This window comes from Mesorhizobium sp. L103C131B0 (genome assembly GCF_000502275.1).
In the GTDB taxonomy this organism is placed as follows: Bacteria; Pseudomonadota; Alphaproteobacteria; order Rhizobiales; family Rhizobiaceae; genus Mesorhizobium.
In genome coordinates this window covers 1-114,131 of the sequence record NZ_AYXC01000004.1, presented here as the reverse complement: position 1 = coordinate 114,131, position 114,131 = coordinate 1, and the positions used below count along the sequence as shown (strand labels likewise).

Annotated in this window: 111 protein-coding genes, 1 tRNA gene and 1 pseudogene (1 of these 113 running past the window's edge); 59 read left to right on the top strand and 54 right to left on the bottom strand. The window is 61.9% G+C overall.

The features are described from left to right. Together X730_RS154445 and X730_RS154450 are read right to left on the bottom strand one after the other, a co-directional pair. Positions 1-760, bottom strand: partial view of a glycosyltransferase family 2 protein gene (locus X730_RS154445; RefSeq protein ID WP_023826071.1) — the 5' portion only. 239 nt of this gene lie to the left of the window's left edge; the window shows 760 of its 999 coding nt (coding positions 1-760); its start codon is at positions 758-760; the stop codon falls past the left edge of the window. A gap of 1 nt (position 761) precedes the next feature. After that, the gene (locus tag X730_RS154450) at positions 762-1,307 is read right to left on the bottom strand and encodes a dTDP-4-dehydrorhamnose 3,5-epimerase family protein (protein WP_245259899.1); all 546 of its coding nucleotides are present in this window, start codon (positions 1,305-1,307) and stop codon (positions 762-764) included. 301 nt (positions 1,308-1,608) lie between these two features. Between X730_RS154450 and X730_RS154455 the strand changes: the two genes are divergently transcribed. Continuing rightward, on the top strand, positions 1,609-2,070 hold the full coding sequence (locus X730_RS154455; RefSeq protein ID WP_023826070.1) for a DUF1772 domain-containing protein: 462 nt from the start codon (positions 1,609-1,611) through the stop codon (positions 2,068-2,070). Positions 2,071-2,145: 75 nt separating this feature from the next. Beyond that, positions 2,146-2,703, top strand: coding sequence for a hypothetical protein (locus X730_RS154460; protein ID WP_023715398.1), 558 nt, complete (start codon positions 2,146-2,148; stop codon positions 2,701-2,703). A 58-nt stretch (positions 2,704-2,761) separates the two neighbouring features. Here the strand turns inward: X730_RS154460 and X730_RS154465 are convergent, their stop codons facing one another. Further along, a complete protein-coding gene (locus X730_RS154465) occupies positions 2,762-3,676 on the bottom strand; it encodes a LysR substrate-binding domain-containing protein (protein WP_023730859.1) in 915 nt (304 codons plus the stop codon). A 209-nt stretch (positions 3,677-3,885) separates the two neighbouring features. Between X730_RS154465 and X730_RS1000000165270 the strand changes: the two genes are divergently transcribed. Next, positions 3,886-4,926, top strand: coding sequence for a helix-turn-helix domain-containing protein (locus tag X730_RS1000000165270; protein WP_196814814.1), 1,041 nt, complete (start codon positions 3,886-3,888; stop codon positions 4,924-4,926). 100 nt (positions 4,927-5,026) lie between these two features. Here X730_RS1000000165270 and X730_RS154470 read toward each other — a convergent pair whose 3' ends face one another. Continuing rightward, the gene (locus X730_RS154470) at positions 5,027-5,539 is read right to left on the bottom strand and encodes an outer membrane protein assembly factor BamE (protein ID WP_023669368.1); all 513 of its coding nucleotides are present in this window, start codon (positions 5,537-5,539) and stop codon (positions 5,027-5,029) included. Between the two features lie 115 nt (positions 5,540-5,654). Here X730_RS154470 and X730_RS154475 point away from each other — a divergent pair, with 115 nt between their 5' ends. The 7 genes from X730_RS154475 to X730_RS154505 all read left to right on the top strand — a co-directional run bounded on the left by X730_RS154475 (position 5,655) and on the right by X730_RS154505 (position 10,453). Further along, positions 5,655-6,197, top strand: a complete 543-nt coding sequence (locus X730_RS154475) for a ubiquinol-cytochrome C chaperone family protein (RefSeq protein WP_023669369.1) — start codon at positions 5,655-5,657, stop codon at positions 6,195-6,197. A 15-nt stretch (positions 6,198-6,212) separates the two neighbouring features. Further along, the gene (locus tag X730_RS154480) at positions 6,213-6,761 is read left to right on the top strand and encodes a DUF177 domain-containing protein (protein ID WP_023826068.1); all 549 of its coding nucleotides are present in this window, start codon (positions 6,213-6,215) and stop codon (positions 6,759-6,761) included. Positions 6,762-6,908: 147 nt separating this feature from the next. Further along, positions 6,909-7,979, top strand: a complete 1,071-nt coding sequence (gene plsX, locus X730_RS154485) for a phosphate acyltransferase PlsX (RefSeq protein WP_023700539.1) — start codon at positions 6,909-6,911, stop codon at positions 7,977-7,979. 9 nt (positions 7,980-7,988) lie between these two features. Beyond that, complete coding sequence (locus X730_RS154490; RefSeq protein WP_023689495.1) at positions 7,989-8,960, top strand: beta-ketoacyl-ACP synthase III; 972 nt, start codon at positions 7,989-7,991, stop codon at positions 8,958-8,960. A gap of 104 nt (positions 8,961-9,064) precedes the next feature. Next, positions 9,065-9,388, top strand: coding sequence for an integration host factor subunit alpha (locus X730_RS154495; RefSeq protein ID WP_006201891.1), 324 nt, complete (start codon positions 9,065-9,067; stop codon positions 9,386-9,388). A 134-nt stretch (positions 9,389-9,522) separates the two neighbouring features. Continuing rightward, positions 9,523-10,065: a MerR family transcriptional regulator gene (locus tag X730_RS154500; protein ID WP_023669374.1), complete on the top strand. Its 543-nt coding sequence runs from the start codon at positions 9,523-9,525 to the stop codon at positions 10,063-10,065. Positions 10,066-10,150: 85 nt separating this feature from the next. Beyond that, positions 10,151-10,453, top strand: a complete 303-nt coding sequence (locus X730_RS154505) for a hypothetical protein (RefSeq protein ID WP_023669375.1) — start codon at positions 10,151-10,153, stop codon at positions 10,451-10,453. 73 nt (positions 10,454-10,526) lie between these two features. Here X730_RS154505 and X730_RS154510 read toward each other — a convergent pair whose 3' ends face one another. Then, on the bottom strand, positions 10,527-10,796 hold the full coding sequence (locus X730_RS154510; protein WP_023823264.1) for a hypothetical protein: 270 nt from the start codon (positions 10,794-10,796) through the stop codon (positions 10,527-10,529). Between X730_RS154510 and X730_RS1000000167475 the strand changes: the two genes are divergently transcribed. Both X730_RS1000000167475 and X730_RS154515 read left to right on the top strand, forming a co-directional pair. After that, complete coding sequence (locus tag X730_RS1000000167475) at positions 10,797-11,021, top strand: hypothetical protein (protein ID WP_155922431.1); 225 nt, start codon at positions 10,797-10,799, stop codon at positions 11,019-11,021. 188 nt (positions 11,022-11,209) lie between these two features. Next, positions 11,210-11,413 carry a hypothetical protein gene (locus tag X730_RS154515; protein WP_023669377.1) on the top strand — a complete coding sequence of 68 codons (204 nt, stop codon included), beginning with the start codon at positions 11,210-11,212 and terminating at the stop codon, positions 11,411-11,413. A gap of 234 nt (positions 11,414-11,647) precedes the next feature. On the opposite strand, the gene X730_RS1000000166055 is transcribed toward X730_RS154515, so the two are convergent. After that, positions 11,648-11,854 carry a hypothetical protein gene (locus X730_RS1000000166055; protein WP_081731547.1) on the bottom strand — a complete coding sequence of 69 codons (207 nt, stop codon included), beginning with the start codon at positions 11,852-11,854 and terminating at the stop codon, positions 11,648-11,650. Between the two features lie 161 nt (positions 11,855-12,015). Then, entirely contained in the window at positions 12,016-12,630 is a 615-nt protein-coding gene (locus X730_RS154525) for a hypothetical protein (protein ID WP_023826067.1), read from the bottom strand. Between the two features lie 295 nt (positions 12,631-12,925). On the opposite strand from X730_RS154525, the gene X730_RS154530 reads away from it, so the two are divergent. Then, positions 12,926-13,219, top strand: a complete 294-nt coding sequence (locus X730_RS154530; protein WP_023682373.1) for a helix-turn-helix transcriptional regulator — start codon at positions 12,926-12,928, stop codon at positions 13,217-13,219. A 76-nt stretch (positions 13,220-13,295) separates the two neighbouring features. On the opposite strand, the gene X730_RS154535 is transcribed toward X730_RS154530, so the two are convergent. Continuing rightward, the gene (locus tag X730_RS154535; protein ID WP_023826066.1) at positions 13,296-13,748 is read right to left on the bottom strand and encodes a cupin domain-containing protein; all 453 of its coding nucleotides are present in this window, start codon (positions 13,746-13,748) and stop codon (positions 13,296-13,298) included. Positions 13,749-13,992: 244 nt separating this feature from the next. On the opposite strand from X730_RS154535, the gene X730_RS154540 reads away from it, so the two are divergent. Next, complete coding sequence (locus tag X730_RS154540; RefSeq protein ID WP_023826065.1) at positions 13,993-14,454, top strand: YbaK/EbsC family protein; 462 nt, start codon at positions 13,993-13,995, stop codon at positions 14,452-14,454. A 51-nt stretch (positions 14,455-14,505) separates the two neighbouring features. On the opposite strand, the gene X730_RS154545 is transcribed toward X730_RS154540, so the two are convergent. Next, a tRNA-Pro gene (locus X730_RS154545) sits at positions 14,506-14,582 on the bottom strand. A 145-nt stretch (positions 14,583-14,727) separates the two neighbouring features. Between X730_RS154545 and X730_RS1000000166050 the strand changes: the two genes are divergently transcribed. Further along, positions 14,728-15,696, top strand: a complete 969-nt coding sequence (locus X730_RS1000000166050) for a glycosyltransferase (RefSeq protein ID WP_196814813.1) — start codon at positions 14,728-14,730, stop codon at positions 15,694-15,696. 15 nt (positions 15,697-15,711) lie between these two features. After that, positions 15,712-16,731 carry a glycosyltransferase gene (locus tag X730_RS154560; protein WP_196814812.1) on the top strand — a complete coding sequence of 340 codons (1,020 nt, stop codon included), beginning with the start codon at positions 15,712-15,714 and terminating at the stop codon, positions 16,729-16,731. Positions 16,732-16,794: 63 nt separating this feature from the next. On the opposite strand, the gene X730_RS154565 is transcribed toward X730_RS154560, so the two are convergent. The 4 genes from X730_RS154565 to X730_RS154580 form a co-directional block, all read right to left on the bottom strand. Beyond that, a complete protein-coding gene (locus X730_RS154565) occupies positions 16,795-18,036 on the bottom strand; it encodes an O-antigen ligase family protein (protein WP_023826061.1) in 1,242 nt (413 codons plus the stop codon). Next, positions 18,033-19,568, bottom strand: coding sequence for an undecaprenyl-phosphate glucose phosphotransferase (locus X730_RS154570; protein ID WP_023826060.1), 1,536 nt, complete (start codon positions 19,566-19,568; stop codon positions 18,033-18,035). The genes X730_RS154565 and X730_RS154570 overlap by 4 nt, the downstream gene beginning before the upstream one ends. A gap of 86 nt (positions 19,569-19,654) precedes the next feature. Next, positions 19,655-20,785: a glycosyltransferase gene (locus tag X730_RS154575; protein WP_023823256.1), complete on the bottom strand. Its 1,131-nt coding sequence runs from the start codon at positions 20,783-20,785 to the stop codon at positions 19,655-19,657. 7 nt (positions 20,786-20,792) lie between these two features. Further along, positions 20,793-21,356: a polysaccharide biosynthesis/export family protein gene (locus X730_RS154580; RefSeq protein ID WP_023669390.1), complete on the bottom strand. Its 564-nt coding sequence runs from the start codon at positions 21,354-21,356 to the stop codon at positions 20,793-20,795. Positions 21,357-21,620: 264 nt separating this feature from the next. On the opposite strand from X730_RS154580, the gene X730_RS154585 reads away from it, so the two are divergent. Then, positions 21,621-23,840, top strand: a complete 2,220-nt coding sequence (locus X730_RS154585) for an exopolysaccharide transport family protein (protein WP_023826059.1) — start codon at positions 21,621-21,623, stop codon at positions 23,838-23,840. A 98-nt stretch (positions 23,841-23,938) separates the two neighbouring features. Here the strand turns inward: X730_RS154585 and X730_RS154590 are convergent, their stop codons facing one another. The 6 genes from X730_RS154590 to X730_RS154615 all read right to left on the bottom strand — a co-directional run bounded on the left by X730_RS154590 (position 23,939) and on the right by X730_RS154615 (position 29,924). Further along, positions 23,939-24,775, bottom strand: a complete 837-nt coding sequence (locus X730_RS154590; protein ID WP_050588092.1) for a GNAT family N-acetyltransferase — start codon at positions 24,773-24,775, stop codon at positions 23,939-23,941. Between the two features lie 5 nt (positions 24,776-24,780). After that, complete coding sequence (locus X730_RS154595) at positions 24,781-25,527, bottom strand: aspartate/glutamate racemase family protein (protein WP_023700526.1); 747 nt, start codon at positions 25,525-25,527, stop codon at positions 24,781-24,783. 2 nt (positions 25,528-25,529) lie between these two features. Then, entirely contained in the window at positions 25,530-26,348 is an 819-nt protein-coding gene (locus tag X730_RS154600) for an ABC transporter permease (RefSeq protein ID WP_023669394.1), read from the bottom strand. Position 26,349: 1 nt separating this feature from the next. Beyond that, positions 26,350-27,261: an ABC transporter permease gene (locus X730_RS154605; protein ID WP_023826058.1), complete on the bottom strand. Its 912-nt coding sequence runs from the start codon at positions 27,259-27,261 to the stop codon at positions 26,350-26,352. Between the two features lie 237 nt (positions 27,262-27,498). Beyond that, a complete protein-coding gene (locus X730_RS154610; protein ID WP_023689479.1) occupies positions 27,499-28,788 on the bottom strand; it encodes a PotD/PotF family extracellular solute-binding protein in 1,290 nt (429 codons plus the stop codon). Positions 28,789-28,823: 35 nt separating this feature from the next. Beyond that, positions 28,824-29,924, bottom strand: a complete 1,101-nt coding sequence (locus X730_RS154615) for an ABC transporter ATP-binding protein (RefSeq protein ID WP_023689478.1) — start codon at positions 29,922-29,924, stop codon at positions 28,824-28,826. Positions 29,925-30,188: 264 nt separating this feature from the next. Here X730_RS154615 and X730_RS154620 point away from each other — a divergent pair, with 264 nt between their 5' ends. Further along, the gene (locus X730_RS154620; protein WP_023669398.1) at positions 30,189-30,899 is read left to right on the top strand and encodes a GntR family transcriptional regulator; all 711 of its coding nucleotides are present in this window, start codon (positions 30,189-30,191) and stop codon (positions 30,897-30,899) included. Between the two features lie 3 nt (positions 30,900-30,902). Here the strand turns inward: X730_RS154620 and X730_RS154625 are convergent, their stop codons facing one another. Further along, on the bottom strand, positions 30,903-32,132 hold the full coding sequence (locus X730_RS154625; RefSeq protein ID WP_023669399.1) for a GNAT family N-acetyltransferase: 1,230 nt from the start codon (positions 32,130-32,132) through the stop codon (positions 30,903-30,905). Positions 32,133-32,223: 91 nt separating this feature from the next. On the opposite strand from X730_RS154625, the gene X730_RS154630 reads away from it, so the two are divergent. Beyond that, the gene (locus X730_RS154630; RefSeq protein ID WP_023742829.1) at positions 32,224-33,282 is read left to right on the top strand and encodes a polysaccharide deacetylase family protein; all 1,059 of its coding nucleotides are present in this window, start codon (positions 32,224-32,226) and stop codon (positions 33,280-33,282) included. Between the two features lie 15 nt (positions 33,283-33,297). Here the strand turns inward: X730_RS154630 and X730_RS154635 are convergent, their stop codons facing one another. Continuing rightward, positions 33,298-33,513 carry a DUF2842 domain-containing protein gene (locus tag X730_RS154635; protein WP_023669401.1) on the bottom strand — a complete coding sequence of 72 codons (216 nt, stop codon included), beginning with the start codon at positions 33,511-33,513 and terminating at the stop codon, positions 33,298-33,300. Positions 33,514-33,665: 152 nt separating this feature from the next. Here X730_RS154635 and X730_RS154640 point away from each other — a divergent pair, with 152 nt between their 5' ends. Continuing rightward, on the top strand, positions 33,666-34,790 hold the full coding sequence (locus X730_RS154640; RefSeq protein WP_023708657.1) for a COX15/CtaA family protein: 1,125 nt from the start codon (positions 33,666-33,668) through the stop codon (positions 34,788-34,790). Between the two features lie 53 nt (positions 34,791-34,843). Here X730_RS154640 and X730_RS154645 read toward each other — a convergent pair whose 3' ends face one another. From X730_RS154645 to speB, 3 genes are all read right to left on the bottom strand, one after another. After that, on the bottom strand, positions 34,844-35,683 hold the full coding sequence (locus X730_RS154645; protein WP_023669403.1) for an aminoglycoside phosphotransferase family protein: 840 nt from the start codon (positions 35,681-35,683) through the stop codon (positions 34,844-34,846). 61 nt (positions 35,684-35,744) lie between these two features. Further along, entirely contained in the window at positions 35,745-36,671 is a 927-nt protein-coding gene (gene argC / locus X730_RS154650; RefSeq protein WP_023700521.1) for an N-acetyl-gamma-glutamyl-phosphate reductase, read from the bottom strand. Between the two features lie 29 nt (positions 36,672-36,700). Next, positions 36,701-37,702, bottom strand: a complete 1,002-nt coding sequence (speB, locus tag X730_RS154655; protein ID WP_023669405.1) for an agmatinase — start codon at positions 37,700-37,702, stop codon at positions 36,701-36,703. A gap of 98 nt (positions 37,703-37,800) precedes the next feature. On the opposite strand from speB, the pseudogene X730_RS1000000168575 reads away from it, so the two are divergent. Next, positions 37,801-38,020: pseudogene (locus X730_RS1000000168575) on the top strand (glycerophosphodiester phosphodiesterase); the annotation flags it as partial. Positions 38,021-38,220: 200 nt separating this feature from the next. Here the strand turns inward: X730_RS1000000168575 and X730_RS154660 are convergent. After that, positions 38,221-39,093, bottom strand: a complete 873-nt coding sequence (locus X730_RS154660) for an aldo/keto reductase family oxidoreductase (protein WP_023689475.1) — start codon at positions 39,091-39,093, stop codon at positions 38,221-38,223. A 91-nt stretch (positions 39,094-39,184) separates the two neighbouring features. Here X730_RS154660 and X730_RS154665 point away from each other — a divergent pair, with 91 nt between their 5' ends. Continuing rightward, a complete protein-coding gene (locus tag X730_RS154665; protein ID WP_023693291.1) occupies positions 39,185-40,084 on the top strand; it encodes a LysR family transcriptional regulator in 900 nt (299 codons plus the stop codon). A gap of 267 nt (positions 40,085-40,351) precedes the next feature. Here X730_RS154665 and rpsI read toward each other — a convergent pair whose 3' ends face one another. The 3 genes from rpsI to X730_RS154680 form a co-directional block, all read right to left on the bottom strand. Then, positions 40,352-40,834, bottom strand: coding sequence for a 30S ribosomal protein S9 (gene rpsI, locus X730_RS154670; RefSeq protein ID WP_023669408.1), 483 nt, complete (start codon positions 40,832-40,834; stop codon positions 40,352-40,354). Position 40,835: 1 nt separating this feature from the next. Continuing rightward, the gene (gene rplM / locus X730_RS154675) at positions 40,836-41,300 is read right to left on the bottom strand and encodes a 50S ribosomal protein L13 (protein WP_023669409.1); all 465 of its coding nucleotides are present in this window, start codon (positions 41,298-41,300) and stop codon (positions 40,836-40,838) included. A gap of 216 nt (positions 41,301-41,516) precedes the next feature. Further along, positions 41,517-41,981: a PaaI family thioesterase gene (locus X730_RS154680; protein ID WP_023693292.1), complete on the bottom strand. Its 465-nt coding sequence runs from the start codon at positions 41,979-41,981 to the stop codon at positions 41,517-41,519. Between the two features lie 146 nt (positions 41,982-42,127). Between X730_RS154680 and X730_RS154685 the strand changes: the two genes are divergently transcribed. The 6 genes from X730_RS154685 (at position 42,128) to X730_RS154710 (ending at position 46,733) form a co-directional block, all read left to right on the top strand. Then, positions 42,128-42,949 (top strand): enoyl-CoA hydratase, encoded by an 822-nt coding sequence (locus X730_RS154685; RefSeq protein ID WP_023689473.1) that lies wholly within the window; start codon positions 42,128-42,130, stop codon positions 42,947-42,949. Positions 42,950-42,960: 11 nt separating this feature from the next. Continuing rightward, positions 42,961-43,383 carry a VOC family protein gene (locus tag X730_RS154690; protein WP_023689472.1) on the top strand — a complete coding sequence of 141 codons (423 nt, stop codon included), beginning with the start codon at positions 42,961-42,963 and terminating at the stop codon, positions 43,381-43,383. Positions 43,384-43,391: 8 nt separating this feature from the next. Next, entirely contained in the window at positions 43,392-44,168 is a 777-nt protein-coding gene (locus tag X730_RS154695; protein WP_023693294.1) for an AAA family ATPase, read from the top strand. Next, on the top strand, positions 44,165-44,686 hold the full coding sequence (locus X730_RS154700; RefSeq protein ID WP_023669414.1) for a CoA-binding protein: 522 nt from the start codon (positions 44,165-44,167) through the stop codon (positions 44,684-44,686). Before X730_RS154695 ends, X730_RS154700 begins: the two co-directional genes overlap by 4 nt. Before the next feature lie 167 nt (positions 44,687-44,853). Continuing rightward, complete coding sequence (locus X730_RS154705) at positions 44,854-46,134, top strand: O-acetylhomoserine aminocarboxypropyltransferase (protein WP_023826057.1); 1,281 nt, start codon at positions 44,854-44,856, stop codon at positions 46,132-46,134. Between the two features lie 251 nt (positions 46,135-46,385). Then, positions 46,386-46,733 carry a cupin domain-containing protein gene (locus X730_RS154710; RefSeq protein ID WP_023693296.1) on the top strand — a complete coding sequence of 116 codons (348 nt, stop codon included), beginning with the start codon at positions 46,386-46,388 and terminating at the stop codon, positions 46,731-46,733. Between the two features lie 20 nt (positions 46,734-46,753). Here the strand turns inward: X730_RS154710 and X730_RS01000000164315 are convergent, their stop codons facing one another. The 4 genes from X730_RS01000000164315 to X730_RS154720 form a co-directional block, all read right to left on the bottom strand. Further along, positions 46,754-47,281: a transporter substrate-binding domain-containing protein gene (locus X730_RS01000000164315; RefSeq protein ID WP_280790547.1), complete on the bottom strand. Its 528-nt coding sequence runs from the start codon at positions 47,279-47,281 to the stop codon at positions 46,754-46,756. Then, positions 47,166-47,417 (bottom strand): hypothetical protein, encoded by a 252-nt coding sequence (locus tag X730_RS1000000169225; protein WP_306413633.1) that lies wholly within the window; start codon positions 47,415-47,417, stop codon positions 47,166-47,168. Before X730_RS1000000169225 ends, X730_RS01000000164315 begins: the two co-directional genes overlap by 116 nt. 70 nt (positions 47,418-47,487) lie before the next feature. Continuing rightward, positions 47,488-48,735 carry a cytochrome P450 gene (locus X730_RS154715; protein WP_023826056.1) on the bottom strand — a complete coding sequence of 416 codons (1,248 nt, stop codon included), beginning with the start codon at positions 48,733-48,735 and terminating at the stop codon, positions 47,488-47,490. Positions 48,736-48,842: 107 nt separating this feature from the next. Beyond that, on the bottom strand, positions 48,843-49,433 hold the full coding sequence (locus X730_RS154720) for a hypothetical protein (protein WP_023682307.1): 591 nt from the start codon (positions 49,431-49,433) through the stop codon (positions 48,843-48,845). Positions 49,434-49,744: 311 nt separating this feature from the next. Between X730_RS154720 and clpP the strand changes: the two genes are divergently transcribed. From clpP to X730_RS154740, 4 genes are all read left to right on the top strand, one after another. Then, entirely contained in the window at positions 49,745-50,374 is a 630-nt protein-coding gene (gene clpP, locus X730_RS154725; protein ID WP_023682306.1) for an ATP-dependent Clp endopeptidase proteolytic subunit ClpP, read from the top strand. A gap of 295 nt (positions 50,375-50,669) precedes the next feature. Continuing rightward, entirely contained in the window at positions 50,670-51,944 is a 1,275-nt protein-coding gene (clpX, locus tag X730_RS154730) for an ATP-dependent Clp protease ATP-binding subunit ClpX (RefSeq protein WP_023682305.1), read from the top strand. A 273-nt stretch (positions 51,945-52,217) separates the two neighbouring features. Beyond that, positions 52,218-54,629, top strand: coding sequence for an endopeptidase La (gene lon, locus X730_RS154735; RefSeq protein WP_023682304.1), 2,412 nt, complete (start codon positions 52,218-52,220; stop codon positions 54,627-54,629). Positions 54,630-54,825: 196 nt separating this feature from the next. Continuing rightward, on the top strand, positions 54,826-55,098 hold the full coding sequence (locus tag X730_RS154740) for an HU family DNA-binding protein (protein WP_023669423.1): 273 nt from the start codon (positions 54,826-54,828) through the stop codon (positions 55,096-55,098). A 91-nt stretch (positions 55,099-55,189) separates the two neighbouring features. Here the strand turns inward: X730_RS154740 and X730_RS154745 are convergent, their stop codons facing one another. Further along, on the bottom strand, positions 55,190-56,212 hold the full coding sequence (locus X730_RS154745) for an aldo/keto reductase (RefSeq protein ID WP_023826055.1): 1,023 nt from the start codon (positions 56,210-56,212) through the stop codon (positions 55,190-55,192). A gap of 184 nt (positions 56,213-56,396) precedes the next feature. On the opposite strand from X730_RS154745, the gene X730_RS154750 reads away from it, so the two are divergent. Next, positions 56,397-56,963 (top strand): SIS domain-containing protein, encoded by a 567-nt coding sequence (locus X730_RS154750; RefSeq protein ID WP_023682302.1) that lies wholly within the window; start codon positions 56,397-56,399, stop codon positions 56,961-56,963. A gap of 3 nt (positions 56,964-56,966) precedes the next feature. After that, on the top strand, positions 56,967-57,710 hold the full coding sequence (locus X730_RS154755) for a creatininase family protein (protein ID WP_023711519.1): 744 nt from the start codon (positions 56,967-56,969) through the stop codon (positions 57,708-57,710). Between the two features lie 232 nt (positions 57,711-57,942). Here the strand turns inward: X730_RS154755 and X730_RS154760 are convergent, their stop codons facing one another. The 3 genes from X730_RS154760 to X730_RS154770 all read right to left on the bottom strand — a co-directional run bounded on the left by X730_RS154760 (position 57,943) and on the right by X730_RS154770 (position 61,748). Beyond that, positions 57,943-58,860, bottom strand: coding sequence for a carbohydrate ABC transporter permease (locus tag X730_RS154760; protein ID WP_023669427.1), 918 nt, complete (start codon positions 58,858-58,860; stop codon positions 57,943-57,945). Between the two features lie 9 nt (positions 58,861-58,869). Beyond that, positions 58,870-59,985, bottom strand: coding sequence for a sugar ABC transporter permease (locus X730_RS154765; protein WP_023689462.1), 1,116 nt, complete (start codon positions 59,983-59,985; stop codon positions 58,870-58,872). A 98-nt stretch (positions 59,986-60,083) separates the two neighbouring features. Further along, complete coding sequence (locus X730_RS154770) at positions 60,084-61,748, bottom strand: sugar ABC transporter substrate-binding protein (protein WP_023705031.1); 1,665 nt, start codon at positions 61,746-61,748, stop codon at positions 60,084-60,086. 273 nt (positions 61,749-62,021) lie between these two features. Between X730_RS154770 and ugpC the strand changes: the two genes are divergently transcribed. The 6 genes from ugpC to X730_RS154790 all read left to right on the top strand — a co-directional run bounded on the left by ugpC (position 62,022) and on the right by X730_RS154790 (position 66,252). Further along, complete coding sequence (ugpC, locus tag X730_RS154775; RefSeq protein ID WP_023826054.1) at positions 62,022-63,074, top strand: sn-glycerol-3-phosphate ABC transporter ATP-binding protein UgpC; 1,053 nt, start codon at positions 62,022-62,024, stop codon at positions 63,072-63,074. 42 nt (positions 63,075-63,116) lie between these two features. Then, the gene (locus X730_RS154780) at positions 63,117-63,569 is read left to right on the top strand and encodes an RbsD/FucU family protein (RefSeq protein ID WP_023711516.1); all 453 of its coding nucleotides are present in this window, start codon (positions 63,117-63,119) and stop codon (positions 63,567-63,569) included. A gap of 4 nt (positions 63,570-63,573) precedes the next feature. After that, positions 63,574-64,503: a ribokinase gene (gene rbsK / locus X730_RS154785; protein WP_023742815.1), complete on the top strand. Its 930-nt coding sequence runs from the start codon at positions 63,574-63,576 to the stop codon at positions 64,501-64,503. 231 nt (positions 64,504-64,734) lie between these two features. Continuing rightward, positions 64,735-65,244 (top strand): alpha/beta hydrolase, encoded by a 510-nt coding sequence (locus X730_RS1000000168570; RefSeq protein WP_050588090.1) that lies wholly within the window; start codon positions 64,735-64,737, stop codon positions 65,242-65,244. A gap of 5 nt (positions 65,245-65,249) precedes the next feature. Continuing rightward, the gene (locus X730_RS1000000168565; RefSeq protein ID WP_050588089.1) at positions 65,250-65,486 is read left to right on the top strand and encodes an alpha/beta hydrolase; all 237 of its coding nucleotides are present in this window, start codon (positions 65,250-65,252) and stop codon (positions 65,484-65,486) included. 130 nt (positions 65,487-65,616) lie between these two features. Then, complete coding sequence (locus X730_RS154790) at positions 65,617-66,252, top strand: SGNH/GDSL hydrolase family protein (RefSeq protein WP_023826053.1); 636 nt, start codon at positions 65,617-65,619, stop codon at positions 66,250-66,252. Between the two features lie 61 nt (positions 66,253-66,313). Here X730_RS154790 and X730_RS154795 read toward each other — a convergent pair whose 3' ends face one another. Further along, entirely contained in the window at positions 66,314-67,327 is a 1,014-nt protein-coding gene (locus X730_RS154795; protein WP_023713490.1) for an NADP-dependent oxidoreductase, read from the bottom strand. 92 nt (positions 67,328-67,419) lie between these two features. On the opposite strand from X730_RS154795, the gene X730_RS154800 reads away from it, so the two are divergent. Next, positions 67,420-68,352 carry a LysR family transcriptional regulator gene (locus X730_RS154800; RefSeq protein ID WP_023826052.1) on the top strand — a complete coding sequence of 311 codons (933 nt, stop codon included), beginning with the start codon at positions 67,420-67,422 and terminating at the stop codon, positions 68,350-68,352. Between the two features lie 573 nt (positions 68,353-68,925). Here the strand turns inward: X730_RS154800 and X730_RS154805 are convergent. The 12 genes from X730_RS154805 to X730_RS1000000166025 form a co-directional block, all read right to left on the bottom strand. Further along, positions 68,926-69,138 carry a DUF3606 domain-containing protein gene (locus X730_RS154805; protein ID WP_023826051.1) on the bottom strand — a complete coding sequence of 71 codons (213 nt, stop codon included), beginning with the start codon at positions 69,136-69,138 and terminating at the stop codon, positions 68,926-68,928. A gap of 248 nt (positions 69,139-69,386) precedes the next feature. After that, on the bottom strand, positions 69,387-71,177 hold the full coding sequence (locus X730_RS154810) for an ABC transporter ATP-binding protein (RefSeq protein ID WP_023826050.1): 1,791 nt from the start codon (positions 71,175-71,177) through the stop codon (positions 69,387-69,389). Next, complete coding sequence (locus X730_RS154815; RefSeq protein WP_023826049.1) at positions 71,149-72,333, bottom strand: hypothetical protein; 1,185 nt, start codon at positions 72,331-72,333, stop codon at positions 71,149-71,151. The genes X730_RS154810 and X730_RS154815 overlap by 29 nt, the downstream gene beginning before the upstream one ends. Before the next feature lie 29 nt (positions 72,334-72,362). Next, entirely contained in the window at positions 72,363-74,570 is a 2,208-nt protein-coding gene (locus X730_RS154820) for a sugar nucleotide-binding protein (protein ID WP_023826048.1), read from the bottom strand. Next, the gene (glf, locus tag X730_RS154825; protein WP_023826047.1) at positions 74,567-75,730 is read right to left on the bottom strand and encodes a UDP-galactopyranose mutase; all 1,164 of its coding nucleotides are present in this window, start codon (positions 75,728-75,730) and stop codon (positions 74,567-74,569) included. The genes X730_RS154820 and glf overlap by 4 nt, the downstream gene beginning before the upstream one ends. After that, positions 75,723-76,913 (bottom strand): glycosyltransferase family 1 protein, encoded by a 1,191-nt coding sequence (locus tag X730_RS154830; RefSeq protein WP_031196775.1) that lies wholly within the window; start codon positions 76,911-76,913, stop codon positions 75,723-75,725. The genes glf and X730_RS154830 overlap by 8 nt, the downstream gene beginning before the upstream one ends. 370 nt (positions 76,914-77,283) lie before the next feature. Continuing rightward, positions 77,284-77,889, bottom strand: a complete 606-nt coding sequence (locus tag X730_RS0133515) for a DUF4142 domain-containing protein (RefSeq protein WP_023826045.1) — start codon at positions 77,887-77,889, stop codon at positions 77,284-77,286. Between the two features lie 600 nt (positions 77,890-78,489). After that, complete coding sequence (locus X730_RS154835) at positions 78,490-78,729, bottom strand: hypothetical protein (RefSeq protein ID WP_023826043.1); 240 nt, start codon at positions 78,727-78,729, stop codon at positions 78,490-78,492. A gap of 199 nt (positions 78,730-78,928) precedes the next feature. Beyond that, positions 78,929-79,495, bottom strand: coding sequence for a patatin-like phospholipase family protein (locus tag X730_RS1000000165255; protein ID WP_050588088.1), 567 nt, complete (start codon positions 79,493-79,495; stop codon positions 78,929-78,931). After that, a complete protein-coding gene (locus X730_RS1000000165250) occupies positions 79,485-79,994 on the bottom strand; it encodes a patatin-like phospholipase family protein (RefSeq protein ID WP_050588087.1) in 510 nt (169 codons plus the stop codon). Before X730_RS1000000165250 ends, X730_RS1000000165255 begins: the two co-directional genes overlap by 11 nt. 492 nt (positions 79,995-80,486) lie before the next feature. Further along, complete coding sequence (locus tag X730_RS1000000166030) at positions 80,487-80,687, bottom strand: hypothetical protein (protein ID WP_081731545.1); 201 nt, start codon at positions 80,685-80,687, stop codon at positions 80,487-80,489. 2 nt (positions 80,688-80,689) lie between these two features. Beyond that, complete coding sequence (locus X730_RS1000000166025) at positions 80,690-80,875, bottom strand: hypothetical protein (RefSeq protein WP_081731544.1); 186 nt, start codon at positions 80,873-80,875, stop codon at positions 80,690-80,692. A gap of 343 nt (positions 80,876-81,218) precedes the next feature. Between X730_RS1000000166025 and X730_RS1000000169085 the strand changes: the two genes are divergently transcribed. The 9 genes from X730_RS1000000169085 to X730_RS154865 all read left to right on the top strand — a co-directional run bounded on the left by X730_RS1000000169085 (position 81,219) and on the right by X730_RS154865 (position 88,786). Next, positions 81,219-81,554, top strand: coding sequence for a DUF2934 domain-containing protein (locus X730_RS1000000169085; RefSeq protein WP_081731552.1), 336 nt, complete (start codon positions 81,219-81,221; stop codon positions 81,552-81,554). Positions 81,555-81,660: 106 nt separating this feature from the next. Continuing rightward, on the top strand, positions 81,661-82,479 hold the full coding sequence (locus tag X730_RS154845; RefSeq protein WP_196814811.1) for an SDR family oxidoreductase: 819 nt from the start codon (positions 81,661-81,663) through the stop codon (positions 82,477-82,479). Positions 82,480-82,596: 117 nt separating this feature from the next. Next, a complete protein-coding gene (locus X730_RS1000000165245; protein ID WP_023826040.1) occupies positions 82,597-83,130 on the top strand; it encodes a dimethylsulfonioproprionate lyase family protein in 534 nt (177 codons plus the stop codon). Between the two features lie 355 nt (positions 83,131-83,485). Beyond that, the gene (locus tag X730_RS154850; protein ID WP_155922430.1) at positions 83,486-85,213 is read left to right on the top strand and encodes a hypothetical protein; all 1,728 of its coding nucleotides are present in this window, start codon (positions 83,486-83,488) and stop codon (positions 85,211-85,213) included. 399 nt (positions 85,214-85,612) lie between these two features. After that, positions 85,613-86,800 carry an NADH-quinone oxidoreductase subunit D gene (locus X730_RS154855; protein ID WP_023826038.1) on the top strand — a complete coding sequence of 396 codons (1,188 nt, stop codon included), beginning with the start codon at positions 85,613-85,615 and terminating at the stop codon, positions 86,798-86,800. 208 nt (positions 86,801-87,008) lie between these two features. Then, positions 87,009-87,215: a hypothetical protein gene (locus X730_RS154860; protein ID WP_023826037.1), complete on the top strand. Its 207-nt coding sequence runs from the start codon at positions 87,009-87,011 to the stop codon at positions 87,213-87,215. Between the two features lie 90 nt (positions 87,216-87,305). Next, on the top strand, positions 87,306-87,521 hold the full coding sequence (locus X730_RS1000000167470; RefSeq protein ID WP_155922429.1) for a hypothetical protein: 216 nt from the start codon (positions 87,306-87,308) through the stop codon (positions 87,519-87,521). 18 nt (positions 87,522-87,539) lie between these two features. Then, positions 87,540-87,704, top strand: coding sequence for a hypothetical protein (locus tag X730_RS1000000167465; RefSeq protein ID WP_155922428.1), 165 nt, complete (start codon positions 87,540-87,542; stop codon positions 87,702-87,704). A gap of 212 nt (positions 87,705-87,916) precedes the next feature. After that, on the top strand, positions 87,917-88,786 hold the full coding sequence (locus X730_RS154865) for an SDR family oxidoreductase (protein WP_023826036.1): 870 nt from the start codon (positions 87,917-87,919) through the stop codon (positions 88,784-88,786). Between the two features lie 291 nt (positions 88,787-89,077). On the opposite strand, the gene X730_RS1000000167460 is transcribed toward X730_RS154865, so the two are convergent. Continuing rightward, complete coding sequence (locus tag X730_RS1000000167460) at positions 89,078-89,503, bottom strand: hypothetical protein (protein WP_155922427.1); 426 nt, start codon at positions 89,501-89,503, stop codon at positions 89,078-89,080. A gap of 79 nt (positions 89,504-89,582) precedes the next feature. Here X730_RS1000000167460 and X730_RS154870 point away from each other — a divergent pair, with 79 nt between their 5' ends. The 8 genes from X730_RS154870 (at position 89,583) to X730_RS154905 (ending at position 107,207) form a co-directional block, all read left to right on the top strand. Continuing rightward, positions 89,583-91,598, top strand: a complete 2,016-nt coding sequence (locus X730_RS154870) for an alpha-1,4-glucan--maltose-1-phosphate maltosyltransferase (protein ID WP_081731542.1) — start codon at positions 89,583-89,585, stop codon at positions 91,596-91,598. After that, on the top strand, positions 91,595-94,888 hold the full coding sequence (gene treS / locus X730_RS154875) for a maltose alpha-D-glucosyltransferase (RefSeq protein ID WP_031196767.1): 3,294 nt from the start codon (positions 91,595-91,597) through the stop codon (positions 94,886-94,888). Before X730_RS154870 ends, treS begins: the two co-directional genes overlap by 4 nt. Positions 94,889-94,908: 20 nt before the next feature. Next, a complete protein-coding gene (gene glgB / locus X730_RS154880) occupies positions 94,909-97,089 on the top strand; it encodes a 1,4-alpha-glucan branching protein GlgB (protein ID WP_155922426.1) in 2,181 nt (726 codons plus the stop codon). Then, on the top strand, positions 97,079-99,163 hold the full coding sequence (gene glgX, locus X730_RS154885; RefSeq protein WP_023826032.1) for a glycogen debranching protein GlgX: 2,085 nt from the start codon (positions 97,079-97,081) through the stop codon (positions 99,161-99,163). The genes glgB and glgX overlap by 11 nt, the downstream gene beginning before the upstream one ends. Then, entirely contained in the window at positions 99,160-101,013 is a 1,854-nt protein-coding gene (treZ, locus tag X730_RS154890) for a malto-oligosyltrehalose trehalohydrolase (protein ID WP_023826031.1), read from the top strand. Before glgX ends, treZ begins: the two co-directional genes overlap by 4 nt. Next, on the top strand, positions 101,010-102,887 hold the full coding sequence (gene malQ / locus X730_RS154895) for a 4-alpha-glucanotransferase (protein WP_023826030.1): 1,878 nt from the start codon (positions 101,010-101,012) through the stop codon (positions 102,885-102,887). The genes treZ and malQ overlap by 4 nt, the downstream gene beginning before the upstream one ends. Then, positions 102,884-105,529 carry a malto-oligosyltrehalose synthase gene (gene treY, locus X730_RS154900; RefSeq protein WP_023826029.1) on the top strand — a complete coding sequence of 882 codons (2,646 nt, stop codon included), beginning with the start codon at positions 102,884-102,886 and terminating at the stop codon, positions 105,527-105,529. Before malQ ends, treY begins: the two co-directional genes overlap by 4 nt. A 1,237-nt stretch (positions 105,530-106,766) precedes the next feature. Next, positions 106,767-107,207, top strand: a complete 441-nt coding sequence (locus X730_RS154905) for a response regulator (protein ID WP_081731541.1) — start codon at positions 106,767-106,769, stop codon at positions 107,205-107,207. 698 nt (positions 107,208-107,905) lie between these two features. On the opposite strand, the gene X730_RS1000000168125 is transcribed toward X730_RS154905, so the two are convergent. Then, positions 107,906-108,247: an HPF/RaiA family ribosome-associated protein gene (locus X730_RS1000000168125; protein ID WP_023826025.1), complete on the bottom strand. Its 342-nt coding sequence runs from the start codon at positions 108,245-108,247 to the stop codon at positions 107,906-107,908. Positions 108,248-109,524: 1,277 nt separating this feature from the next. Between X730_RS1000000168125 and X730_RS154920 the strand changes: the two genes are divergently transcribed. Further along, complete coding sequence (locus tag X730_RS154920; protein ID WP_245261332.1) at positions 109,525-109,875, top strand: hypothetical protein; 351 nt, start codon at positions 109,525-109,527, stop codon at positions 109,873-109,875. A gap of 205 nt (positions 109,876-110,080) precedes the next feature. Here X730_RS154920 and htpG read toward each other — a convergent pair whose 3' ends face one another. The 3 genes from htpG to X730_RS154935 form a co-directional block, all read right to left on the bottom strand. Further along, positions 110,081-111,967 carry a molecular chaperone HtpG gene (gene htpG / locus X730_RS154925; RefSeq protein ID WP_023826021.1) on the bottom strand — a complete coding sequence of 629 codons (1,887 nt, stop codon included), beginning with the start codon at positions 111,965-111,967 and terminating at the stop codon, positions 110,081-110,083. 62 nt (positions 111,968-112,029) lie between these two features. Beyond that, positions 112,030-112,209, bottom strand: a complete 180-nt coding sequence (locus X730_RS1000000167450; protein ID WP_155922424.1) for a hypothetical protein — start codon at positions 112,207-112,209, stop codon at positions 112,030-112,032. A 1,335-nt stretch (positions 112,210-113,544) separates the two neighbouring features. After that, positions 113,545-113,901 carry a hypothetical protein gene (locus tag X730_RS154935; protein ID WP_023826018.1) on the bottom strand — a complete coding sequence of 119 codons (357 nt, stop codon included), beginning with the start codon at positions 113,899-113,901 and terminating at the stop codon, positions 113,545-113,547. Between the last annotated feature and the right edge of the window lie 230 nt (positions 113,902-114,131).

Sequence of the window (114,131 nt, the reverse complement as noted above, 5' to 3'; positions counted from 1 at the left end):
CGCAGCCAAGGATTTTCACGCGCAAGGCGTCCGGCGTCTGCATGGCGTCCAGAAGATCCTTCTGTTCCTGCGCATTGTCGCCGAGATAGGAACCCTTGCGTATGCCGGAATGCAGCTTGATCACCGTGAGGTGCGGCATCGTCGCGATCACCGCGCCCTTTCGCCATGCCCGAAACAGCCAGTCCTGCGAGCTTTCGCAAAAGCACTGGCTGGCGGGTCGCCAAGGTCCGAGCAGGCTGAACGAAGCGCGGCGAAACATGTGTGCTGAGCCAAATCCTTCCGTCGTGACGGGGTCGTAAAAACCATCCTTGCCGATCCCGAAGATCGAATTGACAGGATTGCCGGCCGCCGACGGCGGCTGGATGACGGCACCGCGCGCCAGCACCACGTCGGCGCCCGAGGCGTCGATCCAGCCGGTCATCGCCGCCAAATGGTCGGGAAACCACAGATCGTCGTGGTTGAGCAAGGCGACGAAGCGGCCACGCGCCCTGGCAAAGCCGATATTGTTGGGACCGGACTGTTCGCCGAAATTGACAGGAAGATCGATGTAGACGATGCGGGCATCGTCAAATTCAGCGACAACGGCCGCCGTATCCGGCCTGCAATCGTCGCCGATGACCAAGGCTTCCCAGCCTTGCAACGTCTGGCGCATGACGCTGGTCAATGCCTGCCGCAGTGCTGCCGGCCGGTTGTGCGTCGCGACCACGATCGAAACCAGCGGTTCGCCGCCGGCCTGATCGCGCTGCGCCGATGCTTCCACGCTACACCAGTCTGTAGGGAATGTGGTCGGTGTCTGGCGGCAGGCGCCAATGGTCGGGCTGATCGTAGGCATAGGCCTTGTCGACGAGGTTGAGCAGCACCGCCGTCTCCGCTCCGAGCGAAACAACACCGTGCCATATTCCGGGTGGAATGATGACGACCGCCGGGCGCAACGGGCCGATAATCTTGTGCCAGACGGCGCCGAAGGTCGGCGAGGCCTTGCGTCCGTCAAACAGCGAAATGCGAACGCTGCCGACGCAGCAGAACAGCCGGTCGGTGGTCACCGCGTGTGCATGCCAGCCAGTCACCGCGCCGGCATACAAGGTGCGTTGGAAGACCTGGCCGACCGGCTCCGAATCGAGCTCCCACTCCTCGCGAAAGATCTCGGTCAGATAGCCGGTGGAGGTTGCGACCGGCCTGATCTCCTTGACCCTCACGCCATCGATCGCCACCGGCTCGATGGGTATCCAGTCAGGCGTGACCACCTGGCCGTCAGCCGTTCCGGTCGCCATCCAGCCTGTCGGTTTTGTCCGGGTTTTTTCCGGCACGGATGCTCCTCCCAATTCAGCGTGATGCGCCATTGGCCAGCACGGTCTGATACGAATTTGACCGGTCGCTGGCAAGCACGCGTCAAGGTTTGCTGATAGGTTTCGATCTCACGGCACTTGATGTTTCCGACGCAATCGGAGGGCCGCATTGCCCAAAACATCGTTCCATCCTACCCAAGCCCGGACCGTTCGCCTGCTTTAATACCCCGGTCATTGGCCAGGACATTGCGATCGACGCGGTGTCGGGCTCGCCTCTGCGGCGATTTTGGCCAGGGAAACGACATTCGGGCAGGGAAAAGACATGGACATTTTCTTGATGGCGGCTTCGCTTGCGCTGGCTGGAATTATTGCCGGCATCTACGTCTCGGGCGTAATCCACGATTTTCGCATCGATGATCTTACCGCCGGCCAGTACATGGCCATGCATCAGATGCGCGACCGGACGTTTACCCGGGTGATGCCGTTCGTCAGGCTGACGACGCTGGTGCTGATCGCGGCGATGGCGATGTTTGCGGTCGATGCCGGCCTGCCGCGCATCCTGACCATCGTTGCCGCGGCGCTGGTGGTGATCGACATTGGCTTCACCGTCAGCCGTCAGGTGCCGCTCAACAAACAGGTGCAGAGCTGGACGCCGGTGACCATCCCCGATGATTGGGCGCAGACCCGCGACAACTGGGCGGCCAACCACAATTTGCGCCTTGTGCGTGGACTGGCCGAATACGCCTGCCTGTTTGCCGCGGTCATCCTGACGCTCAGCCGATGATTCAGTTTTTGCGGAACGCCACCCCATGGGTCGGCACTTCTGCCGGCCGCCGCCGTTGAAAACAGGAGTATTGCCATGCTGCACCACGCTTCATTCAACGCCCGCGATCCGCAGGCCGTCGCCAGCGTCCTTGCCGAAATGCTTGTCGCCACTGCGGTTCGTGCGCCGTCGCCGCCATTTCCTGAGGGAGCATGGTTCGTCTGCCTCGGCGACGATTTCGGCTCGCTGATCGAAATCCTGCCGTGCGGCACGGTTCTGGATCAGCAAGCGCCGCTCGGCATCGGCTTCGATCCGAATATGCGCCTGCGCTCCGGCTCGCATGTGCTGCTCAGCACGCCCAATTCGACCGAAACCATCCAGGGCATTGCCGCCCGCATGGGCTGGCATAACGAGCTGATCGATGCGCGCCTGTTCAAGGTGCTCAAGGTCTGGGTCGAGGACGAAACCCTCGTCGAATTCCTGACGCCCGAGATCGCACCGCTGTACCGCGCGACATTCGGCTGGGGTGGCATGGCGACACTCGACGCCAAGCTGCGCGAGTTGGAGAGCCAGATGGCGGCAGCGCTTGCCGCCAAGGCCGCGAACCAGTCGGGCCGCAAGGATGAGCAACCGGCCGGTGCAATGAGTCCTTGAGCACCGGGGGGCGCCTTCTGCTGACCTCCCGAGGAGAGCTCCTAGACGGCCGCCGAGGTCAACCGTCGCCGGTGTTGTCGCCGGCTTCCGCCTTCAGCCAGTTGATGAACGATCTGGCAGGCTCCCAGGCGGAGATGGACGGGTGGACGACGACGTAGTGGTTCCAGTTCGTCGGTATGTCCGTCGTCAGGAGGCGGACGAGCCTGCCGGTGCGCAAATCGCTCTCGACCAGCGACTTCCTCGCGATGGCGACGCCCAGACCGCTCGCCGCCGCTTCGACCGCCAACAAGGTGCCATTCAGATTCATGCCGTCGCCAACCGTATCCAGCGGCAGATTGTTTCTCTCGAACCAGTGGCGCCAATTGGCGCCACTCTCGTCATTTTCGGCCGTCGTGTCGAGGATGCGGAACAGTCGCAGCACATCGTGCTGGTCTCTGACCGGGCCGTTGGCGGCGAGATAGTCGGGACTGACGACAGGAAAGATCGCATCTGCCATCAGCCATTCGGTCTCGACGGCCGGATAGTGTCCGCCGCCGAAACGCAATGCGATGTCGACTGTTCGCTGCGAAAGGTCGACGACTGCAAGATCCGCATTGATGTCGATCTCTGTTTCGGGATGCTTTTTGCGAAACCTGTGCAGACGCGGGGCCAGCCAGCGCACGGCATGCGAAGGAATGGCGGTGACCCTCAGCCTCGTGCGCTCGTTGCGCGCGACACTCGCGATCGTGCTCTGGATTTCCAGCAGTGCGCGTCGCACGCCCGCGGACAATCTTTCGCCTTCAAGCGTTAGTTCGACGCGGCGGACATGGCGGGTGAACAGAAGCACGCCGAGATCGGCTTCGAGATCGGCGATGCGGTGGCTGAGCGCGCTTGGGGTAACATTCAGCTCATCGCCGGCGCGCTTGAAGCTGCCCAGCCGGGCAATGACCTCGAAAGCACGAATGGATTCCAGTTGTGGAAGCCGTCTTGTCATTTGCCGTTACCCGATCCCGCCCATGGGTTCCTTAGCATGAATGAACAAAGCTCATCCATAGCTTCGTAAATAGTCTTTTGTCCAAGTGCGCAAATCATTGTAGCCATCCACTGCCCCCCGATTGCCGCCGTCGGATGAGAGGCCGTTCATGGAACGAGCCTCGACTTACGAACGACAGTGAAATGAAGACAATCGCTTGGGAGTACCCCATGACTATTCGACCCCCCGAGTTTGCGCATGCGCGCTTTTCGACCGCCATGTGGCCGCGAGCGGAATGGCGAAACGTCTATTGCGACCTGTTGCGCCGGATGGTGACCGACATGGATTTTAACGTCACGGAGGAAAAGCTCTCCGTCGACGCGACCATCCTGCGGCTGCCGGGCGTCGGCATTGCCGATTCGAGGACCACCGCCTTCCGCACCATCCGTTCCCGCGCCGTGGCCAAGGGGACCGATGATTACATTTTCTTCATGTGTCTGGAGGGCGCTGCCACCTTCTCGCATCTCGGCCGCGAGGCCAGCATCGAGGCCGGCCAGGCAATCCTTCTGTCCTCCTCTGATCCGCATGTGATCGAGCGGGCGATGTCGCATCATCTCTTCATCACCATCCCCAAGGCAGCGTTCGGGCCCATGGCTGCGAATGCGGATGCCGCCCTGATGACGCCGATGTCATGCGTGGGCGAAAAGTTCTTGCTGCTGACCAGCTATGTCCGTCTGCTGATGCAGGAGCCGAACCTGGCCGCGTCCGAATTGCGCTGGCTTGCCGCCAAGCACATACAGGACCTTGTCGCGGTCGTGGTCGGGGCAACGCAGGACGCCACCGAGATCGCCGCAGGCCGCGGCATACGCGCCGCGCGGCTGCGCGCCATCAAAGCCGATATCGAAAGCAATCTGGCTTCCGGCGATGTCGGGTCCGACGCGCTGGCCGGGCGCCACCGCGTCAGCGCGCGCTATATCAGAAAGCTGTTCGAGGGTGAGGGTACCTCGCTGTCGCAGTTCGTGCTTGGCCGGCGGCTGGCGCTGGTTTGCAGCAAGCTATCCGACCTGCGCCTGGCACACCGCACCATCGGCGCCATCGCCTTCGACGCCGGCTTCGGCGATCTCTCGACCTTCAACCACGCCTTCCGCCGGCATTTCGGCATGACGCCTTCGGAAGCGCGGCAGAGTGCGGCTGTGCACCGCGCCTCGCTGGAGCCCGGCGGCCGAACAGGCCACGCGCGGCAAAGCGCGACGGGTGTTGCGGCCGCATGACCTCAAAACAAAAGCCCGCAGGATCGCTCCCGCGGGCTTTTGGTCGCCTGAGAAGGTGTCGCTTCGGGGGAAGCAAAAATCTGAGGAAGGCGGTCGCTTCTTAGGCGCCGCCGCCCGGAATGGGGGGCGCCAGTTTGCTGGCGCCTTTGATGATCTGGCTGAGGAAGTTCTGGTCCTTGCCGCCGGTCGGCGTGGTGCGCGAGATGAAGTCGAAAATCTTGCCGTCCTTCAGACCGTAATTGGCAATCTGGGTGACGCGCCCGTCCTCGCCAAAATAGACCGCGAGCACTTTCTGGTCGACCAGGCGCGGCTTGTCGAAAGCGACATAGCGCTTGCGCGTCTGCGAAATGTAATAGAACGCCTCATTGTCGAAGGTGGCTTTCGTCGATGGCGTGCCGAGCGCCAGAAGCACCTGTTCGCGGCTGGAGCCCACCGGCACCGAATCGACCGCCTGCTGGTCGATAACATAGCCCTGCGTCAGCGTCTCGCTAGGGTTAAGGTCGCCGAACATCTTGGACGAATTGCAGCCCGACAGCGCGGAAGCCACCAGCACCAGCGAAACCGCGGCGGTGGCCCCAGGCAGAAAAGTCGACTTGAATTTCAGCGCGCGCAACAACAACTCCATTAGCTGGCCGCAACTTGCGCTGGGCGGCAAAACCGGTAAACCAGCTTGCTTGCCGATGCAACAAGGCCCATTCAAACAATCGGTCCCCAGGAGACCACCCTCAATGTTCCAGCGCCTTTTTGGCCGCGAACGCAACGCCAACCGCGCTATCACCGAGGCGCTTTACGCACAAATCGTGGCGGCGGCGCGGCAGACCGTGTTTTATTCCCACTGGAATGTGCCGGATACGCCGCTCGGCCGTTTCGAGATGCTGTCGCTGCATATGTTCCTGTTTCAGCACCGGCTCCGCGGCGAAGAGGGCGTCGCGCATGAGGTCGCGCAGGTGCTGATCGACGAGTTCTTTCTCGATGTCGAGCATTCGCTGCGGGAACTGGGCGTTGGCGATGTCGGCGTGCCCAAGCGCATGAAGAGGCTGGCCAAAATGTTCTACGGCCGTACCGCCGCCTATGACGACGCGCTGGAACGCAGCGACCGCGACGCGCTTGCTGCCGCCCTGGCGCGCAATGTCAGACCCGATGCCGGCGCCTGGCCGCAAGCCTTGCCGCTGGCGTCCTATGTAATCGATGCCGCAAGGCAGCTTGAAGCACAGCCGTCCGAATCGATCGTTTCCGGTGCCGTGGCGTTTCCCGTCGCGAAAGCGGAGTGAGGAGGGGAGACCAAGATGAAACATGTGGACACGCCTAGCCCGGTCTCATTTGCGGCCAATGTCGGCCGCCTGCCGCACAAAGGTTTGCAGGTGGTGATCGACGCCGACGCCGCGCAGCGCGCAATGCTTGCGCGCGAGCACGAGCTGCTTTCGGTCGAAAACTACCGTGCTGAGCTTTTGGTGGCGCCGTGGAAGCGCAATGGCGTCAAGGTCAGCGGCCGCGTCGAGGCTGATATCACCCAGGCCTGCATCGTCACCCTTGAGCCGGTCGCGGCCCATATCGACGAGGAGGTCGAGGCGCTGTTCTTGCCCGAACAATCCAAACTCGGACGGCAAGATTTCGAAGGCGGCGGCGAGATCCTGCTCGACGCCGACGGGCCAGACGGCCCGGAAACATTCTCCGGCGACACGATCGACGTCGGCGCGCTCGCCGAACAGTTCTTCGGGCTGGCGATCGATCCTTATCCGCGCAAGGCAGGCGCCTCGCTCGATGCCGCCGGCCCGAACGAGTCCGTCGAGAATGAATTCCAGCAAAAGCTGCGATCCTTGCTTGGAAAATCCTAAAACACAAAGCGATCGGAGAAAAGCCGGTTGTGCGGCAGCCCAAAACCGCTATTTTCGCCGAACCTTCGCGAGCCCCTGAATTTCGCGAGTTTCGTATTTCTTTCGCGGGCCATGTGCCCTGGCCCAAGCTAGTGAGATAAAGACCGCGTGATCAGGATTTCCATCGATGCCATGGGTGGCGATCACGGGCCAAACGTGGTCATCCCGGCACTCATGACGGTCGCCGTCAGGCGTCCCGACATCCGCTTCGTCATATATGGGCGCGAGGAATTGGTGCGCCCCGAACTCGCCAAATTCCCCAAACTGGCCGAGGTCAGCGAGTTCCACCATTGTGAAGTCGCGGTCAGGATGGACGACAAGCCGAGCCAGGCGCTGCGCCACGGCCGCTGGAAGTCGTCGATGTGGAAGGCTGTCGAAGCAGTCAAGAGTGGCAGCGCGCAGGCCTGCATTTCGGCCGGCAATACCGGCGCGCTGATGGCGATGTCGAAATTCTGCCTGCGCACGATGGCGACCATCGACCGTCCGGCGATCGCGGCGATCTGGCCCACGATGCGCGGCGAGAGCGTGGTGCTGGATGTCGGCGCCACCATCGGCGCCGATGCGCACCAGCTGATCGACTTTGCCATTCTCGGCACCGGCATGGCGCGCTCGGTGTTCGGCATCGACCGGCCGAAAGTCGGCCTGCTCAATGTCGGCGTCGAGGAGATCAAGGGACAGGAAGAGGTCAAGGAAGCCGGGCGCATGCTGCGCGAGGCCAACATGGCCTCGATGAATTATCATGGCTTCGTCGAGGGTGACGACATCGGCAAGGGCACGGTCGACGTGGTCGTCACCGAGGGCTTCGCCGGCAACATCGCGCTCAAGACGGCAGAAGGCACTGTGCGCCAGATCTCAGGCTATCTGCGCGCCGCGATGAACCGCACGCTGATGGCCAGGATCGGCTATGTCTTCGCCAAGGGCGCTTTTGACCGCCTGCGCGAAAAGCTCGATCCGGGCCGCTCCAATGGCGGCGTTTTCCTGGGTCTGAACGGCATCGTGGTAAAGAGCCATGGCGGCGCCGATTCGGACGGTTTCGCGGCAGCGATCGAGCTTGGCTACGATATGGTGCGCAACAATCTGATCGACCGCATCGAGGCCGATCTCGACCTGTTCCATGCGCGAAACCCGCATGCCCAGGCAAGCAGGAAATCCGACGCCACCGTCGACGAAAAGGAATAGGAAAGAGCTTTGATCAGATCAGTCGTGCGCGGCACCGGTGCTGCGCTGCCCCGCCGCATCATGAAGAATGCCGATTTCGAAGGCATGGTCGAGACCTCGGACGAGTGGATCGCCCAGCGCACCGGCATCCGCCAGCGCCATATCGCCGCCGATGACGAGACGACGGCATCCCTGGGCGAGGCGGCGGCGCGCGCAGCGCTCGACAATGCTGGTCTTACGCCTGCCGACATCGACCTGATCGTGCTGGCGACCTCGACGCCCAACAACACCTTTCCGGCGACCGCCGTCGAGATCCAGAACCGGCTCGGCATGCATCACGGCTTTGCCTTCGACCTGCAGGCGGTGTGCTCGGGCTTCGTCTATGCGGTGACCACCGCCGACCTCTACATCAGAGGCGGCCTCGCCAAGCGCGTGCTGGTGATCGGCGCGGAGACCTTTTCGCGCATCCTCGACTGGAGCGACCGCTCGACCTGCGTCTTGTTCGGCGACGGCGCCGGCGCGCTGGTGCTGGAAGCGGATGAGGGCACCGGCGGCATTGCCGACCGTGGCGTGCTGGCGATGAGCCTGCGCTCCGACGGCGCCCACAAGGACAAGCTTTTCGTCGATGGCGGTCCCTCGACCACCGGCACGGTCGGCCATCTCAGGATGGAAGGCCGCGAGGTGTTCAAGCACGCCGTCGGCATGATCACCGACGTTATCGAGGCGACGTTTTCGCAGGCCGGCATAACCGCCGACGACCTCGACTGGTTCGTGCCGCATCAGGCCAATAAACGCATTATTGACGCTTCGGCCAAGAAGCTCGGGATTGCTGAGCAAAAGGTGGTGGTCACCGTCGATTTGCACGGTAACACCTCGGCTGCTTCCGTGCCGCTGGCGCTTTCGGTGGCTGTCGCCGACGGTCGCATCAAGAAGGGTGATCTCGTGCTCCTGGAAGCGATGGGCGGCGGCTTCACCTGGGGCGCGGTTCTCGTTCGCTGGTAAGTGCCGAACGGTCCGGTTTCGGTCCTTGACCTTGCCGGATCAATTACTTAGGCTCTGCCTTTACCTGTATCGATTTATGTTTTTTGAACTGATGGGACGGTCGCATGGGGGGAAAGACACTTACGCGCGCCGACCTTGCCGAAGCTGTTTACCGTAAGGTCGGCTTGTCACGCACTGAATCGGCAGAACTCGTCGAAGCCGTGCTGGACGAAATCTGTGAAGCCATCGTACGCGGCGAGACGGTGAAGCTGTCGTCCTTCGCCACCTTCCACGTCCGTTCCAAGAACGAACGCATCGGCCGCAATCCCAAGACCGGCGAGGAAGTGCCGATCCTGCCGCGCCGGGTGATGACCTTCAAGTCGTCGAACGTGCTGAAAAGCCGTATCCTGCGCTCGCACCAGAACAGCAAGGCCAAGGGCGGCAAATAGGTTCTGCCGCAGGCTTCGGTTGAAAACGCCGGGCCGTTTTGACGCCGGGCTTGAATATTGTTTCATAAACCGCTGAAATGATACCCGATTCGGCAGACTGGGCCGGATCGCCGTCCAGCGTGAGGATTTCGCCCATGGACAAGAGCCCCGACGCTTTCCGCACCATCAGCGAGGTCGCGGAGGATCTCGATCTGCCGCAGCACGTGCTGCGCTTCTGGGAAACCCGTTTCAACCAGATCAAGCCGATGAAGCGCGGCGGCGGCCGCCGCTACTACCGGCCGCAGGATGTCGAACTGATCAAGGGCATCCGCCACATGCTCTACGACCAGGGTTACACGATCAAGGGCGTGCAGAAACTGCTGCGCGAGAACGGCAACCATTTCCTGGTCGCCATCGGCAATGGCGACATGGCTGCCGTCGAAGCGATCTCGCAGCGCAGGCAGGCCGATCAGGTGCCGCTGACGCCAGCCGCCCAGCCGCGCGGCATGGATGACGAGATGCTGGTCGGCCAGCCCAAGGTAAAACCCAGCCGCCGCTTTTTCGGCCTGGGCAAGACCGAGGAGGAAGGTCCGGTCCAGCCTGGCGCATCGAAACTGTCGCGCGACAACCGGGCCTTGCTGCAGGAGGCGCTGTTTGACCTCCTGGAGTGCAAGCGCCTGCTCGACCAGGTGCGCTAACCTTTCCGCTGCCCTCGGGCAAGCAGACCGGAACCGGTTCTGCGGCCATGCGTTTGGCCTTCTCTCAAAAGAAGGAAAAACAATCATGGTATCGCTTTCGACCCTCTCCGATCTCGATCTCGAAAAGCAGGTCGCGACCCTTTCCAAAGAGCTCGCCGCGTTGCGCAAAGTCGTGGCCAAACGCGGCGGTGCTTACTACGAGGACGGGCGCGATGCCGCTTCGGACTATTATGGGCAGCTTGCCGACCTTGTCAGCGATGCGCTGCCGGCGATCAGGAAGCAGGGCAGGGCGATCGAAAAGACGGCGCGCGATCGTCCGGCAACAGCCGCTGCTGTTGGGTTGGTCGTGGTCGGCCTTCTCGCCAGCCTGTTGCTCAGCCGGCGCTAAAACAATTCACGAAAACAAAAAGAAAATGGCGGCCGTCCCGCGGACGACCGCCATTTCCCTGATCTGCGGCCGATTACTTGGCGAGCTTGATCTTGGCCTGCGGCGAAACCTGCGCGGTCTGGCTGCACTTGCCATAGACAGTGCCATTCTTGTCCGTGGCGTCGGTATAGGTGCCTTTGCACTCGATCGAGAGCACCAGGCAATGACCGGAGCCCTTGCAAACCGCGCCGCCGTCGCCCGTGGGATGCGTGCCGTTGGCGAAAGCCGAGGTCGGAACGGAAGCCGAACCGAAGGCCGAGACCATGAGGGCCGCGGCGAGCGTGAAGCGCTTGAAGTTGGTCATTTGAGCATTTCCTTCTCTGGATCGAGGATCGCCACCATGGCGTCCTTCTGTGTTGGGATCGCCTTCTCGGCGTCCATGCCGGTTAGTGCGGCCTCCAAAGCAAAGGTTCATGCGTGGTTCGAATTTTCTTCGCGTTTTTTCGCGACGTCGATTTTTAGCCTTCGCCAACGGACGGCGCTTGGCGGGGCCGGCATCGATTATGCATTTTCGCGTGAAGGCCGCTGACGTAGCGGCGCGGCATCCCATGCGAAGGTCACACCGTGGCGTGCCCAAATGGCCGGCCAAGACCGAGTCCGCGCCCGGCTCTTGTCAGGTGGCGGCAGCAGTCATTGCCGCCACTTGGCACCGCGCTTTCTGCCACTCCCGGCTGCGACTATAACGCCAGTCCAAAGGTACCGGCGGAGGAGACGGGCGTGGTCGCAAATTACATCGACGAGTTCATCATGTTCTGCGCTGGGCTGTGGATGACAGGCGTTGGTTTTGGGCTGCTCCAAAGTCCTTTTCAGGCCCAGAAAGGTCAGCAGCCATGGTGGCTGCAGGTCGCGAAGCATTTCAAATGGATGGGACCGCTTTTGATTTTGATCGCAATAGTGCTCGCGTTCGCGGCGCCGTCCTAGCGGGTTCCGGCAGCATTGAGGGACCCGTGGTGTCCTGCAGCTGGCAACCGCTGTGTTGTCGGCCTTGCGCCTGATACGTTCGTTGGGGTGCGCTGTGGTTGCTCGCGTTCTGGCGCATCGGCGCCATCGAATCCTGCCTTCAGCTTTTCCACGTGTCGCCTGGCAAAAACCAACGGGAAGGCGGCCTTGGCGAGGACTCCAGGGCCAGCCTTCCCGTTGGGCAAGTCGGCCGTGTCAGGCCTTCTTGGCCTCCACCTTCTTGTGGTGGTAGTGGTGGTGGTGGTGGTGATGGTGATGGCGGTGATGCTTGTTGTGATGATGATGATGGTGGTGATGCTTCTTGTGCAGCGGTGCTGCGTCGGCGCTGCTGGCGCCGATGAGCGGCAGAGAGACAGCCAGGGCAAAAGCCAGCCCGAGAGCCGACAGGAGGGACTTCTTCATGACTTCGTTTCCTTTTCTGCGCGGGCTGAATTTGGCCGTCACCGAGCAAGATCGGTGCCGGTGAACCCCGCAGTCATGACTATCGCCTCCGAACTTTTCGACAGTTTTTCCGGACTGTAGAATTTTGTTTCTGGATTGTGTCTGGCGGCTTCGTCGGCAACTTACATCGGCGGAATGACGCCGTTGGTGCCGACAACGACCCGGCTCGCGGTCAGCTTGCCGTCGCTGCCGCGCTCGGCGTTGACGAACACCACAGCGCCAGGCTTGAGGTCGGCGGGCGTCGCCGGCGCGAAGGTCACCACCGGCGTCGTCTGCGGGATCGCGATCTGCTTTTTCTGGCCATTGTCGTAGGTCAGCATCACCGTGCGACCTGCAATCTCGGTGACATCGGCGACCGTGCCGTTGGTCATCCGGCTGTTGGGCTCGAGATCCCACGGGCGGTCGCCTTCGCCGGCGCCCTTCAGCGCGGCCGGGAAGATCACCACCTCAAGCGCGCCGCTGCCGCCATCGGCCTTCGAAACAGAGGCAATGCCGAGGAAATCGCCTTGCTTGATATCCCCGGCATCCGCCTTGGCGACGCCGGAAATCTTCCACCCTTCAGCCAGCGCGATGGCGTCGGTAGCGCCTTCGCGGGTCTTCACCGTCAGCGTCGCTCCGGCAAAGGCGGTCACCGTGCCGCGAATGCGCACGGCCTCGGCGGCTTGCGCCGCGACCATGCTCGCGCCGGCGAGGCCTGAAATCGTGGCGAGCACGATGGCTGATGTCTTGAATGTCATGGATCTGATCCTCTTGGGAAAAGCTGGCCCGATGCGACTGCCAGCAACATCAGGCTAACGCGCGAGCGGCGCAAAACCGCTGAACACTTCGGCGTGCGGCCCTTCAAAAGAACTTGATTGGGAGATCGGGGGGAGATCCTATATGTGCCCTGGCGCCTGCGGTTTTGACGCCGGTTCACGATGCTGTGACGGTCGGTTTGGGCCTTGGCAAATCGCCGTCAAGCGGGCATTGTCCCGGCTCTCAGGCAACACCCTATCATTTGATCCAAAACTCTTTAGCCCCATGGAGTTGCCAATGCCCCAAACTGCAAAACACGAACCCTTCTCCAGGCTGGCGGCCGATGTTGCGGCCGATGTAGCGCTTGAGCACCCCGGCCTCAAAGCCATCCGGGAGACAAAGGGATACAGTATTGAAGAGCTTTCCCTGACCTGCGGTCTGTCGACCAGCGAGATTGCCGACATAGAGAGCGGCAAGGACACCGATCCGACGAAACTTCGCCGGATCGCCGCAGCATTGCAATTGCCGGAAACGGCCCTGATCGATGCCCCGGCGCCCACGGCGCCTGTGGAAAACCGGTCCGTTTCATAACAACGGCCAAGCGTCGTTCAACAAGCCCGCCATGGTTTGCCCTGGCGGGCTTGTTGCATTCGCCCAACGGCGAATGTCACTTCTTGCTCGGATCGTCCGCCGGGTTGACGTAGGTGATCGCGAACGGCCCCTCGCCATGAACCTGGACGATCGTAGCGCTTGTCGTCCAGGCGTAATGGTTCATTCCCTGTGGGGCTACGCCGAAGCCGCCGGCGGTCAGTTCGATGCCCTTGGTCTCGTCGAGCTTGTCGCCCATGCCGATATGAAAATTGCCGGAAATCACCGTCACATATTCCGAGGTGGGATGGTTGTGCGCGGCAATCCCGTAGCCGGCCGGCAGCTTCAACCGCAGCACGTAGATGCCATCCTTCGAGGGGTCCCCGGCGATGACAGCCATGTCCGCGCCGGCGGGCAAGACAGCAGGAGCAGGGCCCCATTTGATGGCGTCCGCGTTTATCGGCATGTCGTCGGCAAGCAGCGGCGCCGTCCCGATAAGCAGCAGCGCCAGAGCCGAGGCGAGCTTGAGCATGATGATCTCTCCGGTTGATCGTGGGAGCACAGCATCAGCGCCGGCCCTGATCCATTGCGACCTACCAAGGCAGCAGCCCGAACACATCTCCCGCACGGGGGATGCGCCTTGCGTTGCTGACATGCGGCGCGACCCGCCTGGCCTGGTACCGCTGCAGTCGTCGAGGGGCGGGGAGGTTGCCGCCGACCGAGCGTGAAGCTATCCAGTGTGAACGCTAACCGTTTTCGAATGGGACAATGCCGAGATGAGCCTTGAGACCGTGCGCGCCTTCCTGGCTGCCCATGCGCCCGATGTCGAAGTGCTCGTCACCGAAGCGAGTTCCGCGACGGTGGCGCTGGCGGCTGAGGCGCATGGCGTGGAGCCGGCGCAGATCGCCAAGACCATCTGCCTGCGCGTCGGCGGTGAGACCATGCTGATCGTGGCCGGCGGCATGTCGAGGCTCGACAACCGCAAATTCAAGGACCGTTTCGGCGGCAAGCCGCGCATGCTTGACGCCGACGAGGTTGTCGCGATTACCAGCCATCCCGTCGGCGGCGTCTGCCCATTCGGCCTGCCGGCGCCGCTGCCGGTCTATTGCGACGTCTCGCTCCGCGCCTTCGATGAAGTCGTGCCCGCGGCCGGCGCCACCAACGCCGCTGTAAGGCTCAGCCCGCAGCGCATGGCACATATTGTCGGCGCCGAATGGGTCGACGTCTGCCAAGGATGAATGTTGGTGATTTGAGAAGCAGGACCTTTGGGGGCAAGTCCTGTCTAAAAATGGTCGGAGTGGCCGGATTCGAACCGACGACCCCTTGACCCCCAGTCAAGTGCGCTACCGGGCTGCGCTACACTCCGGACCGCGCAAAGCCATATATTTTCAAGGGTTATGGTGCAAGCGCTAAAACGGCGCGTTGGACCGGAAAAGTCGCGAGGCATCCGGCCTTGTCGCCGCAACGCCAAGGCGATATGGCTCGCCTAGTCTCGATAAGAAAGATTGCGCGTGGCCAATTCCTGTTTTTTTCTGGCGGCCGACGCCAACTATTTTCCGTATGCATGCTTGGCGGCGCGCAGAATTCTGGATGTTTCGGGAGACGCAACGCCAGGCTTCATCCTGCATGTCGGCGCACGTGATGCCGATATGCGTGTTGCTGAACGCCTGCTCAAGAACCGTCTTCGCATAATGGACGTATCGGCGTTGTTTGCGCAGGCCGGTCATACTTTTCGGCCAAGCAATGTCGGCACTTTTGTTCGGCTTTTCGCCGACCAGCTGCCTCAGTTCGCGGACTATGACCGCATCGCCCATGTCGATTGTGATGTCCTCTTCAATCGGGATATAGGTGACCTGGTGGGCCAGACACTTCATGCCCCATTGTTGGCCGCCCATGACGATTATATGTACTTCCGCCCAGGCTACCGGCACAAATTGTCGATGCAGCCGGGAGCGCCTTATTTCAACGCCGGCATCATCGTCTTCAACATGCCGCCGGTGCGTCAACAGGGACTTTTGCACCGCGCCAGAGATGTTGCCGTTGCCGGGCAGATGAACGATCAGAACGCGCTGAACATCGCCTTCGAGGGCAAGTGGCAGACGATGCACCCGGCCTGGAATTTGATGTCCAACGATACGAAGGAATTCCGCTTCGCCCAAGCCTATGCGCGGCATTTCGCCGGCGGCAAGCCCTGGGGAAGCCAGGTCGACGTGGAACTCGAGGCGCTTGCCGTCTGGCGCGATCTGGCAAGGGATACGCCTTGGCTTGAGCCCTTCCGGCAGCGTATCCCCTTCGAGCGGGGCGTCATGAGGCGGTTCGCCCGCAGGTTCGACGGCATGATGGGGATGTTGCCGAACAAGGATCGGTATCGGCGGCGAGCACGGTATGACGGCAGCAAGGTCCACAAGATATATGCCGAGCATGCTGATGCCGGTGCGATGGCTGTGCAGTTTCCAGAAAGGCTCGGCCGATTCGACTGAGTCTTACGACGTTTTTTGACAGATAGGGACGCAGGCAGCGAGTGGTGTAATATGTCGCAAAAATCGTGTTTCTTTTTCGCTGCTGACCAGAAATTCTTTCCTTTTGCCTGTCTGGCGGCGCGGCGTGTTCTAGATGTCTCGACGCCCGTAGACGGCTTTATTCTGCACACCGGCATCATCCCCAGTGAAGACCGGGATGCGGGCGAGCGTTTGCTCGGTGGGAAGATCGGCGTCATCGACGTAACGGAATTCATGGACGCGACGAACTACAACCGGGCGACGCATCCTTCGCTTGCGGCCTACATCAGGCTGTTTGCGGACAGATTGCCTGAATTCGAGTCGTACGACCGCATCGTCTATTCCGACGCCGATGTGCTTTTCAACCGATCGATAGCAGACCTCTGCAACACCCCGCTCAAAGCTCCATTGCTGGCCGCACACGACGAGCAAACCTACTTCGACGCGAAGTTCAGGAAACATCTGCCGGTGCAGCCTGGGGCGCCGAAATTCAATTCGGGTGTGCTGGTGTTCAACATGCCGCTGGTCAGGCGTGAGGGACTGCTGGAGCGTACGCGGGAGTTGGCGTCCGAGCATGTCTACGGAATGGACCAAGGCCCATTAAACGTGGCCTTCGAGGGCCGGTGGCAGACAATGCACCCGTTCTGGAACGTGATGACCAATTACACCAGCCAGATCCCTTTCAGCCGCTGCTACGCCCGCCACTTCGCCTGGGGCAAGCCCTGGGACCGTCCGCCCATCGGGGTCGAGGTCGAGGCCATGGCGATCTATCGCGATCTGGCGAAAGGCACGCCCTGGGCCGGCCGTTTCAGCAGCAGCTGGCCGGTCAAGAGAGGCATATTGAAAAACCTCGGCCGCAAGTTCGACGCCATCAGCGGGATTTTGCTGAACGACGAGAAGCGCAAGCGACGGGCGCGGTTCGACGCCGAAAAGGTCAGCGCCATCTTCGCCGATCACGCCGACAAGTCGATGCTGGCAGTGCAATACCCCGAGCGGGTTGCCGGCATCGCGAGATAGAGGAAATCCCGACAATCCGTCAGCAGGGCGGGGTCTTCCGAACTCGGCGGCGTTTCCGTCGGTTTAGCTTGCCGCCACCGCCCGGAACCCGCGCTGATGCCTGTATTCCAGCGCGATCGCGCCCCAGATCAGGCCAAGCAGCAGGTAGACATGGCGCCAGTGGTCGATGTCGATGAAAGTGCCGAGCCCGATATTGCCGATGAAAGCGACGTAGGCGCAGAGCAGATAGGGCTGCCACGGCCGGTCGCGCAAAAGGATGCGGAAGCCGGCGGCGATCGTCCACAGCGTCAGCGACAGGAACGAGACGAAGCCGAGCCAGCCATAATCCATCAACGTCTTCAGCCAGATGTCGTGCGTGTCTTCGCCGAAAATGGTGCCGAATACCAGCGGGCCGATGCCGAGCGGGTGTTCGAGCGCCATCTCGAAGCCGATCGTGTAGCGGGCGAAGCGGCCAAGGCGCGCCGTGTCGTAGCTCTGTTCGAGCTGGGCGCGGCTGGAGAACATCTCGCCGACGCCGGGCAGCTGCAGGATGACGATCATGGCGACCACCAGCAGGGTGACGACGGCAATGGTCATGATGATGACGCGCAGCCGGAACTTGCCGCTGTTGCTTTGCAGGAACAGGGCGCCGGTGAGCAGGATGGCCGAGACGGCGAACATGCCCCAGGCGCCGCGCGAGAAGGAGAAGAAAATGCCGGCGGTGATGATCAGCAGCGGCACCGCCAGAAGCGGCATGCGCGCGATCGAGCCGGTCAACAGGAGATAGAGCAGATAGATGCCGGGCAGCACCAGGAACGGCCCGAACACGTTCGGATCCTGGAAGGCGCCCTGGGCGCGGTCGTATCTGGTGAAGATTTCAGCGCCCGGGAAAGCGTGGAAATAGCCGGCAATGCCGAGCAGCGAGGTCACCACCGCGGAGACGACATAGGCGATGAAGATCAGCCGGTAGAGGCCGGGCTGCACCGCAGTCACCGACGAGAAGAACACCGCGGTGAAAGCGAGAAAAAGCGACACGGCGAGATAGAGCGGTGTGTTGGCGAGATCGGCCATCTGCGTCATGGCAATCATGCCGCCGATGTTCATCGTGATCAGCAGCACCAGCAGCGGCACGGCCGCGCGCGATATGCGCAGGCCAAACAGCCCCCACACCCCGATCAGCCCGACCATGAAAAGATCGTAAGGCGCCGGCTCGTCGATGACGAAGCCTGACAGGAAGACGCCGAAAAACACCGCGCCCGACGATATCAGCGCGATCAGCTTGGCATTGACCGCAGCCTGCGGCACATCATGGGAAATCGCGCTCAATAGGCGTTTTCCGTGTTGAGCAGCCGCAGCGGCGTCATGAGCAGGATGCGCAGATCGAACAGCATCGACCAGTTCTCGATGTAATAGAGGTCGTATTCCGTGCGCATGCGGATCTTCTCATTGGTGTCCATCTCGCCGCGCCAGCCATTGATCTGCGCCCAGCCGGTAACGCCGGGCTTGACCTTGTGGCGGGCGAAATAGCCGTCGACCACCTCATTGTAGAGAAGGTTGTGCGACTGCGCGGCAATCGCATGCGGGCGCGGGCCAACCAGTGACAGCGTGCCGAACAGCGAGTTGAAGAACTGCGGCAGCTCGTCGATCGAGCTCTTGCGGATGAAGCGGCCGACGCGGGTGACGCGCGGATCGTTCTTGGTCACCGTCTGCTTGGCGGTCGGGTCCGACCGGTCGGTATACATGGAGCGGAATTTGTAGACTTCGACGATCTCGTTGTTGAAGCCGTGCCGCTTCTGCTTGAACAGCACCGGACCCTTGCTGTCGAGCTTGATGGCGATGGCCGTCGCCAGCATCACCGGTGAGAACAGGACAATGCCGATCAGCGAGAAGACGATGTCGAAGGCGCGCTTGGCGACCGAATCCCAGTCGTTGATCGGCCTGTCGAAGATATCGAGCATCGGCACCGAGCCGATGTAGGAATAGGCGCGCGGGCGAAACTGCAAAGCGTTCGAATGCGCCGAGAGCCGGATGTCGACCGGCAGCACCCAGAGCTTCTTCAGCAGCTGCAGCACGCGCGTTTCGGCAGTCAGCGGCAGCGACACGATCAGCATGTCGATGCGCGCGATGCGAGCGAATTCCATCAGCTCCGAAATGGTGCCGAGCTTGGGATAGCCGGCCACGATCGGCGGCGAGCGCTTGTCGCCGCGGTCATCGAAGATGCCGCAGATGCGGATGTCGTTGTCTGGCTGCTTCTCGACCGAGCGGATCAGCATCTCGGCCGCCTTGCCGCCGCCGACGATGACGGCGCGGCGTTCCATGCGGCCGTTGCGCGCCCAGCGCCGGATCAGCTTCGACATCACCAGCCTGAGGCCGAACAGCAGAAGCAGGCCGACGACAAACCAGGTGCCGAACAGCAGACGCGAATAATCCTCCGACATTTTCATGATGAAGGCCGTCAGCGCCATCAGCGCGAAGGTGCCGGCCCAGACCATCAGCACGCGGCCGAGATTGGCGATCGGTCGCATCAAGGCGGAGATCTGGTAGCAATCGCTGACGTCGAGCAGCACCACGGCCACGAATGACGCCGCGGCAATGGTCAGCGGATATTGCCAGGCGAGATAGTTGAAGAAGCCGACAAAGTGGAAGTAGAGCGCGAGCCCCGACAGGAACAGCAAGCCGAATTCGACGATGCGCAATACGCCGCTGACCATGACCGGCGACATCGTATCGCGCCGGTATTGCGAGGCGACCTGGCGGGCAACACTGTTCATGCCGCCGGGCGTGGGGCTCTCGGCAGGACTGTCGAATTTGCGCACCGCATCGGCCGAAAAGCGGCGCGTGGGGTCGGTCTCGTTCATCGGGTTTCCCACAAGCTTCCGCGATGACGATAGCAGAAAGAGAGCTAAAAAAACCTTGAGAACAACTTGTGGTTTTGGACGGTCGTCTATCTGTTGAGCGCGGCGAAATAGGCCTTTTCGATTTCGGCGGCCATCACATCGGCGCCGAATCGCGCCCTGAGCCTGGCGGTGTCGGGCATGACGCGCCGGTATGCGTCGAGATCGCGCAGCGCTTCACCCACCTTGTCGCCGAGTTGGCGCGGATCGGGACGGATCAGGGCAGGGGATCCCTCACCGAAGATTTCGGGAATGCCGCCGACGGCCGTGGCGATCATCGGCCTGCCGGCGGCCAGCGTCTCCAGCACGATATAGGGCATGGCTTCCGCGCGCGACGGCACAACCACGAGGTCGGCCAGTGCAAAGGCCTCCCTGGCTGGCATAGGCGGCAAGAAGCGGACCTGTTTTCCGAGGCCCAGCCGTTTCACCTGCGCATGGTAGCGCGGCAGGTCGTCGCCATCGCCGACCATGACCGCGGTCAAGCGGCGCTCAAGCTGGGACCCGGCCAGCACCAGCGCGTCGATGAAAATGTCAGGCCCTTTGAGGTCGCGCATCATGCCGATGTAGAGCAGGTCGGCCGCGTCGGGCTGTGCGACCACCGGTTCGAACTCGGCGGCGCGCAGGCCGTTATAGACCAGCGTGTTCGGGATAGGCGGTTCGCCGACCTTCCTGCGATAGGTGCGCCGCTCATAGTCGGAGACGAACAGCAGGCAGTCGGTGAAGCGCGCCATGAAGCGCTCGAGCGCGAAGAACAGCTTCCCGGTCGTCGTCGTTTCATCATAGTGGAGGGAGCCGCCATGCGGCGAATAGAGGCGGGCTACGCGAGACCTAGATACCCGCAACAATGAGCCGAACAGACGGGCATAGGCGCCACCTTTGGCGCCATGTCCGTGCAACACGTCCGGCTGCAATTCCTTGATGATCCTGTAAGTGCGCCAGGCCGAGGCGAAGTCGCCCGGCCCGACATGGCGCTGCATCGGCGTGCGATGGATGCCGAGCGCCAGGCTGTCCTTCATCTGGTCGAACAGGCGTTCCTCGTATTCGCCGCCGGTGGTCGAATCGCAGACGATGCCGACAACATGTCCGGCGGCGAGCTGGGCCTCCGTCAGGTCGCGCACATGCCGGAAGATCCCGCCGACGGGTGAGCGAAAGCAGTGGACGATCCTGAGCTGGTCCGCCACGTTGATGTCAGAACAGGCGTTCGCGAACGTAGACCGTGTCGCCCGGCAGCAGCGGATCGGAGGTAACCACCCGGCCTGTCATCACCTTGCCGTTGATGTCGCGGGTGATGTCGACGCTTTCCTGGTTGGCGCGCGGCGAGAAACCGCCCGCAATCGCGATGGCCTTCTGCACGGTGAGGCCCGGCACGTAGGAATACTGGCCGGCGGCGCCCACTTCGCCCATGACGAAGATCGGCCGGTAGCGATCGATCTCGACCGACACGTCGGGGTCGCGCAGATAGCCTTGGCGCAGTTTGTCGGCGAGCGCTTTTTCCAGCTGCTGGGCCGTGTGGCCGCGCGCCGGCACCGCGCCGACCAGCGGGAAGGACATGTAGCCGGACTGATCGACACTGTAGGTGTTGGTCAGACCGTCCTGTTCGAACACGGTGACGCGGACACGGTCGCCGGCGCCGAGCCGATAGGGCTGGTCGAGTACCTCGTGGAAGGCCGCCGGCGTCGGCCGGTAGCTGGAGCAGCCGGCGAGCATCGACACGGCCAGCAGAGCGCGAAACAGACCAGCAGCGCTTTTCATGATCGGACACACACCTTCGTCGCTATGGCCGCCAGGACACGGCGGCAAACCTTAAGGATCTGGGTTCGTTATCATCCTGTTAGGGTTAATGGCCGGTAAAGGGACGCGGCCGATTTGGCGGCAATCGACAAAAAGCCGTATAGTTTTGCTGGCTTTGTTTACCGGATGTCAGCAAACCCTAACAGCTGCTTACCGCGATCTTAACGGCTGAGTTACCATAGTTGTTTACGCTACCATCTAGCCTCATGTCCGGAGCAGGAATGCATGTCCGACCAGTCCGCGGCCGCAGATGTCGATGTCGACCTGAGACAGCTCTTCGCCAGCCTGGCGCGGAACTGGCTGCGCATTCTTGTGATCACGCTTCTCGTCACTGGTCTCGCCTTCGCGTTCGCGTGGCTTGCCACGCCGCATTATAAGGCCACGACGCAGCTGAAAATCCAGTTGAGCGAATCGGCCTATACGCGGCCTGCCGGTACCAATGAAGACGACAAACCTGTGCTCGATGCGGAAGGTGTAGCAACCGAGGTTCAGGTCATTTCCTCGTCCGACATTCTCAAGCAGGTGGCTGCCGACCTTAAGCTGGGCGACAAGCCCGAGTTCAACGATGCGCTCGGCATGTCGCCGGTCACCCGGCTCCTGGTCATTGCCGGGCTGAAGAGCGATCCGGAAGAAATTCCGCTCGAAGAGCGCGTGCTGACGAAGATGCGCGACAAGCTCAATGTTTATGGCGTGGAAAAGACCCGCGTCATCGCCGTCGAATTTTCCTCTGAAGATCCCCAGCTTGCCGCCGACATTCCGAACGCCATTGCTAAGGCCTACCTGGCCTACCAGGCGGATGCCAAGACCAAGTCGAACGCCGCCGCGACCGCCTTCCTCGGGCCGGAAATCGACGATCTGCAGAAGCAGGTCAGGGATGCAGAGGCCAAGGTCGCGGCCTTCCGCTCCGCCCAGTCGGACCTGTTGATGGCTGGCAACAATTCGGTGCTGGCGACGCAGCAATTGTCCGAGCTATCGACCGAACTGTCGCGTGTGCGCGCCAGCCGCGCTTCGGCCGAGGCAACGGCCGAAAGGGTGCGCCAGGCTTTGCAGAATGGCGGTTCGCTGGACGCTGTACCCGAAGTGCTGTCTTCCGATCTGATCCAGCGGCTGCGTGAGCGTCAGATCGAGCTCAGAACCAACATCGCCGATCTTTCCACCACCTTGCTCGACAACCATCCCCGCCTGCGGGCGATGAGGTCGCAGCTTGCCGATCTCGACGGCCAGATCCGCAACGAAGCGCAAAAAATCATGCGCGGGTTGCTGACGCAGGCGCAGACCGCCCAGGCGCGCGAAAACCAGCTGATATCGGACGTCAACAAGCTGAAAGCGGCGTCGTCGCGGGCCGGCGAGGAGCAGGTCCAGCTGGATGCGCTGCAGCGCGAGGCGAACGTCCGGCGCCAGCAGCTTGAATCCTATATGGCGAGCTTCCGCGAAGTGTCCTCGCGCAAGAATTACCTGCCGGTCGATGCCAGCGTGTTTTCCGAGGCGCGCGTGCCGTCGGAACCCTATTTCCCCAAGCTCGTGCCGATCGTCGGCGCCGCCTTCGTCGGCTCGCTGCTGCTGATGTCGGTCATCACGCTGCTGCAGGAGCTGTTTTCCGGCCGCGCCATGCGTCCGGCCCCAGGGGCCCGCTTGGACCGCATCGAACAGGTTGCGATGCCGGCAATGTCGGCGCCGGTCGTCGACCCGGAACCGGCCGCAGTCGTGGCCGAGGAGGTGGTCGATCAGCGGACGGCCATGGAGTCTGAACTGGCGCCCGAGCCGGAGCAGGAGCCGGCTCCTTCAGTGCTGGAAGGAGCAGCGGCTGCCGATCCAGAACCGCAATCCGAGCGGGTACGCTCCAGCCTTGGCGAGATCGATGTCGAGAAGGCGGCGGAAAAGCTGATCGCCAGCGGTGCTGCGCGCGCCATCTTCGTGTCGCCCGAAGGCGATGAGGCGGCTGCATCGGCAGTGCTGGTAGCGCGCGAAGTCTCCGACGCTGGCCTGCGTGTGCTGCTGCTCGATCTCACGGCGTCAGGTGCCGCCTCGCGGCCGATGCTGGACAGCGGACTTTTCCCCGGCATCACCAATCTGCTGGCTTCGGAAGCGCAGTTCAGCGACGTCATTCACGCTGACCTCTATTCCGACTGCCATGTCGTTCCCGTCGGCACCGCCGATCCGGTTCGCGCCATGCGCGCCGCCGACCGGCTGCCGATCATCATGCAGTCGCTGACCACTGCCTATGATCTGGTCATTGTCGAATGCGGACCGGCCGATGCGCAAGGCATCAGCCGACTGGTCGGCGACAGCACTGAGGTCTTCATGTCCATGCTGCAGGCGGACGATGAGGTGGCGCAGGCCGCCGTCGAGCTGATCGAAAGCGGCTATCCCGACCTCACTCTGGTGACGCCGATCGGCCACGAGACGCCGGGTAACCCCGTGCCGGGACGACGTAGCGCCGCCTGAGACATCAGACAATTCGACTTAGGCGGCGCTACTACGGATCGGCTCGTCCATCGCCCGCCGGCTCCCGAAAAACCAAGCCTGTCAGTCGGCGCCGGGATCTACCCCAACTCCAGGGTCGTCACGCCAAATATTCGTCGCGAGTCGACCTTCGGAGGCGGGCCCTTGTACATGCGCGTGGTGGTGAAGGTCGGCCTGAAACCAATTGCTGAAAGCGCCGTGGTGAAATCGAAATTTTCGGCAGGAACGTCGATATGCAGGTCGCCACCTTCGCATGCGGCAGCCAGACTGCCCATGAGCTGCATCGCCGTCTCGGTGTCGTCGGCAAACAGCGGGCCGATCTTGTAACCCGAACGGCAGGGACGAGCCACGGCGTAGCCTATGGTGCCGAGTGAACTGATCGCGGCGAACCCGCAATGCGGCGGCTGCGCCCAGCGGTGCAGGAAGGCTCGTCGAGGCGCGGGGAAACAGCGGGCGTCATAGGCGATGATGTCGGGCACGAGTTGCGTGGTTATCATGCGCACCCCTTCGCTTCGGACGGGCGGGGTCGCGATACGGCCGCTGAAGCGGATGGTTTCGTACGCCGAGCTGAATCCCGTGCGGCGATAATTCGCCAGCTGCGCGGCGACCCCGTCGAGGCCGACCGTTCGGCCGGCCAGCCTGGCCATGCCCGCATTCCAGACTGCTTTGCCATGGCCTTTGCCGCGCATGTCTGGTCGGCAGATGTAGAGACCGATGAAACCGAAGTTGCCGCCATAGGCGACAGCCGAGATGGCGGCGGTCATCTCGTTGCCGACAAAAGCGCCGATGAACCCTTCAGGATCGGTTGGCCGGAACGCGGCGGCATCATCAAGGCCAGGGTTCCAGCCTTCAGCCGCCGCCCAGTCGATGAGAACGGTCAGTTCCGGCGGAGACAATGCGCGGACGGTAGGCTTCATAGCGTTCACTCCGCGGCGACCACCCCCGGCGAGAAGGATTTCAGCACGCCGCGATAGGGCTTGGCCAGCGGACTGGCATAGGAGCCGCGCTTCGAGGTCGACAGGCCCAATGCGATCAGCGCCTCGGCCTGTTTGAGGGCGGCGCCGACGCCGTCGATGACGGGCAGGTCGAACTCTTGCTGCAACCGGTGTGCCAGGTCGGCCATGCCGGCGCAGCCGAGCACGATGGCCTCGGCGCGGTCTTCCGCTATGGCGCGGGCGATCTCGGCGCGCAGTTTCTCGACAGCGCCGGAAGCAGCGTCTTCAAGCGAGAGTACGGGAATGTCGGCGGCGCGCACGCGGGCACGCCCGGCCATGCCATAGCGCTGCACCAGCCCCTCGACAGGGACACGCGAGCGTTCGGTGGTCGTCACCACTGTGAATCGCTGGGCAATGTAGGAGGCGACACCGAGTGCGGCCTCGCAGATGCCGATGACCGGAATGGAGGCCATGGCGCGTGCCGCATCCAGGCCGGTATCGTCGAAGCAGGCGATGATGGCGGCCTGAGCCCCGGCACGTTCGCCGGCGGCGATCTCCATCAAAAGGCCGGGCACGGCCAATGCCTCGTCATAATAGCCCTCGATCGAGGCCGGGCCCATCGAGGAGGTGACCGCGATCACCTCGGTCCCGGCGCCGGCAACGCCGCGCGCCGCCGCCGCGATCGTCTCGGTCATGCTCGCCGTCGTGTTGGGGTTCACCACCAGTATCTGCACAATCAAACCCTGGCCCGCCTGCGGCCAACATAGAGGATGGCGCCCAGTGTGGCCAGGATCACCAGGAAGGAGAACACGGTGGTCACCGTGCCCAGCGCGTAGAGCACCGGCGTCGTGACATTGGTGGTCATGCCGTAGATCTCGAGCGGCAGCGTGTTGAAGGTGCCCGACGTCATCAGCGTGCGGGCGAACTCGTCATAGGACAGCGTGAAGCCGAACAGGCCGACGCCGATCAGGCTCGGCGCGATCATCGGCAGCACGACATGGGCGAAGGTCTGCCAGGAGTTGGCGCCCAGGTCACGCGCGGCTTCCTCATAGGCGGGCGAGAAGCGGTTGAAGACGGCGAACATGATGAGCACGCCGAAGGGCAAGGTCCAGGTCAGGTGCGCGCCGAAGGCCGATGTGTACCAGGCTGGGCGGAAGCCGACCTGCTGGAAGACGACGCCGATGCCGAGCGAAATGATGATCGAGGGTACTACGAGGCTGGCGACCGCCAGGTAGAACAAAGCGGTGGCGCCACGAAATTTTTGCCGGAAAGCGAGCCCTGCCAGCAGCGACACGACGACGGTGACGATCATCACCATAAGGCCGAGCACGAGCGAGCGCTTGAAGCTGCCGCCGAAATCGCCGACCGCCTGGCGCTCGAACAGATTGGCGAACCAGTGCAGCGACACGCCATTGAGCGGGAAGGTGAGGCCGCCGGTCTCGCCTTGGAAAGAAAGGATCAGGATCGCCGACAGCGGGCCGTAGAGGAACAGCACGAACAGAGTGAAGAAGACCGCAAGCACATAGAATTCGAGGGTGCGTTTTTCGTGGCTCACCTCAAAGCTCCTTGCGGATGTCGACGATGCGCAGGATGCCCGCGACCATCAACAGTACCAACACCAGCAACACTACGGCATTGGCGGCGGCTGCGGGATACTGCAGCAGCGACATCTGGTTCTTCATCATCAGTGCGACCGACGCGCTCTGGCCGCCCGACATCACCTGCACAGTGGAGAAATCGGCCATCACCAGCGTGACGACGAAGATGGTGCCGATCGCCATGCCGGGCCTGGCCAGCGGGATGACGACGTTCCACAAGACCTGCCAGCCGGACGCGCCGGCATCGCGCGCGGCCTCGACCAGCGAGCGGTCGATGCGCATCAACGTGTTGAAGATCGGCGTTACCATGAACAGCGTGTAGAGATGCACCATGGCCAGCACCACGGCGAATTCCGAATAGAGCAGCCATTCGATGGGTTTTGGCACCAGCCCCAATTGCACCAGCGTCGAGTTGATCAACCCATTGCGGCCAAGCACCGGGATCCACGAGATCATGCGGATGATGTTGGAGGTCAGGAACGGCACCGTGCAGACAAGGAACAGCACCATCTGCATGGCGGTGGTGCGGATATGGAAGGCGAGGAAATAGGCGACCCAGAAGCCGATGAACAAGGTCAGAGCCCAGACGATGGCAGCGAATTTGATGGTGTTGAGATAGGTCTTCCAGGTGACCCATGATCCCAGCACGTCGGAATAGTTCGTCGTCAGGAAATCCGGATACATGGCGGCGAAGTCGTAGTCCCAGAAGGAGACGACGACGATCATGATGATTGGCAAGAGCAGGAACGCACCGAGGATGACCGCCAGCGGCGCCGATTGCAAATAGGGCGTGACGGCGCCAAGGGAGACGCGGCGGCGTCTGGCGGGCTTGGCTGCTGCGATGGCGGGGCGTTCGAGCGCGACTGTCATTGGGAAAATCCTCCGCGTGATCGCGATGACTTGCGATCCTTCGCGCCCCCCTCTGTCCTGCCGGACATCTCCCCCACGAGCGGGGAGATCGAACTCTCATAACGGCCTTCGCCAAACTCCAACGTTGCTAACGAAGAGCCGGCCATGACGCTGCCAATCTCCCCCCAAGTGGGGGAGATGTCCGGCAGGACAGAGGGGGGCGCGAAGGATCGCAACATCACAGTGAACGCGTCCGCTCTACGCCGCGATGAATTCGTTCCAGCGCTTCACCATGTAGCGGTCCTCGTCCATGACCGAGTTCCAGCAGGCGACTTTGCCCATACGCTCTTCGAACGAGCCGCCGTCGCGCACGGCGCCGGCCTTTTCCATGACGGTGCCGTCCGGCGCCTTGATCTCGCCCTTGGCCGGCTTGCCTTCGATCCAGTAGCCCCATTCGTCCTCGGACATGAACTTCTTGGCCGAGACCATATTGGCGGAATAGTAGCCCTGGCGGTTGAGATAGCCGCCGACCCAGCCCGACGTATACCAGTTGATGTATTCGTAGGCGGCGTCGAGCTCGGCGCCCTTGAGATGGGCGGCAAGGCCAAGGCCGCCGCCCCATGAGCGATAGCCCTCCTTGAGCGGCTGGAAGCGGCATGCGATGCCTTTGGAGCGCACGGCAGCGACGGCCGGCGACCACATAGACTGGATGACCACTTCGCCCGATGCCATCAGGTTGACGCTCTCGTCGAACGACTTCCAGAAGGCGCGGAACTGGCCGGCCTGCTTGGCCTTGATGAGGAAGTCGATCGTCTTGTCGATCTCTTCCTTGGTCATGTTGCCCTTGTCGGCATATTTGATGTTGCCTGTGGCCTCCATGATCATGGCCGCATCCATGATGCCGATGGACGGGATGTTGAGGATCGCGGTCTTGCCCTTGAAGGCCGGGTCCATGATGTCGGCCCAGGTGGTGATGTCGCGGCCGACGAGGTCGGGCCGGATGCCTAGCGTATCGGCGTTGTAGATCGTCGGCACCATGGTGAACCACTTGGTCGGCGCCTTGGCGAAGGTCTTTGAGTCCTGCGCTTCGACATAGCCGACCGTGTGCGGCGCGGTACCCTGGGCAATGATGCTGTCGGGCGTCAGCTTGCCGGTTTTGAACAACGGCACCAGTTCGTCGTAGTATTTAAGCTTACTGACATCCATCGGCTGCAGCACGCCGCTCGGGAACACCTTCTTGCAGATCCAGTATTCGATGTCGGCGATGTCATAGCTGTCGGGCTGGGTCACGGCGCGCTGGGCGGCCGCGTCCGAATCGGTCGCCGTCATTTCCAGCGTGATGCCGAGGTCGGCCTTGCACTTGTCGGCGATCGCGTTCAGGTTCGACACGCCGGTGCCGAACTGGCGCAGCGTGATGTTGGACTGCGCCCAGATGGTCGGGAAGCCTGTAATGGCGCCCGAGCCTGCGGCGAGGCCGACGGCGGCCGCACCTGTCTTGAGCAACGAACGGCGCGAAATTCCGGTCTTTGTTTCTACTGTTTTTGTCATTCCTATTTCCCTGTTTTTGTTTTGCTTCGTTGAATTCATGAATGAAGGCGGCCGAGGACGATGGCGTCCTCGGAATCCCAGGCGAGCGGTACGGCGTCGCCAAGGGCGACGGGTTTGGCGAAGAAGTCGGAATCGTCGATGATAACGGTGAAATCGTCGATGCCGCCGCCGGTGACCGACAGCTTCACCGTGGCGCCGCGATATTCGATGTTGGAGACGATGCCGGTGAAGCCGAGGCCGGGAGAGGGTGCTTCGCCGATGCGCACATGGTCGGTGCGGATGGCGATGTCGATCGGCGTGCCCACCTCCTGGCCCGCCTCCCGGCCTTGCCCGCGGGCGGCGAGCGAGGCGCCACCATTGACGTCGAAGACGACCATGCCGTCGCGCGCGCCGGTGACCCGGCCGGAGATGACATTGTGGTCGCCCATGAAGCGCGCGACGAAGGCGGTGGCCGGCCTTTCGAACACATCTCGTGGCGGCGCAGCCTGTTCGATGCGGCCGTCATTCATCACCACGATCAGGTCCGCCAATGCCATGGCCTCCTCCTGACTGTGGGTGACGTGGACAAAGGTGATGCCGAGCGAGGTCTGCAATTTCTTCAGCTCGGCGCGCATGCGTATCTTCAGGAACGGGTCGAGTGCCGACAGCGGCTCGTCGAGCAGCAGCGCCTCGGGATCGGTGATCAGAGCGCGGGCGAGTGCAACACGCTGCTGCTGGCCGCCGGAAAGCTGCGCCGGCCGGCGCGTCGCATAGGCCTCCATCTGCATCAGCTTGAGCATGTCGAGCGCCTTGGCACGGCGCTGCTCCTTGTCGACGCCCTTCATCTTCAGGCTGAAGGCGACATTGTCGACAAGGTCGAGATGCGGAAACAGCGCATAGGACTGGAACATCATCGCCGTGCCACGCTTTGCCGGCGGCAGGTCGGTGACGACAATGTTGCCGAGGCGGACATCGCCCGACGAAATGCTTTCGTGGCCGGCGATCATGCGCAGCGTCGAGGTCTTGCCGCAGCCGGAGGGGCCAAGCAGGCAGCAATAGGTGCCTGCCGGTATTTTCAGGCTGATGGCCTCGACGGCAGTCGTCGTTCCGTACACTTTCGAAACGGAGACGATGTCGATCTCGGCGGCTTTGGACATTCAGGCTTCCCCGTTTGGTCGCATTAACCAATGCATTATGCGTGCCAATCGGCGGCAATCGGCCCAAGCGTTTGAATCGACAGCGAAATCGGGGTTCTTGCCCACTGCCTAGCCGGTAGGCTATCTTGTGCATTGCACAAATTATGGGCGATTGTGCGCGATCTGCACAAGAATCGTATGCAATCTTTTTTGGCTTCGTGTCCACTTTGCCTCTCGTGCGCAGGCGACGAGTCGCGCTAGAAGAGGCTGGGAACCATCATCGCCATGAACATTGCCGATCAGATCCATTCCGCCGACAGCGCCAACCAGGATCGCGCCCAGGCGATTCGCGACAATCTGCGGGACGCCATCGTCGACCGTCGGCTGACGCCCGGCACCAAGCTGTCGGAAGGCGAGGTCGGCACGCTGTTCGACGTCTCGCGCACCGTCGCGCGCGCGGCGCTGCAGATGCTGTCCTTCGAGGGGCTGGTGCGTACCGAGCGCAACCGTGGCGCCTTCGTCGCCAACCCTTCGCCCGAGGAAGCGCGCCAGGTGTTCGCATCGCGCCGGCTGATCGAGCCGGGCATAGCCATTGCCGCCTGTGGGCGGGTCACAGCCACCGATATCGCTGCGTTCCGCGCGCAGCTCGACGAGGAAGGCCGCTTCATCGCCGAGCGCGGCCCAACCGCCCGGCGCTCCGAAATCAAGGCGTCGGGCGATTTCCATCTGCTGCTCGCCTCCGTCGCCGGCAATGCCATCCTGCAGCGCTTCATGGAGGAGCTAGTGGCGCGTTCGTCGCTGGTCATCGCCCTTTACGGACGATCCGGCGTGTCGGCCTGCGGACACAGTGAGCACACGGAAATGGTCGGCGCGCTGGAAAGCGGCGATTGCGGGTTGGTGAGCCGGCTGATGCTGCACCATATCGACCACATCGAGGCAGATCTCGACCTGCGGGTCAGGGCCGGCCCGGCGCTCCGCGAAGCGCTGAATTTCTGAACGCTAGTTTTCGTCGTCCGTGGGAGCGGGCGCTGCCTGTCCGGCGGCCTTGCGGCGCAGCATCTTGGTCAGCTTCCAGACCGTCGGGTTGTTCTTGATGAAGGCTTTCGCCCGTGCGCCCTGCCGCAGCGCCGACGCCAGGGCGCGTCCCTTCAGCGTCAGGGGCGCCAGCACCTCGAAATGCTGGGTCTCGATATCGCACCAGAGCCGCTTGTAGGGCTCGTCGCCGACCGAGAAATCATAGACATCGAAGCCTGTTTGGCAGGCTTCCTCGATGATGTCGAAGAAAAGGAAATCGCCGGGGCTGGTGTGGCCGAGATCGTCCTCGGCGATGGCGCCGAATTCGCAGATCAGGCGTTTGCCCGAGCGGCTCGAGCCGGTGATTGCACGCAGCTTGCCGGCCACTTCGAGCCCATGCAGCACAAAGGCCGGTTTCTCCTCGGCCAGCGCGCCGGCGAAGAGGGCACGGAAGAAAGCCCGCACCTCCGGCTCGCCGAAGACATTGGCGATGCCCATCTTGGCGAAGCGGAACTCCTTCATCTCGAAGAAAGCGTCGAGCAGCCGGTTCACGTCTTCGGGTGTCTGCGCCTCGATGCGGCGATGAACGCCGACCGCCTCGAATTTTCGTGTCTGCGAACGGTGCTTCTTGCGCTTGCGCTTGCCGCCCACACGCGACAGCAGCGCATCGAAACCACCGTCGAGATTGACGGCGAGCGACAGGTTTGGGCTCGGAAAGTTGGAGAACGCCACCAGCGGATTGGCAACGCCATCGAGGTCGGGCAGAAGCCTTTCCAAGGCAACGAGATCGATGTCGGGACGCGCCTTGCCGATCGCCGTCACCAGCCTGCGGATCCCCCCAGCATCTGCCTTTGCCAGCCATGCCGGATCGGCGGCGGCGAAATTGCCGTTGGCATGGCGCCCGCCCATGAAGCGGGCGACGCGGAATGGACCAGTTCGCGTGATTTCCAGTGCCAGTGCAAAGACCGGCCTGTCCTCGATTGTCAGCGTGGCAATGACGGCATCGGGATTAGCCTGCGCCGTCCAGGCACGAACCCAGTCCGCGCTTTGCGCCGGCGCAAACAGCGCCGAACGGCAGAATTCGCCGTAAGAGGCGAGCGCGGCAGCATCTGCGATCGACACCGACAGACTGGTCTGGTCGGCAGCCGGCGTGCGCGCAGACGCCTTGCTTGCGGCGAGCCGATTGCCGTCAAATGACGCGGTGGCGTCAACCATACCTCAATCCTTAAGGCGTATTCGTCGCGATCAGGAGTTCGCGTCGGCGCGTTCCGTGCTTGGATCGAGCCTAGGCGCAAAAGGTGAATGAATGATCGACGGTGGTGAGGCAGTTCGGAAACTGGCGCTTAATATCGCCCGCTTTACCGGCCTTGCACCGCTGGCCAAGCCGTTTGTCGGCGGCATTGGCGCCATCCTCATGTTGCATCGGGTCACCGCCACGCCGGAGAAGCCGGACGGCGTTAACCGCCACCTCAACATCGCCCCGCGATTCCTCGACGCTCTCGTCGCCGACATGAAGTCGAGGGGCTATGCCTTCGTCACCCTCGACGAGGCGATCGAGCGCATCAAGGCCGGCGGCAAGGACGGCCAGTTCGCCACCATCACCGCCGACGACGCCTATCGCGACAACATGACCGAAGCGCTGCCAGTGCTCGAAAAGCACGACGCGCCGATCACCATCTATGTCGCGCCGGGTCTGATCGACGGCAGCGCCGATTTATGGTGGGACGTGGTCGAGGATATCGTCAACGCGCGGGAGCGTTTGACGCTGGCGACGCCGAAGGGGCCGGTGACCATAGACTGCTCGACCCACAGCAAGAAACTCCACGCCAATGCGCGTCTGCATGCCTATCTGACGCTCGAGGTGCGCGAGGAGGATCAGCGCGCCGTGCTGCGCGATCTGGCGCGCTCGAACGGCATCGACCTCGATGGCTTGCGCCCAAGCACGCTGATGACTTGGGACGATATCCGCGCCGTGGCCGGGCACAGGCTGGTGACGATCGGCGCGCATACGGTCAACCACCGCAATCTGAAGCGGCTCGACGAAGCCGATGCGCGCCATGAGATCGTCGACGTCAGGCGCCAACTGCAGGCGCAGCTCGGCGAAGACCCCCGTCATCTCGCTTACCCCTATGGTTACGCCAGCGCTGTCGGCTGCCGCGAAGTGGGCTTTGCCCGCGACGCCGGCTACGCCTCGGCGGTGACCACTCGCCACGGCGTGCTGCACGCCGAGCACGCCGGCTTCCTGCACGCGCTGCCGCGCATTTCGATCAACGGCCGCTACCAGAGCGTCGCCCATATCCGCACCATGTTGTCGGGCGTGACGACGCCGCTGGCCAATGCCGGCAAAATGGTCGTCACCATCTAACCTGGGTCGGGCGCTTCAGCCTTTCGGCGGCGGCTCCAGGATCAGCCATTTGATGATGCCCATCGCCGGCAGCACCCAGAACAGGCCGCTGAACAGGAAGAACAGGAAATGCACCAGCGGGCTGGATTGCGACAGCTGCGCGACCGCTATGATCGACGCGACCAGCGCATAGATGATGACCAGCGCCACCAGCAGGAAGGTTCCGATCAGCTTTTTCAGGCGGATGGGCATGAGGCGTTCTCGTTGATCGCCTTCGCTTAGGCCCAACCGCGCGCCTGTGCAACCCGGGAGATGCGGCGCGACGGCGTGCCGCGCCGTCCGGTCTTGTCAGCCGGGTTGCGATGGTTCACCAATCCGCCACGTCAACCTGCCGGGACCAACCCATGGCCGCAATATCAGCCGCCGCGCCTTACATTGACCGCGATCGCGACTTGAAGAATCGGGCGCTGGTGCGCGGCTGGCTCTATGTCGTGCTTCTGGTGCTGTTTGCGCTGGTGCTGGTCGGCGGCGCCACCAGGCTCACCAATTCCGGCCTGTCGATCACGCAGTGGAAGCCGATCCACGGTGTGATACCGCCGCTCAATGACGCGGAGTGGCAGGAGGAATTCCAGCTTTATCAAAAGATTCCGCAATATGCCGAGCTCAACAAGGGCATGAGCCTGGACGCCTTCAAATCGATCTTCTGGTGGGAATGGGCGCACCGCATCCTGGCGCGCAGTGTCGGCCTGGTCTTCGGCCTGCCGTTGCTGGTCTTGTGGGCGACGCGCCGCATCGAGCGCGGCCTTGGGCCAAAGCTGGTCGGTATTCTGCTGCTTGGTGGCCTGCAAGGCGCCATCGGCTGGTGGATGGTGGCCTCCGGCCTGGTCGACCGCGTCTCCGTCAGCCAGTACCGGCTGGCGACGCATTTGACGCTTGCCGCCCTGATCTTCACCGCCACCATGGTGGTCGCGCGCGGGCTGGCGCCGCATTCGGAGCCTGCCGCCGGCCGGTCGACGCAAAGACTGGCCGGTTTCATCGTGCTGCTGGCGCTGGTCCAGATCTATCTCGGCGGGCTGGTCGCAGGGCTCGACGCCGGCCTGAGCTACAACACCTGGCCGCTGATGGACGGCAAGATCATCCCCGGCGAGCTGCTGCTGCTCGAACCGGCCTGGCGCAATTTCTTCGAGAACCCGAAGACGGTGCAGTTCGTCCACCGGCTCGGCGCCTATACGGTCTTTGCCATCGCGCTCTGGCATATGATAGCGACGCGCCGGCGGCTGCCGGGCACGACACACGCACGCCGCGCAACGCTGCTGTTTCTGCTGGTGCTGGTGCAGGCCTCGATCGGCATCGGCACGCTGCTGATGCAGGTGCCGCTGCACATGGCGCTGACCCATCAGGCCTTCGCGCTGGTCCTGCTGGGATTTGCCGCCGCCCACTGGCGCGGCAACAAGGGCGCCTATCCACTGCCAACGCGGCCGCCCATGAACGCAGGTACATCGTCTACGGTGTCTTGGCCGTCGCAATAATCTATTTCGCGAACGAACTGCCTCGCTACGTCTAAAGCGCGAGGCTGCGCCGGTCAGAAGCTGAGCCGCACCTTTCGGATCACTCCCGCAACCGACAGCTCGCGGTTCTCGTCGACCGCATTCTCGTCCTCATGATGCCATGCGGCCGACAGGCAGCCATAGGCGATGGCATGGTCGAGAATGGCAGCCGGCGTCTGGCCGAGTGTCCTGGCGAAGATCTCAGCCATATGCGCGATGCGCTCGGGATCGAGGCAGAGGTCGTCGCGCCCCAGTGGGTTGTAGAACAGATTGGCGGCGTCGAAGCCGGGATCGCCGAGCACGCCCTTCGGGTCGATCGCCAGCCAGCCGCGCGCACCGTGCAAAATGTTGTCGTGATGCAGGTCGCCATGCAGCGGCTTGACCGCATGCGGGGCATCGAGCAGCCGGTCCGCGATTTCGGCGGCCTCGATATAGAGGCTGTGCTCTCCGGCGTCGCGATCGGCTCCGGCCTTTTTGAACAGGCTGGCAAACCGTGTCCGCAGCGGCTGCAGGTCCGGCGGGGCAGGGTGTCTTGAGGGCGAGAACAGTCTCCCCATCAACTCGGCCGCGATTGCGGTCGCGGCGTTGTCGCCTTCTTTGGCCAGAACGTCGGAAAGCAGGGTGTCGCCGGCATATTCGAGCAGCATGCGGTGGCCGTCCCGGCCAAGCAGCCGCACCGCGCCTTCGCCGCGCCGCCATGCGAGATAGTGCTCGCCGCGCAACTCGTCCTCGACATCGTCGAATGGTTTGAGCGCCTTGACGATGGCCGGCGAGCCGTCCTCACGCCGCACCTTCCAGATGCGGCTCGAAAACGTCTCCGCAATGAGCTCGGGCGCGCTGATCTTCCAGCGCTTTGGAAATGCAGGCGCGTCCATTCAGAGCGTGATGCCGAAAAGTGTTAAGCGGTTTTCGGGCAACATGCTCTCTCCAACTGAATTAAAGGCCGAGCATCAGATCCATGTTCTGAACGGCAGCACCCGAGGCGCCCTTTCCGAGATTGTCATAGACCGCAATCAGCAGCGCCTGCGCCCTGTCGTCATTGGCAAAGACATAGACCTTCATGCGGTTGGTGCCGTTATAGACCTCGGGATTGATCTCGGGCAGGCGCTCCACGTGCTCGTAAGGAGCTACCTCGACCACGCCGCCCTTGATGGCGGCAAAATGGTCGGCGATTGCCGCGTGCAGTTCGGCGCCGACCGGCACATGGTCGAGCCCGCCGAGCTGCAGCGGCACCACTGTGATCATGCCTTGGGCGAAATTGCCGACCGCCGGCTGCATGATCGGATCGTGCGACAGCTTCGCATAGGTGCGCAGCTCCGGCACATGCTTGTGCTGCAGGGTCAGCCCATAGACCTGGAATTCAGAGGCATCCTCGCCCTTGGCGACATAGTCCTCGATCATCGGCCGGCCGCCGCCCGAATAGCCCGAAATGCCATTGACGGTGATCGGGAAATCCGCCGGCAGCAGGCCGGCGGCGACCAGCGGCCGCAGTGTCGCGATCGGTCCTTGCGGCCAGCAGCCGGGATTGGCGACGCGTTTTGCATTGGCGATGATCTTGGCCTGGCCCTTTTCCATCTCGGCAAAGCCATATTCCCAGCCCTCGGCTACGCGATGCGCCGTGGAGGCGTCGATCACCTTGGTGGTGTCGTTGGCAATCAGCGATACGCTTTCCTTGGCAGCCGCATCCGGCAGGCACAGGATGGCGACATCGGCTGCATTGAGGAACTCGGCGCGCGCCGCCGTTTCCTTGCGGCGCTCGGCCGGGATCGAGATGATCTCGAGGTCGCCGCGCTCGGCCAGCAGCGCCCGGATCTGCAGGCCGGTGGTGCCGTGTTCGCCATCGATGAAGATTTTCGGTTTCATGTGCCCGTCAATTCCCTGCTAATTCAGGCCTATATGCCCTGGCCATGGTTTGCCGCGCCATGGTTGCCGCTGTTCAGCTCTTCCGCCCGCGCTTTTCGCTCGGCCACCAGGCCGAGATAGTGCATGGCCACCATCGAGCCGGCGATCGCCGTTATATCGGCGTGATCATAGGCCGGCGCAACCTCGACGACGTCGGCGCCGACAATATCGACTTGGCCGAGCTGGCGCAGCGTCGACAGGATTTTCGCCGAGGACGGTCCGCCGGCAACCGGCGTGCCGGTGCCGGGCGCAAAGGCCGGGTCGAGGCAGTCGATGTCGAAGGTGAGATAGGTCTTCCTGCCGCCGGTGCGGTCGACGATCGCATAGGCGATGTCGGAAGCCCGCATCTCCTCGATCTCGTGACCGTAAAGGATCTTGATGCCGAACGTATCGGGGGCATGCGTGCGGATGCCGATCTGGATCGAACGATCAGGATCGATGATGCCCTCATTGACGGCGCGCCCGACGAACGAACCGTGGTCGATGCGCTTGCCATCGTCAGGCCAGGTGTCCTGATGCGCGTCGAACTGCACCAGCGCCAGCGGCCCATGGATGGCGGCATGCGCCTTGAGCAGCGGCCAGGTGACGAAATGGTCGCCGCCGAGCGACAACAGGAAGGCACCCGATTTCAGGATCTTCGCCGCCTCGCGCTCGATCGTGCCTGGTGTCTTCTGGTGATTGCCCGAATCGAGCAGGCAATCGCCATAGTCGATGACGGCGAGATGCTCGAACAGGTCGCGCGAGAACGGATATTGCGGGTCGTTGTCGAGGATCGCCGAGGCGCGGCGGATCGCCTGCGGCCCGAAGCGCGCGCCCGGCCGGTTGGTGACGGCGGCATCGAACGGAATGCCCCACACGACGGCGTCCGCGCCCTTTGCATCCTTGGTGTATTTGCGCCGCATGAACGAGAGCGCGCCGGCATAGGTCGGCTCGAAGGAAGGCCCCGTCTTGGAGCGGGCGGTGAACGCGTTGTCGATGGTCTGGTTCGCCATTACGGGTCCTTCTTTGTTCATCGGGCTGCCACAACTACAGAACCGGCACGCAAGATGCCAGTCACAGCTTGGCGAAGGACTTGTATCGCCAAGGTGCAAGGCCCGGCGGCTTCCTCTCCGGCGGCTGCGGCGATGAACTGGCGGTGCAGGCCGGCATGCCGGCCGAGACCACGGTTTCTGGGCCGAACGCGGCGCCACCATCATCCAGACCGACGAACCGAAGGCTGCCATTGGCTGGCTGGGGGCCAACGGGTTTAGGGTGCCTTATGTGGATGAGGCGAAGCCGGCCGAGCCGCGAATACGGCGAGTATCAATTAGTAATCGTACGTCGGCGCCATCACCCCACCCGGCGCTGCGCGCCGACCTCCCCATCGAGGGGAGGTAGGGCGTTGGCGCTTTAGATTCCGACAGTCGTAGCGATTGCGAGGCATGCAAGGCTGCCGCGACCTCCTACCTCCCCTCGATGGGGAGGTCGCGCCGAAGGCGCGGGTGGGGTGACAGCGCCGCCCGCAAAATCTTCACGCCGCTTTCGCCACCCCATCCAATTCCCTTAGCACATCGGCCGACAGCTCCAGTTCCGCCGCCGCCAGGTTCTCTCTCAAATGCCCGATCGACGACGTCCCCGGGATCAGCAGGATGTTCGGCGAGCGGCGCAGCAGCCAGGCGAGCGCAACCTGCAAGGGTGTGGCGCCGAGCCGCGCGGCCACATCCGACAAGGTCGACGACTGCAGCGGGCTGAAACCGCCGAGCGGGAAGAACGGCGTGTAGGCGATACCGGCGCGCGCCAGTTCATCGATCAACCCGTCGTCGTCGCGATGCGCCAGATTGTACTGGTTCTGCACGCAGACGATCTCGGCGATCCCACGGCCTTCCTCGACCTGCGCTGGGGTGACGTTGCTCAGGCCGATATGGCGCACCAGACCCTTGCGCTGCAGTTCGGCAAGCGCGGTCAACTGCGGCTCGATCGAGCCCTCGGCGGGACCCATCACCCCGAACATGATGCGCAGATTGACGACATCCAGCACCTCAAGACCGAGATTCCTGAGATTATCGTGCACGGCCTGCTCAAGTTCCTTGGCGGAATAGGCAGGCAGCCATGAGCCGTCGCTGCCGCGCCGCGCCCCGATCTTTGTGACGATGACGAGGTCTTGCGGATAGGGCGCCAGCGCTTCGCGGATCAGCTGGTTGGTGACATGCGGGCCATAATAGTCGCTGGTGTCGATGTGGTTGACCCCGGAGGCCACCGCTTCGCGCAGCACTGCAATGGCCGCGTCATGATTCTTCGGCGGACCGAAAACGTGCGGGCCGGCAAGTTGCATGGCGCCGTAGCCGAGCCGTTTCACGGTGTGGCTGCCGAGGGTGAATGTGCCGGATTTTTGGATGGTGGACATGGTCGGTCTCCTTTGAGGAGGCGAAGATAGACGCTGCTCAACCTCGGGATAATAAGGTACAATCCGTACAGCTTGTGCGGAATGGCGAACAATGATGGACCTTGGCGATCTGAACGCTTTCGTGACGGTGGCGCGTGCCGGCGGCTTTCGCGAAGGGGCTCGCGCCGGCGGCGGCAGCGCGTCGGGCCTGAGCGAAGCGGTGCGCCGCCTGGAGACGCAGCTCGGCGTCAGGCTGTTCAACCGCACGACACGCAGCGTCGTTCCGACCGACGCAGGTCTCAGCCTGCTCGGACGGCTTGGCCCGGCGCTGTCGGAGGTGGAGGCGGCCCTCGACGTGGTCAATGGCTTTCGCGACAGGCCGGCTGGTTCGCTGCGCCTCAACGTCCCGGTCAGCGCCGCGCGGCTGATATTGCCCGACATCGTTCCGGGCTTCCTCGCCGCCTATCCCGGCATTCGGCTGGAGGTCATCGCCGATGAGAACTTCGTCGACGTGCTGGCGGCGGGCTGCGACGCCGGCATCCGCTATGACGAGCGACTGGAGCAGGACATGATCGCGGTGCCGATCGGACCGCGCGTCCAGCGCTTCGCCACTGGCGCCAGCCCCGCCTATCTCGAGCGCCATGGGCGGCCGCAGCACCCGAGCGACCTGCTTGGCCATGCTTGTCTGCGCGGTCGTTTTGCCAGCGGTGCGATGCTGCCGTGGGAATTCGAGCGCGACGGCGAGGTGGTGCGTGTCGACACGACGGGGCCGTTGATCGTGCGGATCGGCGGGGCGAGCGATCTTGCCGTCCATGCGGCCATTGCCGGCAGCGGCATCGTCGCTCTCTTCGAGGGCTGGCTTCGCCCTCACTTCGAAAGCGGCGCCCTGGAGCCCGTGCTCGAACCGTGGTGGCAGAGTTTTCCCGGACCATTTCTGTACTATCCCGGACGGCGTCTGGTTCCAGCGCCGCTACGGGCGTTTATCGATTACATCAAGGCCGGCAAGTTCTGAGACTTGAACCGAGGCCGGCGCCATCACCCCACCCGGCGCTTCGCGCCGACCTCCCCATCGAGGGGAGGTAGGGTGCCGCGTTTTTATGGTCGAACTGGTTTGCTAGCCGCTGGACCATCGTGGATTGTCCGGGCGGCAAAACTGCCGCGACCTCCTACCTCCCCTCGATGGGGAGGTCGGCGCGAAGCGCCGGGTGGGGTGACTGCCGAGACCCAAAAGAAAAGGCCGCCCGGAGGCGGCCTTTCGATGTCTGGAACGTCGCAGCGCTTAGCGCTTCGAGAACTGGAAGGAACGACGGGCCTTCGCCTTGCCGTACTTCTTGCGCTCGACGACGCGGCTGTCGCGGGTCAGGAAGCCGCCCTTCTTGAGCACGGCGCGCAGTGCCGGCTCATAGTAGGTCAGCGCCTTGGAGATGCCGTGACGAACGGCACCGGCCTGGCCGGACAGGCCGCCGCCGATGACGGTGGCGACGATGTCGTACTGGCCGGCGCGGTTGGAAGCGATGATCGGCTGGTTGAGGATCATCTGCAGGACCGGACGCGCGAAATAGGTCGCGAATTCCTTGTCGTTGACGACGATCTTGCCCGAACCCGGCTTCACCCAGACGCGGGCGATGGCGTTCTTGCGCTTGCCGGTGGCATAGGCGCGGCCCGACTTGTCGAGCTTCTGGACATGGACGGGTGCTGCCGGCTGGGTGTTGGTGTTGCCGGTGGCGGCGCCCAATTCTGCGAGCGAGGAAAGCTCAGCCATCTTATGCAACCTTCTTGTTCTTGGCGTTCAGCGCGCCGACGTCGAGGGTGACGGGCTGCTGGGCGACATGCGGATGTTCCGTGCCTGCATAGACGCGGAGGTTCTTCATCTGACGACGGCCGAGCGGCCCGCGCGGGATCATGCGTTCGACGGCCTTCTCGACGACACGCTCGGGGAAACGGCCCTCGAGCAGCTGGCGCGCGGTGCGCTCCTTGATGCCGCCGGGGTGACCGGTGTGCCAGTAATAGACCTTGTCGGTGAACTTCTTGCCGGTGAACACCACCTTGTCGGCATTGATGACGATGACGTTATCGCCGTCGTCGACATGCGGGGTGAAGGTGGGCTTGTGCTTGCCGCGAAGATGATTGGCGATGACAGTGGCGAGACGGCCGACGACGAGACCCTCGGCGTCGATCAGCACCCACTTCTTCACCACATCCGCAGGCTTCTGCGAAAAGGTTGCCATGGATTTTCTGCTTTCGATTTTGACCTTCCGAAGAAGGCGTTTCTTGTTGCTTGGATTGGCGACAAGGCACTTGCCCGCCGCCAATAACAAAACGGCGGCCTTTGCGGGCCGCTGCTTCGTGACGGCTTATAGGCGAGGGGGTGGTGCACGTCAAGGCGCGGGAAAAGCACGTCTGCTCGTAAAGTGTAATAAAAACAAAGGTTTGATCAAAAGGTATTATTTTACCACATCGGCGGCGCGCTTCGGCGGGATCGAATAGGTGCCGGTCGCATGCGCTACCGTGTGTCCCTTCGGTCCGGCGACGATGTCGATATCGAACACCATCAGGCTCTTGCCCAGCTTCAGGATGCGGCAATGGCCGTCGATCGGCCCGGCTTCGGCCTTGCGGACAAAATTGATGTTGAGGTTGACGGTAACCGAAAGCGCATCCGGCCCGGCATGGCTGAGCACGCAGACATAGCCGCCAATGTCGGCCAGCGTGAACAGCGAGGGCCCGGACACCGTGCCGCCGGGACGCAAATGCCGTTCGCTGGCGTTGAGCCGCACCGTGCAGCCGCCGGGAAACACATCGAGCGCCTCATACGACGTGAACTCGTCGTTGAGCTGGGGGTAGACGCTGGCCATCAGCGCATTGACTTCAGCCGCCGTCAGCACCGGCTTGAGATTGTCCTGGGCGGGCATGTCGGTCTCTCGTTCTATGCCGGGCCTGTATGAACGCAATGATGCGCTTCTGGCAACACCTCTGGCGCAAGCGATGGGTGTTGATGAAACTCGATCCGATATTAGATAGTCTGGCGGCGCCCGGCGGAATCGCGGAGACCCTTGTCATGGCCGAAATCCTTTCGATCAAACCTGTTGCCATAGACGGGCCGGTCATCGCCGGGCTGGACAAGGGCGTGCTGCGCCTGACGCTCGCCAATCCGCCCGCCAATGCCTTGTCGCTTTCCGTCATGGCGGCATTGAGCGCCGAGCTCGACCGTGCCAAGGCCAACAAATCGGTCCGCGTCATCGTCTTGGCGGCCGCCGGGAAAGTCTTCTGCGCCGGTCACGATCTCAAGGAAATGACCGCGCGCCGCGCCGACGCCGACAAGGGCAAGGGGTTTTTCGAGCAGACATTTTCGGCTTGCGCGGCGTTGATGCAGCAGATCGTGCGCCATCCGCTCCCGATCATCGCCGAAGTCGATGGCCTAGCCACCGCTGCGGGGCTGCAACTGGTTTGCAGTTGCGACCTCGCCATTGCCTCGCATGAAGCGACCTTCTGCACGCCGGGCGTCAATATCGGCCTGTTTTGTTCGACGCCGATGGTGGCGCTGTCACGCAACGTGTCTCACAAGCACGCCATGGAAATGCTGCTCACCGGCGAGACCATCGATGCCGCAACCGCCAAGGAATTCGGCCTGGTCAACCGCGTCGTGCCGCGCGAATACCTGAATCAGATCGTCACCAAATACGCGCAAACCATTGCCTCCAAATCATCTCTGGTGGTCAAGACCGGCAAGGAAGCCTTTTACGCGCAGGCCGAGATGGGATTGGCGGACGCGTATGCCTATACCGGCCGCGTCATGGTCGAGAACATGCTGGCCCGCGACGCCGAGGAAGGCATCGGCGCCTTCATCGGCAAGCGCAAACCGGAATGGACGGACGAATAGGTTTTCGATCCATGGAACCGCGCATCTCCATCATCACCATCGCCACCGACGATCTCGAGCGCGCCGTGCGCTTTTACGAAGGCATGGGCTTGAAGCGCCACGCCGGCATCACCGATGGCGTCGCCTTCTTCCAGATGGGCGGCGCCATTCTCGGCCTGTTCCCGAGGCCAAGCGCCGAGGAGGATTCAGGCATTGCCTTCGCCGCAGCACCGTCGGCGGTCTACCTCGCCTACAACACCCGCTCCGATGCCGAAGTCGACGACGTGCTGGCGGCCGCCGAGAAGGCCGGCGGCAGGATCGTCAAGCCGGCAGGCCGCGCCTTCTGGGGCGGCTGGTATGGATATTTCGCCGATGCCGACGGCCATGTCTGGGAAGTCGCACACAATCCGGCCTTCCCGATCGCGGATGACGGCACCATCTCGCTGCCGGACTGAGCGTCCGCATGGGCTATCGCAAGCAACTGACCCGGCTTAAGGCGCCTTATCTCAAACGCATCCTGATTGACCCCGAGCGCGTGGAAGATTGGGACAAGTATCCCTGGAACCTGCCTCTGTTCCGCGGCCGCGAATTCGAGCTCGAATTCACCACGCCGATCACCATCATTGTCGGCGAAAACGGCACCGGCAAATCGACGCTGCTGGAAGCGATCGGCGCGCTGGCCGGTTACGACGAAGCCGGCGGCGGCAAGGGCTACATGCCCGTCGACCACTCCGGCGCCATCGACGAGAGTGGTGCAGCGCTTGCCGACACGTTGCGCGGCCACTGGCTGCCGAAGGTCACAGCGGGTTGGTTCTTCCGCGCCGAATCTTTTTACTCGGTTGCCCGCTATCTCGATCAGGCGGCGCTGGAATCTGGCGGGGCGCCGCCGGATTTCCTGTCCTGGTCGCATGGTGAAGGGTTCATCCGCTTCTTCGAGGAGCGCTGCCGCCGGCAAGGTATCTACATCCTCGACGAGCCCGAAAGCGCGCTGTCGCCATCGCGGCAGATCGAGCTGCTGAAGATGCTGCGGCGCATGGACCGGTCCGGCACGGCTCAAGTGATCATGGCGACGCACTCGCCGCTGCTGATGGCCTGTCCGGGCGCGCGGCTGTTCCGCATCAGCCGCTTCGGCCTCGACCCCACAGATTTCACCGATACCGATCATTTTCGCATGATGCGCGACTTCTGCACGGACCCGCAGTCCTTTATGGAGGAAGCACTGAGGGAGACCGACGAGTGAATCACGATAGCTACGACAATGCCTATATCGGCGGCATCCTCAATTCTGTGAAGACCATCGCCATGGTCGGCGCGTCGGCCAACGATGTCAGGCCGAGCTTTTTCGTGCTGAAATACCTGCTGGCCAAGGGCTTTTCGGTGTTTCCGATCAATCCGGGGCAGGCCGGCAAGGAAATCCTCGGCCGCATGACCTATGCCAGCCTTGCCGATCTGCCTGAACCGGTCGACATGGTCGACATCTTTCGCGCCTCCGCAGCGGTGCCCGGCATTGTCGATGAGGTGCTGAAGCTCGACCCCTTGCCGAAAGTCGTCTGGATGCAGCTTGGCGTGCGCGATGACGAGGCGGCCGCGCGTGCCGAGGCGGCCGGTATCAAGGTGGTGATGAACCGCTGCCCGAAGATCGAATATGGCAAGCTGTCGGGCGAGATCGGCTGGACCGGCGTCAACTCCGGTGTGCTTTCGTCGAAGAAGCCGCTGATGCGGTCGGGATTCCAGAGTTTCGGTGTGCGCCAGAAGTAAGGCAGTGAATGGTGAATGGTGAATAGAAGGATTTTCCTGGAAGCCGGGTAAAGCCGCATATGAGCGGCTTGCAATCAAGGTGGGACTGGCCGACTTTGCGACCACCATTCATCGCTCACCATTGACCATTTCATCATTCACACGTTTACCGCTCAGGGAGGTTTTCGATGACCCGCACGCCCGGTTTCAACACGCTCGCCGTCCATGCCGGCGCCAAGCCCGACCCGGCGACGGGCGCACGCGCCACGCCGATCTACCAGACGACCTCCTTTGTGTTCGACGATGCCGACCATGCCGCCTCGCTGTTCGGGCTGAAGGCCTTCGGCAACATCTACACCCGCATCATGAACCCGACCCAGGCGGTGCTGGAAGAGCGGATCGCGGCGCTCGAAGGCGGCACGGCTGCACTTGCCGTTGCTTCCGGCCATGCCGCACAGGTGATCGTGTTCCACAATCTCATGCGGCCTGGCGATAATTTCGTCGCCGCCACAAGGCTTTACGGTGGTTCGATCAATCAGTTCGGCCATGCCTTCAAGAATTTCGGCTGGGAGGTGCGTTGGGCCGACACCAACGACGTCTCCACCTTCGAAAGCCAGATAGACGACAAGACCAAGGCGATCTTCATCGAGAGCCTGGCCAATCCCGGCGGCACCTTCGTCGACATAGAGAAAATCGGCGACATCGCCCGCAAGCACGGCTTGCCGCTCATCGTCGACAACACGCTGGCCTCGCCCTATCTGGTGCGGCCGATCGAGCATGGCGCCGACATCGTCGTCCATTCGCTGACCAAGTTCATCGGCGGCCACGGCAATTCGATCGGCGGCGCCATCGTCGATGGCGGCACGTTCGACTGGTCGAAATCCGGCAAATATCCGATGCTGTCGGAGCCGCGCCCCGAATATGGCGGCCTTGTCCTGCACGAAACCTTCGGCAATTTCGCTTTCGCCATCGCCGCGCGCGTGCTTGGCCTGCGTGACATCGGCCCGGCGATTTCGCCGTTCAATGCCTTCCTGATCCTGACCGGGCTGGAGACCTTGCCACTCAGGATGCAGCGCCATTGCGACAATGCGATCACCGTAGCCGGCTGGCTGTCCAACCACCCCAAGGTCGCCTGGGTCAACTATCCCGGCCTGCCCAGCGACAAGAACAACGCGCTGCAGAAGAAATACTCGCCGCAAGGCGCCGGTGCTGTCTTCACCTTCGGCCTGAAGGGCGGCTACGACGCAGGCATCAAGTTCGTCGAGGCGCTCGAACTGTTCTCGCACCTCGCCAATGTCGGCGATACCAAGTCGCTGGTCATCCATCCGGCCTCGACCACGCATCGCCAGCTTTCCGACGAGCAGAAGGTCAAGGCGGGTGCCGGACCGGACACGGTCCGGCTTTCCGTCGGCATCGAGGATGTCGACGACATCGTCGCCGATCTGGAACAGGCTTTGACCAAGGTTTGAATTTTTTTAGTGAGTAGTGAGTAGTGAGTAGTGAGTAGTAGTCGGTATTCACTAGTTAGCAGTGATTAGTGATCAGCCACCCGCTCGAGGGAGCGCTTTCCNGTGAGTAGTAGTCGGTATTCACTAGTTAGCAGTGATTAGTGATCAGCCACCCGCTCGAGGGAGCGCTTTCCGCTCACTACTCACTACTCACTACTCACTAGTCACTACTCTGCACTACTCACTAGTCACTAATCTGTTGGAGGCAAACCCTGTCCGCGCATTACTTGGCAATATCGACCGACAGCGTCGACGCCGAACATGGCGCCCCGGCGCCGGATCGTCTGATTGCGGGCGATCCGAAGTTCCGCACCTGGAATGTCGAGGAGCGCGATGGCCGCCTCTATGCCGGCATCTGGGAAGCGACGCCGGGCAAATGGCGCATCGAATATGACGAATGGGAGTTCTGCCACATCCTGTCCGGCGTCTCGGTGGTTGCCGAGGATGGCGGCGAGGCGCGCACGGTCCGGGCCGGCGACAGCTTCGTGCTCAGGCCAGGCTTCAGGGGCAGCTGGGAAGTGCTTGAAACGACCCGCAAGGAGTATGTGGTCAAGCTCTGATCTCGCGGCGCGCTTGGACTTCACAAAAGCCGATCGATGTCAGTGTCGGAAAAGCCGTATCCGCTCATCATCTCCCTGTGCCAGGGACTGCCAAGCAAATCACTGAGGCATAAGTCGACGCGCTGGAGCAGGGTGGCACTGCCTTTGGCGAGAGCGAAAGCGCCGGGCGCTGGCTGTTTTTCGACTGCCGGGACGTCGACGACGTCGAGAGGCGCGTCGGGTCGCCGGCTCAGATAGCCGCGATGCGCGAGCGCTACACTCGCATAGGCATGCACCACGCCGGCCGCGACGGCGTTAGCTGCTTCGGCCTGGGTGGCAAATATCCTTAGCCGTTCGGGCTGAATAGCGTTTTGCAGGGCCGTCCGGTGCTGGATCTGGCCCGATATGACGCCGATCAGCGCCGTCCGATCATTGGCGACGGACCGATAGCCATCAAAGGCGCGGGGATTGTCTTTCGCGACCAGCAATCCATCCGCCAGCATCCAGATCGGCCTTGTGAAGTCGACCAGCTTCCGGCGGTCTTCGGAAATGAACAGGCCGGTGGTCATGTCCCACCCCTTCGGCAAGCCCAGGCAGCAGCTCGGCAAACTCGGTCTCGATGGGCAAAAGTTCCAGCCCGAGCGTCAGGCAGACCCTCTTGGCCAGTTGGGCATCGCTGCCGCCCAGACGTCCCGATCCGTCGATAAAGCAGAAGGGGTGGTTCCTGTAGAAAGGCGAATCTCATTTTCTCGGGCATGCGTCGGCTCCGCCGTCCTCACAAGCTCACAGTGAGCTTTTCCAGCCCATGGAAATGATAGGTGTCGCGGAAGCGCGGCTGCTCCGCAAGATGGAGTTGCGGCTGCCGCTCGAACAGGGTTTTCAGCGACACCTGCAACTCCAGCCGCGCCAGCGGCGCACCGATGCAGAAACGGATACCGGCGCCGAACGAGACATTCTTCTGGTCTAGTCGGCCGGGCCGGAAGGCGCCAGGTTCGGCAAAGGCAAGCGGATCATGATTGGCCATGCCGAGCAGCAGGCCGATCGTCTCGCCCGGTTGTACGACAACCCCCGATGTCACCTCGACCTCCTGATAGGCGTAGCGGGTGAACATGTGCAGCGGCGCGTCGAAGCGCAGGCACTCCTCGACCGTTGCAGCGGTTGCTTCCGGCGAGGTGAAGAAACGGCCGGGGTCGCCGCCTTGCGCCAGCAACGTGCGCACGGCGTTGCCGGTTTGATGGACGGTCGCCTCGTGGCCGGCATTGAGCAACAGGATGGCGGACGAGACCAACTCGTTTTCCGACAGCTTCTGGCCATCCTCTTGCGCCACGATCAGCAGCGATAGCAGGTCGTCGCCAGGCTTCTTGCGCCGCTCGGCGACATAGCCGCGCAAAAAGTCGGAAAAATCGCGCGCGGCGCGATTGGCCGCTTGCTCGGTCTCGCGCGTCCGGCCATGCATGTACATGGCCACCATCCGGTGCGACCAGTCGAGCAGTTGCGGCCCCATTTCGACCGGCACACCGAGCATTTCGGCAATGATGGTGATCGGCAAAGGTGCGGCGAAGCTGGGCAATAGATCGACGTGGCGCGGTTCGAAACGGTCGATCAGCTCATTGGCCAGCGCCTCCACGCGCGGCCGCAGCCGCTCGACCTGGCGCGAGACGAAGGCGCGGTTGACCAGGGTTCTGAGCCTGGTGTGCACCGGCGGCTCCAGCTCCAGCATCGAATTGCTCTCGATGCCGTCGAAAGCGGCCAAATGCGAGCGATCCTCGCCGATGCCGCGGCTGTCGGGAATGCCGGCCGGGTTCTGGCGGCCGAAGCGGCGGTCGCGCAACAGCCGGTTGACGTCGTCGAAGCCGCCAAAGCACCAGGAGCCGAATTCCTCCCAGAAGAAGGCATTCGATGCGCCATGCAGGACGGCATAGGCGTCGTAAGGGTTCTGGAAAAACGCCGGTTCGTGCGGGTCGAGCCGCAGGCGGCGCGTGGCTGGATCAAAGGCGAGGTAGGGCGGCATGGATGTGGTCATGCCAGACCATTACCGCGGCTTGCCGGCTTGGTGCCAGACCGGATGTTGGCACCCGACGGCCCTATGGATTGAGCCAACCGAGGCGGACCTCGGCGAAGTACCGAAGTCTAATCCTCGCAATGCCTGGCAATATGCACGCGGCGCCAGCTGGTCGAGCCTTCCTGCACCACCACCCGGCGCGCCATCCTCTGGTATGACGGCGCTATCTGGGTGACGTGCCGCCGCTCGGGCCGCACCAGCACTTCATGGGCGACGCTCTCATATTCGGCCGGCAGCACAACCCGGCGGGTGCGCTCCGGTTCAACCACCACCGTTTCGGCCACACGCGCGTAGCGGGCCTTGCGCCACACCTTGCACAGCACCTTGCGGCCGTGGATGACGCGCCATTCCCAGGCATAGCCGCCATCGTCGACCTGGACCGTGCGGTAAACGGTGCGGGTTCTCGCCGGTACGATGTCATAGGTGACTCGGGGCGGCGCGATCTGCTCGACGCGCTCCATGGTGCCATAGATCGGCGGATCATAGTCGACCAACTGCCCGCCGGGTCTGACCATGACGTCTTCATAGACGGTGTCATAGAGCGCCGGCCTGTGCACCGGCTCATAGCATTCGGCGGCCCGGCCGTCGGCAACCGCATCGGACACCATGCCGAGACCGGCAAGGCCGGAAATGGCGAGGCAAACAGTTTTCCTGATCATGGCACTCCCCCTGTTTGAACGCGAGAAGGTGAGGTTCAACGTTGAACTGTAGGGGATGGTTCTCCGGGGGAAAGCGGTTTCGCCGCGTTTCGTTAAGCGACGCGGTTAAGGAATTGCTACACCGCAAAAACGCCGCTGGCCGCGTTCGGACTTTCCCTTGCGCGGAAACCTTGATTCGACTTAACCAGATGGCTAGGAGGAGGCGGCCTTGCGCTAGGGTGAGCCGGCATCCTATTTACATTCTAACCGTCAAGAACCGATTCTGCCCGATGTTCCGGCGCCGGAATCCCCATCTCCAAAAAGGGTAGTCCATGAAGAACCCCGTCGAAACCTACATGAACCTCGTTCCGATGGTGGTCGAGCAGACCAATCGCGGCGAGCGGGCCTACGACATTTTCTCGCGCCTGCTGAAAGAGCGCATCATTTTCATCACCGGCCCGGTCGAAGACGGTATGGCGACGCTGGTTTGTGCACAGCTTTTGTTCCTCGAGGCCGAGAACCCGAAGAAAGAGATCAATCTCTACATCAACTCGCCGGGCGGCGTGGTGACCTCGGGCATGGCGATCTACGACACCATGCAGTTCATCAAGCCGGCAGTGTCGACGCTGTGCATCGGCCAGGCGGCGTCGATGGGCTCGCTGCTTCTGACCGCCGGCCACAAGGACATGCGTTTTGCCACGCCGAACGCCCGTATCATGGTTCACCAGCCTTCCGGCGGTTTCCAGGGCCAGGCCTCCGACATCGAGCGGCACGCGCAGGACATCATCAAGCTGAAGCGCCGCCTCAACGAGGTCTACGTCAAACACACCGGTAAGAGCTACGAAGACATTGAAAAGACGCTTGACCGCGACCATTTCATGACAGCCGACGAAGCCAAGGATTTCGGCCTCATCGACAAGGTCATTTCGTCGCGCGAGCCGGTCGAAGGCGCTGCGGCATAAGCGCTGCATGGCAGTTGCGTGGGTGGATAACGCGCTTTTGCTGGGATTTGCGGCATTTCGGCCACAATTGGCTGTTCCCTCGGTGGATGGGATTGCCTACGTTAAGGCTATGTTGATTTTCGACGGCTTAGCTTTGTGCAGGGTTGGCGCGAATCATTGCGACGTTTTCTGATTTGTGTTTCGTACGGAATGCGTTGCGGGAGCCGGGACACTGGCGGCGGCGAATTCCCGCGATAGATAGAATATGCGCCCTTTCAGCCAGACCATCGGCGGGCGGCCATGAAAGGACAGGAAAATGAGCAAAGTCGGCAACAACAGCGGTGATTCGAAGAACACGCTTTATTGCTCGTTTTGCGGCAAAAGCCAGCACGAGGTGCGCAAGCTGATCGCCGGCCCAACGGTGTTCATCTGCGACGAGTGCGTAGAGCTGTGCATGGACATCATCCGCGAGGAGAACAAGACCTCGATGGTGAAGTCGCGCGAGGGCGTGCCGACCCCGCAGGAGATCCTGAAGGTTCTCGACGACTATGTCATCGGCCAGCCCTACGCCAAGCGCGTGCTGTCGGTGGCTGTCCACAACCACTACAAGCGCCTGGCGCATGCCGGCAAGAACAACGACGTCGAATTGGCGAAGTCCAACATCCTGCTGATCGGCCCGACCGGCTGCGGCAAGACGCTGCTTGCCCAGACGCTGGCCCGCATCATCGACGTGCCCTTCACCATGGCCGACGCGACGACGCTGACCGAAGCCGGTTACGTCGGCGAGGACGTCGAAAACATCATCCTGAAGCTGCTGCAGTCGGCCGACTACAATGTCGAGCGCGCCCAGCGCGGCATCGTCTACATCGATGAAATCGACAAGATTTCGCGCAAGTCCGACAACCCATCGATCACCCGCGACGTGTCGGGCGAGGGTGTGCAGCAGGCGCTTCTGAAGATCATGGAAGGCACCGTTGCCTCCGTGCCGCCGCAGGGCGGCCGCAAGCATCCGCAGCAGGAGTTCCTGCAGGTCGACACCGCCAACATCCTGTTCATCTGCGGCGGCGCCTTCGCCGGGCTGGACAAGATCATCTCGGATCGCGGCAGGAAGACTTCCATCGGCTTCGGCGCCATCGTCGCTTCGCCCGAGGATCGCCGCACCGGTGACGTGTTCCGCCTGGTCGAGCCCGAGGATCTCTTGAAGTTCGGCCTCATCCCCGAGTTTGTCGGCCGTCTGCCGGTCCTGGCGACGCTGGAAGACCTCGACGAGCCGGCGCTGATCCAGATCCTGACCGAGCCGAAAAACGCGCTGGTCAAGCAGTATCAGCGGCTGTTCGAGATGGAGAGTGTCGACCTGACCTTCCATGAGAATGCGCTGTCGGCGATCGCCAAGCGCGCCATCGAGCGCAAGACCGGCGCCCGTGGCCTCCGCTCGATCATGGAAGCGATCCTGCTCGACACCATGTTCGAACTGCCCGCCCTGGAAGGCGTGCGCGAAGTGGTGATTTCGGAAGAAGTGGTGACCGGCAGCGCCCGGCCGCTCTACATCTATTCCGAGCAGAAGGAAAAGAAGGGCAACGTCAGCGCCTGATCTGGCATCTGGCCTAACCTTTTTATGGAACGGCGCCCGCGGGGCGCCGTTTTGCTGTGGTGAGGTACCGATCCTTGTGACGGAGTGGATGAACGAACGTGTCGACCCTTGATCTTTGCCCCTCGTGCATCCAACTAACATCGGAAGGCCGTGGTGCCGAATTCTGTGCTGTAAAACTCCCGTCACAAACGGTGGTAGGCGGAACGATCCTCGGTCGTTAATATGAGATTCGCGGTTGGCTCGATTAGCGGCCGCGACATGAAAGGTTGGACAATGGCCAAAATATCCAAGGCTCCCAGCGACGGCGTCTTCGCAGTCCTCCCACTGCGCGACATCGTGGTGTTCCCGCACATGATCGTTCCGCTCTTTGTCGGGCGTGAAAAGTCGATCAAGGCGCTGGAAGAGGTTATGGGTCAGGAAAAGCAGATCCTGCTTGCCACCCAGATGAATGCCGCCGATGACGATCCCGAGCCCGATGCGATCTTCGACATCGGCACGCTCGCCAATGTGCTGCAATTGCTGAAGCTGCCCGACGGCACCGTCAAGGTGCTGGTCGAAGGCGCGTCGCGTGCCAAGATCGTCTCGTTCACCGACCGTCCGGACTTCCACGAAGCTACCGCCACGGCGCTGGTCGAGCCGGAGGAGGAAGAGGTCGAGGTCGAGGCGCTCGCCCGTTCGGTCGTCACCGACTTCGAAAACTACGTCAAGCTGAACAAGAAGATCTCGCCTGAAGTGGTGGGCGCCGCCAGCCAGATCGACGACTATTCCAAGCTCGCCGATACGGTTGCTTCGCACCTCGCCATCAAGATCCCCGAGAAGCAGGAGATGCTGGCCACGCTGTCCGTCAAGGAACGGCTGGAAAAGGCGATGGGCTTCATGGAAGCCGAAATCTCCGTCCTGCAGGTGGAGAAGCGCATCCGCTCGCGCGTCAAGCGCCAGATGGAGAAGACGCAGCGCGAATATTACCTCAACGAGCAGATGAAGGCGATCCAGAAGGAGCTCGGCGAAGGCGAGGACGGCCGCGACGAGGCCGCCGAGATCGAGGCGCGCATCAAGAAGACCAAGCTCTCCAAGGAGGCCCGCGAAAAGGCGGAAGCCGAGTTGAAGAAGCTGCGGACGATGTCGCCGATGTCGGCGGAATCGACCGTCGTGCGCAACTACCTCGACTGGATCCTGTCGATCCCGTGGGGCAAGAACTCCAAGGTCAAGCAGGACCTGGCGTTTGCGCAGAACGTGCTCGACACCGATCATTTCGGCCTCGACAAGGTCAAGGACCGCATCGTCGAGTATCTCGCCGTGCAAAGCCGCCAGAAGAAGCTGAAGGGGCCGATCCTGTGCCTCGTCGGCCCTCCCGGCGTCGGCAAGACCTCGCTCGGCAAGTCGATCGCCAAGGCGACCGGCCGCGAGTTCATCCGCATGGCGCTTGGCGGCGTGCGTGACGAGGCCGAGATCCGTGGCCACCGCCGCACCTATATCGGCTCGATGCCCGGCAAGGTCATCCAGTCGATGAAGAAGGCCAAGAAGTCCAACCCGCTCTTCCTGCTCGACGAGATCGACAAGATGGGCCAGGACTTCCGTGGCGATCCGTCATCGGCTTTGCTCGAGGTGCTCGATCCCGAGCAGAACTCGACGTTCATGGACCATTACCTCGAGGTCGAATACGACCTATCGAGCGTGATGTTCGTGACGACGGCGAACACACTGAACATCCCTGCGCCCCTGATGGACCGCATGGAGATCATCCGTATCGCCGGCTACACCGAGGACGAGAAGATCGAGATCGCCAAGCGTCACCTGATGCCCAAGGTGATCCGCGATCATGCCCTGCAGCCGAAGGAATTCTCCGTCGGCGAGGACGCGATCCGCGGCATCATCCAGACCTACACCCGTGAAGCGGGCGTCAGAAGCCTGGAGCGCGAGCTGATGAAGCTCGGGCGCAAGGCGGTGACCGAGATCCTGAAGACGAAGAAGAAGACGGTGAGCATCACGGCGGCGAACCTCGCCGATTACCTCGGTGTTCCGCGCTTCCGCTTCGGCCAGGTCGAGGCTGACGATCAGGTCGGTGTCGTCACCGGTCTTGCCTGGACAGAAGTCGGCGGCGAGCTGCTGACGGTCGAAGGCGTCATGATGCCCGGCAAGGGCCGCATGACGGTGACCGGCAATCTGCGCGACGTGATGAAGGAATCGATCTCGGCGGCGGCCTCTTATGTCCGCTCGCGGGCCATCGATTTCGGCATCGAGCCGCCGCTGTTCGACAAGCGTGACATCCACGTCCACTTGCCCGAAGGCGCCACGCCGAAGGACGGTCCGTCTGCAGGTGCTGCCATGGCGACAGCCATCGTGTCTGTCATGACGGGGATTCCGGTCCGGGCCGATGTGGCGATGACTGGCGAGATAACGCTTCGCGGCCGCATCTTGCCGATCGGCGGCCTCAAGGAGAAGCTGCTCGCCGCATTGCGCGGCGGCATCAAGAAGGTGCTGATCCCGGAAGACAACGCCAAGGATCTGGCGGAGATTCCGGACAATGTGAAGAACGGTATGGAGATCATTCCGGTCTCACGTGTCGGCGAGGTTCTGAGGCACGCGCTGGTGCGCATGCCGGAGCCGATCGAGTGGGTCGAGCCGGTCAATCCGCCGGCTTCCACCGATACCGTTGACGATGCTGGAAAGTCGCTTGCACATTAGAAACTACTAAAGTTGCAGTGCACAAAGAGAGAGCCGGGCCTTGAGCCCGGCTTTTTCATGTGAAAAACCCACCTTTTCCGGGCTTTTTTCAACTTATTTCCGGCTTTTTGACTTGGGTTTGCGAGCGCTTCTTTCTAAAGTCCCTCTCCTGCCGGATGAGTCGAAAGTTCCGGTTTTCTCATGGAAGGGAATTTTTATGAACAAGAACGAACTGGTTTCCGCTGTCGCTGAATCCGCGAGCATTTCGAAGGGTGACGCACAGTCGGCGGTTGAGGCGGTGTTCTCCGTCATCACTGGCGAACTGAAGAAGGGCGGCGATGTACGGCTCGTCGGCTTCGGAAATTTCACCGTCTCCAAGCGTGCGGCATCGACTGGCCGCAACCCGCAGACTGGCGCGGAAGTGAAGATTCCGGCGCGTACCGTGCCGAAGTTCTCGGCCGGCAAAGGCCTCAAGGACGCGGTCAACTAAAAATTTTTTCAGAGAATGTTGGAAAGCCGGGTTCGCCCGGCTTTTCTTTTGCCTCGATCGCGGCAAGCCGTCAGCCCGCTGAGGCGAGCCTTCAGCCCACCGGCGCATCCGCGCGCATCAGGCCTTCCTGCTTGAGGTCCGCCCACAGCGCCGCGGGCAGCTTGGCATCGAGCAGGGCGCGGTTGCTTTCGACTTCGCTCGGCCGCTGGCCGCCGGGGATGACCGACACCACGGAAGGGTGCAGCAGCGGAAACTGCAGCGCCGCCTCGATCAGCCTGACGCCACGGCGCTGGCAGACGGCCTCGATGCGCCCGACGCGATCCATGATGTCCCTTGGCGCCTCGGAGTAATTGTAATAGGCGCCTGGCTTCGGCCCGGTCGCCAGGATGCCGGAATTGTAAGGACCGCCGAGAACGATGCCGATGCCGCGTTGCTCGCAGAGCGGCAGGAAGGTGGCAAGCGCTTCCTGTTCCAGCAGCGTGTAGCGCCCGGCCAGCAGGAACAGGTCGAAGTCGCCACGCTCCGCCAGCGTCTGGCAAACCTCCCATTCGTTGATGCCGCCGCCGAAGGCCTTGATCACGCCCTGGTCGCGCAGCGCAACCAGTCCGTTGTAGCCCGAGGCCATGAATTCCTCGATGCGCTGGTCTGACGCCTCCTTGCTGCCATGGGTGAAGATGTCGAGGTCATGGACGAAAAGGATGTCGATGCGGTCGACGCCAAGCCGTTCCAGCGACGCCTCGAACGAGCGCATGACGCCGTCATAGCTGTAGTCGTAGACCTCCTTGCGCGTCGGTGTGTCGAAGAACTTGCCGATGCCGGTTCGTTCCTCCGGCGGGCAGGCGCGCAACAGGCGACCGACCTTGCTCGACAGCACATAGTCGTCGCGCTTCCTGCCGCGCAGGAAGGCATTGAGCCGTGTTTCGGCAAGGCCCAGGCCATAGAGCGGCGCGGTGTCGTAGTAACGGCAGCCGGTCGCCCACGCCGCCTCCAGCGTCGCGTTGGCATCCTCGTCGGGGACGGCGCGGTAAAGGTTGCCGAGCGGCGCGCTGCCGAAGCCAAGCTCGGTAAAGTCGAGGCCGCCATTGCCGATGCGGTCGAAATGCCGTGTCTTCATGTCGTGCTGATTTCCTGGATTGATTGTCTGACATGACACTATCACGCCGCTGGCTCAGCAAAAGCCGCCATGGCCGTTGGACAGGCATTTTCGCGGTGATAGCATGAACAAAAACAAGCCTTTTTCCGAAAGAGCGCAACCCGAAATCACCGGCCACAAACCCAGCCGGACAGATGGGACTCTCATGACGAATGCCGGCTCGGATATGTTTTCGACCGCCCTGCAAGAGCTGGGCGCCGTACTGGCGCGCGTCGACGAAGCCGGCATCTACACCGCCTGCGAAACCCTGGCCCGCGCGCAAAAGATCGTCGTCTATGGCTGCGGCCGCGAGGCCTTGCAGCTCAAGGGTTTCGCCATGCGCCTCTATCACCTTGGCCTTGAGGTGTCGGTGGTCGGCGACATGAACACGCCACCGCTTGGCCCAGCCGATGTCTTCCTGGTCAGTTCCGGCCCGGGCGAGACGACGACGGTGCTTACCTTGATGCAAGTCGCCCGCCAGGCCGGCGCCACCGTGCTTTTGCTCACCGCCGAGGCAGGCAGTAGTGCGGTCGCGCTTGCCGACTTCACCTTGCTGATCCCGGCGCAGACCATGGCGCGTGACCAGGGGCCACAAAAGACATCGCTGCTGCCGATGGGCTCGGTCTTCGAAGGGGCGCTGTTCCTGCTGTTCGAGGTGATGGTGCTGAAGCTCAAGGCGCTGACCGGCCAGTCGTCCGAGGCCATGCGCACCCGCCACACCAACATGGAATAGATCATGCGCTACGAACTGATGTTGCCGCACCAGATCCGCAAGGCGATCGCCGAGAACTGGCCGGTCGCTCTCCCGCTCGGCGTGCTCGAATATCACGGCGAGCACATGGCTGTCGGCATGGACACGCTGGCCGTCGTCAAGACGCTGGAGCTCTACGAGAAGGAGGCCGACATCGTCATCCTGCCGGCTTTCTACTACGGTGCGGCGAGCTATGTGGTGGCAGCACCTGAAGGCAACGGCTCGGTGCAGGTCGGCGGCAACCAGCTGGCGCCGTTCGCCGAAGAATTGTTCTACAGCCTGCTGCGCATCGGCTTTCGCAACATCAACGCCATCATCCACCACCAGACCGAGAACTTTGCCGCCGGCATGCCGACCGATCTCGCCTTCAAGGCCGCCGGCCGCCAGGCGATCTTCCGCTTCCTCGAGAAGCAGCGCGGCGAGGGCTGGTGGGGCTCAGACGAAATGGCCGATTATTATGCCGGGCACGCCGCCGGCGAGAATTTCTTCAACTGGGTGCAGGTGCACCCGCTAATGTCGGCTGCCATGAACGGGAAGTATCCGTTCGATCACGCCGGTGTTGGCGAGACATCATTGATGCTGGCACTGTGTCCGGAAGCGGTCGATGCCGGGCGTTTTGGCGAGAATACCGCGTGGTATACGGCCAGTGCGCCGGAGGCCTCGGCGGAGCTGGGGCGAAAGGGTGTGGCGATGATCATGGATCACCTGAGGGCGATATTGGGGCGCTAGCAGACAAAGTCGCTCTGTAGCGATCCTTCACACCCCCCTCTGTCCTGCCGGACATCTCCCCCGCAAGGGGGGAGATCAGATGTCATTTCCGCTTTCGCCAATCACCTACGTCGCAAGAAAAGCGATGCAGCCAAAGCTGCCGATCTCCCTCCTTGCGGGGGAGATGGCCGGCAGGCCAGAGGGGGGTGCTGTCCCGCCGAGGTCAACAGTAGAGGGGCACGCCGCCTCTCGCCTACTTCACCGCCCCCGCCGTCATGCCCATGATCAGATAGCGTTCAAGCGCAATCCCGATGACCGCCAGCGGTGCGATCGCGGCGGTGGCAAGCGCCGCCATCGACCACCAGTTGATGCCTTGCGAGCCGGTCTGGCTCGCCACCATCACCGGAATGGTCTTGGCGTCGGTCGACGTCAGGAGTGCCGCAAAAAAGTACTCGTTCCAGCACAGCACCATCGCCAGGATGAAGGCGGCGACCATGCCCGGCAGCGCAATCGGCATGACGATGCGGAAAAAGGCGCCCCAGATCGACAGGCCGTCGACCAGCGCTGCCTCCTCCAGTTCGACAGGGATCGAATTGAACTGGTCGCGCATGATCCAGATGACGATCGGCAGCACCATGAGCGTGTAGAGCAGGATCAGGCCGATGCGTGTGTCGAGCAGGCCGACCTCGCGGTAGAGCACCAGGAAGGGCAGGGCGAGCACCACCGGCGGCAGGATCAGCTGCGACAGGAAGAAGAAGGAGATGTCCTCGTTCTTGAACCAGGCGAACTGATAGCGGTACCGGGTCAGCCCATAGGCGGCGAGGCTGCCGATGACGATGGCGAGGCTCGATGCGCCGACCGAGGTGATGACCGAATTCATGAAGCGCTTGAAAAACTCCTCGCGCACCGTCGAGGTCTGGAAGATCGAATCCGGCGACAGGCCGAGCGAGCGCCAGCCCTTCCAGTCCGGCTGGAAATCGACGAACGGGATGAGGTGGCCCTGCGTGACGTCGACCGCGGTCTTGAACGAGGTGGTGATCGTCCAGTAGATCGGAAACAGGCAGATGAAGGCCCAGAACGCCAGCGCGCCATAGATGAAGATGCGATTGGCCAGAAAACCCAGCGGTGAGCGGATTTCCGAGGCAGCATAGTCGGTGGTCTGAACGCTCATTGTGCCTCGTCAGTTCACGTTGCGCACGAAGCGATTGGCGAATTTCAACAGCCAGGTCACGAACACGACGATGATGACGAGATAGGCCATCGCCAGCATGGTGCCGTAGCCGACATTCGAGCGGTCGCGGTATTCGCGGTAGATGAAGCTCGACACAGAATCCGTGGCGCCGCCGGGGCCGCCGGAGGTGACGGTAATGATGATGTCGGCGAGCTTCAGCTTGAAGATGATGCGCAGGATCACCGCCGTGACCGACACCGGCAGCATCAGCGGGAAGGTGACCTGCCAGAAAGTCTGCCAGGGCGTGGCGCCATCGACGCGCGCCGCTTCCAGCACGTCGCGCGACATCGCCTGCAGGCCGGCAAGCAGCATGATCATCATGAACGGGATGAAGGTCCAGGCGTCGAGCACCATGATCGAGATGCGGGCGGTGATCGGGTTGGAGAAGAAGGCGGGGTTCTCCCAGCCGAGATGGCGCGCCAGCGTCGCCGCCGGCCCGAAACGGTACTCCATCAGCGATTTGCCGATCATCCAGGATACCGCGACCGGCGACAGCATCAGCGGCATCAGGAAGACGACTCGGAAGAATTTGCGCGCCCGGATCTGCGCGTTGAGCAGCAGCGCCAGGCCGAAGGCAATCACATACTCAACCAGCACGGCGAGCACATAAAGCACCATGTTGAACAGCGCGTTGCGGTAGTAGGGATCGGCCAGCATCTGCCAGAAATTGTCGAGCCCGTTGAACTTGCGGCCGGAAAAGGACGACAGGTTCCAGTCGGTCAGCGCGATATAGAAGCCGAACAGCGTCGGGAAGATCACCATGGCGATGGTGAACAGCAGCGCCGGCAGCAGGAACAGCGCGCGCTGGCCGTCCTCGCCGCGCGTCAGCACCTGGCCGATGCCGAGCGCCACGCCCCACAGAACATAGGCGTAGACGATCGGACGCCAGGTCTCGAAGCCGAGCGTGGTGATCTCGTTCTTGTAGAGGATCTCAAACGCGATCACCGCCAGCAGGCCAAGCGTGGCGGCCGCCATCAGGGCAAAACCCGCCCGCTTGCGGGCCGGCGAGATCAGATCGGCTGGGCCGGCGTTGGCCGGCCATGCATTGGTGGTCTGGTCTGCCACGCGTCCCCGTCCGTTTAAAAAATCAAGCCTGCGACCGGCCCGAGCCGGTCAGGTCCGGCGGCTTGCACCGCCGGACCTGTTGTCACGATAGGATCAGCCTACACGCCGAGCGAGGCCTTGTAGAGCTTGATCTGGTTTTCGCGGCCGATCTGGTCGGTCAGCTTCTCCCAGGCCGCGGCAATGGCGTCGGCGCCTTCCTGCGCCTTCATCTTGCCGGCGAATGTGTTGGCCAGAATGTCCTCGGCAGCCGAATAATACTGGAAGATGCCGGGGATGCGCGGCTCGATCGCCGCGTTCGGATGGTTGTAGCTGTCGGCTTCCGACTTCAGATACGAGGTGATGAACGCCTCGTCGTAGCCTGCCGCCACCCATTCGGGAATGTCGAAATGCGAGTTGCGGTAGGGCTGGAAGCCGGACGGATACATCGCCGTCCAGATCGACAGGTCCTTGCCGCCGAGATGAGCGGCGGCCGACCATGCCGCTTTTTTCTTCTTTTCGTCCGTATCGACGCGGGCCATGACGTAGACGCCCCAGCCGAGATAGGCGCAGTTCGGCGCATAGTTCGGGCCGCTGGCGAGTTTGTCCCAAGCGCCGGTCTTGGCATTGTAGACGTCGTCGGACCCCGGCAGGATCGAGAAGCCGGTGACGTCGCCGATGACCGAGCTATCGTTGGTCTTGACGTTGGAGCCGACGTCGCCCCACCAGGTGACCATCGAACCGGTGCCGGCCAGGAACTGCTGGAAGGCTGTCGTGTTCGGGTCGGCGTTGATCTGGTCGGCGGGCTCCGACGGCAGCGCGTCGATGACGTCCTGGATGGCGCGCACCCAGGCCGGATTGTTGATGCGCGGCTTCATCGTGTCGGCATCGAACAGCCAGGCCTTGTCGTCGGGATGCTTGGCATAGGCGGTGGCGCGGCTGCCGAGGAAGTAGAAGCCGAAACCGCCCCAGGCCTTGGGCGCATCGAGATAGCCGAAGACGTCCTGGTCCTTGAACTTCTTGCCCTTGAGGAATTTTGTGACGGCCTGGACTTCCTGCCAGGTCTTCGGCACACCCCATTCGGTGGTCGCGCCGCCGTCCTTCCACGCCTTGGCGAGGTCGGCATCGGCAAAAACGTCGGTGCGGTAATTGAAGTTGTGCGCATCGCCATCGACGGTGATCCGGTACTGCTTGCCGTCCCAGGTGCCGACCGGCGGCTGCAGATAGGCCACGACATCCTTCATGTCGATCTGCTCTTTGACCCAGTCGGGCATCTCGGACGTCAGGCCCTTGCCGCAGACATCGCCTTCGAAGGGCGCGCCCATCTCGATGATGTCGAAGTCGACGGTGCCGGTTGCGATCGACTGCTGCAGGCGGGCATTGTAGTCGGCCTGCGCCAGGTCGATCCAGCTGATCTTGGCGCCGGTATAGGCCTCCCACGGCTTCAGGAAGCCGCGGAACAGCACATTGTGCAGGTTCTGGTTGTTGAGGCCCATGAAGGTGAGCTCGACGCCGGCGAATTCGCCTTCCTTGACGTTGGCCTTGGTGGCTTCCAGGCAGAGTTCGCCGACCTTCTGGAAATCGGCATCCGTCGGCTGACCCTTGCCGACGCCGGGGATCTGAAGAATTTTGGAGCGTAGCTCGCTGGCGGCTTCAGCCGGGCGGGTGAAAGCGCCGAGCCCAGCGCCCGATGCGGCGGCGATCGCGGCCATCGAGGCCGCGCCCTTGAGTATGTCACGCCGGGTGGCACCCGCGCGGACGAGTTTTTCGTACAGACCGACTCTCATCTATTCCTCCCAGAACAACAGTCGTGAATTAAAATGCCAATCCCTCCGACGCCGAAACGTCGGCGGTTCTCCTTTATCATACGGGGACGTGGGACCCCACCCTGCGTCGCCTGGAGCTCCGATTTTCGGATAAAAATCCGACTGCCGGATTGGCAACAGCTAATATTTGCGTAATCGATTACCTTGTCAACACGAATGGCTTTTTATCGATAACATACCGACTTGCCCTTGCCGTTGGCAATGGCTAGCTTCACCGCGAGAAAAGGGGGGACGATGGCTCAAGTCGCGATCAGCAATGTGGCCAAGGCGTTCGGAACCGTCAAGGTCCTGCACGAGGTCAGCGTCGATATCGCCGATGGCCAGTTCGTGGTGTTGGTCGGCCCGTCGGGCTGCGGCAAGTCCACGCTGCTCAGGATGGTGGCCGGGCTGGAGACCGTCTCCGGCGGCACGATCGCCATTGGCGAGCGCATCGTCAACAATCTGCCGCCGGCCAAGCGCGACATCGCCATGGTGTTCCAGAACTACGCGCTCTATCCGCACAAGACGGTGGAGCAGAACATGGCGTTTGCGCTGAAGCTGCGCAAGACCGATCCAGCCGTGGTCGCCGAGCGGGTCAAGCGCGCCGCCGACATTCTCGACCTCAATCCGTACCTGAAACGTTATCCGCGCCAGCTATCCGGCGGCCAGCGCCAGCGCGTCGCCATGGGCCGCGCCATCGTGCGCAATCCGCAGGTCTTCCTGTTCGACGAGCCGCTCTCCAATCTCGACGCCAAGCTGCGCGTGCAGATGCGCACCGAGATCAAGGAACTGCACCAGCGGCTGAAGACCACCACCATCTACGTCACCCACGACCAGATCGAGGCCATGACCATGGCCGACAAGATCGTCGTCATGTGCGATGGCCGTATCGAGCAGGTCGGCGCGCCATTGGAATTGTTCGACCGGCCGGCCAATCTGTTTGTCGCCGGCTTCATCGGCTCGCCGTCGATGAACCTGCTCAAGGGCGTGGTGCGCAAGGGCGACAAGGTCGAGATAGCGGGCACGCTGTTCCCGATCGCGGCCGGCAGCGCCGCCAAGGAGGGCCAGGCCGTGGTCTATGGCGTGCGGCCCGAGCATCTCGAAATCCATGCCGACGGCGTGCCAGCAAAGATCTCGGTGGTCGAGCCGACCGGTTCCGAAACGCTGGTCTTCGTGCGTTTCGGCGAGGGCGAGATGGTGGCGCTGTTTCGCGAGCGCCACGACTTCAAGCCCGGCGACACGCTCAATCTCAAGCCGCGCCTCGACCAGGTCCATCTCTTCGACGCCGAGACCGGCAACCGGCTCTGATTTCCAATCGACTTTGACCAAACCTGTTTGACGAGGACTGCCATGCTCAAAGGGATCAACCCATTGCTCAATGCCGATGTGCTCCAGGCGCTCAGGGCAATGGGACACGGCGACGATCTGGTCATCGCCGACACCAATTTCCCCGCCGATTCGGTGGCAAAGCAGACCGTGCTCGGCAAGCTGCTGCACATCGACGCCTCGGCGGCCGATGTGGTCAAGGCGGTGCTGTCGCTCTATCCGCTGGACACTTTCGTCGACGATGCGGCCGCGCGCATGGAGATCGTCGGCAAGCCGGACGAGATCCCGCCGGTGCAAAAAGAGGTGCAGAAGGAGATCGACAAGGCGGAAGGCAAGGCCTGGCCGATGATCTCGGTCGAGCGCTATGCCTTCTACGAGCGCGCCAAGAAAGCCTATTGCGTCATCCAGACCGGCGAGCGCCGCTTCTATGGCTGCTTCGCCTTTCGCAAGGGCGTCGTGCCGCCGGACGCCGAGTAGGGCCATGGCGTCGGGCAAACCTGTCGTCATTCTGGGCGTTTTCGTCGCCGACACCGCCTACCGCGCCGATCGACAGCCGCGCATGGGTGAAACCATTCTTGGTAATTCCTTCAAGCTGGGACCGGGCGGCAAGGGCTCGAACCAGGCGGTGGCGGCAGGCAAGCTCGGCGCGGACGTCACCTTCCTGACCCGGCTTGGCGTCGATGCTTTCGCCGACATGGCCAAGGCGACCTGGGCAGAGGCGAGCGTCAAATCCGCCGTCATCGAGACGCCGCAAAGCTATACCGGCGCGGCCTATATCTTCATCGAGGAGACAACCGGCAACAACGCCATCATCGTCAGCCCGGGTGCGGCGATGCTGATCTCGCCTGAAGACATCGAGGCCAACGCCGGCCTGATCGGCGGCGCCGGCGTCTTCGTCACCCAGCTCGAGCAGCCGATCGACGCGGCACTGCGCGCACTCGAAATCGCGCGCGGTGCAGGGGTGACCACCATCCTCAATCCGGCGCCGGCGGCCAAGCTGCCGGACCGCATCTATACGCTTTGCGACTATGTCACCCCCAACGAGACCGAGGCCGAAGAGCTGACCGGCATCAAGGTTTCTTCGATCGACGAGGCTCGCCGCGCCGCCGACAGCCTGCTCAAAAAGGGCGTCGGCTCGGTCATCATCACGCTCGGCGAAAAAGGCGCGCTGCTGCACACGGCCGCTCGGTCCGACCATGTTCCCGTGGTCAGTGCCGGTCCGGTGGTCGAAACCACCGGCGCGGGCGATGCCTTCAATGGCGGCCTGGCCGCCGCACTCGCCAAAGGCGTGGAGCCGCTGCAAGCCGTCCGCTTCGCCTGCGCCGTCGCCGGCATTTCGGTGACAAGGCCGGGTACGGCGCCATCCATGCCGACGCTGCAGGAGGTCGAGGCGCTGCTGGCCAAGGGGTGACGTCGTTGCGGGAGAGACCGAATTCAGATCCGACCGGATCTGAATTGCCTCATGCAAGACCATGATTCTAGACGATTATGTCACATTTCTCCTGAGGAGAAATGGCGCGAGTGACGGGGCTCGAACCCGCGACCTCCGGCGTGACAGGCCGGCGAAAACGCCTGATTAATCAACGAATGGTTTCAATTCCTCACGCTCTCGAATTTGCGGGAAAAAGCGCGAAATTGAAACTTGCTTATCAGAACTCGGCGCCTCTGGAGACGGCAGATCGATGCGCTCGCTTCCGCCGGATTCCGGGTCATCGTTCCCGACCAGAGGGGCTACACCACCAGTGACAAGCCGAAAGCCATCCGTGAATACACGCTCCCCAAGCTCGTCGGCGATGTCGTTGCCACCGCCGACGCGCTCGGCATCGGAAGGTTTCACCTCGTCGGTCATGACTGGGGCGGTATCGTCGCCTGGGCCGCAGGCGCAAAGCTGCCGCACCGCCTGGAAAGGCTCGTCATCCTGAACGCGCCCCATCCCGAGGTGCTGCTTGCCCATTCCTTGCGATCTCCGACCCAGTTCCTGCGGAGCAGCTATGCGGCCTTCTTCCAGTTCCCCTTGCTGCCGGAGGCTGTTCTGGGAGCGGGGCGCTCGGCTCTGCTGGCACGGGCGCTCATCAAATCCAGCCGAACAGAGCCTTCACGGCGGAGGAAATCGCAGAGTATCGGCAGGCCTGGGAACGGCCGGGGGCGCTGACCGGCATGCTCAACTGGTATCGGGCGCTGCGCTTCCGCCCAAGCCTGAAGCAGCGGATCACGACACCGACCCTTGTACTGTGGGGGATGCAGGACCAAGCTCTGGAATATGGCCTGGCCGAGCGCAGTCTGGCCTTTTGCAACGATCGGGGCCTGCAGACGTTCGAGAAGGCGACGCATTGGGTACAGCGCGAAGAGGCCAGCGCGGTGAATGCCGCGCTTCTGGCGTTCCTGGACGGCTGAGATGCCGTTCCGTTCTGCAGGTGGCCTGACTCGCCGTGATCTCCTGACCGTGCTCGCTGCCGCGGTCACAACCCACCACCTTACCTCCTCTGCTGATGCAGCATTGGCAGAGGCCTCAACGGAGCATCCGATGCCACACGTCGTCCTTCTCGGGGATTCGATCTTTGACAACGCTGCCTATGTCGCGCGCGGGCCCGACGTAGTGCGGCAGCTGCGGGAGCGCTTGCCGGAGGGGTGGCGTGCAACGCTAAACGCCGTCGACGGCGCCGTCACAAGCGGCGTCGAGCGGCAGCTTGAACGGCTCCCCCAGGATGCTAGCCATCTTGTCGTCAGCGTCGGTGGCAATGATGCTCTTCGTCATGCAGGGATTCTGGAGCAGGGGGCCTGTTCGGTGGCCGAGGTTCTGGACAGGATCAGCGATGTCCGGGAGGAATTCGAGCACGACTACTGTACGATGCTCGAGAGGGCGCTGGGCCAAAACCTACCCACCGCTATCTGCACGATCTACGAGGCGCGCTTTCCCGACCCACAGCGTCGTAGACTTGCCGCGACTGCCCTGACGGTCCTCAACGACGTCATCACCCGGGCGGCGTTCTCGCGCGGTTTGCCGCTCGTCGACCTGCGCTTGGTATCCAATGAGGACGCGGACTTCGCCAATCCTATCGAACCGTCAGTGCAAGGCGGCGCGAAGATCGCGGCAGCCATCGCGGCACTTGTAGTCGAGCACGATTTAGCCGGACGTCGGTCGGTGGTCTTCGTCGGCTAAACGGCGTAATCCCGCCCGATCGTCTGCACTCCCGATGGTCGGTCGGACTGAAAGCAACAATTCAGACGGCCAGCACGATCTTGCCTTGAATACTGCCGTCGGCGGCGCGCTCATGTGCGCGCGATGTCTCGGCCAGCGGGAATGTGCTGTCGATGACGACACGCACAAGGCCGTCGTCGAGCAGGCGGGCGGCTTTTGCCAACTGCGCGCCATTGGATCGAACCTGTGTGGATGAGACCGTGATCCCCAGCCTCTCTGTCTCTTCGTGACCAGCGAAGCCCAGCGGGTTGACCAGGAACAGCGCGCCGCCCGGCTTCAGAACCTGGAAGAAGCGCTCCATGTCCGCGCCGCCCACCGCGTCGAGGACAAGGTCGACGTCTCGGACGACATCTTCCGCCCCGGTCGTCTTGTAGTCGATGAACTGATCCACGCCGAGACCGCGCATCAGCGCCTCGTTCTTCGCCGATGCCACGGCGATGACGCGAGCGCCCCGCCATTTCGCCAACTGGACGGCCAGATGCCCGACACCGCCTCCGGCACCATTGATGAGCACCGTCTTGCCGTCGAGGGGCACCGGCTCATGCGGTAAGGGCTGGAACGGATTCGGCTCGTCGTGGCCAAGTTCGATCAAGAACTGCCATGCCGTCAGAAGCGACATCGGCGCACCAGCCGCATGAATATGGTCGATGCCGGCTGGTTTCAACGCAACATGCGATGCCGGCACGCTGACATAATGCGCGTAGGCATTGCTACCCGTCATCAAGTTATCGGGGAAGCGAACCATTGCGTAGACCTCGTCACCGATGCTGAACTCAGCGACGTCAGCGCCAACCGCTTCAATGACGCCCGACACGTCCGTGCCGAGAATCAGTGGGAAGGACGCGTTGGGTCGCCATTCTGGCGGCAGTGCGCGATAGCCATCCCGCAGATACCAGTCGGGCGGATTAAGCCCGGCCGCCTGGACTCGGACAAGCACCTCGCCGGGCTTCACACCCGGCCTAGGCGCGTCTTCGTACACCAGCATCTCGGGACCACCGAATGCGTGCAGACGGACTGCCTTCATCTTATCGCTCATTGGTGAAATCTCCGCTCATCCATGTCATTGGAGCGAATCTAGCGGCATGTCCGCGGGTTGATAATCGGTGCCGATGGCGGTTAAGTAATGCAATGGGGGAACATATCACTTTGGATCGGCTCACTGGCATCATCGCCTTCGCGCGTGCGGGATCGCTGGGCAGCTACACGGCAGCGGCGCGCGCGCTGTCGATTTCCCCGTCGGCGGTCAGCAAGAGCGTCCAGCGGCTCGAGCGGCATTTAGGAGTGTCGCTGTTTACCCGTACAACGCGCTCGCTCACCTTCACGCCCGAAGGGCGCGACCTGCATGAGCGCGCGCTGCGTCTGCTACGTGAGGCGGAGGAAATAGAGCAGGCGGCAATGACCGCGCGATCCGAACCATCGGGCACGTTGCGCGTGGCCGCGTCGCTGCCGATCGGACTGCATCTGATCGCTCCGGCTTTACCGGCTTTCCGTCGGCTCCATCCGAACCTAATCGTCGATCTCAGGCTGGGTGACCAGATGGTGGACATGATCGAGGAAGGGATCGATGTCGCCATACGCATCGGTGATCTGGCTGACACCCGGCTACTATCACGCAAGCTCGCACCCCATCGGCTTTGCTGCTTCGCCTCGCCAGCCTATCTCGAGGAACGCGGCACACCGACCCATCCCGATCACCTGGAAGGGCACGACACCGTCAACCTTCGATATCAGAGCACAGGCCAGGCCTTTCGCTGGCCCTTCCGGATTGGCGACCGTGAAATCGAGATCGTGCCCAATTCCGGTGTGGTCGCCGATGCCAGCGATGCCGTGCTCATCATGCTGGCAGCCGGCGGTGGGATAGGCATAGGCGCCTCCTTCATGGCGGCTCCCTATGTGAAGCGCGGCGAGCTGGTCCCAGTGCTGTCCACGTTCGCGGTCGAGCGAAACAATGTCACCGTGCTCTGGCCGGCAAGCCGACGCGCCAACCCCGCCGTGCGCGCCTTTCTGACCATGCTCGACGCCGCTTTCACTCTGCGAATGGCAGCTTCAAGCATCGACTGATCTGGCGCGGAAGGGTCGCTAAAGGGCGAAAGCGGTCAATCACTGCTGATTGGCTGAACGGCAGCTATTCCGGGCACAACGTCCAAAAGCTGCTATTCCGGTTTCGTGAAGAGTTTCGGGCGCCGGCAGGCGTACGAAAGTCCCCCGAGGAAGGAACCCGCAGGGCACAGTCGACGGCTATGGGGATTTCGAACTGCGGCCGATGTCGGCGATGGCGCGACCGCCGCCGGGATGCGTGGGGATGGATGCGAAGAGGCGGCTTCGTTGTGCCTCCGCGCGGTCCAAGAGACACAGTACGTATTCAATGCAAGAGCTGGTTGAGAGGCTAGAAGGCAGACGTCAAAGACCAGATCGATTTCTTCCAGGCGACTCGGACCCTCGCATCATAACCGATCAGTGGCTGGACCGTCGTGCATGATCTCAGCCGGTCAGCTTCGACGAGGTCCGACATTCTGTTCGTTTTTGCAGGGGTAGAATTGTCACTTTCACGCTCGACCTGCTCCGCGTGTGCGTCAGTATGATGCTACACTCAACTCTCACGAAGGTTCATGGTCCAATTCGGTAGCGACGGATTCATGCCGTAAGCGGGCCGCCCCGGGAAACTGATTTCAATTCCTTCGCAGCCGCTGTCAACGAGGCGCGGTCATTCCCGGCGGCTTTGATGAGCTCCATCACCTGCTCAGGCGTGATGCCGTTCTGCTGGGCAAAATGCTCGACTTCGTTGCGTTCGTTGGACGAGACCCGGTGTCTGCCGCGAAAATCACGCTCGGTTTTGTTGTCCGTCATCATCTTCTCCTTTCAACCTCGCTTCGCCGGCCCCAACCGCCCGGTGGAGCAAAAGTTCCGAAACCGCCGTAAGCGGAGGCCCGTCGAGCCTGGTAGGGCTGCTGCGAGTAGAAGAAAGCTCCAACTTGCGAAAGCTGGGGGAGCTTGTCGAATGCCGGGGCGGGGTCGGCCCACGCCGTGGCATCGCGTCGGCGACTGTCACGTCCGAGATGTTTGGTTGGCATCTGTCAACGCACCTGAAAAGTAGCTTATTCGGCCGCATCCAGGGAGAGGCCTTCGGCCTGCAGCCTCCACATGCGGGCGAACAAGCGGCCATGGGCCCTGAGCTCCGCGGCGTTGCCATCTTCGACCACGCTACCACCGTTCATCACCAGGATGCGATCGAAGCTGGAAAGTGTAGAAAGGCGATGGGCGACCGCGATTACAGTTCGGTCCCGAAACATCTTGACCAGTGACGACTGGATCACCAATTCCGATTCGGTATCCAGTGCAGATGTTGCCTCGTCCAAAACAATCACAGGAGCAGCCTTGAGGAAAGCGCGGGCAATACCAATCCTCTGACGCTGCCCGCCCGAAAGCTTCACTCCCCGCTCGCCAACAAGCGTGTCGTACCCCTGAGGTAATCTCGCGATGAACGCTTCGCAGTGAGCAGCCCGCGCAGCGGCGTAAACCTCTTCATCGGTGGCCTCAGGACGTGCGAACCGAATGTTATCCATGACAGTGCGGTGAAACAGAAGAATTTCCTGCGGCACGACGGCCAGCGCTTCGCGAAGGCTATCCTGGGTGACCGAGGCAATCGGCTGACCATCGATCAGGATCTCGCCGCCCTGAACGTCGTAGAGCCGCTGCAGGAGGTGGACGAAGGTCGACTTGCCCGCGCCGGAGGGACCAACGATTCCGACCTTCTGGCCCGGGGGTATGGACAGGTTGAGGTTGTGGATCGCATCGACTTGAGTGCCGTAAGTGAATGACACCTTGCGGAACTCGATGGCCCCGCCACCCGGACGGATGGCCCGCGCATGAGGCAGGTCTACCACGGTCTGCGGCTGGCCGATGATGCGCAGCGTGTCTTCGATGAAGCCGAAATGCTGAACCATGTCCACGAGCGATAGCGCCATGTCGCGAGACCCGTGAAGGATGCGGAACGTCAAAGCGCTGACCAGGACGACGTCTCCGGGCGTGATTTCGCCCCGGCTCCATTGCCGGACGGCCCAGGCGAGCATGCCGCCGGCCATCACCCAAAGCGCGATGTCGTGGATGAGGCGCGCCTTTTCCGTATACATCCAGCTGTCGCGCTGTGCATCGGCTTCGGTTCGGAAGCTCGCGGCCAGCCTAGCGTGCTCGCGTGACCGGGCCGAGAATGCCTTCACCGACCACATGTTGGTGATGACATCGATCAGGCTGCCGCCGACCTCGTTGGCATAGGATGCATAAGTGCGGTGCAGGTGCCTTCCCCGTTCCCCGAACGCAAGCAGCCCGCCCATGATGACGACGACAGCGGAAGCCAGGGCCACGGCCATGCGCCAGTCGACGATCGTGAACACGATGACGGTACCGATGAAGTCAACGGCCGGCGGCGCAACCCGCCAGATGACGATGTTGGTCAGCGCTCCGAAATTGCCTGCGGTCGCGGTGACCCGCTGGCCAAGGGAGCCGGCGAGATTCTCGGCAAAGTACTTCATCGGCTGGCCGTTGAGGAAGTCAAACAGGTCGAGCCGCATCTGGACGCCGATCGCCAGCGTCGCCTTGCAACCGAGCCAGCCGCAGAGGCGCCAGAGGATGCTCTCAACCGCGATGAGGCTGATGAAGATGGCGAGCGCGGTCTGTGCGGCAGAGCCTTCGCGTGGTCCGGCCATCGCGTCGACCAGCACCTTCATCATGTACTGGATGGCGACGGCACAGGACGCTGCCGAGATCACCAGCACGGCCAGCACGACGAACCGCGGCAGCTGCCTGTGGACATAATGCCTTATGAACGCGGCCGACCCCTCCAGAAACGGAGGCAGCGGATTACCTGCTTGAGGCTTCAGATACCGCATAAGTCCCTCCGGCATATGTCCGTGACGTGAGTTCACGCTGAAGCGTCAGCAGTTTCCGGCTCTGCTCGGCCAATTCGTCCGCCATGCGCTGGCACACCGGGCGCCTGCCATGCTCTCCAATTGGACCGAGCAGGCCGACATCGCACATCCGACCATTCTCCCATCCGGGGTAGTCGATGATGGGGTAAAGGCAAATTCCCTCTAACTGGACGCCCCGCTGCATGACCTCGACAACTTCGGCGACGACATAGTGAAACCAGGAGGGCCTTGCCGTGCGCTCGGCGCCGGTTTCGGAAATCAAGACGGGCCGATTGTAGCGTTGTGCAACTTCCACAAGCATGTCGGCCAGCGGCTTGTATGCGTGATGTCCGAACGGGATTGTCGGGCCGTGCAGGACCCATTGATTGTCGGGATAGAAATTCACGCCGACGATATCGAGGTATTCGGGCCGGCCGCCCAACTCCGGTTCCTGAATCCCGGCAAGCATGTCGAGCGCTTCGAACTGATAGAGCCTGTAACGCTCCGCCTCGAGCTGATGCTCGACATCATGGGCATAGCCGACAACATTGATCAGCGGTTCCGCGGTGATGAAGCGGGCCCGGGAATCAACGCGCCGGATCGCGTCCATGGCGGCAATGGCGGCTCGTACCAGGATGCGCTTCAATTCGCCTCCAAGGCCGCTCGCGCACGGGTTGATCCGGCCGGTGTCGCCACCCGCCCATGACCAGTACGAAATTTCGTTCACCGGGCAGAAGTAGGGTACCGAACCGATCTCATCGTGAATGACCCTGGCGGCGGCTTCCGCGAACCGGGCGAAACGCTCCACGAACTCCGGTGAAAAGATGTCGATATGGTCGGGCCATCCGTAATGGCAGAGATCCCAGACAACCTGAGTGCCGGTGGCGTCGGCGGCGCGCAGCATCGGAAGAAAGCTCGACCAGTCGTAATTGCCGGGCTCTCTCTCGATAAGGTGCCAGCGCAGACCGTCACGGACGGTGCGGATACCACGACGCTGAAGTTCTAGGTAGTCCGTTTCCGATGCCTCGTCGTGGCAGGTGGCGCGAAGCAGGTCGAGGCGGACGCCATCTGCGCGACGATGGCTCGAGCACTCGAAGCCACCAAGGAAAAAGCTGTTAAACGCGGTCGGTTCTCTCATCTCGGCCTCTTGGATTTCTTTGTCGCTTCTCAGCTGCCCAAGGCAGCGGAGGTCTTGTTCCAGCGCACATCACACTCACGCAGGAAGCGGCCCAGGGCGCTTGCCAGGGAAGGCATGAGTTGACCCCGTTCACTGGCCAGCGCGGCGGGCGCGAGGTCCCCGGCGCCGCCATGATCCCGCAACACCAGTCGCGGATCGAGGCCGAGCGAATCGGCAACCTCTCTCGCCCATTCGTACCAGCTGACCGCGCCGTCATTGGCGAGGTGCCATAGTCCCGTCTCGCCATCGATCAACAGGTCGAGGGCGGCGTGGGCCAGGTCCGGAACGTAGGTGGGGGAGCAGACTGCGTCCGCCGGCAAGCGGAGCGCGCGGTCCACAGCGATTTCATCCAGGATCTGGGAAAGGGCGTCGCCGGTGTTCCACGGTCCGAACACGGCGCTGGTGCGGATTACCAGCGCACGGGGATGATGCTTCATCACCATCTCTTCGACTGTGGCGTTGAGGTTCCGGATCCCCGATACCGGGGTGACGGGGCAGCTCTCCACCAAACCGCCCGACAGGGTTTTGCCGACTAGCGCATCCGACGTCACCGTCATCAACGCCACGCCGGCCGCGGCACAGACGGTCGCCAGCACCGCTCCATCCGCTGGACCTTCGCCAGTCGCGTGCTGCCCGTCGAGGCGGCCGCCGGCGGGTTGCGCGCTCGCCAGGCGGATGAATGCCCATGGCCGGTGCTTGAGCAGCACGCGACGCACGGAATGCGGCTCCGTAATGTTGAGGTCATTCGCGTCAAGAGCAATGAACTCCAGGCCCCGGTGTGCAGCGATGCGGCAGAAGGCACCACCCAGTGCAGCGTCCTTGCACAGGATGAGCACTTTGCGGGCGTTGCCCTCGGCACCGAGTTCGGCCGTTGTTTCCGGAGGCGGCCGGAAGAACCGCGTGTCCCGGCGCCACCAGCCGGGACTGTCGAGAACCGGATGCGTCGGGCTCGCGCTGGAGGCCATCTGCCGCACTGCGCGTCCCAGCGCGGTCAAGCGCGGCGATGGGCTGCGGACGTCGAAGGCTCCCGCTTCATAGGCCCCGTCCTCGCGCATCAGCAGGCTGTTCCAGTCGACGCATCCGAACAGCGCCCAGACCGTGACGGCGGCGATGTTCTTGCCTTCGCCGGCGAGGCGGTTTGCGGCGCTCCAGACTTCGTTCAGCCAGCGAAGCTGTTCATCGCGACTGCAGCCGTGGTGAACCTCGGTAACGGCGACTGGCCGGTCGTATCGTGCACAGACCTCGCGCAAGCGCGGCTCAGGCCCCAATGATCCAAGCGGAAGATGCATCCTTACTGCGTCGAGATCGGCATAATGATGCCGGCCATTGCCGCCGACCAGGGCTCCGGCGGGTAGCTTGGAGCGGCGGTGGTCAAGGAAACGCTCGCTGGTCGGATAGTGGTTCACCCCCACAATATCGGGAGGGCAGGGCTCGTCGACGAAGGCCTGGAGCTCCTGCTCGGCAATCCCATGATCGATAAGCCGGGAGAACCAGGGGTGGCTACGATCCACGCGGCCGAACAGCAGGTCGAACGTAAGCCAGCGGCGTTCATTCTCATAGTCCGCCTGGTAACCAAGCAATGGCGTGCTGAACGTCTTGCCGAGATCCTCGGTCTGGACAAGGGCCGCATGCGGCGTCACCTCGCGGATCGCCCGCATCGCAAGCGCCACGCCGCGGCACTGATTGATCAGCGCCCGCGCGAAATCCGGCAGTCGGCGGCGGTGGGGATACCAATGTCCGTAAAGAGCGCTGAAACGGGCGGTTGTCAGCGGCTCGTTCACCGGCGTGAAGCGGCGGACCTCGGGGTAGAGTTCGGCGACACGCCGGGCATGCCGCGCCAGTAGCTCGGGAAAGGCTGGATCGAGCAAGTCTGTGTAGCGGGGGCCGCTGCCATGGTGAAGCAGTCCGGCGATGACGTCGATGCCGAGCTCCTTCAGCCGCGGCATGCGCTCGTCGTGCCAGGAGAAGTCGGCCGTTTCGATGTCGTCGGGCGAGATCGATTCCCAGAGCAGCGGGTAGCGGAGCGTTCTTATGCCCAGATCTCGAATACGGCCCAGGTCGGCCAGCCTGCCGGTATGCCCCGTCTCGGCAGTTTCGTCACGCCATCGGTTCCTTAGCCGAATGATGCTGCATTCGACTCCTCCCCAGATTTCAGGCGTCGCTAGCACGGTTCCGGTCTGCATGGTGCGGGCCGTCATTGCGTTGCTTGCAGAATGCCGCTCATCTTGGACACCGCCGTCTCAAGAGGAGCGCGGTTGGCGCCGGGGACTGAGGCTTCTATTCTCCGGAATGTGGCCAAGGCCTGGCCGACGACCTGGTCCATGTTGTAATAGCGGTAGGTCGCCAGTCTGCCGACAAACCAGACATCCTCGGTCGTCCTCGCCAGCGCCTCGTACTTCCTGTAGCGATCCGCATTCTCGGCGTTCGGCACGGGGTAATAGGGATCGCCTTCCGCCGTCGGATATTCGTAGGTCAAGCTGGTGCAGGGGTGCTGCTGGCCGGTGAGGTGCTTGTATTCGGTCACCCGCGTATAGTCGTGCTCCATCGGATAGTTGACGACGCCAACCGGCTGATGCCATTCCTGTTCCAGCGTCTTGTGCTCGAAGCGCAGCGAGCGATAGGGCAGCCGGCCGTAAAAGTAGCCGAAATACTCATCGACCGGCCCGGTGAAGATCAGGCGCCTGTAGGCGAACTCTTCCCGCATCTGCGAATAATCGGTCTTGAGCATGACCTGAATGTTCGGGTGGTCGAGCATGCGCTCGAACATCCGGGTATAGCCGGCGGCAGGCATGTACTGGAGTTTGTCAGTGAAATAGCGGTCGTCGCGATTGGTCCGGGTCGGGACGCGCGCAGTGACGGATTTGTCCAGGACGGACGGATCTACTCCCCACTGCTTGCGTGTGTAACCCCGGAAGAATTTCTCGTAGAGTTCACGTCCGACACGGCTCACCACCACGTCCTCCGACGTGCGGATATCCTCGACCGGCTCGGCGCGTGCCGCGAGCCATCCTTCGAGCTGCTCCGGCGTCAGATCCAGCCCGTAAAGGGTGTTGATGGTGTCGAGATTGATCGGGATCGGCACCAGCTTCTTGTCAACTTCGGCCAGGACCCTGTGTTCATACGGACGCCATTGCGTGAATTGCGACAGATGATCGAATACCTGCCTGGAGTTGGTATGGAAGATGTGGGGTCCATACTTGTGGATCAGCAGGCCGGCTTCATTGTAGCAGTCAAATGCGTTGCCGCCGATATGCGGGCGCCGGTCGACCACAAGGACCCGGTCTCCCCTCTGGGAGGCCAGCCGCTCGGCGAGCACACTGCCGGCGAAGCCGGCGCCGACGACCAGCCAATCAAACATAGCTGCTCTCCGATGCCTGAATTGCATGGTGACCGGACGTGCGTCGGTCACGGGTTTCGCAGATCAGCGACAGCATGCCTTCCCAGGTAGAGCTCCAGGACATGCCGGACAGGTGTCGATCCACCTTGCGGAGCCAGCCATCCTTCGGGCGCGCCAGCAGATGTTCCGCACGTTCTATGAACCTGGCCGCATCGTCCGCGATTTCGACCAGGCCGAGCTGTCCGTAGGGCCTAACCACATCGCGGACCGAGGTCGAAATCACCGGCACGCCGGCGGCGAGAAATTCCGGGGTCTTGGTCGGGCTGATGAACTTCGTCGATTTGTTCCTGGCGAAGGGCATTATACCCACGTCCCATCCAGACAGATAATGGGGAAGCTGCTTGTAATCCCTGCCGCCCAGCCAGTGGATATTCGGCCGGCGCGGAAGGTCCGCCGCGTCGATCTTGACCACCGGCCCGATCATCACGAACTGCCAGTCCGGCCGCAAGGCCGCCATGCGGTTCACCAGCTCCAAATCCATGCGCTCGTCTATAACGCCGAAGAAACCAAGCTTGGGGCCGGCGATCTCGTCCTGGTCGAGAGACGGCGGGTTGGGATGACGGGCCTTGCCGAAATGGGCCTTGTCGATGCTGCTCGGGAATGGGTGGATGTTGCGATGCCGATGCTGCTTGGCTTCATAAAGGCTCTGGCCACCCGTGAAGACAACATGGGCCCGCCTGAAAAGTTCGCGCTCAAGCGCCATCATCCGAGGCGGAGCGCCACGGAAGCTCGAAAGCTCATCCATGTTGTCGTAGATGCAGAGCTCAGCCGAAAGATGCCTGCTGAAGGGCAGCGCCATGGGCGTATAATACCACAGCAGTGCCGGCGCTCTTTCGAGGCCGTCGACCAGTCCGTCGACCAGCTCGCGCTGCGCACGCGTGATCTGCGGCCCGTTAAAATGTCTTGGGATGTGCGGCACCACGACCGTTATCCCACCAGCGACCGTATGGCACTTGCGGTAGCAAGTGGTTTCTTCTGTTAATATCGGATCTTCGACAAAAAATACATCATAGTACTGACTTGCGTGGGTGAGAATGTGCTGAGGCCTTTGGAACACAAAATTCCACCTCAGATGCGAGAAACACAACAAGCTTCTACGGGTTTTCTGCCCATAGCTCTTTTTACGCTGAGAATTGATTTTCATTTTGTCCTGCGGTGGGTCTTAAGAGTTTAAATCTAAAGCCTAACCTCGCCGCCATGGGGTTGTTCCCGCAGGGTGCAGAAAATGACGACCGGGCCAAAAATGCTGCCTGGGTCTGCGGTGGCGCACTGCGGCTCAGGCTCGCCTCGGCCCCGCTGTGCGCTTCATGCATTTTAAATCGCAGCGCAGAATTCGTTGCCAACGCTTGCGCAACCTGCCTCTTCCAGGTTGAAAAGGCCTCAGCAGAACCCGAGCGAAGACGAAAAGATGGCAGGGTAAGAGTCCTGGGTAAAAAAGGTTGGCGCCGCTCAGAGTTCGGTGTTGCTTCGGCCTATTTCGAAGACAGGGACGTCTTTCTCGTGGCAAGATCCACTCAGCCCTGAGAACCGCTCTTGCTTAGTTGCTGGGCATGTTTGAAATGCTGCCGGATGACGGGCGCGGTCTTTTTCGCATGGGCCGCCAGATGTTTTGCCTGACCGTTTTCCGCATAGGAGGTCATCAGCGTCAGGGCTTCCTGGTGCGCTGCCACCTGGGCGTCGATATAGGCGTTATCGAACGCCCCGCTGCTGTCGTTGCTCAAGGCTTCCAATTGGGCAGCATGCTTGCTTGTCATCTCCGGTGCCACTGCGACGCCGTCCTTCTTTGCCGCCGCAATGAGCCGCTTGGAAGAAGTCGTGTGGTCCTTGATCATCATGCGAGCGAATTCCTTCACTCGTGATGTCTTCGATTTCCGCAGCGCCAACTCACTCGACTGGATCTCGAACATGTCTGAACTCGCAGCTNGCATGCGAGCGAATTCCTTCACTCGTGATGTCTTCGATTTCCGCAGCGCCAACTCACTCGACTGGATCTCGAACATGTCTGAACTCGCAGCTGCTTCGACAAATTCCTGCGGGGACGTCGTCGCGGTCTGAGCCATTGCCCCCGGGCTGATGAGACCGATGGCGATCGCAGCGAAAAGCGCTTTGACGAAATGCATGTTGTGCTCCTTCAATATTGTACTGACTGGCCGCCCAACACGGCCGAGCTGCCGTTGTTCCCCTTTTTTGTGACAATAAATACGGGGGGGCAGGCGTAAGGGAAAAGACCCCGAACGGCTCCGGCTCGGGGCTTTGGCCGGCCAGTCGCTGGAACATAGCGCCGTTGTTTCTTAATGCCGGTATGTCGATAAACTACGTTCCCGATCATCTTAGTTAGGTGAGCAAGCTGCAAAAACGGTCGGCGGTGGGGACGTGGTTGATCCATTGTTCCCTGCAGACGAGACTATCCGTCCGACTTCAGCGCTAAGGTGATGTCGCTTGCCCATGTTCACGCTTGCGGCGCCTGTTTGGCGGATGTCCAAGCCTCCAACCGACTTGTGGTACCGACCCTGGAAAGCGCGATTGGAAAGTTGACCCAGGCGGATGGCGCCGTGGCCGTCCTGGATAGCGCGGCCATGCACCAGTTCAAATAGTTGGCCAGGGCGGTGGTCTCGCTCAATGACCTCATCCCATATGGATAAGCAGCAGTCGTCCCGACGCCGGATACTTCCAGAAACGCTGATTGTCCCGTTTCCCTGCTTGTCCTTCTTGGTCTGTTTTCAGGTCGACCCATCGCTTTCGTCAGGGTAGCGGTTTGCGGCGTGGTCCTGATGCTGCTCGGTCTGGATCGCTTTGCTGTCGAGCCCTCTCTGGTGTGAGTGTTGTTTCTTGTCACGGTTGGACAGAATCGCGTTCTCCGGAACGAAATTGTCGGGAAGCGTCGTCATCGCGCCCGAGCCATCGCGTTTGCCTTGCGATCCCGCCCCCATGAATTTCTTGCTGCCTCTGCCGGTCGCCATTTTCATCTCCTGTCGTCAAGCGTGGTTGAGAAGCCATGGTCCTGCTGGGGCTCGGCTCCTGCCAACCGAACCCTGCTGCGTGCCCAATGTTCCAAGGATTGGCAGCCCCCTATTTTGTCATGAGAGTCATTGGGCGCGAGTTTCCCAACAGAGCAATAGGTTGTGAAGCTGGCCCTGTACGAGTCGCATGTGACGGGTTCTATGGAGCAGTCCAGTTCAGCTTGCCGTGTTCGAATGCAAGAGTGGACAGCGGCCGGGGCACCGGCACCGGCAAATCGGCGGCTTGATCCAAGGCCTGCAGCATGTCCGCCCTTCCGTCAGCCCAGCGTTCGCGGATTGAGCCCGTTGTAAAGTCGAGCATCTTCAGCGCTGTTTCGTGCCGGCCTCCATCATAGGCCAGATAGAGCAGTATCGTTGATGCCAGGTCCGCTTGCGGACTGAGGCTCTGACGGAGTTCGTACTCCCTGGTCAATGACTGGATTGCGTGGCGAGACTCACAAGTGAAGACGATATCCTGAGCGCGTCGCGCGGCGTCTCCGGTTGAGCGAGGCCGGTCGCCGTTTGCCGGCAGCAGATCGAGCGCGATGCAGAAAGCGTCTGACTTCGGCGGTTCTCCCAAAGCGAGACGGACCGGCAAATTGGCCGATAATCCACCATCGACAAGCCAGCGTCCGCCGATCTCAATGGGGTTGAAGAGAACGGGCATCGCGGCGCTGGCCCGCAGGCAGTCAGGACTGATCGCCTCGCGCGTGGTGTCAAAGACCACATCCGAGCCATTCTCGACGTCTACCGGTCAATATCGTCAGCGGCGGATCTGCTTTGTTCAGAAGGTCGAAGTCGACCAACTCGCAAAGGGTCTCGCGTGTAGCACAGGTGTCGAGAATGCTGACCGCTGGCCGTGCCGGACCGGAGATCGGCCACGCGGCAAACATCTCAGGCCCGAAGAGTCCTGGCCTCCCGCTCACGATCGTCTGCAGAGCTGCCAACGATTTTTCCAACCGCCGCCATGCCTGGCTTGACCACACACCAGCTTGCAAACCGACGGTCGTCTGTTCGGCTTTTGCCCAAAAGGCACGAAGGCGGTTCAGCCGATCTCCTGGCCGATTGCCGGCGATGATCGCGCCGGTAATTGCTCCGATAGAGCTGCCGACGATGCGCTTGGGCTGGTGGCCCCTCGCCGCAAGCGCTTCGTACGCTCCGGCGTGATAGGCGCCAAGTGCATTGCCGCCTGACAGTACAAGAACGAGATTATCTGATATGATCATAGAAGATCTCCAGCTGTCATGCCGACCGGCGGCCCCGCCTCGTCCATGCACATATTCGGGTCGCGCGTTCCCGTCTTTCCACTACTATCCCGACGCTTGCACGAAGCGTCCTCGCGACCACTATGCTGCACGAGCCATCTCCGAGCCTGTCTCGTCGAGAACGCGACTAATCGACCGGGCCTGACCGCAATTGCCGCCACCAACTCCGCAAGCTCCGTCCGTATGCTCGAAAGCTGCCAGGTTCCTGACAACCGCATCACGGGTCAACACGACAGAGTCCCCTCCGGGAGTTCAGCTGTCGCCTCGTCCGGAAAATTCGCTACACCTCAGTGCGAAGCTAAAGTTACGGATGTGGAAGCGAGCCTCCAAATTGCGCCCACAACCGTTTGCACTCTCGCGCTCGGAGGCTAGGAGTGCCACGCACGCCAAAGACCGTCGCACGCCAAACATTCACCCCAGAGACACGCCTCGGTGATCACGTAGCCGTGGGTCTCAACTGTTGCCGCCCTTCTTGGCTGCATTGTGCGAATGATGACTGTCCTTTTCACCGCCACCCCCTGAAACTCGGCTTTGAGATCGACGGTCTTCGTCCGCCGGGGGCTTGTTGACCTGTAAGTGTTTTCTGGCGTTCTCGTGCGATGCGCCTGGCCCGCCCTGCCGGATCGTGTTCGGGTGTTTCTTCGATGTGGACATGATCACCGATCCTGCTGATAACCCTGATGGGTCGTATTGACCTTGGTGTTGGCTTGCTGCCCCTGGCGCTCCGGATCCGGCGCTCCGTGAGTGCCGTGCTGGGCATCATCGTGGTTAACCTGTCGACCTTCTCCCGAGCCTTTTTGGCTCTGGTTTGCAGGCGGTACAGGCGGCATTTTGCTAGACATCTTGCATCTCCTTGCGTTGGGAATCGTGACTCAAAACCGTGATCTTCGGGGGAAGTTCCGTCGAGCGGGTCAGCACGAGAGCTTTTGCGGGGTAGGCACCTAATTTCCAAGCGGTTGCAAGGGTCGAGGACAGGCAACCCTTTAGGAGGCCCGCATCGCCCGCCCGAACCTCCGCGGAGCCTTCTTGTTTCTGCCATTTCCGAGTGCTTCCCGCGCCGGCTCCGCTGTTGGCTTGCAGGGTCCGACGATTTTGCCGCAAACATCCGTCGCGGAATTGAAGTCTTCGGCAAGGGAACCTACTCGCTCGATCAAGGTTCGGTGTGCGCAAAGAGTGGAGATAGAAATGGCTGACGAAAATGGACCGTCCGGGCGTGAAGCGGACACCGAAGAGAGGATCCGAGCCCGCGCCCACCAGATATGGAATGATGCTGGGCAACCCGACGGAAGACATGAGGAGCATTGGGAGCAGGCAACCCGGGAAATCCGGGCCGAGAGCAACATGCAAGCCGACGAGGGCAGCGCACGGCCAAGCGGCCATACGGGAGTCGCGACAGGCCTGCAGCCGGGAGGCACCATTCCGGCCAACACGCCTGGTGCAACGGTAGGAAGCATCGGAACGGGTGGCGGGAGTACTGCCGGCAACCCCACAGGGTCCGCCAAGAAAGGTCCACGCCGCTAGCAGTCGATCTGGTCTGAACGCGCAGGCGAACAACGCCAAGACAGATCGCGGCAGCAGCCTCTGGTCCGATCCGCCTGCGGCTGACGGCAACTAACGGAGATGGGTCATGGCCACAGTCCAGGACGAAGATATACGCGTACCGCCGCGAAACCTGAAGCTTGGTGGCCGCATCGCCATCGTCACCGGGTCAGACTCGGGTATCGGACGCGCCATTGCCGAAGGCTTGGCGCTGGAGGGGGCGGACGTGGCGGTGACGTTTCACAATGATGAAGACGGAGCTCAGGCCACCGCCCGCCAGGTCGAATCCTCTGGACGTCGCGCCCTTGTGCAGCGCCTGGACGTTCGCGACGAAGGGAGCGTGGCCGATCTTTTCCAGGCTGTCGACCGGACGCTGGGAACGCCGCATATACTGGTCAACAATGCCGGGACCGGATCGAGCGGCTCGCCTCTAGCCGAGACGACGACGGAAGCCTGGGACACGGTGATCAAGACCGATCTGTATGGACCTTTCTTCTGCTCCCGCGAATTCGTGCGCCGGCGTCAAGCCGCGGGGGGGACAGGCAAGATCATCAACATCACCTCCGTCCACGAAGCCATTCCGAGCCCCAGGAACGCGGCGTACGGTGCTGCCAAGGGCGGCCTCCTAACGCTGACGCGCAGCCTGGCGTTGGAGGTCGCTGACCTCAAGATCGGCGTCAACGCCATTGCTCCCGGGCTGATCCGCACGCCCATGACGATGGCGCGCACAGACGATCCGGAAAAGCGGGCGCAGGAAATGCCGCACATTCCATGGCGCCGGCCCGGCGAGCCTTGGGAGGTCGCCAGGCTGGCGCTCTACCTGGCGTCGGACGATTCCGACTATGTTACCGGCCAGAGTTTCACCATCGACGGCGGGTTGGAAATGAACTGGGGGCAGGGCGCATGACGCGCCTGACGCCTGGGGATGTGGCATGAGATGTGCCCTTCGGCGCAGCCGTGCCGGAACCCGCGAGCACGCGCTGTCACCTCGTTGCCGGCTCCCGAACTTACAGGAGTAGAAACAATGGTCGCTTTCGTGCACGCTGATGACGTCGATTGGGCTGTGTTCCGTGCCCCTGGGCAGGACGCATCCCACGCTGTCCGCTGGAAGTTGTTGCTGTCGGCGGATCAGGTCGCCAGTCGAGGCATGACGACCGGCTTGGCGGAGGTCGGACCAGGACAGGTTTTGCCGGCTCACCGCCACGACCAGGACGAGACCTATTACGCGCTGGAAGGCATGGGTCTGTGCAAAGTCGATGGGGTCGAATATCGGCTGGGTGCCGGAGACACGCTGTTCATTCCGGGTGGCGCTACGCACTCGGTCCGCAGTGACAACCTTGCCCCGTTCAGGTTCCTGTTCAGTTTCGCTGCGGATAATATGAGAGACGTCCATTATCATTTCGAACGCGAGTCGGACGTCACTGCTGGCGAACTCCAACAATCGGCCTCACGCCGGACGGAAACCGATCCGGCCCTCAACAATCCAGACGCCACGCCCGGGAGCGGCATGCTGCCCGAAATTGGCGGCAGCGACCTGAACATGCAGCCGAGCAGCTGAGACAACCGCGCTCAAAGTGCCAGACCAGCTTTTTCGTCGCGCTGGGGAACACGCGCCGAGCTTCGAAGTTCTGTCGGCTGGCATCTCCCGGTGCCACATAGGATGCTGGCTTCACAACAGCATTCCGGCCCGCCTCGGCTTCCCTCCCCGAGGCGGGCTTTTGATTGCATGATCGTCGGAGCGCGGTGAACTTTATCCGGCTTTGCATGAGCAGGTCGATCACGGACCAGGGCCATTGTCGCGCCCATTCCCGCAAAGGTCCTATCACCCCCCGGCTCCTGCTGGGTTCGTCGCCAAGGAACTTAGTAGCGGGGTTGCAGTTCGGGCTGAGGGACTTTGAGCCTACAGGGAGACTATGCCCGTACGATCATCAGGCACTAAACTGCCCCCGTCGGGCATCTGGCGGAGCTCCGCCGCCGCGCTGCTCCTGTTGTTCTGCCTCAGTCTCGCCGCATGCTGGGCAGCGCTTGCGGGGGATACCAACACCGCCCTGGTCAACTGGGCTAAGGCGAAGACGCTTTTTATCGAGCAGCTCGACCGCGCGCCACGATCGGTTGATGCGCGGTTCAATGAGCCGACCCTGATCCGGCGCCCGGTGCCATCGGTCATTGCACCATCGGCCAACGAACGCGAGCGCAACGCAGCCACCATCGAGTTGTACGCGCAAACCTATGGCGTTCCATCGCTGAGGAGTTTTCTCTGGACGGGTGTCGAATCCGGCAACCCTTTGACCCGCGACGAAAGCTACCGATGGGATTCCCTGGACGACCAGGGTCTTTTCGATCATGAGCGGCGACGTGTGCTCGCTGCCCGCCTGCTCGATCTCGGGATCGTGAATGTCAGGCTGGGCCTGTCGAACCACCTGATCGATCCGGAACGGGAGGAGACCTGGCTGGCGCACGATCGGCTGATCGACGACCTCGACCGCGCGGGCATACGGGTCAGTCTGGACCTGCACCATTTCGGCATCGAGGACCGGTTCCGTGTCGTCGGACCGGACGGTCGCACCAACGGACCCGCCAGCTATTATCTCAACCCGGACTGGCCTGGCTATTTCGCTGCCTTTGCGCGCGCCGCGGTCAAGCGCTACGGCCCGAAGGTTAAGGCGGTGACCTTGATCAACGAGCCGGAAACGACCATCGGCTTCAACAGTGAGATGTGGCACGGGGCGTTCCCGCGCTGGCAAAGCCCGTTGCACACCACCTACTATATCGAACGCGCCGTGCAGGTGGCCAAGGCCGCCGTGAGCGCGCGGCTTGCCATCGAGGAGGAACTGGCGCCGAGCAGACGACGCATTCTCTACATCCATCCGGAAGCGGCGGTCTTCAAGCCCGAGTGGGACGAGTTCAACCGGCACATACGCTTTTTCGGCAGCGATCTGATCCTCGGAGAGGACTGGCTGCTCGATACGGATTTCGACAGGCTGGCGCTGATGACCCCGGCCGAGCACCTCGCGAAATGGGACGCGACCCCGCCCGCGTCACGTACCTCCCTCGACTGGGCCATCAAGCGCTATCTCGACGGCAGCCCGGCGACCGGCCGGTCGCTGCCGGATAGCCTTCAAAGGGTTTTGCACATGCTGAAGGAGGTCCAGGAGCTGCATCAGGAACTGGACAGGGCGTTCAAGGTGACGATGAAGACGGACACCGTGTTCGGCATCGATTACTACGCTCACAACGAGGATTTCGACACGAAGGGGAAACACCTCAGCTCGGAGCCCCAATATTACGTCGGCGAGGTCAATTCAGGCGCGCGGGAGGGTCTGCAGGCGGTGATCGCCGCCTATTACAATCGGTATCGCCTGCCGATGATGATCACCGAAACGGGAACGCCCTATTTCCACTACGGCGCGCGCTGGCATCAGGAGATGCTGCTCGAGTGCGCCGCGGCCGCATCCGCCGGCGTGCCGCTGCTGGCCTATTCGATCTATCCGCTGCTCGACAGCTGGGGGTGGGAAACAGCCCTGTCGGTGCCCCGGCCGCAAACCCTCCTCAACCCCTCCGGCATTTTCACGCTGGCTCTTGAACCACGACCGTTTGCCCCGCGTCTCTTGACGTCGCTGAAGGCTGGTTTCCAGCCCTGAGCGCAGCCTGGCGAGCCCTGCATGGACGCGCTGATCTCAGCGCGCCCGGGCCACATGCCGCCAGGGTTTCGGCAACTCTGTCAGGCTGCGCCGGCCTCTTTGCTGCGCGGCGAGCCGGCACGGTCGCCCGCTGCGGCAGTCCCTCCGGGAAAGCTGCTTCGATCGCTGTAGCTTGCTACCGCTCGGAGAGTGGCGCGCGGATGACGGCGGAGCACGATGCTGCCCAGTGCGCCGTGCCGGTTCGAATTGCGGAGCCGACCGCACGGGGGCACGCGCCTTAGGTCCGGCCCAGGCGAGTGGCCTCGGAGGTCCTATGGATGGTCGATCGTGAAGTGCATTCTGCCGTAGTGGAACAACGGCCTGGACGAGAAGTTAGGCGAGCTCCCGAGGAGCGCCCGCATGGCAGAGAATTCCGTCCGAAATTTCAACATTAATTTCGGCCCCCAACATCCTGCCGCACATGGTGTGCTTCGTCTGGTTCTTGAGCTCGATGGGGAGGTCGTGGACCGCGTCGACCCCCATATAGGCCTGCTGCATCGCGGCACGGAGAAACTGATCGAAACCAAGACTTACCTTCAGGCCCTGCCTTACTTCGACCGCCTCGACTACGTGGCACCTATGTGTCAGGAGCATGCTTGGTGTCTCGCAATCGAAAAACTGACGGGCCTGACGGTGCCGCGGCGCGGGCAGCTGATCAGGGTTCTCTACAGTGAAATCTCGCGGATAATGTCGCATCTGCTGAATGTGACAACTCAGGCCATGGACGTGGGCGCACTGACGCCGCCGTTATGGGGCTTTGTTGAACGCGAAAAGCTGATGGTCTTCTACGAGCGGGCGAGTGGCTCGCGCATGCATGCCGCATATTTCCGGCCAGGCGGCGTGCACCAGGATCTTCCGCCAGAGTTGGTCGCCGACATCGGGGACTGGATCGACCCGTTTCTCAAGACCGTGCATGACCTTGACAGGTTGCTGACCGACAACCGCATCTTCAAGCTGCGCAATGTCGACATCGGGCGGATCTCGCAGGATGAAGCCTGGGGCTGGGGCTTTTCCGGCGTGATGGTGCGCGGATCGGGTGCTGCCTGGGATTTGCGCAAGGCCCAGCCATACGAGTGCTATGCAGAAATGGACTTCGATATCCCCGTAGGCAAAAACGGCGATTGCTACGACCGCTATCTCGTGCGCATGGAGGAGATGCGCCAGTCGGCCAAGATCATACGACAATGCATCGACCTGTTGACCAGGGAGGGGCCTGGGCCTGTTTCCAATCCTGACGGCAAGGTCGTTCCTCCCAAACGAGCAGCCATGAAGCGATCGATGGAAGCATTGATCCATCACTTCAAACTGTACACGGAGGGTTTTCGGCTGCCAGCCGGCGAGGTTTACGTCGCTGTGGAAGCACCGAAAGGGGAATTTGGCGTCTATCTCGTGGCGGATGGCACAAACAAGCCGTACCGATGCAAGCTGCGGGCTCCAAGCTTCGCCCATCTGCAGGCGATGGACCAGCTTTGCCGCGGCCATTTGCTCGCCGACGTCACAGCCGTCCTTGGATCATTGGACATCGTCCTGGGTGACGTGGATCGTTAGCTGGCGAGGCGCGCTCCCAGGCCATGCTCTTCAAATCGCGGCACATCGGGCTGCGCCACTCTCTGCGGTGGTCCTTGGTATGGAGAGCCATACTTCACTTCGCGCGGAGTCACTTGGCCTGAGCGCCATAGGATTTGAGTTACCCATGGAACAGGAGCGATGCTCGCATGTTCGGAGTTTGAGGGCTTGAACAAGAAGGCGCATCACGATGGAACTTTCGAACAATCATCAGCCTTTCCCGGAAAAGGGGCTGATTTCGGACCTGCACGCGACCGCGCTGAAAATTTCCCGGATGACCTCTCGATGTATGGAGAATGGAGAGCTGTCCGATGACGCGCTTTGCGTTGTCAGTAAACTTGGGCAGCGCGCGAAGGATGCGATCGAAGCCATTCGCGAAGTGCATCAGAGAGTTTGATGAACGAGCACAAAGGCACCGAGGCGAGCCGGGCGCCGTCCGCCTCCGGACAGTGTGTTCTTTAGCGTCCACTTGGGGGAGCAGGGCAGGTTGGCGGTGATTGATAATCGCAGAGCAAAAGGAAATCCAGGCGGCGCGCGAGGCCGGCCGAGCGACACGGCCAGGGCCTTGGCGAGAAAGTATGGCCTTCCTGTCGCCAAAGCGCGCGAACTCCTCGAAACTTTCGGTGACAATCAAGAAGCGGTTGAGCGCGAGGCCAAAGCTCTTTGGGTAGGCAAGCAGGCTCTTGGTGAGCCCAAACCTTGATCAGCGAGCAACTGAGACGTGCTGCAGAAGCGGAAGCCAGGGACTATTTTCTCCAAAACAGCGCTCGTTGCTGTCGCGGTGATCTGTGCATTGATCCTGTTGGTGTTTTTGTTGGGGCTGCAATTGTCTGATCCCGACGGGCATGCCCTCATCCTGCCCGGTTCTGGCAATCCTCCCCAGTAGTTTCGCGCAGGGCATCTTGGATGCTTGCCAGCCCTGTCTCCAGACAGACCAGAGCGTGACGAGGTATTCGCGCGTTCAGTCGCCTCGGCTGCGAATGCTCAGGGATGCGAGGCGGCGGCCGGTGCTTGCGCTTGCGACCTACAAGAAACACGTCCGTGGAACATCCCCGTCTTCGCTTGGTTGGGCGGAGTGGTTAACAGGAGACGACGAACATGACCTCTGATGTGGACACCCGCCTCTTGGAAGAGAAACTGCCCAAGCAGCAGCAGGAGATCCCAGGCGAGACGGACGCAATGTCTCCGCGGCCTGATCACGGGGAGCACAGTTACAAGGGAAGCGGCAAGCTCGAAGGCCGAACGGCGATCATTACTGGTGGAGACTCCGGCATCGGTCGCGCAGTGGCCATCGCTTTTGCCAGGGAGGGTGCCGACGTCGTCGTGTCGTACCTGAATGAACACGAGGACGCGCGCGAGACGGCCGACTGGGTTGAGAAAGCGGGGAGGCGTGCCGTTCTTGTCCCCGGCGACGTCGGGAACGAAAGGCATTGCGTCGACATAATCGAGACGGCTATGCGGCAGTTGGGACACGTCGACATCCTGGTCAACAACGCTGCCCATCAGGCCACGCTTGACGATATTGCGGATCTCTCCGCGGAAGAGCTGGATCAAACGTTCAGGACGAACATCTACAGCCAGTTCTTTCTGTCGAAAGCGGCATTGCGGCACATGGGCAATGGCGCCAGCATCATCAACACGACATCGATCCAGGCAGCCGATCCGTCCCCACAACTGCTGGCCTACGCCGCCACCAAGGGAGCCATCGTGAACCTGACAAAGGGACTGTCCAAAATGGTCGCCAAGCGCGGCGTCCGAGTCAACGCCGTTGCCCCCGGACCCGTCTGGACACCGCTGATCCCTTCGACAATGCCAGCAGAGAAAGTGGCGGAATTCGGTCGCAACACGCCCATCGGGCGCCCCGCCCATCCGGCCGAGTTGGCGGCCACCTATGTTCTGCTTGCCTCAGCCGACGCAAGCTACATCACCGGAGCCGTGATCGCGGTCACCGGTGGCCGACTCATGTAGACGGTGCAGCCCCCCGCTAGCCCTGCCACCACGATCCTGAGCCAGGGGGGCGCCCTCCAGTGTCTGCAGGGGCGTCTTCCGCCAAAGATGGTGGCGTCGCCGATTTTCGTTTTGAGATTTCTTCAGCCAAGAGCGCCCAGGCCCGGCTCAGGACAACTTCCGAAGCAGCTTCTTCACCCGGTCGCATCTCGACCGTGATCACGACTTCAGCCATCTGCCCTGGTCCAGTTTCCACTCGAACGTGCGGGCGCTCGCCAGCTGCCGGGTGGTCGACTTCGCTTCGGCCAGTCATCAACGCAATGCCCAGCTTCTAAACAACGCGCCGGGATCGGGCTCCGCTTCCATTGTGAAATCCGACAGATGAGCTACCGCTTGGCAATTGGCGAGTTGCCTTGCGGCGCCCTGGGCGATCGTAATCGCTTCGCCTTCAGTGACGTTCTCACCAACCGGAGCGGTGACCGACACGCGGACTGAATCTAGGTCAAAGACGAGCGTTGCTTTTCGCTGTGCCACGGTGCGTTTTTCCCTTCTTCCGGCGTCTCGTGCGCCTGCCGCTTTCGAACGTGGCAATGCCTGAAATGTTCCGTGATTGCGGCGGACGCAGCGGCAGCCTGTGCGCATGGAACATTCGAGCCGGTGCCAAGTTCGGCAGGTCTCGAACCTCTCGACAAGAGACCAAGATGAGTCTTGCACCTGCTGGGCAACGTCGCTCGCCATCTACCTCCGCCAAGCGTCACGCGCTCGCCCCGCAGCTTCTGCCAGCCGGCGGCATGGTTTGCCTGCCGGTGACTGCTTGATGCTGAACGTGGACGTCGACAAGCTTCATGCCGAGCAGGACACGGCGCTCAACCGACTGAGAGCATTGGCGCAGGACCGCATCGCCATTGAGGGCATTTCTGCCGAGATCGACGGTGGACGCTTTGCGGCGAAGGCAATTGCGGGGACGCCTTTCCTTGTCGAGGCCGATATTTTCGGCGACGGCCATGACATCATCGACGCTGCCATCCAGTGGTGCAAACGCGGCGGTCATGACTGGTCGGAAGCACCTTTGAGCTTCACAGAAAATGACCGGTGGCAGGGCGTCGTCACCTTTGGCGATATTGGACCTTGGCAGATTTCGCTTATCGCCTGGCGCGATCTCTTTTCCACATGGCGCAGGGACACCAAGAAGAAGATTGCCGCTGGTCAGCCAGTTTCCCTTGAGTTGGAGGAAGGCCGTCAACTCGTCGAGGCAGCGCAAAGCGCGGCCAAAACCCACCCGGGTCTGGCAGAGCTTTGTGGTCAGCTCGCTGCAGCAACCCGTGACAACGAGCTCGCCGAGATTTTGCTGTCGCCCCGGACCGGGCACCAGATGAAGGCGGCCGGGCCAAGAACCAACCTCAGCCGCTCGCATCACGTGATCGATGTTTGGGTCGACAGGCCAGCGGCGGCGTTCAGTGCCTGGTATGAATTGATGCCGCGTTCCCAAACGAGCGACCCGTCGCGCCACGGCACACTGGCCGACGTGATCGAACGCCTGCGTTATGTCCGCGATCTGGGCTTCGACGTGCTATACTTCCCGCCGATCCACCCGATCGGCCTGACCAACCGGAAAGGTCCCAACAACACGTTGGCTGCCGGCCCGTCCGACCCCGGCAGTCCCTACGCCATCGGTTCGGAGGAGGGCGGACACGACGCAATTCATCCCGAACTTGGAACGCTTGCCGATTTTGACCGCCTGGTGAGCGTCGCTAGCGAGCTGGGACTCGAAATTGCACTGGATTTTGCGATCCAGTGTTCACCCGATCACCCCTGGATCAAGCAGCATCCGGAATGGTTCGACTGGCGACCCGACGGAAGCCTGAAATTCGCCGAGAACCCTCCCAAGAAATACGAAGACATCGTCAACGTCCATTTCTACCGCGGTGCGATACCTGGCCTTTGGTATCAACTGCGAGATGTCGTGCTGTTTTGGATCAGCCATGGCGTCAGGATCTTTCGGGTGGACAATCCGCACACCAAACCATTTCCGTTCTGGGAGTGGTTGATCGGCGAGGTTCGCGCAATTGAGCCCGCAACGATCTTTCTGGCCGAGGCATTCACCAGGCCCAAGGTGATGATGCGCCTGGCCAAGCTCGGCTTCAGTCAGTCCTACTCCTACTTCACCTGGCGCAACACCAAACGCGAGTTGGAGGACTATCTGAGCGAACTCACAGCTGGCGACGCTCGCAATGTGATGAGGCCGAACTTCTTTGCCAACACACCCGACATCAATCCTCTTTATCTTCAGCAAAGTGGCAGGCCAGGATTTCGCACGCGCCTTGTGCTGGCAGCGACGCTGGCTGGAAACTACGGGATCTATAACGGCTTCGAGATTTGCGAGGCCGCCGCTGTTCCAGGCAAGGAAGAATATCTCCACTCGGAGAAGTACCAGATCCGCGTCTGGGACATGGATCAACCAGGAAACATCCGCGATGACATCGTCCTGATCAACCGATTGCGCCGCGAGCATCCAGCCCTACGCGCGTTTGGATCCTTGCGCTTCTACCATGCCTGGAATGACAACATTCTTTACTACGGGAAGAGCGACAGAGCGGCGAACAGCTTTCTGCTGTTCCATGTCAACCTCGATCCCTACCAGCCGCAAGAAGCCGACTTTGAAGTGCCGCTTTGGGAGTTCGGCCTGGCCGACGAAGCCTCGATAGAGGTGGAAGACCTGCTGCACGGGAACCACTTCACCTGGCATGGCAAGCGGCACCGGATCCGGCTCGAACCGCACGAGCGGCCATACGCGATCTGGCGCCTTTATCCGCCTGGAGCGCCGCGATCATGATACGCACTCCCCATCACTCGGGCGCCACGATCGACCGGTCGCAACCTGACTGGTACAAGGACGCCATCATCTATCAGGTCCATGTCAAGGCATTCCAGGACTCCGACAATGACGGCGTCGGCGATTTTGCCGGCCTCATGCAGCGTCTGGATCACGTACAGGAACTTGGGGCGACGGCGATCTGGCTGCTGCCGTTCTACCCGTCCCCGCTGCTCGATGACGGCTACGATATCGCCGACTTCAAAACCGTAAATCCCAGCTACGGGACGATGTCGCAATTCCGCGCCTTCGTTGCCGAGGCGCATCGGCGAGGTCTGCGGGTCATCACCGAATTGGTCATCAATCATACGTCCGACCAGCACCCGTGGTTCCAGCGGGCAAGGCATTCCAAGCCGGGCTCGGCGGCGCGGGATTTCTACGTCTGGAGCGAGACGGACACGAAGTTCCCCGAAACCCGCATCATCTTCCTGGACACCGAGAAGTCGAATTGGACATGGGACCCCGTCGCTGGAGCCTTCTATTGGCACCGCTTCTACTCTCATCAGCCGGATCTTAACTTCGATAATCCGCGCGTGTTGCGCGAAGTTCTCAAAACCATGCACTTCTGGCTGGAGATGGGCGTGGACGGCCTGCGCCTGGACGCCATTCCTTATCTGGTCGAGCGCGAGGGCACCAACAATGAGAACCTGCCGGAGACCCATGACGTCCTGAAGAAAATCCGCGCCGAACTCGATGCCCACTATCCTGACCGCATGCTGCTGGCCGAAGCCAACCAGTGGCCCGAGGACACACGCCCGTATTTCGGCGAGGGCGACGAGTGCCACATGGCCTTCAACTTCCCCCTCATGCCACGCATGTACATGGCGGTTGCGCAAGAGGATCGCCATCCCATCACCGACATCGTCCGGCAAACGCCTGATATACCCGCGATCTGTCAGTGGGGCATCTTCCTGCGCAACCATGATGAGTTGACGTTGGAGATGGTCACCGACAGCGAGCGGGATTATCTGTGGCGAACTTATGCCGAGGACGGAAGGGCTCGTATCAACCTCGGTATACGCCGGCGCCTTGCGCCCTTGATGCAGAACGACCGGCGCAAGATCGAGCTGATGAATTCATTGCTTCTATCGATGCCCGGCACCCCCATCATCTATTATGGGGATGAGATCGGAATGGGTGACAACTACTATCTTGGCGACCGCGACGGCGTTCGAACGCCCATGCAGTGGTCCTCCGACCGCAATGCCGGTTTTTCCCGGGCAAATCCGCAGCAGCTTTATCTTCCCGTAGTCATGGATCCCACCTACGGCTATCAGTCCATAAACGTTGAAACCCAGAGCCGGGACAAGTCCTCGCTTCTCAACTGGATGCGCAGGATGGTCGAGGTGCGCAAGCAGCACACCGCCTTCGGCCGCGGGTCAATGACGCTTCTCTATCCGCGAAACCGCAAGATCGTTGCCTATGTGCGAGAGCATGCAGGCGAGAAAATCCTCTGTGCGGCCAATCTCTCGCAAGCGGCGCAAGCGGTTGAACTGGACCTGTCGCCCTGGAAGGGGACCGTTCCCATCGAGATGAAGGGGCTGGCGGCGTTTCCCCCGGTGGGCGAGCTTCCTTACCTGCTCACATTGGCGGGCTATGGCTTCTTTTGGTTTCGCCTTTCCGAAGAGAGCACCGCGCCGAAATGGCATCTGGAGGTTCCCGATGTCATGCCGGAACTTGTAACGCTGACCACCCGCACCGGTCGTGTGGATTCAGCCGTGGCAGGACGCGATGCCCGCCAATTTGACGGGAAGGTCCTGCCCGAATTCCTTGGGCTGCAGCGCTGGTTCGGAGCCAAAGACAGAAAGGTGCAACGCATCACGCTGCAGCCGCTGGCTACATTCGAGGATGGCCAGCATTTGCTGAGCACCATAGACGTGGAATTCGATCACGGCCCCCAGCAGCGGTATCTCCTGCCATTGAGCGCGCGCTGGGGCGAGGACAACCTGGCATTCGGCGCACCAAAACTCTCTTACACGATTGCCAAGCTGCGCCGCGGCCCCAAGGTTGGCGCCTTGGTAGATGGCGCCTTCGATGAGGGCCTCGCGACATGCCTGCTCGACATGCTGCGCGCCCAGAAAACGGTCGAGGCTGCCGACGGCGACATCGCCTTCATGCCGGGCGAGATGATGGAGGGTCTGGCTCCGGTCGGCCAGCCGCATTGGCTTGGCGTGGAACAAAGCAATGTCTCGGTGGCCTTCGGCGACACGGTCATCCTCAAGGTCTACCGCCGGCTGAGAGCAGGGGTCCAGCCCGATGTGGAGGTTGCACGATTCCTTACAGAAGTAGCCCATTTTGAAAACACCCCTGCCTATCTCGGGCGCATCGAGCATCGACCTGCAGCCGGGGAGGCTACCACGATTGCGGCCGCCTTTGCCTTCGTCCGCAATCAAGGCGACGCCTGGGATGCTGTTACCACGGGGCTACGGCGAGATGCCGGGGACCGGGCATTGGCCGATCATGATGCAGATGTGCAGGGCGCCATGTCGTCATTTCCGTTGCCGCTGGCCCTGGGAGAAGTTCTTGGGCAGCGGGCGGCGGAACTTCACAGGGCGCTTGCGGCTGAAACGGATGATCCAGCTTTCAAGATCGAGCCAGTAACCGCCGCTGACCTGGAGGACTGGGTTGCCGTTACCGGCAAAGAGGTCGAGGCTATGATGGCTCATTTGAGTGCCAGCCTGGACTCGCTTACCGACGAGCCCGCCGAGATGGCAAAAGCGGCGCTGGACCTGGGCGAGCGACTGCATCAGCATCTGAGGATGGTGTCGCGCATGCGGCCTTCCGGTTTTCGCTCCCGCATCCATGGCGACTTTCATTTGGGGCAGGTGTTGATTGTTAAAAACGACGTCTTCATCATTGACTTCGAAGGGGAGCCGCGGCGATCGCTTGACGAAAGGCGCGGCAAGTTTTCACCATTGCGAGACGTGGCAGGGATGCTGCGGTCGCTCGACTACGCCGCTGCAGCGGCAAGCCGCGACGGTGAGGGGATCCAGGCAGCGTCAAGCGACGCGATCATTGCCCGGGCACGGCAATGGCGCGATGCTACTCAGGCCGATTTCCTCGGTGCCTATTTCCGCCACATCGCTGGCTGTCCGACGGTGCCAGATGACCGCGCGGAAGCTGACGCGCTCCTCCGCCTGTTCCTGATCCAGAAGGCTGCTTACGAGGTCGACTACGAACTCGCAAACCGACCGGCATGGGTCGGGATCGCACTGCACGGGCTTCTGGAACTCATCGGCCAGGAGCCGTGATCTTGCCATTCGCCACCTCCATGTCGGACATCGAAGCCATCGTGCGCGGCAGGCACGGCAACCCCTTTGCCGTCCTTGGCATGCACGCGAAGGGCGCAGGACCGGTGCGTGTGAACGCGTTTATCCCTCCAGCGGCCGAGGTAACGGTGATCGACGAAACCGGGGCCGCGGTGGCTGCCCTGGAACGGGTGCATCCGGAGGGGTTCTTTTCCGGTGTCGTGCCGAACCGAACCGACCCATTCTCCTACAGGCTGAGGCTGTCGGCTGGAGCTCAATCTTGGGAGATAGACGATCCTTACAGTTTCCCGCCGGTACTGGGCGAGCTTGATGACTATCTGGTTGCCGAAGGGCGGCATCTCGAACTCTATCACAAGCTTGGAGCTCAGCCGATCCAACATGAGGGTGTCGAGGGCGTCGTTTTCTGTGTTTGGGCGCCTAACGCCAGGCGGGTCAGCGTGGTAGGCGATTTCAACGCCTGGGACGGGCGCCGGCACCCGATGCGCAAGCGCATCGGCGCCGGTCTATGGGAGCTTTTCCTGCCCGGTCTAAAGTGCGGCGAACTATACAAATACGAGATCGTGGGTGTTCATGGCGAGGTGCTCCCGCTCAAGGCGGACCCGCTGTCATTTGCCCAGCAGGCACCCCCGGAAACCGCCTCGATCGTGCGTGGACCGGTCCGCCACCAATGGAACGACCAAGACTGGCTGTCCGTGCGATCGGCCAGACAGTCGCGCGCCGCTCCGATATCTATCTACGAGGTACATCTGGGGAGCTGGCGTCGGGGCTTGGGCGGAGAAATCCTGGACTATGACGCCCTTGCGCAATCCCTGGTCACTTACGTGCTCGACATGGGCTTCACTCATGTCGAACTGATGCCGGTGACTGAACACCCCTTCTCCGGCTCATGGGGCTACCAGCCTATCGGCCTGTTTGCTCCCACCCGCCGCTTCGGCCCGCCAGAAGGGTTCGCGTCGCTGGTCGACCGCCTTCATGGCGCCGGCATCGGGGTGATCATCGACTGGGTCCCGGCGCATTTTCCATCTGACGCCCACGGTCTGGTCCGCTTCGACGGAACCGCGCTTTACGAGCACGAGGATCCCCGCCTCGGATTCCACCATGACTGGAACACGCTGATCTACAATTTTGGACGGCTTGAGGTGGCGAACTTCCTCAAGGCAAGCGCCCTGTACTGGATCGAGCATCTTCATGTCGACGCCCTGCGCGTTGATGCGGTGGCCTCGATGCTTTACCTCGACTACAGCCGAAAGCCTGGCGAGTGGCTGCCCAATCGCTACGGGGGCAACGAGAACCTCGATGCCGTCGCGTTCCTGCGTGAGGTCAACGCCCTGATCGGCGAAGGTCAAAACGGTGCCGTCACCATCGCTGAAGAATCGACGGCCTGGCCGCATGTCAGCGCGCCGACGGAGCAGGGCGGCCTGGGCTTCGCCTACAAATGGAACATGGGCTGGATGCACGACACGCTGGCCTATATGAGCCTCGACCCAGTCTACCGAAAATATCACCACCATAAGATGACCTTCGGGCTGGTATACGCCTGGTCCGAAAACTTCGTGCTGCCGCTGTCGCACGACGAGGTGGTCCACGGAAAGGGTTCACTGCTCGGCAAGATGCCCGGCGACCGTTGGCAGAAGTTCGCCAATTTGCGCGCCTATTTCGGCTTCATGTGGGGACACCCAGGCAAGAAACTGCTCTTCATGGGTGGCGAGTTTGGCCAGGAACGCGAGTGGAACCACGATCGGTCGTTGGACTGGCACCTGCTCGATGATCCGTTGCAAGCGGGTCTGCAACGACTGGTGCGCGATCTGAACGGCGTCTACCGTTCGCTTGCCGCGCTGCATGAACGCGACACCGATCCCGCCGGCTTTGAATGGATAGAGGCCGACGACACCGAGAACAGCGTTTATTCCTTCATCCGCAAAGCCGCGAACGAAGTGGTTCTGGTGGTTTCCAACATGACGCCGGTGGTGCGCCAAGGCTACACGGTGGGTGTTCCGATGGGCGGGCGCTGGCGCGAGATAATCAACAGCGATGCGGGAACCTATGGCGGCTCGGGCGTTGTGACAGGGGTTGCCGATGCCTCGCCAGGAAGCTGGCACAACCAGCCGTTCTCATTGTCGTTGACCCTGCCGCCCCTTGCAACAGTCTATCTAGAGCCAGAACCCAGGAACCATGAAAACTGACTCGCGTGTTTTGTCTGGCATGCCCTACCCACTTGGCGCCCATTGGGATGGTTCGGGCGTTAACTTTGCCCTGTTTTCGGCCAATGCCACCCGGGTCGAACTCTGCCTGTTCGACCGCAGCGGCCGGCGCGAACTAGAGCGCATCGCCTTGCCTGAATACACGGACGAGGTCTGGCACGGATACTTTCCCGACGTGCGGCCAGGACAGTTCTATGGCTACAGGGTTCATGGACCCTATGAACCGCAAGCAGGTCACCGCTTCAACCCCAACAAGCTGCTGCTCGACCCATACGCCTTGCAACTGAACGGCGACATGCGTTGGCACGACTCGGCCTTCGGATACCGAGTGGGCAGCAACCGCGAGGACCTGTCCTTTGACCGCCGGGACTCCGCCTTCGTGATGCCCAAATGCGTCGTGGTCGATCCGGCGGTGACCTGGGGAGCTGACCGGCAGCCTTGCACGGGGTGGGCGCAAACCGTGATTTACGAGGCCCATGTAAAAGGCATGACGGCATTGGATGAGCGCCTTCCGCCGCAGCTGCGGGGCACGTTCGCAGGTCTGGCCGATCCGCGTGTGGTCGATCATCTCGTCAAACTGGGTATCACCGCAGTCGAACTGATGCCGATCCAGTCCTTCTTCGACGACCGCCATCTGATCCAGCGTGGACTGACCAACTACTGGGGGTACAACACGATCGGCTTTTTCGCTCCTGCGGCCCGCTACATTTCGCCCGGCAGCGGCATTCACGAATTCAAGCTGCTGGTCCGCCGCCTGCACGAGGCCGGCATCGAGGTCATAATGGATGTCGTTTATAATCACACGGCCGAGGGTAACCACATGGGGCCGACGCTGTCCTTCCGCGGCATCGACAACGCCAGCTACTATGTGCTTGGGGATGATCCTCGCTACTACTTCGATACGACCGGATGCGGCAACAACGTCAACTTGCGCCATCCGCGCGTTTTGCAGATGGTCATGGATTCGCTGCGCTACTGGGCAGACGACTGTCATGTCGACGGCTTCCGGTTTGATCTGGCAAGCACGCTCGGGCGTGACCGCTCCACGTTCGACCATCATGCGGTCTTCTTCGAAGCGGTCCGCCAAGATCCTGTGCTGCAGAGAGTGAAGCTGATTGCGGAACCGTGGGACACAGGCCCCGACGGGTACCAAGTCGGCAATTTCCCGCCCGGTTGGGCGGAGTGGAACGACAGCTATCGCGACACGAACCGAGCCTATTGGAAGGGGGACGAAGGCCGCTTGCCTGATCTGGCAAGCAAACTGCTGGGCTCCTCGGATCGCTTTGACAAACGTGGAAGACGGCCATGGGCAACGGTCAACTTCGTCACCGCACACGACGGCTTCACGCTCGCCGATGTCGTCGGTTTCAATGACAAACACAATGAAGCCAATGGCGAGGAAAATCGCGACGGCCATTCCAACAATCTGAGCTGGAACTGCGGCGTCGAAGGTCCGACCGAGGATGCGGGGGTGCTCGACTTGCGCGACCGGATGCGCCGCAGCCTGGCGGCCACCCTGCTTGTGTCACAAGGCACGCCAATGATCCTGATGGGCGACGAAATCGGGCGCAGCCAGTCCGGCAACAACAATTCCTATTGCCAGGACAACGACATGAACTGGTTCCGGTGGAGTGGGATTGCCGATCGCGACGGTGCTTTCAAGGAGTACATGGCTGCACTTATTCGGATCCGGCGTTCCAGACCATTGTTACGTCAGCCATATTACCTGCATGCCGACGCCGCTCGTGCCACCGATCTGCTCCACGTCAAATGGCTGCGTCCTGACGGGGAGGAAATGACGACGGCCGACTGGCAACAGCCTGACACGCGCTGCGTGGGAATGCTCCTGCGCGGCAGCAAGGAGCAAATGATGGTCTTGTTGAACGCTCATCATCAGGACGTACAGTTCCGTCTCGCCGAAAGTCTGGCGGCAAACTGGACGGTCTTGATCGACACCGGGCTGGGGATTGCAAGCGAGCGGGGTGTCGAGTCTGCGCAACAGGACACCTATCTGTTGGGCGCCCGCAGCCTTGGCTTGTTGGAGAGCCGCTCATGAGCATTCCCCGGTCATCGCTGGACACAAGGGAAGCGCGCGCTTTTCCAAAGGCCTGGGGCTCGGAGTTTGTACGTGCCGGCGAGGTGAGATTTCGCGTGTGGGCGCCCGGGGCCGAGACGCTCATGCTCAGGCTGGACGATGTCGAAACCCCCATGTCACGGGATGCAGAAGGCTGGTTCGAACTCCTGGCGACCGGAGTGCCGGTTGGCGCGGCTTATTGCTTTGTTCTGCCGGATGGGCGCCGTGTTCCCGATCCGGCCTCTCGCGCCCAGGCCGGCGACGTCCACGGCCCATCCCTGGTCGTTGACCCGACGAGCTACAGCTGGAGCGATGCCGACTGGGCGGGGCGGGCTTGGGAAAGCGCCGTCATATACGAACTGCATGTCGGCACCTTCACCCCGCAGGGGACCTTTGCCGCGGCGGCAGCACGCCTACAACACCTGGCTGACCTTGGCATCACGGCCATCGAAATCATGCCGGTTGCGCATTTCGCCGGTCAGCGGGGGTGGGGGTATGACGGGGTGCTTATCTACGCGCCGCACCCGGCCTATGGATCTCCCGATGCCATGAAGGCCTTCATCGACGCAGCTCATGGCCACGGACTGATGGTGTTCCTGGACGTGGTCTACAATCACTTCGGACCGGAGGGCAATTATCTGCCCCTGTTGGCCCCGGACTTCTTCGATCCATCGCGCCACACTCCATGGGGAGCTGCCATTGCCTATGAGAGGGAGCAGGTAAGGCAGTTCTTCACCGAGAATGCGCTCTACTGGCTTGAAGAATTCCATCTTGATGGTCTTCGCTTCGATGCCATCGACCAGATCAAGGATCCGAACTCAGCCAAAGAGATCCTGGTCGAGATCGCTCAACGGATCCGGGAGGAATTCCCGCAACGCCAAATCCACCTGAGCACCGAAGACAACAGGAACGTCGTTTATCTGCATGAGCGCGACGAGCGTGGCAGGGTCTTGAAATTCACCGGCGAGTGGAACGACGACTTCCACAACGCCGCCCATGTCGTAGCGACTGGCGAAACCGACGGCTACTACGAGGACTTCGCGGATCAGCCGGTGCGGCACCTAGGTCGGGTGCTTGCCGAAGGTTTTGCCTACCAAGGTGAGCCGTCAAAGCACACCGGCGGCGGTCCGCGTGGCGTGCCAAGCGGCCAACAGCCGACGACAGCCTTTATCGATTTCCTGCAAAACCATGACCAGGTCGGCAACCGGGCAAAAGGAGAACGGCTTTCGGTGCTGAGCGGCGAGGGGATGCGCAAAGTGCTTGGCGCGATGCTTCTGCTGTCACCACACATCCCGCTTATGTTCATGGGCGAGGAGTGGGGTGAGACCAACCCTTTCCTTTTCTTCACGGACTACAAGGGCGCGCTGGCCGACGCTGTGCGTGAAGGGCGACGCCGCGAGTTCGCTAGATTTGCAGCCTTCAGGGGCGGCGGCGCCGAGCAGATTCCTGATCCCAACGACGCCTCTACATTCGAATGCTCCAGGCTCGACTGGGATAAGGTGCACGGGTCAGGGGCGGGGTCGCTGGAATTTACACGCCGGCTTCTGTCGCTGCGCCGCAGCGCGATCGTGCCGCTGCTGACCGGGACTGGCGGCGCAGGAGAGGTCCTCGCCACACCCGATGGTGCGATCGCGGTCGATTGGTCATTCGGAGATGAAACCCTGTCGCTTCGCGCCAATTTTTCGGCGCAAGAGCGTGCGTTGCCGGGCGCGGGACACGTTGTTATTTTCGCCCAGCCCAGCGATGCCGCCGAATTGCTCACGCAAGGCTCGCTGCTTCCTCTGTCGATCGTTGTCGCGCGGACTTCGCGTGGGGAAGACGCCAGCTCATGATGCTCGCTGGCCTGGATGAACTGGCTCGACGCTACGGAGTCGATCCTTATGATAAGCAAAGAGCCGAAACGTCCGGATCGATATCCAAAATCCTGGCGGCACTGGGCGTTGACGCAAGCTCACAGGAGGCGATTGCCGCCTCGTTAAGCCGATCCCAGGATCGCGAACCGCCCGTGCTGCGCCCAGCCGATGACGCGGAGTGCTATTTGCCCTCTTGGTTGGAGCAGGGTCGCGCGTGGGGAATATCCGTCCAGCTGTACGAACTTCGCTCGCGCCGCAACTGGGGCATAGGCGACTTCGCCGACCTCGCGCTTATGTGCCAGATCGCGGCAGCTGCGGGTGCCGACTTTGTCGGCACCAATCCGCTACACGCCCTGTTTGTTTCAGACCCCGCGCGGTGCAGTCCGTTCTCACCTTCCAACCGGCTGTTCCTCAATCCCCTCTACATAGCGGTCGACCAGGTGCCGGGATATGCGTCTCAAGACAAGGATGAAGCGGCGACGGCTTCTCTTCGGGAACTGCCTGCGGTCGACTACGTTGGCGTTGCAGAGCTGAAGATCAGGGTCCTGCGTGACCTATGGCGGCGATGGAAAGCCACGCAACCTGGGCTCCCGCCTTTTTCGCAGCAGGATTTTGTGGAATTTCGCGATCGTCATGGCGCGTCGCTGCAATGCCACGCGGTTTTCGAAGCGCTTAGCCTCAGCATGGTCGCTGCCAACCGCGGCAGTGGGTGGACCGGGTGGCCGCGCGAATTCCATCGCCCTGACAGTGCTTCGGTGCGTCGCTTTGCTCGTGAGAACCGCGACGAAGTCTCCTTCCATACCTGGCTGCAGTGGATCGCCGACGCACAGCTCACGCAATGCGCCTCAATTGCCCGCCAAGCTGGCATGAGGATCGGTATCTACCTCGACTTCGCGGTGGGCGAGGTTGGTGACGGATCCGGCAATTGGACCGACCGGGAGCTTTCGGTTGCGGGGATGAGCATCGGTGCGCCACCCGATATGTTCAGCGCCACCGGCCAGGACTGGGGGCTTGCGCCGGTGTCGCCGATCACCATGGAGCGCTCCGCATGCGACGCCTTCAGGCGGACCAACCAGGCTCTGATGCGAAATGCCGGTGCTTTGCGTATAGACCATGCGATGTCGCTCTGGCAGCTTTTCTTCGTGCCTGAGGGCAGCCCTACGGCGGAGGGAGCTTATGTCCGCTACCCGCTGGAGCAGCTTCTGGCGATCCTGGCGGAGCAATCGTTGCTGTTTCGCACGATTGTGATCGGCGAAGATCTCGGGATCGTGCCACCTGGTTTCAGGGAAGTCATGCGCGCGGCGAGGATATTGTCATACCGCATCCTCTACTTCGAAAAAGCGGGTTCCAGCTTTATCGACCCGGGCGACTATCCCAGGCTGGCATTGGCTTGCGTATCCACGCATGACATGCCCACCCTGGGCGGATGGTGGCGCGGCGACGACATCGAGTTGCGGCTGAAGTACGAACTGATAGGACAGCAAGCTGCCGTTGCGCAGCGCGAGGAAAGGGCACGCGAGCGCCGCGAACTGATCACCACCTTCCAAGAAAACGGCTTGCTGCGGCAAAGAGATCTTTCCCCTACGCAGTGTGGTTCTAGCGAACCCTCCGCGTTCCCCCCAATTTTTGCGGTGGCCGCCCACCGCTTCATCGCGGGTACGCCTAGCGTGCTCGCCAGCGCTCGCCTCAGTGATCTTACAGGCGAGAGTCGCCAGACCAATTTGCCCGGCACCGTCGATAGCTATCCGAACTGGCGGATCAAATCGTCCGTGTCGCTGGAAGATCTTGCCTCGACGGAACTCTTCCGCTCCATCACCGACGCCATGGCCGCCGAAAGACCGAGACCAGCATGAAGACGCCTTACGCAACTTACCGTCTGCAGTTTCGAAACGGCATGGACTTCGACCGAGCGGTCGAACTGGTGCCGTATCTGCAGCGGCTCGGGATCAGTCACCTTTATGCCTCGCCTGTATTCACGGCAGCACCGAATTCGACTCACGGCTACGATGTGACCGATCACAATGAGATCGAGCCGGCCCTCGGGGGAAGATCGGGTTTGGAACGCCTTATTGCCGCGTTGAAAGGAGCGGGAATGGGGCTTTTGCTGGACATCGTGCCCAACCACATGGCGGCTTCACTTGAAAATGCCTGGTGGAGAGATGTGGTCGAGTGGGGGAGGCAGAGCCCGTACCACCGTCATTTCGACATAGACTGGCGGGAGCGGCTGACGCTGCCTGTCCTGGGCCGACCTTATGAGGATGTGCTGACAGCGGGCGAGCTGTCCCTTCAACTCGACCGCCGGCACGGCGGACTGTCGCTTGCCTATTTCGACAACCTGTTGCCGCTTACGCCATCGAGCTATGGGATGGTGCTGTCAGGTCTGAAGGGTGAACTTGCAACGCAAATAATGGCAAGTGCCGGCAAGGCATCGGCCGAGCAGAGTGCAGCCTTCCACAAGGAAATTTGCCGATCGTTGGCTGACATGGAACAGGCGGCCGAGCTCGAACAGGAACTGAAAAACCTGTCCAGGGATGTACACGTTCTCGATGCCGCCCATGGCTCGCAGCCGTGGCGGCTCATCTTCTGGAAGGACGCTCGCAAGCACCTCAGCTACAGGCGCTTCTTCGAGGTCACCGGACTGGTCGGCGTCAGGGTGGAAGAGCCGCGCATTTTCGACGATGTTCACCGTCTCACTCTCGAGCTCGTCAAATCGGGCTTGGTGGACGGCCTGCGTATCGACCATATCGATGGGCTTGCCGACCCCGCGGCCTATCTAGAGCGGCTCCGGCTCGAGGGAGGGCCGGACATGCTTCTTGTGGTCGAGAAAATTCTTGCCAGGAACGAAAACCTGCCGGCCAACTGGCCAGTTGCCGGCACCACGGGCTACGAGTTCATCGCCAGCATGGCCGACATTTCGGTCGATCGCAAAGGTTTGGCAGGACTCGACGAGGTCTACGCCTTGCATTCGGCGAGGCAGAATTTTCCAGAAGAGATACGGGCCGCGAAACGGCTGATGGTCTCCGACAATTTCCAGACGGAACTGACGGCGCTCGTAGGCGTAGCGCAGAGCGCGGCCGGTGTCATGGCGGCCGCTCCTGGCGCAGAAGCGATCCGGGCGGCGCTCATCGAACTGGTCGCAGCCTTTCCGGTCTACCGCACGTACGGCACCGATGACGGGTTGCCTGAGCGTGATCGCGAACTCTTGGCGCGGGTGATGGCCGACGCGCGGCGCTCGAGCAGTCAAGATCTCGCCGAGCCCCTGGCGTTCATCCAGCGTCTGCTCGAGGGAGCGGTGCCCGTGCCTGGCTTGGCGGCGGCCGCCAGCTTCAGGAGACGCTTCCAACAACTAACAGGGCCGGTGACTGCAAAGGCGGTTGAAGACACTGTTTTCTATCGCTGTAACAGACTGATTGCGGTAAATGAGGTCGGGTGCGACCCGGCAAACGTCGCCGGTTCGCTCGAGGAGACGCACAGGCGGCTCTCAATGCCGGAGCAATTTCCGCCAGGCGGATTGCTTGCCACAGCAACCCACGACACCAAGCGCGGCGAGGACGCGCGTGCGCGCCTTTATGCGGTGAGCGAAGCGCCGGAGGTCTGGGCGAAGGCCGTTGCGCGGTGGCGGGGCATGCATGCCAGGGAGGTCAAGCACCTGCCGGACGGTCCGGCGCCAGAGCCCGATACGGAGTGGCTGTTGTATCAATCCCTGGCTGGAATTTGGCCAATCGGCGATGAGGCCTTGAGGCCTCGCGAGCTCGGCGAACTCTCGAGACGCTTTGTCGTTTTCGTTGAAAAAGCGCTTCGAGAGGCGAAGTTGCGGACGGACTGGGCAAATGTCAACGAGGCTTACGAGAGTGCAGTCAAACAGTACGCGACCAAGCTGTTGGCCTCCGACAACAGCGGTTTCCTGAGCGACTTTGCCGCGACGCTCCAACCGTTCATCCGGGCCGGCGTTCTTAACAGCCTCGCACAAACGCTGGTCAAAATGACGGCCCCCGGGATTCCCGACTTTTACCAGGGCGCCGAAAGTTGGGACCTGAGCCTGGTGGACCCGGACAATCGCCGTAGCGTGGACTTCCCGGCGCTCGATCGACAGCTGTTTGAAGCTCAGTCGCGGCCGCTTGCGAGCAGCAGCCTTGAGGCGAGCAAACAGGCGCTGGTCAACACGGTGCTGACGTTCCGCGCCCGCCACCAAGAATTGTTTGCCCGCGGCTCTTATGTGCCTGTCGAAGTGACCGGCCAGAGAAACGGGCATCTCTTCGCTTTTGCACGCAATCTCGGTGAGCAGACGGTGATCGTAATCGTGCCTCGGCTGATGTTCGCCGCATGTCAGAATGGTCCATTCGCGGATGCAGCCTTCTGGGGAGACACCGAAATTCGCCGTCCCGCCGGCGCGGCTCGCACCAGAATGACAAATCTGTTCACCGGGTCTGTGTCAACGGGGGCACTTTCCGCCGCTTCGGTCCTGGAACAGTGTCCGGTGGCTATGCTCGTATGAGCCTTCGCTCCCCAGCGTCAACTGCAAGAGTCCTTTTCTTACCTCGTCCTCGAGTCCCCGCCTACGAGAACGTGCGCGAAGCCGGCGTCGTCACGGGCCAGGGGTGCTGAGCGCGGAAAATGGCAACGGCGCAAGCCGTTCGGTCTGGAGGGACTTCCCTCGGGTGCGACGTTTCGATAAGGCGCCATCTGTTCAAATCTGCAGCTGCATCGCAGCTATACGCCCACCTCTGCGACGCTATTTGGATCCCGCAGCAGGAACATTCGGCTTCTGCAGAGGTTCGACGCCTCGAGTTTAGTGTGCAGACTCCGAGTACCGGGTCGCATGCGGCAGTAATCCACTTGAACATCGGCCGCATCGCGCGGACCGCAACCTCAGGCGAACTATGCCCAGTAACGAGCAGAATCGGGAAAGGCGGGAGCTTACAGCCACCGCTGCACGACAGATCGCTGAAAACGAGCGCAAGGAACGCGAGGCCAAGACGGCTAGGCTAAGACAAAAGCGACTGAACTCGAAGTCGGCGGCGGCCAAGCCGACGGCGCAAGAGCCGAGTGGTGAAACTTGAGTGTCTCCTTGGCGCGTTTCGTAGGATTGCTGCGCAGGATCGTTGAACAAAGGAATGCAGCGGCAATGCTGCTACGGCTTGACATTGTGCCCAGGCCGCGCGCCGTGCAGCTGAGAACGGCGTCCTCGAATTACCATGATCCGTCGGCGCGCAGCTCCATTTGGCTGCGGGCCGCGCTGACATCCTTCGCGCCATATCCGAGCCTCGATCGCCTCAACATCGAGGTGGAGGCCTGACAGGCCCATCCAACGCTAGGAAAGGCCCTCTGTCCAATTCGGTCGAGCGAGAGTTGTGACGGGGCAGGGCGGTCGCGAACAAAGGCCGAGCCGGTTTCCGCGGCCCAGCGAACCTTACGTTCGAGAACGTGAGTGAGCGGCAATTCTCGCTGCAGCATCTCGTAGCGGTCGAGACCTCCGTGCAGATGCCGCGCTTGCCTCGCCCGAAGGCGACAACAGCCATCGTGGTCAACACCGGCGCGGATGGCTGATCGACTACACCACGCGAACCATGCTGCCTTTCGGCGTTGCATTGTCACAAGAGCCGCGCGGGGGAAATGTCAAGGACAAGAACTGCGCCGGGCAGCTTGAACGGCGGTCAAGAGCTAAAGGCGCATCGCGACGCCGAGCCGTTCTCGATGTCGATGCTGAGTCATGATGCGTGGAACCCTGCCGGTTGCTGACCGTTCTCCGTCCGATCCTCGTGGTTGACGGCGACGTCATCACCCGATGCGTCATCGCGGGCTATCTCCGCCACTGTGGCTACAGGGTGATTGAGGCCCATTTCGCACGTGAGGCGCAACAAGCGTTGAACTATGNCGGTGTCGACACCGTCTTGTGTGACGTTGACCTGCCGGGCAACATGAACGGGTTCCAACTGTCGAAGTGGGTTCGCGAGAACAAGCCCGAGGTCAAAATAGTGCTTTCCGCCGCAGTAGAACGAACTGCGATCGCGGCGGGCGACCTTTGTCAGGAAGGCCCGCACCTTGCGAAGCCGTATGAGCCGGCCAACGTAGTGGACCATATTAGGCGACTGCAAGGTGTTTGGAGCTTACGATCCAGGAACTCTGGTCACAGCGCGATTGATCTCTGTCCTGACGCCGAGAGGCACGTCTGACATACCAATGGTGATTTAGGCATGCGAACTGGACGCCGTATGGATAGACGTTCACGGGGCATGGGGCGTCTTCGCGCGTGCTTGTTATCCAATCCACTAGCGAACCGATCTGGATCAGGGTTGCCGACGAAAAGCGCGGCCACATGTTCGAATAGAGTTTCAGCCTGTAGTTGGCGATCCAACTCGGCTAGCCGAGTTTTTGAATGGTACCCCATGCCATCGACTTCCATACGCAAGTTCGACTGTGACCCGAACACCAAGGTTCTCTCCGTCTGGTTCTGGCCAGCGGAAAGAACTGCGAGTTCCTCGACGTGCCGCCTGAGCAGTTTGTCATGGCTTTCCCAAAGGCCGCTATTTTACATCCGCAATCATTGTGCATTCCGGCTCGCGCCGGGGAGGGCAGCAGGCTCGTCGCGCGATTGAGGCATTTCGGATCCGAAGCGGCCCGCGCCACACCAGGAAGGAAAGCGCGGGCCCGACCGTTTGCCGTCGGTCGGAAGCGGTAAGGCATCCACCGAGCGCTGCGGTGGACCAACTTTTCCATCTACGCGTTGTTCCCACAGCAAATGAAAATGCCCGCCGACAGGCCAGCGGGCTTGTGTTGCAGGGCGATCGTTGGATACTATTCTCTTTCGCTAAGGGCGAGACTGTTTCGATGGCGGGGATAGATCGCTGGCATCGTAGCCTCCGGTCGGCGATCAGGGCCGGCGAATCGAGGCGCCGCCCTTGTGGTCCTTGTCGCGGCCGACCGTGCGGTCGAGGCTGCGCCTCAGCTTGGCGACGGCTCCGGTCAAGGCCTGCTCGACGTTCTGCCCGCTGTCGCTGACCGCTTCGGCCTGGCGGTTGGCAATTCGAGCCTCGATTGAGCATTGCACGCCGTGAGCCCGGCCCTCTCTTGCGCTCTCGTCGCTGAAGTTCACTTCCAAGGTCGTGATCCGGTCCGCAAAGCGCGCCAGATCGTGCTGAAGCCTGGCATCCAGCCGGTCGGTCAACTCCGCCGTGCCCGTAATCGTGTTGTCCGAGTTGACTTGAACCAGCATCGCTGACCTCCGCCTCTGTTTGCTGGTCCAAATTGCCGAAGGCGCGAATTGTTCCGGCGGCATGATGCGCTCGCTGATGGATGCAGGCGAAACTATCGACCAGGTGCAATTGCCCGTGATGGTGAAACCACCCTCCGCGGGTATCAAGTGATTAGTCCGCAAGGCCAGATCCGACGCCGGTAGCCGCTCAATTTTAGCGGAACCTAATGTGGCGTTCAAAGTTAGGGCGGCCGTTGCTGAGGATTCCGCCGTGAAAAATGAAATTGCCGAGGTTGCAAGATGGGCGGAGGCAAACCTAGTGGACTCCCCTCTGCTTGCCAACGACATCGCCGAACCGCGCCGGCGCCAGGTGGCTCCAGACAATGATAACACGTTGGAGCCTAGATGCTTCTGGCCGATCGTTGAGATGCCNCGCCGGCGCCAGGTGGCTCCAGACAATGATAACACGTTGGAGCCTAGATGCTTCTGGCCGATCGTTGAGATGCCAGAAACGGAGAACATGATTGCACGTTTTCACCTTGGTGATCCGGCCATGATCATCATTTCGATTTATCTATCGTTTTGTCTCGTCGGGCAGGCTCTGCTGGTCCTGCTGCTGCTTTTCCAAGACCCCTAACAGCCGCAGAACGCCTAGAGGAACATTTCAGCGAAATTGAAGGTTCGACTGCCTATGGACAGCCGAAGCCCACTCTCAGCAGATCAATCCAACGCAGCACGAGCCTTACTGAACTGGTCGCGTGTGCGACTTGCCGCAAAGGCCAATCTTAGCGAGATTGTGATCAGCGCATTCAGGAAATCACGTCCCCACAACCTCGCGGCCATCCGCAAGGCGTTTGAAGACGCCGGAATCGTTTTCACCGTCGAAGGCACTCCAGCGCTAGCGCCCTCAGAACGTGATAGCGGCCTCGCCACCGACAACAGACAATGGCGCCGCCGGCAGACAAACGCACAACGGAAAATCCCGTGAACCCTCTGCAACGCCGCTTCTGGCCAGACCAGTTTGCGTCAAACGCGGCTTTGCAAGTGAAAGCGGTTGGAAGCTATCCACGTTTGCAAATGCCACTCATCCTGGGGCACCCAGTAACCAAGGCTGACTGTGAACGGCAACCGTGCCGGCGGTCGCGGCCTGCTGTCCCGCCGCCGGGAAGCACCTCGGGACCATACGGCCGATCGCCCTCCCACCTTCGCTTTTCTGTGTGAAAATGGTGACGGCGGATTGCCGACTGCTTCGGCGCGCTCATAGTCGCGTCATGAATGCGCGGTACGTTGAACTCGTCTTGTTTGAGCAATCGCTCTCCACTGTAGACGGCATAACCCGCCCGTTTTGGGATCGGGTGCAAGACGCGGCCGAAAAGACCGCCGGCTCGGTGCTGTTCGACGTCCGTGTCGATGGCGACCAGCAATTTCAAAGAATAGCGGCGATCGGATACGGTGCCGGAGTTACAGTTGCGATCGTCATGGGCAGAGACGGACATCTCGTTTCCGCGACCTTGGATGGATGTGACGACTTGATTACCGAAATAGCCGCCTGGTGCTCACTGAGCATGGTCGAACAGTCGTCTATCAGCTACAGCGGGGCCGCGGCCAGGCTTCTGGCGAAACTGCGAAAGTCCGGCACCCTCGATTGAAGCGGCCGGGTCGGCGGGGGCAAGTAGTTGCTCGCCAGCTCGACGATACACTGGCCACAGCTTCATCGGATAGGTAGTCCCCCAATCAGCACCACCTCGACGAGGTCGCCACCCCCGACAGGAAGGCGGCTGGCCGGTATTTGCGCTTGACATGTAACCGGTAGTCATCGCGAGTTCGGTTATTGTCAGCAGCCGCCCTGCTCGATTAACTTTGAGACAGACCCTGAGCGATGATGCGCGCCAGACGTTCTGAGAAGATTTTGGCATTCACTGGCTTGTCGCCGTCGAGCACGCGCGCTTCGTCATAGAGGAGGTGCGCCACATCCTCCTTGAACGCCTGCTTCTCTTTGCCGAGTTTCGCCAAGGCTGCGATCCGCTCGTGTCGCGGATTGATTTCCAGGACAGGCTTGGCGGCCTTGTCAAGACGGCCGGCTGCATTGAGCAGCCGTTCAAACTGGCGATCGGGGCCCTGTTCGGGTGCCACCAGGCAGACAGCGCTTTCGGTCAGGCGGTCGGAGGCTTTCACGTCGGAGACAGCATCGCCGAGCGCCGTTTTCACGAAGGCAAGGAACGTCGCGATTTCCGATGAAATTTCGACGTCTGGCTTGGCGGCATTATCGAGCAAAGGAATATCGGAAAGTTCGGCCGCGCCCTGAGTCACGGACTTGAACGGCTTGCCGTCGAACTCCGGCGCCATCGTCACCCAGAAACTGTCGACCGGATCGGTGAGCAGCAGTGCTTCGATGCCGCGCGCCTTGAAGCCTTCGAGTTGCGGCGAGGCTTCGAGCCGGGCGCGGTCGTCGCCGGCCATGAAGAAGATCGCCTTCTGGCCCTCTTTCATTGCTGCGACATAATCGGCAAGGCCGCGCCAGCCTTCGCCCGACGTGGTCGAGTGGAAGCGGGCGAGCTTCAGCAATTGCTCGCGCCGCTCATGGTCATCGTAGAGGCCTTCCTTGAGGACGACGCCGAAATTCTCCCATATCTTGACATAGGCCTCGGCTTCGTTCTCCGCCAGCTTGGCGAGGTCGGCCAGAACCCGGTTGGTCAGGCCCTTGCGCATGGAGGCCAGCAGCCGGCTTTCCTGGATCATCTCGCGCGAAACGTTGAGCGGCAGATCGGCGGAATCGACCAGCCCACGCACGAAACGCAGATAACGCGGCAGAAGGTCGGCATCGTCAGTGATGAAGACGCGGCGCACATAGAGCTTCATGCGGCCCTTGCGATCCTGGTCGAACAGATCGAACGGGCGCGAGCCGGGCACGAAGGCCAGCACCGAATATTCCTGCCGGCCTTCGGCACGGAAATGGATGGTGGCAGCGGGATCATCATACTGGCCTGACATGCCACGGTAGAAGTCGGTGTATTCCTCCGGCTTAATTTCGCTCTTTGGCCTCACCCAGAGTGCCGTTCCATCAGCGATATCGCGCGGCTCGGCGCCGGGTTTTTCTATGAGGGTAATTGGCACCGGCACATGGCCCGATTGCGACTTGGCCAGTTGCTCGAGCCGATAGGAGCCGGCGTAGGAGACGGCGTCATCCAGCAGATGCAGCACGACGCGGGTGCCCCGCTTGGGCGGGGCTTCCAGCGGGACCGGCGCGATTTCGTAGGAACCCTTGCCGTCGGAGGACCAGCGCCAGGCCTCTTCGCTGCCGGCCAGGCGGCTGATGACATCGACCCGTTCGGCGACCATGAAGGCGGAGTAGAAGCCGACGCCGAACTGGCCGATCAGCTGCGTGTCTTCTGTGCCTTCGCCGGCGCGCTCGATGAAGGCGCGCGTGCCCGAGCGGGCGATCGTGCCGAGCGCCTCGGCCATGTCGCCGCGGCTCATGCCGATGCCGTTGTCCTCGACGGTGATCTGCTTGTTGTCCGCGTCAGCCGAAATCGTAATTCGCGGCTTGGGGTCGTCCCCCAGCAATTCGGGGCGGCTGACGGCTTCGAAGCGCAGCTTCTCGCAAGCGTCGGCGGCGTTGGAAATCAGCTCGCGCAGGAAGACGTCCTTATCGGAATAGACGGAATGCACCATCATGTGCAGCAGCCGGGAGACGTCCGCTTCGAATGTCCTGGTTTCAGTCGCCGTGGTATCAGTCGTCATCTCGAAATTTCCAAATCTCGTTCGTGTTCAAATTGCAGTCAGGTTCCCGACGCTGTTGCACGTCACTTGTCCGCAGACGCGCTCAACTGCCCGGCTTCCTCGAGAACAATATAGCCAAGGGCTGGAGAGCCTTCCAGATCCGCCCGCTCGTAAGGCACGGCCCGCCGATGCAGTACCCGTGTAGCTGAGATCGTGTTCGGCACCAGGACATCATTGCGGCCTGCAAAAGCGACGAGGGTCATGCGCGCGGCCTCTGGCCGCAGCAGGGCATCGCAGGCCTGGCCCCAGCACCGCCTTCCATGTTTGACCATCGTTCTAACGAAGCCGGCCTTCGGACTGTCGGGCCTTGCGCAAGGCCATGACGGGCGACAGCACGACCTCTTTTTCTGCCGCCTTCGACCTTCACCTCAGCGGCTAGGATCTGCGGGACATGGATATCGAAGACCGACGCAAAATCCCGGAAGGCCTCATCTTTCCTGATGACCGCATCCGGTTCAGCCAGTCCCTGCCGGGAGATGCCAAGGCCATCTTCCACTGATCGACCAAGCCGGAATCGAGGGCATGGTACGATCGTCGAATCGCCAGAATCTCCCCGAACGGGAAGGCGGGCACCATTTCGGTAAGTGAGTACCCAAGCGGTCTTCGACGTGATCCTTATTGTGATGCGTCGCAAATGGTGCGGCGGTTCGAGTGCCCAGGCCGGCGATCTCAAGCGGTTGTGCAACGGCTTTCTAACTGGGAACGGCGCGCCCCGCCTAACCTACCCACCATTTGCGCGAAGAGCTCTCGACGAAGCATGGCCCGGGCTTTGTCTCGGCAAATGGGGCCATGTGGCCGGCTGGCGCGCGACGGCGGCGGGCGGCCACCTCCCGTCAATCATGCCAGACCGTCTCGACCAATGGCCTGTTCATGGCGGGGCCGTCGCGCCGGGTTCGGACATTTCGGTGCTACTGCTCGGGTACCGCGGAGGTTTGTGGATGGTTGCGTGCCGCCTCGGCGATTTCCGGAATGAACTTCGTCGCGGTGCAGCTTCGGTTTACATTGGCGCGGGCGGCAAATNCGTGCCGCCTCGGCGATTTCCGGAATGAACTTCGTCGCGGTGCAGCTTCGGTTTACATTGGCGCGGGCGGCAAATACCTCTTGCCGGCAGACTTGCGAAGCGAGCGCGATCGGCACATGAACCGCCAGTGGTACCTCGGTCTCAGCCACCCCCAGGTGCCTTGCAACCTGTTGCTTCACCTCCGGCCGGCCGAGCGAGACGTCAACGCCGACATCATCCTTGGCGGTCGGCGACGATCCTTGCGCCGGCAGACGATCGTGCTTGCCTGTTTGCGATGAGTCGCCNACATCATCCTTGGCGGTCGGCGACGATCCTTGCGCCGGCAGACGATCGTGCTTGCCTGTTTGCGATGAGTCGCTGGATTGTTGAGCCGGCTGACTGGTCTGCGCAGAGGCCTGAGCGCCCAAAATCAGCGAGGCCCCCAGTCCCAAAAAAAGCCCGAGCCCCAAAGACACAATCCGAAGTCCGAATGTGCTCATTGTCATGTTCCTCACCGTGGGTTCAAACTTGGCGCCGCTCAGAGATCGGTGCTGCTTCGGCCTCTTTCAAAGACAGGAATGTCTTCCTCGTCCTCATCATTGTCACCGGTCGGTATGTCCTCGGCGTAACTGCGGGTCAGTTCCTCGGTTTCGCTTAAGCCGTCGATCGTCTCATTGGCGCCGGCTCCTTCGTCGTGACGACCGGTAATATCGCTTCGGGGCCTTGCGCCGATCGGCTGGTCGACATCGTCGGCTCCCACGAAACCTGGCTCTGCGCCGTGCCTGTCTTCGTGGCCCACGGGGCTCTCCAACACGGCGGCATCCTCCGGGCGAATGGATTCATCATTGGCGAAGTCACTTTCTCTCGAATGCGAGGTTTCGTTTCGCTTTGGCATGTCAGGTCTCCTTTTCGTTTGCCAACTCCGGCTCCACCGTCGTCAGAACCAGGGTCGCAGCAATTATCGCCAGCATGGACGTCGATCCTCAGCCGCGCAGGGTTGGCCGCGCGGAACCTAACAGCGGCTTCCGTGGAATGTTCCTGGCTGTCGGTTCGGTGGAGGGAACAATCAAGTTCCAGCACGGTTCGATGCTGGCGACGGACGGCTCAAGCGGAGAAGGTCATGAA

Excerpts from the sequence above, each read along its gene's own strand:
- X730_RS154455 (WP_023826070.1), top strand. The coding sequence starts at position 1,609 with ATGGACATTTTCTTGATGGCGGCTTCGCTTGCGCTGGCTGGAATTATT.
- X730_RS154460 (WP_023715398.1), top strand. The coding sequence starts at position 2,146 with ATGCTGCACCACGCTTCATTCAACGCCCGCGATCCGCAGGCCGTCGCC.
- X730_RS154465 (WP_023730859.1), bottom strand. The coding sequence starts at position 3,676 with ATGACAAGACGGCTTCCACAACTGGAATCCATTCGTGCTTTCGAGGTC.
- X730_RS1000000165270 (WP_196814814.1), top strand. The coding sequence starts at position 3,886 with ATGACTATTCGACCCCCCGAGTTTGCGCATGCGCGCTTTTCGACCGCC.
- X730_RS154475 (WP_023669369.1), top strand. The coding sequence starts at position 5,655 with ATGTTCCAGCGCCTTTTTGGCCGCGAACGCAACGCCAACCGCGCTATC.
- X730_RS154480 (WP_023826068.1), top strand. The coding sequence starts at position 6,213 with ATGAAACATGTGGACACGCCTAGCCCGGTCTCATTTGCGGCCAATGTC.
- X730_RS154495 (WP_006201891.1), top strand. The coding sequence starts at position 9,065 with ATGGGGGGAAAGACACTTACGCGCGCCGACCTTGCCGAAGCTGTTTAC.
- X730_RS154500 (WP_023669374.1), top strand. The coding sequence starts at position 9,523 with ATGGACAAGAGCCCCGACGCTTTCCGCACCATCAGCGAGGTCGCGGAG.
- X730_RS154505 (WP_023669375.1), top strand. The coding sequence starts at position 10,151 with ATGGTATCGCTTTCGACCCTCTCCGATCTCGATCTCGAAAAGCAGGTC.
- X730_RS154510 (WP_023823264.1), bottom strand. The coding sequence starts at position 10,796 with ATGACCAACTTCAAGCGCTTCACGCTCGCCGCGGCCCTCATGGTCTCG.
- X730_RS1000000166055 (WP_081731547.1), bottom strand. The coding sequence starts at position 11,854 with ATGAAGAAGTCCCTCCTGTCGGCTCTCGGGCTGGCTTTTGCCCTGGCT.
- X730_RS154525 (WP_023826067.1), bottom strand. The coding sequence starts at position 12,630 with ATGACATTCAAGACATCAGCCATCGTGCTCGCCACGATTTCAGGCCTC.
- X730_RS154530 (WP_023682373.1), top strand. The coding sequence starts at position 12,926 with ATGCCCCAAACTGCAAAACACGAACCCTTCTCCAGGCTGGCGGCCGAT.
- X730_RS154535 (WP_023826066.1), bottom strand. The coding sequence starts at position 13,748 with ATGCTCAAGCTCGCCTCGGCTCTGGCGCTGCTGCTTATCGGGACGGCG.
- X730_RS154540 (WP_023826065.1), top strand. The coding sequence starts at position 13,993 with ATGAGCCTTGAGACCGTGCGCGCCTTCCTGGCTGCCCATGCGCCCGAT.
- X730_RS154570 (WP_023826060.1), bottom strand. The coding sequence starts at position 19,568 with ATGAACGAGACCGACCCCACGCGCCGCTTTTCGGCCGATGCGGTGCGC.
- X730_RS154580 (WP_023669390.1), bottom strand. The coding sequence starts at position 21,356 with ATGAAAAGCGCTGCTGGTCTGTTTCGCGCTCTGCTGGCCGTGTCGATG.
- X730_RS154585 (WP_023826059.1), top strand. The coding sequence starts at position 21,621 with ATGTCCGACCAGTCCGCGGCCGCAGATGTCGATGTCGACCTGAGACAG.
- X730_RS154590 (WP_050588092.1), bottom strand. The coding sequence starts at position 24,775 with ATGAAGCCTACCGTCCGCGCATTGTCTCCGCCGGAACTGACCGTTCTC.
- X730_RS154605 (WP_023826058.1), bottom strand. The coding sequence starts at position 27,261 with ATGACAGTCGCGCTCGAACGCCCCGCCATCGCAGCAGCCAAGCCCGCC.
- X730_RS154610 (WP_023689479.1), bottom strand. The coding sequence starts at position 28,788 with ATGACAAAAACAGTAGAAACAAAGACCGGAATTTCGCGCCGTTCGTTG.
- X730_RS154615 (WP_023689478.1), bottom strand. The coding sequence starts at position 29,924 with ATGTCCAAAGCCGCCGAGATCGACATCGTCTCCGTTTCGAAAGTGTAC.
- X730_RS154620 (WP_023669398.1), top strand. The coding sequence starts at position 30,189 with ATGAACATTGCCGATCAGATCCATTCCGCCGACAGCGCCAACCAGGAT.
- X730_RS154625 (WP_023669399.1), bottom strand. The coding sequence starts at position 32,132 with ATGGTTGACGCCACCGCGTCATTTGACGGCAATCGGCTCGCCGCAAGC.
- X730_RS154630 (WP_023742829.1), top strand. The coding sequence starts at position 32,224 with ATGATCGACGGTGGTGAGGCAGTTCGGAAACTGGCGCTTAATATCGCC.
- X730_RS154635 (WP_023669401.1), bottom strand. The coding sequence starts at position 33,513 with ATGCCCATCCGCCTGAAAAAGCTGATCGGAACCTTCCTGCTGGTGGCG.
- X730_RS154640 (WP_023708657.1), top strand. The coding sequence starts at position 33,666 with ATGGCCGCAATATCAGCCGCCGCGCCTTACATTGACCGCGATCGCGAC.
- X730_RS154645 (WP_023669403.1), bottom strand. The coding sequence starts at position 35,683 with ATGGACGCGCCTGCATTTCCAAAGCGCTGGAAGATCAGCGCGCCCGAG.
- argC (WP_023700521.1), bottom strand. The coding sequence starts at position 36,671 with ATGAAACCGAAAATCTTCATCGATGGCGAACACGGCACCACCGGCCTG.
- speB (WP_023669405.1), bottom strand. The coding sequence starts at position 37,702 with ATGGCGAACCAGACCATCGACAACGCGTTCACCGCCCGCTCCAAGACG.
- X730_RS154660 (WP_023689475.1), bottom strand. The coding sequence starts at position 39,093 with ATGTCCACCATCCAAAAATCCGGCACATTCACCCTCGGCAGCCACACC.
- X730_RS154665 (WP_023693291.1), top strand. The coding sequence starts at position 39,185 with ATGATGGACCTTGGCGATCTGAACGCTTTCGTGACGGTGGCGCGTGCC.
- rpsI (WP_023669408.1), bottom strand. The coding sequence starts at position 40,834 with ATGGCTGAGCTTTCCTCGCTCGCAGAATTGGGCGCCGCCACCGGCAAC.
- rplM (WP_023669409.1), bottom strand. The coding sequence starts at position 41,300 with ATGGCAACCTTTTCGCAGAAGCCTGCGGATGTGGTGAAGAAGTGGGTG.
- X730_RS154680 (WP_023693292.1), bottom strand. The coding sequence starts at position 41,981 with ATGCCCGCCCAGGACAATCTCAAGCCGGTGCTGACGGCGGCTGAAGTC.
- X730_RS154685 (WP_023689473.1), top strand. The coding sequence starts at position 42,128 with ATGGCCGAAATCCTTTCGATCAAACCTGTTGCCATAGACGGGCCGGTC.
- X730_RS154690 (WP_023689472.1), top strand. The coding sequence starts at position 42,961 with ATGGAACCGCGCATCTCCATCATCACCATCGCCACCGACGATCTCGAG.
- X730_RS154695 (WP_023693294.1), top strand. The coding sequence starts at position 43,392 with ATGGGCTATCGCAAGCAACTGACCCGGCTTAAGGCGCCTTATCTCAAA.
- X730_RS154705 (WP_023826057.1), top strand. The coding sequence starts at position 44,854 with ATGACCCGCACGCCCGGTTTCAACACGCTCGCCGTCCATGCCGGCGCC.
- X730_RS01000000164315 (WP_280790547.1), bottom strand. The coding sequence starts at position 47,281 with ATGACCACCGGCCTGTTCATTTCCGAAGACCGCCGGAAGCTGGTCGAC.
- X730_RS154715 (WP_023826056.1), bottom strand. The coding sequence starts at position 48,735 with ATGACCACATCCATGCCGCCCTACCTCGCCTTTGATCCAGCCACGCGC.
- X730_RS154720 (WP_023682307.1), bottom strand. The coding sequence starts at position 49,433 with ATGATCAGGAAAACTGTTTGCCTCGCCATTTCCGGCCTTGCCGGTCTC.
- clpP (WP_023682306.1), top strand. The coding sequence starts at position 49,745 with ATGAAGAACCCCGTCGAAACCTACATGAACCTCGTTCCGATGGTGGTC.
- clpX (WP_023682305.1), top strand. The coding sequence starts at position 50,670 with ATGAGCAAAGTCGGCAACAACAGCGGTGATTCGAAGAACACGCTTTAT.
- lon (WP_023682304.1), top strand. The coding sequence starts at position 52,218 with ATGGCCAAAATATCCAAGGCTCCCAGCGACGGCGTCTTCGCAGTCCTC.
- X730_RS154740 (WP_023669423.1), top strand. The coding sequence starts at position 54,826 with ATGAACAAGAACGAACTGGTTTCCGCTGTCGCTGAATCCGCGAGCATT.
- X730_RS154745 (WP_023826055.1), bottom strand. The coding sequence starts at position 56,212 with ATGAAGACACGGCATTTCGACCGCATCGGCAATGGCGGCCTCGACTTT.
- X730_RS154750 (WP_023682302.1), top strand. The coding sequence starts at position 56,397 with ATGACGAATGCCGGCTCGGATATGTTTTCGACCGCCCTGCAAGAGCTG.
- X730_RS154755 (WP_023711519.1), top strand. The coding sequence starts at position 56,967 with ATGCGCTACGAACTGATGTTGCCGCACCAGATCCGCAAGGCGATCGCC.
- X730_RS154760 (WP_023669427.1), bottom strand. The coding sequence starts at position 58,860 with ATGAGCGTTCAGACCACCGACTATGCTGCCTCGGAAATCCGCTCACCG.
- X730_RS154770 (WP_023705031.1), bottom strand. The coding sequence starts at position 61,748 with ATGAGAGTCGGTCTGTACGAAAAACTCGTCCGCGCGGGTGCCACCCGG.
- ugpC (WP_023826054.1), top strand. The coding sequence starts at position 62,022 with ATGGCTCAAGTCGCGATCAGCAATGTGGCCAAGGCGTTCGGAACCGTC.
- X730_RS154780 (WP_023711516.1), top strand. The coding sequence starts at position 63,117 with ATGCTCAAAGGGATCAACCCATTGCTCAATGCCGATGTGCTCCAGGCG.
- rbsK (WP_023742815.1), top strand. The coding sequence starts at position 63,574 with ATGGCGTCGGGCAAACCTGTCGTCATTCTGGGCGTTTTCGTCGCCGAC.
- X730_RS1000000168565 (WP_050588089.1), top strand. The coding sequence starts at position 65,250 with ATGCTCAACTGGTATCGGGCGCTGCGCTTCCGCCCAAGCCTGAAGCAG.
- X730_RS154790 (WP_023826053.1), top strand. The coding sequence starts at position 65,617 with ATGCCACACGTCGTCCTTCTCGGGGATTCGATCTTTGACAACGCTGCC.
- X730_RS154795 (WP_023713490.1), bottom strand. The coding sequence starts at position 67,327 with ATGAGCGATAAGATGAAGGCAGTCCGTCTGCACGCATTCGGTGGTCCC.
- X730_RS154800 (WP_023826052.1), top strand. The coding sequence starts at position 67,420 with ATGGGGGAACATATCACTTTGGATCGGCTCACTGGCATCATCGCCTTC.
- X730_RS154805 (WP_023826051.1), bottom strand. The coding sequence starts at position 69,138 with ATGACGGACAACAAAACCGAGCGTGATTTTCGCGGCAGACACCGGGTC.
- X730_RS154810 (WP_023826050.1), bottom strand. The coding sequence starts at position 71,177 with ATGCGGTATCTGAAGCCTCAAGCAGGTAATCCGCTGCCTCCGTTTCTG.
- X730_RS154815 (WP_023826049.1), bottom strand. The coding sequence starts at position 72,333 with ATGAGAGAACCGACCGCGTTTAACAGCTTTTTCCTTGGTGGCTTCGAG.
- X730_RS154820 (WP_023826048.1), bottom strand. The coding sequence starts at position 74,570 with ATGACGGCCCGCACCATGCAGACCGGAACCGTGCTAGCGACGCCTGAA.
- glf (WP_023826047.1), bottom strand. The coding sequence starts at position 75,730 with ATGTTTGATTGGCTGGTCGTCGGCGCCGGCTTCGCCGGCAGTGTGCTC.
- X730_RS154830 (WP_031196775.1), bottom strand. The coding sequence starts at position 76,913 with ATGAAAATCAATTCTCAGCGTAAAAAGAGCTATGGGCAGAAAACCCGT.
- X730_RS154835 (WP_023826043.1), bottom strand. The coding sequence starts at position 78,729 with ATGGCGACCGGCAGAGGCAGCAAGAAATTCATGGGGGCGGGATCGCAA.
- X730_RS1000000165250 (WP_050588087.1), bottom strand. The coding sequence starts at position 79,994 with ATGATCATATCAGATAATCTCGTTCTTGTACTGTCAGGCGGCAATGCA.
- X730_RS1000000166030 (WP_081731545.1), bottom strand. The coding sequence starts at position 80,687 with ATGTCCACATCGAAGAAACACCCGAACACGATCCGGCAGGGCGGGCCA.
- X730_RS1000000166025 (WP_081731544.1), bottom strand. The coding sequence starts at position 80,875 with ATGTCTAGCAAAATGCCGCCTGTACCGCCTGCAAACCAGAGCCAAAAA.
- X730_RS1000000169085 (WP_081731552.1), top strand. The coding sequence starts at position 81,219 with ATGGCTGACGAAAATGGACCGTCCGGGCGTGAAGCGGACACCGAAGAG.
- X730_RS154845 (WP_196814811.1), top strand. The coding sequence starts at position 81,661 with ATGGCCACAGTCCAGGACGAAGATATACGCGTACCGCCGCGAAACCTG.
- X730_RS1000000165245 (WP_023826040.1), top strand. The coding sequence starts at position 82,597 with ATGGTCGCTTTCGTGCACGCTGATGACGTCGATTGGGCTGTGTTCCGT.
- X730_RS154850 (WP_155922430.1), top strand. The coding sequence starts at position 83,486 with ATGCCCGTACGATCATCAGGCACTAAACTGCCCCCGTCGGGCATCTGG.
- X730_RS154855 (WP_023826038.1), top strand. The coding sequence starts at position 85,613 with ATGGCAGAGAATTCCGTCCGAAATTTCAACATTAATTTCGGCCCCCAA.
- X730_RS154860 (WP_023826037.1), top strand. The coding sequence starts at position 87,009 with ATGGAACTTTCGAACAATCATCAGCCTTTCCCGGAAAAGGGGCTGATT.
- X730_RS154865 (WP_023826036.1), top strand. The coding sequence starts at position 87,917 with ATGACCTCTGATGTGGACACCCGCCTCTTGGAAGAGAAACTGCCCAAG.
- X730_RS1000000167460 (WP_155922427.1), bottom strand. The coding sequence starts at position 89,503 with ATGGCGAGCGACGTTGCCCAGCAGGTGCAAGACTCATCTTGGTCTCTT.
- X730_RS154870 (WP_081731542.1), top strand. The coding sequence starts at position 89,583 with ATGCTGAACGTGGACGTCGACAAGCTTCATGCCGAGCAGGACACGGCG.
- treS (WP_031196767.1), top strand. The coding sequence starts at position 91,595 with ATGATACGCACTCCCCATCACTCGGGCGCCACGATCGACCGGTCGCAA.
- glgB (WP_155922426.1), top strand. The coding sequence starts at position 94,909 with ATGTCGGACATCGAAGCCATCGTGCGCGGCAGGCACGGCAACCCCTTT.
- glgX (WP_023826032.1), top strand. The coding sequence starts at position 97,079 with ATGAAAACTGACTCGCGTGTTTTGTCTGGCATGCCCTACCCACTTGGC.
- treZ (WP_023826031.1), top strand. The coding sequence starts at position 99,160 with ATGAGCATTCCCCGGTCATCGCTGGACACAAGGGAAGCGCGCGCTTTT.
- malQ (WP_023826030.1), top strand. The coding sequence starts at position 101,010 with ATGATGCTCGCTGGCCTGGATGAACTGGCTCGACGCTACGGAGTCGAT.
- treY (WP_023826029.1), top strand. The coding sequence starts at position 102,884 with ATGAAGACGCCTTACGCAACTTACCGTCTGCAGTTTCGAAACGGCATG.
- X730_RS1000000168125 (WP_023826025.1), bottom strand. The coding sequence starts at position 108,247 with ATGCTGGTTCAAGTCAACTCGGACAACACGATTACGGGCACGGCGGAG.
- htpG (WP_023826021.1), bottom strand. The coding sequence starts at position 111,967 with ATGACGACTGATACCACGGCGACTGAAACCAGGACATTCGAAGCGGAC.
- X730_RS1000000167450 (WP_155922424.1), bottom strand. The coding sequence starts at position 112,209 with ATGACCCTCGTCGCTTTTGCAGGCCGCAATGATGTCCTGGTGCCGAAC.
- X730_RS154935 (WP_023826018.1), bottom strand. The coding sequence starts at position 113,901 with ATGCCAAAGCGAAACGAAACCTCGCATTCGAGAGAAAGTGACTTCGCC.